The organism is Thiobacillus sp. SCUT-2 (genome assembly GCF_035621355.1).
GTDB classification, from domain to species: domain Bacteria; phylum Pseudomonadota; class Gammaproteobacteria; order Burkholderiales; family Thiobacillaceae; genus Thiobacillus; species Thiobacillus sedimenti.
Map to the genome: position 1 here is coordinate 1,011,602 of NZ_CP141769.1, position 111,993 is coordinate 1,123,594.

Annotated in this window: 112 protein-coding genes and 1 tRNA gene (2 of these 113 only partly in view); 60 read left to right on the plus strand and 53 right to left on the minus strand. The window is 68.0% G+C overall.

What is annotated here, in order from left to right; all coding sequences use genetic code 11:
• The 5 genes from VA613_RS04915 to VA613_RS04935 form a co-directional block, all read left to right on the plus strand.
• Nucleotides 1-941 carry the 3' end of a hydrogenase iron-sulfur subunit gene (locus VA613_RS04915; RefSeq protein WP_324780741.1) on the plus strand. It extends 1,291 nt beyond the left edge of the window, so only the last 941 of its 2,232 coding nucleotides appear in the window; its start codon lies off the left edge, out of view; the stop codon is at nt 939-941.
• Between the two features lie 14 nt (nt 942-955).
• Nucleotides 956-1,588, plus strand: coding sequence for a 4Fe-4S dicluster domain-containing protein (locus VA613_RS04920; RefSeq protein WP_324780742.1), 633 nt, complete (start codon nt 956-958; stop codon nt 1,586-1,588).
• Between the two features lie 10 nt (nt 1,589-1,598).
• Nucleotides 1,599-2,510 carry a CoB--CoM heterodisulfide reductase iron-sulfur subunit B family protein gene (locus tag VA613_RS04925; RefSeq protein WP_324780743.1) on the plus strand — a complete coding sequence of 304 codons (912 nt, stop codon included), beginning with the start codon at nt 1,599-1,601 and terminating at the stop codon, nt 2,508-2,510.
• A gap of 113 nt (nt 2,511-2,623) precedes the next feature.
• A complete protein-coding gene (locus VA613_RS04930; RefSeq protein ID WP_324780744.1) occupies nt 2,624-2,932 on the plus strand; it encodes a hypothetical protein in 309 nt (102 codons plus the stop codon).
• 98 nt (nt 2,933-3,030) lie between these two features.
• Entirely contained in the window at nt 3,031-3,756 is a 726-nt protein-coding gene (locus tag VA613_RS04935; RefSeq protein WP_324780745.1) for a hypothetical protein, read from the plus strand.
• A 47-nt stretch (nt 3,757-3,803) separates the two neighbouring features.
• Here the strand turns inward: VA613_RS04935 and VA613_RS04940 are convergent, their stop codons facing one another.
• The 6 genes from VA613_RS04940 to VA613_RS04965 all read right to left on the minus strand — a co-directional run bounded on the left by VA613_RS04940 (nt 3,804) and on the right by VA613_RS04965 (nt 10,642).
• On the minus strand, nt 3,804-5,003 hold the full coding sequence (locus tag VA613_RS04940) for an ABC transporter permease (RefSeq protein ID WP_324780746.1): 1,200 nt from the start codon (nt 5,001-5,003) through the stop codon (nt 3,804-3,806).
• Nucleotides 5,000-6,202: an ABC transporter permease gene (locus VA613_RS04945; protein WP_324780747.1), complete on the minus strand. Its 1,203-nt coding sequence runs from the start codon at nt 6,200-6,202 to the stop codon at nt 5,000-5,002. The genes VA613_RS04940 and VA613_RS04945 overlap by 4 nt, the downstream gene beginning before the upstream one ends.
• Nucleotides 6,199-6,870: an ABC transporter ATP-binding protein gene (locus VA613_RS04950; protein WP_324780748.1), complete on the minus strand. Its 672-nt coding sequence runs from the start codon at nt 6,868-6,870 to the stop codon at nt 6,199-6,201. The genes VA613_RS04945 and VA613_RS04950 overlap by 4 nt, the downstream gene beginning before the upstream one ends.
• Complete coding sequence (locus VA613_RS04955) at nt 6,867-8,018, minus strand: efflux RND transporter periplasmic adaptor subunit (RefSeq protein ID WP_324780749.1); 1,152 nt, start codon at nt 8,016-8,018, stop codon at nt 6,867-6,869. The genes VA613_RS04950 and VA613_RS04955 overlap by 4 nt, the downstream gene beginning before the upstream one ends.
• 75 nt (nt 8,019-8,093) lie before the next feature.
• Nucleotides 8,094-9,425 carry an FAD-binding oxidoreductase gene (locus tag VA613_RS04960; protein WP_324780750.1) on the minus strand — a complete coding sequence of 444 codons (1,332 nt, stop codon included), beginning with the start codon at nt 9,423-9,425 and terminating at the stop codon, nt 8,094-8,096.
• Nucleotides 9,422-10,642 (minus strand): cyclopropane-fatty-acyl-phospholipid synthase family protein, encoded by a 1,221-nt coding sequence (locus tag VA613_RS04965; protein WP_324780751.1) that lies wholly within the window; start codon nt 10,640-10,642, stop codon nt 9,422-9,424. The genes VA613_RS04960 and VA613_RS04965 overlap by 4 nt, the downstream gene beginning before the upstream one ends.
• A 164-nt stretch (nt 10,643-10,806) precedes the next feature.
• Here VA613_RS04965 and mnmC point away from each other — a divergent pair, with 164 nt between their 5' ends.
• Nucleotides 10,807-12,624: a bifunctional tRNA (5-methylaminomethyl-2-thiouridine)(34)-methyltransferase MnmD/FAD-dependent 5-carboxymethylaminomethyl-2-thiouridine(34) oxidoreductase MnmC gene (gene mnmC / locus VA613_RS04970; RefSeq protein WP_324780752.1), complete on the plus strand. Its 1,818-nt coding sequence runs from the start codon at nt 10,807-10,809 to the stop codon at nt 12,622-12,624.
• On the opposite strand, the gene VA613_RS04975 is transcribed toward mnmC, so the two are convergent.
• The 3 genes from VA613_RS04975 to flgA all read right to left on the minus strand — a co-directional run bounded on the left by VA613_RS04975 (nt 12,611) and on the right by flgA (nt 14,191).
• Complete coding sequence (locus VA613_RS04975) at nt 12,611-13,099, minus strand: flagella synthesis protein FlgN (RefSeq protein ID WP_324780753.1); 489 nt, start codon at nt 13,097-13,099, stop codon at nt 12,611-12,613. The two genes, mnmC and VA613_RS04975, sit on opposite strands and share 14 nt — an antisense overlap.
• Entirely contained in the window at nt 13,086-13,382 is a 297-nt protein-coding gene (flgM, locus tag VA613_RS04980; RefSeq protein ID WP_324780754.1) for a flagellar biosynthesis anti-sigma factor FlgM, read from the minus strand. The genes VA613_RS04975 and flgM overlap by 14 nt, the downstream gene beginning before the upstream one ends.
• Before the next feature lie 92 nt (nt 13,383-13,474).
• Entirely contained in the window at nt 13,475-14,191 is a 717-nt protein-coding gene (flgA, locus tag VA613_RS04985) for a flagellar basal body P-ring formation chaperone FlgA (protein WP_324780755.1), read from the minus strand.
• 172 nt (nt 14,192-14,363) lie between these two features.
• Between flgA and flgB the strand changes: the two genes are divergently transcribed.
• From flgB to cheZ, 25 genes are all read left to right on the plus strand, one after another.
• A complete protein-coding gene (flgB, locus tag VA613_RS04990) occupies nt 14,364-14,771 on the plus strand; it encodes a flagellar basal body rod protein FlgB (RefSeq protein ID WP_324780756.1) in 408 nt (135 codons plus the stop codon).
• Between the two features lie 12 nt (nt 14,772-14,783).
• Entirely contained in the window at nt 14,784-15,188 is a 405-nt protein-coding gene (gene flgC, locus VA613_RS04995) for a flagellar basal body rod protein FlgC (RefSeq protein ID WP_324780757.1), read from the plus strand.
• Nucleotides 15,189-15,213: 25 nt separating this feature from the next.
• A complete protein-coding gene (locus tag VA613_RS05000) occupies nt 15,214-15,876 on the plus strand; it encodes a flagellar hook assembly protein FlgD (RefSeq protein ID WP_324780758.1) in 663 nt (220 codons plus the stop codon).
• A gap of 44 nt (nt 15,877-15,920) precedes the next feature.
• A complete protein-coding gene (flgE, locus tag VA613_RS05005; protein WP_324780759.1) occupies nt 15,921-17,132 on the plus strand; it encodes a flagellar hook protein FlgE in 1,212 nt (403 codons plus the stop codon).
• A 25-nt stretch (nt 17,133-17,157) separates the two neighbouring features.
• Nucleotides 17,158-17,898 (plus strand): flagellar basal-body rod protein FlgF, encoded by a 741-nt coding sequence (gene flgF / locus VA613_RS05010; RefSeq protein WP_324780760.1) that lies wholly within the window; start codon nt 17,158-17,160, stop codon nt 17,896-17,898.
• Nucleotides 17,899-17,924: 26 nt separating this feature from the next.
• Nucleotides 17,925-18,707, plus strand: coding sequence for a flagellar basal-body rod protein FlgG (flgG, locus tag VA613_RS05015; RefSeq protein ID WP_324780761.1), 783 nt, complete (start codon nt 17,925-17,927; stop codon nt 18,705-18,707).
• A gap of 8 nt (nt 18,708-18,715) precedes the next feature.
• Nucleotides 18,716-19,384, plus strand: a complete 669-nt coding sequence (locus VA613_RS05020; protein ID WP_324780762.1) for a flagellar basal body L-ring protein FlgH — start codon at nt 18,716-18,718, stop codon at nt 19,382-19,384.
• Between the two features lie 12 nt (nt 19,385-19,396).
• Complete coding sequence (locus VA613_RS05025) at nt 19,397-20,494, plus strand: flagellar basal body P-ring protein FlgI (protein ID WP_324780763.1); 1,098 nt, start codon at nt 19,397-19,399, stop codon at nt 20,492-20,494.
• Entirely contained in the window at nt 20,494-21,384 is an 891-nt protein-coding gene (gene flgJ, locus VA613_RS05030) for a flagellar assembly peptidoglycan hydrolase FlgJ (RefSeq protein ID WP_324780764.1), read from the plus strand. The genes VA613_RS05025 and flgJ overlap by 1 nt, the downstream gene beginning before the upstream one ends.
• Before the next feature lie 80 nt (nt 21,385-21,464).
• The gene (gene flgK, locus VA613_RS05035; RefSeq protein ID WP_324780765.1) at nt 21,465-23,402 is read left to right on the plus strand and encodes a flagellar hook-associated protein FlgK; all 1,938 of its coding nucleotides are present in this window, start codon (nt 21,465-21,467) and stop codon (nt 23,400-23,402) included.
• A 3-nt stretch (nt 23,403-23,405) separates the two neighbouring features.
• Nucleotides 23,406-24,305: a flagellar hook-associated protein FlgL gene (gene flgL, locus VA613_RS05040; protein ID WP_324780766.1), complete on the plus strand. Its 900-nt coding sequence runs from the start codon at nt 23,406-23,408 to the stop codon at nt 24,303-24,305.
• Between the two features lie 7 nt (nt 24,306-24,312).
• On the plus strand, nt 24,313-24,867 hold the full coding sequence (locus VA613_RS05045; protein ID WP_324780767.1) for a chemotaxis protein: 555 nt from the start codon (nt 24,313-24,315) through the stop codon (nt 24,865-24,867).
• A 48-nt stretch (nt 24,868-24,915) separates the two neighbouring features.
• Nucleotides 24,916-25,281: a response regulator gene (locus VA613_RS05050; RefSeq protein ID WP_324780768.1), complete on the plus strand. Its 366-nt coding sequence runs from the start codon at nt 24,916-24,918 to the stop codon at nt 25,279-25,281.
• Nucleotides 25,282-25,328: 47 nt separating this feature from the next.
• Nucleotides 25,329-27,404, plus strand: coding sequence for a chemotaxis protein CheA (cheA, locus tag VA613_RS05055; protein ID WP_324780769.1), 2,076 nt, complete (start codon nt 25,329-25,331; stop codon nt 27,402-27,404).
• Between the two features lie 55 nt (nt 27,405-27,459).
• Complete coding sequence (locus tag VA613_RS05060; RefSeq protein ID WP_324780770.1) at nt 27,460-27,963, plus strand: chemotaxis protein CheW; 504 nt, start codon at nt 27,460-27,462, stop codon at nt 27,961-27,963.
• A 50-nt stretch (nt 27,964-28,013) separates the two neighbouring features.
• On the plus strand, nt 28,014-29,735 hold the full coding sequence (locus VA613_RS05065) for a methyl-accepting chemotaxis protein (RefSeq protein WP_324780771.1): 1,722 nt from the start codon (nt 28,014-28,016) through the stop codon (nt 29,733-29,735).
• A 138-nt stretch (nt 29,736-29,873) separates the two neighbouring features.
• Entirely contained in the window at nt 29,874-31,601 is a 1,728-nt protein-coding gene (locus tag VA613_RS05070) for a methyl-accepting chemotaxis protein (protein ID WP_324780772.1), read from the plus strand.
• A gap of 283 nt (nt 31,602-31,884) precedes the next feature.
• On the plus strand, nt 31,885-33,540 hold the full coding sequence (locus VA613_RS05075) for a methyl-accepting chemotaxis protein (RefSeq protein ID WP_324780773.1): 1,656 nt from the start codon (nt 31,885-31,887) through the stop codon (nt 33,538-33,540).
• Nucleotides 33,541-33,945: 405 nt separating this feature from the next.
• Nucleotides 33,946-35,625, plus strand: a complete 1,680-nt coding sequence (locus VA613_RS05080) for a methyl-accepting chemotaxis protein (protein WP_324780774.1) — start codon at nt 33,946-33,948, stop codon at nt 35,623-35,625.
• Between the two features lie 119 nt (nt 35,626-35,744).
• Nucleotides 35,745-37,409, plus strand: coding sequence for a methyl-accepting chemotaxis protein (locus VA613_RS05085; protein WP_324780775.1), 1,665 nt, complete (start codon nt 35,745-35,747; stop codon nt 37,407-37,409).
• A gap of 148 nt (nt 37,410-37,557) precedes the next feature.
• Complete coding sequence (locus VA613_RS05090) at nt 37,558-38,433, plus strand: CheR family methyltransferase (RefSeq protein WP_324780776.1); 876 nt, start codon at nt 37,558-37,560, stop codon at nt 38,431-38,433.
• Nucleotides 38,430-39,038, plus strand: a complete 609-nt coding sequence (cheD, locus tag VA613_RS05095) for a chemoreceptor glutamine deamidase CheD (RefSeq protein ID WP_324780777.1) — start codon at nt 38,430-38,432, stop codon at nt 39,036-39,038. Before VA613_RS05090 ends, cheD begins: the two co-directional genes overlap by 4 nt.
• 33 nt (nt 39,039-39,071) lie before the next feature.
• A complete protein-coding gene (locus VA613_RS05100) occupies nt 39,072-40,145 on the plus strand; it encodes a protein-glutamate methylesterase/protein-glutamine glutaminase (RefSeq protein ID WP_324780778.1) in 1,074 nt (357 codons plus the stop codon).
• Nucleotides 40,146-40,248: 103 nt separating this feature from the next.
• On the plus strand, nt 40,249-40,647 hold the full coding sequence (gene cheY / locus VA613_RS05105) for a chemotaxis response regulator CheY (protein WP_324780779.1): 399 nt from the start codon (nt 40,249-40,251) through the stop codon (nt 40,645-40,647).
• Between the two features lie 28 nt (nt 40,648-40,675).
• Nucleotides 40,676-41,323, plus strand: coding sequence for a protein phosphatase CheZ (gene cheZ / locus VA613_RS05110; RefSeq protein WP_324781222.1), 648 nt, complete (start codon nt 40,676-40,678; stop codon nt 41,321-41,323).
• 63 nt (nt 41,324-41,386) lie between these two features.
• Here cheZ and fliR read toward each other — a convergent pair whose 3' ends face one another.
• From fliR to fliF, 13 genes are all read right to left on the minus strand, one after another.
• A complete protein-coding gene (gene fliR, locus VA613_RS05115; protein ID WP_324780780.1) occupies nt 41,387-42,172 on the minus strand; it encodes a flagellar biosynthetic protein FliR in 786 nt (261 codons plus the stop codon).
• A 16-nt stretch (nt 42,173-42,188) separates the two neighbouring features.
• The gene (gene fliQ, locus VA613_RS05120) at nt 42,189-42,458 is read right to left on the minus strand and encodes a flagellar biosynthesis protein FliQ (RefSeq protein ID WP_324780781.1); all 270 of its coding nucleotides are present in this window, start codon (nt 42,456-42,458) and stop codon (nt 42,189-42,191) included.
• 11 nt (nt 42,459-42,469) lie between these two features.
• On the minus strand, nt 42,470-43,228 hold the full coding sequence (fliP, locus tag VA613_RS05125; protein ID WP_324780782.1) for a flagellar type III secretion system pore protein FliP: 759 nt from the start codon (nt 43,226-43,228) through the stop codon (nt 42,470-42,472).
• Nucleotides 43,218-43,655, minus strand: coding sequence for a flagellar biosynthetic protein FliO (gene fliO / locus VA613_RS05130; RefSeq protein ID WP_324780783.1), 438 nt, complete (start codon nt 43,653-43,655; stop codon nt 43,218-43,220). The genes fliP and fliO overlap by 11 nt, the downstream gene beginning before the upstream one ends.
• Nucleotides 43,652-44,047: a flagellar motor switch protein FliN gene (fliN, locus tag VA613_RS05135; RefSeq protein ID WP_324780784.1), complete on the minus strand. Its 396-nt coding sequence runs from the start codon at nt 44,045-44,047 to the stop codon at nt 43,652-43,654. The genes fliO and fliN overlap by 4 nt, the downstream gene beginning before the upstream one ends.
• Nucleotides 44,040-45,044 (minus strand): flagellar motor switch protein FliM, encoded by a 1,005-nt coding sequence (gene fliM, locus VA613_RS05140; protein ID WP_324780785.1) that lies wholly within the window; start codon nt 45,042-45,044, stop codon nt 44,040-44,042. Before fliM ends, fliN begins: the two co-directional genes overlap by 8 nt.
• 7 nt (nt 45,045-45,051) lie before the next feature.
• Nucleotides 45,052-45,546 (minus strand): flagellar basal body-associated protein FliL, encoded by a 495-nt coding sequence (gene fliL, locus VA613_RS05145; RefSeq protein WP_324780786.1) that lies wholly within the window; start codon nt 45,544-45,546, stop codon nt 45,052-45,054.
• 128 nt (nt 45,547-45,674) lie between these two features.
• Complete coding sequence (locus VA613_RS05150; RefSeq protein ID WP_324780787.1) at nt 45,675-46,913, minus strand: flagellar hook-length control protein FliK; 1,239 nt, start codon at nt 46,911-46,913, stop codon at nt 45,675-45,677.
• Nucleotides 46,914-46,927: 14 nt separating this feature from the next.
• Nucleotides 46,928-47,377 (minus strand): flagellar export protein FliJ, encoded by a 450-nt coding sequence (gene fliJ / locus VA613_RS05155; RefSeq protein WP_324780788.1) that lies wholly within the window; start codon nt 47,375-47,377, stop codon nt 46,928-46,930.
• An 18-nt stretch (nt 47,378-47,395) separates the two neighbouring features.
• Entirely contained in the window at nt 47,396-48,811 is a 1,416-nt protein-coding gene (fliI, locus tag VA613_RS05160; protein ID WP_324780789.1) for a flagellar protein export ATPase FliI, read from the minus strand.
• Nucleotides 48,811-49,452, minus strand: a complete 642-nt coding sequence (locus VA613_RS05165) for a flagellar assembly protein FliH (protein WP_324780790.1) — start codon at nt 49,450-49,452, stop codon at nt 48,811-48,813. The genes fliI and VA613_RS05165 overlap by 1 nt, the downstream gene beginning before the upstream one ends.
• Nucleotides 49,445-50,449, minus strand: coding sequence for a flagellar motor switch protein FliG (fliG, locus tag VA613_RS05170; RefSeq protein ID WP_324780791.1), 1,005 nt, complete (start codon nt 50,447-50,449; stop codon nt 49,445-49,447). Before fliG ends, VA613_RS05165 begins: the two co-directional genes overlap by 8 nt.
• Nucleotides 50,442-52,073, minus strand: a complete 1,632-nt coding sequence (gene fliF / locus VA613_RS05175) for a flagellar basal-body MS-ring/collar protein FliF (protein ID WP_324781223.1) — start codon at nt 52,071-52,073, stop codon at nt 50,442-50,444. Before fliF ends, fliG begins: the two co-directional genes overlap by 8 nt.
• Nucleotides 52,074-52,300: 227 nt before the next feature.
• Here fliF and fliE point away from each other — a divergent pair, with 227 nt between their 5' ends.
• On the plus strand, nt 52,301-52,660 hold the full coding sequence (gene fliE / locus VA613_RS05180; protein ID WP_324780792.1) for a flagellar hook-basal body complex protein FliE: 360 nt from the start codon (nt 52,301-52,303) through the stop codon (nt 52,658-52,660).
• Nucleotides 52,661-52,843: 183 nt separating this feature from the next.
• On the opposite strand, the gene VA613_RS05185 is transcribed toward fliE, so the two are convergent.
• From VA613_RS05185 to VA613_RS05240, 12 genes are all read right to left on the minus strand, one after another.
• The gene (locus VA613_RS05185) at nt 52,844-53,818 is read right to left on the minus strand and encodes a chemotaxis protein (protein ID WP_324780793.1); all 975 of its coding nucleotides are present in this window, start codon (nt 53,816-53,818) and stop codon (nt 52,844-52,846) included.
• A gap of 36 nt (nt 53,819-53,854) precedes the next feature.
• Entirely contained in the window at nt 53,855-54,619 is a 765-nt protein-coding gene (locus tag VA613_RS05190) for a flagellar brake protein (RefSeq protein WP_324780794.1), read from the minus strand.
• Between the two features lie 5 nt (nt 54,620-54,624).
• On the minus strand, nt 54,625-54,918 hold the full coding sequence (locus tag VA613_RS05195; protein ID WP_324780795.1) for an EscU/YscU/HrcU family type III secretion system export apparatus switch protein: 294 nt from the start codon (nt 54,916-54,918) through the stop codon (nt 54,625-54,627).
• Nucleotides 54,905-55,996: a flagellar hook-length control protein FliK gene (fliK, locus tag VA613_RS05200; protein ID WP_324780796.1), complete on the minus strand. Its 1,092-nt coding sequence runs from the start codon at nt 55,994-55,996 to the stop codon at nt 54,905-54,907. Before fliK ends, VA613_RS05195 begins: the two co-directional genes overlap by 14 nt.
• Nucleotides 55,997-56,007: 11 nt before the next feature.
• Nucleotides 56,008-56,337 carry a flagellar protein FliT gene (locus tag VA613_RS05205; RefSeq protein ID WP_324780797.1) on the minus strand — a complete coding sequence of 110 codons (330 nt, stop codon included), beginning with the start codon at nt 56,335-56,337 and terminating at the stop codon, nt 56,008-56,010.
• Nucleotides 56,338-56,351: 14 nt separating this feature from the next.
• Complete coding sequence (gene fliS / locus VA613_RS05210) at nt 56,352-56,783, minus strand: flagellar export chaperone FliS (protein WP_324780798.1); 432 nt, start codon at nt 56,781-56,783, stop codon at nt 56,352-56,354.
• A gap of 21 nt (nt 56,784-56,804) precedes the next feature.
• A complete protein-coding gene (gene fliD, locus VA613_RS05215) occupies nt 56,805-58,223 on the minus strand; it encodes a flagellar filament capping protein FliD (RefSeq protein WP_324780799.1) in 1,419 nt (472 codons plus the stop codon).
• Nucleotides 58,224-58,238: 15 nt separating this feature from the next.
• A complete protein-coding gene (locus tag VA613_RS05220) occupies nt 58,239-58,589 on the minus strand; it encodes a flagellar protein FlaG (protein WP_324780800.1) in 351 nt (116 codons plus the stop codon).
• Nucleotides 58,590-58,656: 67 nt separating this feature from the next.
• Entirely contained in the window at nt 58,657-59,373 is a 717-nt protein-coding gene (locus VA613_RS05225; RefSeq protein WP_324780801.1) for a flagellin N-terminal helical domain-containing protein, read from the minus strand.
• A 155-nt stretch (nt 59,374-59,528) separates the two neighbouring features.
• Complete coding sequence (locus VA613_RS05230; RefSeq protein ID WP_324780802.1) at nt 59,529-61,115, minus strand: GGDEF domain-containing protein; 1,587 nt, start codon at nt 61,113-61,115, stop codon at nt 59,529-59,531.
• Nucleotides 61,116-61,251: 136 nt separating this feature from the next.
• Entirely contained in the window at nt 61,252-61,899 is a 648-nt protein-coding gene (locus VA613_RS05235; RefSeq protein ID WP_324780803.1) for a response regulator transcription factor, read from the minus strand.
• A 35-nt stretch (nt 61,900-61,934) separates the two neighbouring features.
• On the minus strand, nt 61,935-63,407 hold the full coding sequence (locus VA613_RS05240) for a PAS domain-containing sensor histidine kinase (protein ID WP_324780804.1): 1,473 nt from the start codon (nt 63,405-63,407) through the stop codon (nt 61,935-61,937).
• 137 nt (nt 63,408-63,544) lie between these two features.
• Here VA613_RS05240 and amrB point away from each other — a divergent pair, with 137 nt between their 5' ends.
• From amrB to VA613_RS05275, 7 genes are read left to right on the plus strand one after another with little or no spacing between them, the layout of a single operon-like run.
• Nucleotides 63,545-64,906 (plus strand): AmmeMemoRadiSam system protein B, encoded by a 1,362-nt coding sequence (gene amrB / locus VA613_RS05245; protein ID WP_324780805.1) that lies wholly within the window; start codon nt 63,545-63,547, stop codon nt 64,904-64,906.
• Entirely contained in the window at nt 64,903-65,997 is a 1,095-nt protein-coding gene (gene amrS / locus VA613_RS05250) for an AmmeMemoRadiSam system radical SAM enzyme (protein ID WP_324780806.1), read from the plus strand. The genes amrB and amrS overlap by 4 nt, the downstream gene beginning before the upstream one ends.
• Entirely contained in the window at nt 65,994-66,644 is a 651-nt protein-coding gene (locus tag VA613_RS05255; RefSeq protein ID WP_324780807.1) for a dienelactone hydrolase family protein, read from the plus strand. Before amrS ends, VA613_RS05255 begins: the two co-directional genes overlap by 4 nt.
• 28 nt (nt 66,645-66,672) lie before the next feature.
• The gene (locus tag VA613_RS05260; protein ID WP_324780808.1) at nt 66,673-67,404 is read left to right on the plus strand and encodes an ABC transporter ATP-binding protein; all 732 of its coding nucleotides are present in this window, start codon (nt 66,673-66,675) and stop codon (nt 67,402-67,404) included.
• A gap of 4 nt (nt 67,405-67,408) precedes the next feature.
• Complete coding sequence (mgtA, locus tag VA613_RS05265) at nt 67,409-69,970, plus strand: magnesium-translocating P-type ATPase (RefSeq protein ID WP_324780809.1); 2,562 nt, start codon at nt 67,409-67,411, stop codon at nt 69,968-69,970.
• A gap of 3 nt (nt 69,971-69,973) precedes the next feature.
• Nucleotides 69,974-72,343: an ABC transporter permease gene (locus VA613_RS05270; protein WP_324780810.1), complete on the plus strand. Its 2,370-nt coding sequence runs from the start codon at nt 69,974-69,976 to the stop codon at nt 72,341-72,343.
• Between the two features lie 15 nt (nt 72,344-72,358).
• Nucleotides 72,359-73,564 carry an efflux RND transporter periplasmic adaptor subunit gene (locus tag VA613_RS05275; protein WP_324780811.1) on the plus strand — a complete coding sequence of 402 codons (1,206 nt, stop codon included), beginning with the start codon at nt 72,359-72,361 and terminating at the stop codon, nt 73,562-73,564.
• Between the two features lies 1 nt (nt 73,565).
• Here VA613_RS05275 and VA613_RS05280 read toward each other — a convergent pair whose 3' ends face one another.
• Both VA613_RS05280 and VA613_RS05285 read right to left on the minus strand, forming a co-directional pair.
• Nucleotides 73,566-74,207, minus strand: a complete 642-nt coding sequence (locus VA613_RS05280; RefSeq protein ID WP_324780812.1) for a phosphoribosyltransferase — start codon at nt 74,205-74,207, stop codon at nt 73,566-73,568.
• A 44-nt stretch (nt 74,208-74,251) separates the two neighbouring features.
• The gene (locus VA613_RS05285) at nt 74,252-74,506 is read right to left on the minus strand and encodes a DUF504 domain-containing protein (RefSeq protein ID WP_324780813.1); all 255 of its coding nucleotides are present in this window, start codon (nt 74,504-74,506) and stop codon (nt 74,252-74,254) included.
• A gap of 160 nt (nt 74,507-74,666) precedes the next feature.
• Between VA613_RS05285 and VA613_RS05290 the strand changes: the two genes are divergently transcribed.
• Together VA613_RS05290 and VA613_RS05295 are read left to right on the plus strand one after the other, a co-directional pair.
• Nucleotides 74,667-75,029 (plus strand): MbcA/ParS/Xre antitoxin family protein, encoded by a 363-nt coding sequence (locus VA613_RS05290; protein ID WP_324780814.1) that lies wholly within the window; start codon nt 74,667-74,669, stop codon nt 75,027-75,029.
• The gene (locus VA613_RS05295) at nt 75,030-75,776 is read left to right on the plus strand and encodes an RES family NAD+ phosphorylase (RefSeq protein WP_324780815.1); all 747 of its coding nucleotides are present in this window, start codon (nt 75,030-75,032) and stop codon (nt 75,774-75,776) included. It abuts the gene before it with no gap.
• A gap of 85 nt (nt 75,777-75,861) precedes the next feature.
• On the opposite strand, the gene VA613_RS05300 is transcribed toward VA613_RS05295, so the two are convergent.
• The 9 genes from VA613_RS05300 to VA613_RS05340 form a co-directional block, all read right to left on the minus strand.
• A complete protein-coding gene (locus tag VA613_RS05300; RefSeq protein WP_324780816.1) occupies nt 75,862-76,593 on the minus strand; it encodes a hypothetical protein in 732 nt (243 codons plus the stop codon).
• An 11-nt stretch (nt 76,594-76,604) separates the two neighbouring features.
• On the minus strand, nt 76,605-77,423 hold the full coding sequence (locus VA613_RS05305) for an FTR1 family iron permease (RefSeq protein ID WP_324780817.1): 819 nt from the start codon (nt 77,421-77,423) through the stop codon (nt 76,605-76,607).
• Nucleotides 77,424-77,427: 4 nt separating this feature from the next.
• Nucleotides 77,428-77,745 carry a cupredoxin domain-containing protein gene (locus VA613_RS05310; protein ID WP_324780818.1) on the minus strand — a complete coding sequence of 106 codons (318 nt, stop codon included), beginning with the start codon at nt 77,743-77,745 and terminating at the stop codon, nt 77,428-77,430.
• A 97-nt stretch (nt 77,746-77,842) separates the two neighbouring features.
• Complete coding sequence (locus tag VA613_RS05315) at nt 77,843-79,462, minus strand: MFS transporter (protein ID WP_324780819.1); 1,620 nt, start codon at nt 79,460-79,462, stop codon at nt 77,843-77,845.
• Nucleotides 79,417-80,094 (minus strand): esterase, encoded by a 678-nt coding sequence (ypfH, locus tag VA613_RS05320; RefSeq protein WP_324780820.1) that lies wholly within the window; start codon nt 80,092-80,094, stop codon nt 79,417-79,419. Before ypfH ends, VA613_RS05315 begins: the two co-directional genes overlap by 46 nt.
• Nucleotides 80,091-81,182, minus strand: coding sequence for an NADH:flavin oxidoreductase/NADH oxidase (locus VA613_RS05325; RefSeq protein ID WP_407702868.1), 1,092 nt, complete (start codon nt 81,180-81,182; stop codon nt 80,091-80,093). The genes ypfH and VA613_RS05325 overlap by 4 nt, the downstream gene beginning before the upstream one ends.
• Before the next feature lie 21 nt (nt 81,183-81,203).
• Entirely contained in the window at nt 81,204-82,004 is an 801-nt protein-coding gene (locus VA613_RS05330) for a dioxygenase family protein (RefSeq protein ID WP_324780822.1), read from the minus strand.
• A 22-nt stretch (nt 82,005-82,026) separates the two neighbouring features.
• Nucleotides 82,027-82,602 carry a YceI family protein gene (locus tag VA613_RS05335; protein WP_324780823.1) on the minus strand — a complete coding sequence of 192 codons (576 nt, stop codon included), beginning with the start codon at nt 82,600-82,602 and terminating at the stop codon, nt 82,027-82,029.
• A 33-nt stretch (nt 82,603-82,635) separates the two neighbouring features.
• Nucleotides 82,636-83,259 (minus strand): YceI family protein, encoded by a 624-nt coding sequence (locus VA613_RS05340; RefSeq protein WP_324780824.1) that lies wholly within the window; start codon nt 83,257-83,259, stop codon nt 82,636-82,638.
• 120 nt (nt 83,260-83,379) lie between these two features.
• Between VA613_RS05340 and VA613_RS05345 the strand changes: the two genes are divergently transcribed.
• From VA613_RS05345 to VA613_RS05380, 8 genes are all read left to right on the plus strand, one after another.
• Nucleotides 83,380-84,294 (plus strand): LysR family transcriptional regulator, encoded by a 915-nt coding sequence (locus VA613_RS05345; RefSeq protein ID WP_324780825.1) that lies wholly within the window; start codon nt 83,380-83,382, stop codon nt 84,292-84,294.
• Nucleotides 84,295-84,400: 106 nt separating this feature from the next.
• A complete protein-coding gene (locus tag VA613_RS05350) occupies nt 84,401-84,793 on the plus strand; it encodes an HIT family protein (protein ID WP_324780826.1) in 393 nt (130 codons plus the stop codon).
• 103 nt (nt 84,794-84,896) lie between these two features.
• Nucleotides 84,897-85,319 (plus strand): rhodanese-like domain-containing protein, encoded by a 423-nt coding sequence (locus VA613_RS05355; RefSeq protein WP_324780827.1) that lies wholly within the window; start codon nt 84,897-84,899, stop codon nt 85,317-85,319.
• A 276-nt stretch (nt 85,320-85,595) separates the two neighbouring features.
• Nucleotides 85,596-89,624, plus strand: coding sequence for a tyrosinase family protein (locus VA613_RS05360; RefSeq protein ID WP_324780828.1), 4,029 nt, complete (start codon nt 85,596-85,598; stop codon nt 89,622-89,624).
• Between the two features lie 402 nt (nt 89,625-90,026).
• Entirely contained in the window at nt 90,027-90,284 is a 258-nt protein-coding gene (locus VA613_RS05365) for a hypothetical protein (protein WP_324780829.1), read from the plus strand.
• Between the two features lie 323 nt (nt 90,285-90,607).
• On the plus strand, nt 90,608-91,882 hold the full coding sequence (dcm, locus tag VA613_RS05370) for a DNA (cytosine-5-)-methyltransferase (RefSeq protein WP_324780830.1): 1,275 nt from the start codon (nt 90,608-90,610) through the stop codon (nt 91,880-91,882).
• Nucleotides 91,883-91,942: 60 nt separating this feature from the next.
• Nucleotides 91,943-92,314 carry a very short patch repair endonuclease gene (locus tag VA613_RS14950; protein WP_407702880.1) on the plus strand — a complete coding sequence of 124 codons (372 nt, stop codon included), beginning with the start codon at nt 91,943-91,945 and terminating at the stop codon, nt 92,312-92,314.
• Nucleotides 92,315-92,458: 144 nt separating this feature from the next.
• Nucleotides 92,459-93,550: an MvaI/BcnI family restriction endonuclease gene (locus VA613_RS05380; RefSeq protein ID WP_324780832.1), complete on the plus strand. Its 1,092-nt coding sequence runs from the start codon at nt 92,459-92,461 to the stop codon at nt 93,548-93,550.
• Between the two features lie 487 nt (nt 93,551-94,037).
• On the opposite strand, the gene VA613_RS05385 is transcribed toward VA613_RS05380, so the two are convergent.
• The 3 genes from VA613_RS05385 to VA613_RS05395 all read right to left on the minus strand — a co-directional run bounded on the left by VA613_RS05385 (nt 94,038) and on the right by VA613_RS05395 (nt 96,718).
• Nucleotides 94,038-94,113 (minus strand) — tRNA-Asn (locus VA613_RS05385).
• Nucleotides 94,114-94,206: 93 nt separating this feature from the next.
• Entirely contained in the window at nt 94,207-95,484 is a 1,278-nt protein-coding gene (locus VA613_RS05390) for a YhjD/YihY/BrkB family envelope integrity protein (protein ID WP_324780833.1), read from the minus strand.
• A gap of 40 nt (nt 95,485-95,524) precedes the next feature.
• Nucleotides 95,525-96,718, minus strand: coding sequence for a pyridoxal phosphate-dependent aminotransferase (locus VA613_RS05395; RefSeq protein ID WP_324780834.1), 1,194 nt, complete (start codon nt 96,716-96,718; stop codon nt 95,525-95,527).
• A 66-nt stretch (nt 96,719-96,784) separates the two neighbouring features.
• Between VA613_RS05395 and uvrB the strand changes: the two genes are divergently transcribed.
• From uvrB to VA613_RS05425, 6 genes are all read left to right on the plus strand, one after another.
• Nucleotides 96,785-98,812, plus strand: a complete 2,028-nt coding sequence (gene uvrB / locus VA613_RS05400) for an excinuclease ABC subunit UvrB (protein ID WP_324780835.1) — start codon at nt 96,785-96,787, stop codon at nt 98,810-98,812.
• A gap of 117 nt (nt 98,813-98,929) precedes the next feature.
• Entirely contained in the window at nt 98,930-99,355 is a 426-nt protein-coding gene (locus tag VA613_RS05405; protein ID WP_324780836.1) for a hypothetical protein, read from the plus strand.
• A 79-nt stretch (nt 99,356-99,434) separates the two neighbouring features.
• On the plus strand, nt 99,435-99,923 hold the full coding sequence (locus VA613_RS05410; RefSeq protein WP_324780837.1) for a low molecular weight protein-tyrosine-phosphatase: 489 nt from the start codon (nt 99,435-99,437) through the stop codon (nt 99,921-99,923).
• Between the two features lie 160 nt (nt 99,924-100,083).
• Nucleotides 100,084-100,800 (plus strand): RNA polymerase sigma factor, encoded by a 717-nt coding sequence (locus VA613_RS05415; protein ID WP_324780838.1) that lies wholly within the window; start codon nt 100,084-100,086, stop codon nt 100,798-100,800.
• An 89-nt stretch (nt 100,801-100,889) separates the two neighbouring features.
• On the plus strand, nt 100,890-101,489 hold the full coding sequence (locus tag VA613_RS05420; protein ID WP_324780839.1) for a ferritin-like domain-containing protein: 600 nt from the start codon (nt 100,890-100,892) through the stop codon (nt 101,487-101,489).
• A gap of 8 nt (nt 101,490-101,497) precedes the next feature.
• A complete protein-coding gene (locus tag VA613_RS05425; RefSeq protein WP_324780840.1) occupies nt 101,498-101,893 on the plus strand; it encodes a c-type cytochrome in 396 nt (131 codons plus the stop codon).
• Between the two features lie 74 nt (nt 101,894-101,967).
• Here the strand turns inward: VA613_RS05425 and VA613_RS05430 are convergent, their stop codons facing one another.
• Nucleotides 101,968-104,547 carry an Rne/Rng family ribonuclease gene (locus tag VA613_RS05430; RefSeq protein ID WP_324780841.1) on the minus strand — a complete coding sequence of 860 codons (2,580 nt, stop codon included), beginning with the start codon at nt 104,545-104,547 and terminating at the stop codon, nt 101,968-101,970.
• Between the two features lie 394 nt (nt 104,548-104,941).
• Here VA613_RS05430 and VA613_RS05435 point away from each other — a divergent pair, with 394 nt between their 5' ends.
• The 5 genes from VA613_RS05435 to VA613_RS05455 are packed head-to-tail and all read left to right on the plus strand — an operon-like array spanning nt 104,942 to nt 108,017.
• Nucleotides 104,942-105,907 (plus strand): RluA family pseudouridine synthase, encoded by a 966-nt coding sequence (locus VA613_RS05435; protein ID WP_324780842.1) that lies wholly within the window; start codon nt 104,942-104,944, stop codon nt 105,905-105,907.
• Nucleotides 105,891-106,547 (plus strand): HAD-IA family hydrolase, encoded by a 657-nt coding sequence (locus VA613_RS05440; protein ID WP_324780843.1) that lies wholly within the window; start codon nt 105,891-105,893, stop codon nt 106,545-106,547. Before VA613_RS05435 ends, VA613_RS05440 begins: the two co-directional genes overlap by 17 nt.
• Nucleotides 106,526-106,876: a Rieske (2Fe-2S) protein gene (locus VA613_RS05445; protein WP_324780844.1), complete on the plus strand. Its 351-nt coding sequence runs from the start codon at nt 106,526-106,528 to the stop codon at nt 106,874-106,876. The genes VA613_RS05440 and VA613_RS05445 overlap by 22 nt, the downstream gene beginning before the upstream one ends.
• Nucleotides 106,873-107,811: a S49 family peptidase gene (locus tag VA613_RS05450; RefSeq protein WP_324780845.1), complete on the plus strand. Its 939-nt coding sequence runs from the start codon at nt 106,873-106,875 to the stop codon at nt 107,809-107,811. The genes VA613_RS05445 and VA613_RS05450 overlap by 4 nt, the downstream gene beginning before the upstream one ends.
• Nucleotides 107,808-108,017 (plus strand): transcriptional antiterminator, Rof, encoded by a 210-nt coding sequence (locus VA613_RS05455; RefSeq protein ID WP_324780846.1) that lies wholly within the window; start codon nt 107,808-107,810, stop codon nt 108,015-108,017. The genes VA613_RS05450 and VA613_RS05455 overlap by 4 nt, the downstream gene beginning before the upstream one ends.
• A 12-nt stretch (nt 108,018-108,029) precedes the next feature.
• Here VA613_RS05455 and VA613_RS05460 read toward each other — a convergent pair whose 3' ends face one another.
• The 4 genes in view from VA613_RS05460 to VA613_RS05475 are tightly spaced (at most 55 nt apart) and all read right to left on the minus strand, a layout consistent with a single transcriptional unit that may run on beyond the window.
• A complete protein-coding gene (locus VA613_RS05460) occupies nt 108,030-108,752 on the minus strand; it encodes an SAM-dependent methyltransferase (protein ID WP_324780847.1) in 723 nt (240 codons plus the stop codon).
• A gap of 55 nt (nt 108,753-108,807) precedes the next feature.
• Nucleotides 108,808-109,398, minus strand: coding sequence for a Maf family nucleotide pyrophosphatase (locus tag VA613_RS05465; protein WP_324780848.1), 591 nt, complete (start codon nt 109,396-109,398; stop codon nt 108,808-108,810).
• Entirely contained in the window at nt 109,395-111,242 is a 1,848-nt protein-coding gene (gene oadA / locus VA613_RS05470) for a sodium-extruding oxaloacetate decarboxylase subunit alpha (protein WP_324780849.1), read from the minus strand. The genes VA613_RS05465 and oadA overlap by 4 nt, the downstream gene beginning before the upstream one ends.
• Before the next feature lie 15 nt (nt 111,243-111,257).
• Nucleotides 111,258-111,993: the 3' portion of an acetyl-CoA carboxylase biotin carboxylase subunit gene (locus VA613_RS05475; protein WP_324780850.1), read on the minus strand. 683 nt of this gene lie beyond the right edge of the window; only the last 736 of its 1,419 coding nucleotides appear in the window; its start codon lies off the right edge, out of view; the stop codon is at nt 111,258-111,260.

The window sequence follows — 111,993 nt, forward strand, 5'->3', positions numbered from 1 at the left end:
CCAAGGAAGCGGTCGAAGGCGAGGTCGAGGTCAAGCCGATCTCCATCCTCAACCTGAACTATCGCCAGGGCCCGGACGTGCCGCAGCTGAAGCAGGGTTTCACCGACTCGCACTTCATCTGCTTCCCCTACGAGACCCGCCGCACCGGCATCTACACGGCCGGCCCGGTGCGCCGTCCGATGGACATCGCGCAGGCGCGCGAGGATGCCACCGGCGCTGCGCTGAAGGCAATCCAGGCGCTGGAGAACGCCGAGCTTGGCCGTGCCGCGCATCCGCGTTCGGGCGACCTGTCGTTCCCGAAGGTGCGCCTGGAGGGCTGCACCCAGTGCAAGCGCTGCACGGTCGAATGCCCGTTCGGCGCGATCGACGAGGATGAAAAGCGCTTCCCGGTGTTCAACGAGTCGCGCTGCCGCCGCTGCGGCACCTGCATGGGCGCGTGCCCGGTGCGCGTGATCTCGTTCGAGAACTACTCGGTCAACACCGTCGGCGCGCAGGTCAAGGCGGTCGACATCCCCGACGAGTTCAGCGAGAAGCCGCGCATCCTGATCCTGGCGTGCGAGAACGACGCCTACCCGGCGCTCGACATGGCCGGCATGAACCACAACGAGTACTCGGCCTTCGTGCGCATCATCCCGATCCGCTGCCTGGGCTCGGTCAACACGATCTGGGTGACCGACGCGCTGAACGCCGGCTACGACGGCGTGATGATGATGGGCTGCAAGCACGGCGACGAGTACCAGTGCCACTTCGTCAAGGGTTCCGAGCTCGGCCGCGTGCGCATGTCGAAGATCGACGACACGCTGAAGACGCTGAACCTCGAGTCGCAGCGCGTGCGTGACCTCGAGGTCGCGATCACCGACATCGAGCGCGTGCCCGAGATGATCAACAAGTACGTTGAAGAGCTGGTCGCCATCGGCCCCAGCCCGTTCAAAGGCTTCTAACAGGAGAGTTCCAAGTGAGCGCAGATACCGCAATGGCGGCGAAGTACCGCAACAACTTCCTGAAGGAGATCGAAGAACAGGTCGAGATGGGCGACTGGGTCAAGATGTGCATGCAATGCGGCGTCTGCTCCGGTTCCTGCCCGACCAACTTCCAGAGCGCCTGGGAGCATCCGCCGCAGGAGCTCTTCATGATGATCCGCGCCGGCAAGCGCGAGGAGGTGCTGACCACGACCTCGATGTGGAACTGCACGTCCTGCTACAACTGCATCGTGCGCTGCCCGCGCAAGCTGCCGATCACCCACATCATGCACGGCATCGCCGAGTACGCGCACCGCCTCGGCAAGGCGCCGAAGATGCAGCCGACCCGGTTCTTCTCCGGCCTGTTCTGGAAGAACGCGACCAAGACCGGGCGCGTCAACGAGCTGAAGCTGTCGATGGGGCTCTACTTCAAGGACGGCTTCGGTGCCGGCATCAAGGAAGGCATGAAGATGAAGGACGTCGCGCTCGGCCTGATGAAGGCCAAGCGGCTCAACCCCTTCGAGCTGCTGGGCGGCCACAAGTGCAAGGACCAGAAGGGCATCCAGGCGATGCTGAAGAAGGCCTACGAAATCGAGCGCGCCCGCAAGGCCGCCAAGATGGCGGGCTGAGGAGAGAAATATGGCCAAACATGAATACGCGTTTTACCCTGGCTGCTCGTCGCAGAAGGGCGCTTCCGCCTCCAACTACCTGACCTCGGTCGAGTCGATGTGCAAGACGCTCGACGTCAAGCTGACCGAGATCCCCGACTGGAACTGCTGCGGCGCCTCGATCGGCTACGCCGAGGCGGGCGAGCTGCCGCGCCACGTGATGAACGCGCGCAACTTCGCGCTGGCCGAGCAGAACCTCCCCGGCCAGGAAATGGTCGCCACCTGCGCCGCCTGCTGGCTGGGCGCGCGCGAGACCCGCGAGCGCCTGACACACTCCGATACGCTGATGGCGGACACCCGCGAGGCGCTGAAGGAGGCCGGCCTCACGATCAACGAGATGCCCGAGATCCGCCACATGGTCGAGGTGCTGATCGAGGACCTCGGCTTCGACGAGATGGCCAAGCACGTCGTGCGTCCGCTCGAAGGCGTGAAGATCGCCGGCTACGTCGGCTGCCAGACCAACCGTCCGTTCGGCGTCGCCGGCGAGTCGTTCGAGAACCCCAAGTACCTCGACAAGATGGTCGAGATGGTCGGCGCCGAGTCGATCCCCGAATACGACATGAAGGTGACCTGCTGCGGCGGCGCGCTGGCGTTCTCCGAGCCGGAGAAGGCGCAGGCGCAGATCAAGGATATCGTCGAGTCGGCCTACGACCACGGCGCCGAGATGATCGTCACGCCGTGCCCGCTGTGCCAGGCCAACGTCGAAATCTACCAGGGGCAGATCAACCAGCGCTACGGCACCAAGTTCAACATCCCGGTGCTGTACTACAGCCAGCTGATGGTCGTGGCCTACGGCGGCAGCGCCAAGGAAGCCGCGCTGAACGGCCAGGTGATCAAGGCGCGCAGGCTGGAGGAAATCGCCGCCAAGCCGGTCAAGCGCTGACCCGTTCCGGCTGCGAAGACGAGACAGGGGCCGAGGCCCCTGTTTTTCTTGGCGAGATTGGGGTAGAAATGGGCAGGCGATGCGCCGCGAATTTTCTTGAGACACGCACGAACATGAAACGAGCCAAAGACTTCGAGCAACTGATCGACCTGGTCCACGAAGCCGTCTACGAGGTCGACGAGCTGCGCGCCTGCCTGGAGCACGACGACGACGAGGCATCGACCTACACGCCGTATCTCGACAGCCTGGACAAGATGCTGCGCGAGCTGCACGAGTCGATGGTGTCGGGCAAGTACGGCGGCGTCGGGCAGGGCGAGGACCTGTCCTACATGCCGCTGTTCAAGAAGCACGAGCGCGACATCCCGTTCCGCGAACTGCTGCGCACCATCAACGCGACGCACCGCGAGGGCTACGAGCCCTGACGGCAGCGGGGCGGTCGATCGCGCCGGGCGTCGTCGCGGCTGGCCGATGAAGCGGGAGGACCCGCGGTATGCCGCGGAAGGTTCGGAGGGAGCCCGGTATGAGAGCCAGCAAGTTGCTCAGCTACGAGTGGGATGCCGTCGCCGGAATTCTGGCGGCGGTGGCGGCCATCGTCCTGCATTTCCTGCACGTCGTGGACGAGCCGGTCATCCTGTCCATCGTGCTCGCCCTGCTGGCCCTCCTGTTCGTGAATTTCCTGCGCCATGCGCGCAGCAACGAACGGACCGCGGAGCAGGTCGAACGGACGGAGCATGCCATCCGCAGGATCCAGGCGACGTTGAAGGCGCCCGACGTGATGCTGGTCGGGCCGCGCCAGATCCGCTCGGTGAGCGAGACCTTCGCCCGTCACATGAAGGGCGACGCCATCTGGTTCAACGTCTGCCTGTCGATGTACAAGCCGCAGCCGCTGTTCGATGCACTGCTGCGTCCTGCGGTGGAGAACCCGATGGTCGCGTCGATCCAGTTCGTCCTGGACGAAAGCCAGAAGGAATTGTGGGAGTCGGAGGTGCAGCCGAAGATCGCCGCGTGCATCGGCGCGTCCAAGGTGAGGGAGCCGCGCTGGTGCGCGCTGGCCGAGAACGTGTCGTTCATCCTCGCGGACAGCCAGCATAGCGGGGGTGCGGAGGCGCTGCTGAGTTTCTGGGGCGAGCCGTTCATGGCGCAATCCACCGATCGGGAGGTGCCCCGCTACATCTTCCACGTCCAGAAGCATTCCGAGCTCCTGTCGCACCTGGTGGAGCTGGAGCGCGGCTGCGGCCATCATTAGGCACAGGCCTGCATGCCGGGGACCGGAGCCGCCCCGCGCTGCGCCGACTATTCCGCCCGCAGTGCGTCGACCGGGTTGAGCCGCGCGGCCCGCATCGCCGGGACGACGCCGGCCGCGAGCCCGATCAGCACGGATACCGCAAGGGCGCCGAATGCGTAGTCCCATGGCGTATTGACCGGCAGGCCGCTCACCGTGGCCTTCAGCAGCCAGGCGATGCCGATGCCGACCGCCAGCCCGCCGACGCCGCCGAGCGTGGAGAGCACGGTCGATTCCATCAGGAACAGCGTGCGGATGCGCGCGCGCGTCGCGCCGAGCGCGGTGAGCAGGCCGATCTCGGCGACGCGCTCGGCCACCGCGATGTGCATCAGCGTGACCATGCCGACCGCACCGACCAGCAGCGAAATGCCGCCGAGCGCGGCGACCGCGAAGGTCAGCACGTCGAGCACCGTGGAGAGCGTGTCGAGCATCTGCTGCTGCGGCGTGACCGTGAAATCCTCGCGGCCGTGGCGCGCAACGAGGATGCGCTTGATGTCGGCGACCACCGCCGGCACCGGTGATCCCGGCTTGTAGGCGACGTGGATCTCCATCACGCCTTCGCGGTTGAATACCTCCAGCGCGCGTGCGGTGGGGATGTAGACGGTGTCGTCGAGGTCGAAGCCGAGCACCTGGCCCTTGGGCGCCATGACGCCGACGATGCGGAAGCGGGTCGCGCCGACCTGCAGGACGGCGCCAAGCGGGTTGGCGTGGCCGAACAGTTCGCTGCGGACCTTCGATCCCAGCACGGCGTAGGCGCGCGGGTTGCGCGGATCGTCGGGCGGCAGGAACTGGCCGACCGCGACGTGCATGCTGAAGGCACGCGAGAAATCCGGCCCTTCGCCGTAGACGGTCACGCGCCGGCTGCGGCCGTGGGCGCGGATTTCCGCGTTGCCCATGACGCCGGCGTTGGTGTATTGCGCGAAGCGCGACGCCTTGAGGGCGAGCTCGTCGTCGATCGTCAGCAGCCGCACGCTGCCGATGGCGCCGACCGAGGCGCCGTGGGTCATCGTCTTGCCCGGGCTGATGTTGACGATGTTGGTGCCGAACTGGGTGAATTCGGCGAGCACGAAGCGGTGGATGCCGTGGCCGATCGAGGTCAGCAGGATCACCGCGGCTATGCCGACGGCGATCCCCGATGCGGACAGGAAGGTGCGCAGCCGGTGGGCGGTGAGCGCGTGCAGGGCGAAGCGCAGGGTGTCGGCGGCGCTCATTTTCCGGAGAGGGCGAGCACGGGGTCGAGCCGCGCGGCGCGCGCGGCGGGCAGCAGGCTGGCGACGACGCCGGTCAGCAGCGCCGTGGCGACGGCAGCGATGCTTGCCCAGGCCGGCGGATAGGCCGGCAGCTGCGGATAGGCCACGCGGATGAAATAGCTGCCGGCGTGACCGAGCGCGAAGCCGATCGCGCTGCCGGCCAGCGACAGCCACAGCGCCTCGGCGAAGAACAGGCGGCGGATGTCGGCCGCCGGCGCGCCGATCGCCTTCAGCAGGCCGATCTCCGCCGTGCGCTGGGCGACCGCGACCAGCATCACGTTCATCACCAGGATGCCGGCCACGGCCAGGCTGATCGCGGCGATGCCCGCCACCCCCAGCGTCAGTGCACGCAGGATGCGGTCGAAGGTGGCGAGCACGGCGTCCTGGGTGATGACGGTGACGTCCTCCTCGCCTTCGTGGCGCAGCGTGAGGAGATGGGTGACCGCGGCCTTGGCCGGCTCGATCGCGGCGCGGCTCTTCGCCTCGACCAGGATGCGGAACAGCGTCGAGGTGTTGAACAGCTCCTGCGCGTAGTCGACCGGGATGATGACGATCTCGTCGGAGTTGAATCCCATCGACTCGCCCTGCGGCGCGAGCACGCCGGTCACCAGGAAGCGGCTGGCGCCGAGCCGCACGCGCTGGCCGACCGCGTGTCCGTCGGGAAAGAATTCGCGCGCCAGCACGCTGCCCAGCACGATCTGCGCGCGCTCGGTGCCGCCGCCCGCGAGGAAGCGGCCCTGCGCCAGTTTCATGTGGCGGATCGGCAGCAGGTCGGCGGTGCTGCCGAGCACGGTCACCTCGCGCAGCCGCCCGCCGGCGGCGAGTTCGGCGACGCCGACGTTGAGCGGCGCCATCCGGCGCACCTGCGGCAGGTGGGTGAGCGAGACGGCGTCATCGAGGGTGAGATCGCGCGGCGTCTGGCCGAGCGCGGCGCCGGGGAAGCCGCCCGCGGTTTCGGCGCGGCCCGGCAGCACGATGACGAGGTTGGTGCCGAGCGAGGAGAACTGTCCGACGACATAGCGCCGTGCGCCGTCGCCAAGCGCGGTCAGGACCACCACCGCCGCCACGCCGAGCGACATCGCCAGCACGATCAGCAGCGAGCGGGTGCGATAGCTCGCGACCGTCGCGAACGAGAGCTTCAGGGTGTCGAGCGCGGTCATCGCGCGTCGGCGACGATCTCGCCGTCGCGCATGGCAATGTGGCGGTGGGCGCGGGCGCCGAGCTCGCGGTCGTGGGTGACGACGATGAGCGTGGTGCCGGCGTGGTGCAGGTTCTCGAGCAGCTCCATCACCTCGGCCCCGATGCGGTGGTCGAGGTTGCCGGTGGGCTCGTCGGCCAGGATCGCGGTCGGGCGCAGGATCGTGGCGCGGGCGATCGCCACCCGCTGGCGCTGGCCGCCGGAGAGCTCGGCCGGGCGATGGCGTGCGCGGTCCTCGAGGTCGAAGGCCGCGAGGGCGGCATCGACCCGGGCCTTGCGCTCGGCCGGCGCGATGCCCTCGAGCATCAGCGGCAGCTCGATGTTCTCCGCCGCGGTCAGGCGCGGCACCAGATGGAACGACTGGAACACGAAGCCGATCTTCTCGCGCCGGACGCGTGCGCGCTCGGTCTCGGACAGGTCCGTGACGTCGCGGCCGTCGAGCTCGTAGCGTCCGCCGTCGGGGCGATCGAGCAGGCCGATGACGTTCAGCAGCGTCGACTTGCCCGAACCCGAGGGGCCCATGATCGAGACGTATTCGCCGGAAGCGATGTCGAGGCTGACGCCGTTCAGCGCGCGTACCTCCTGGTCGCCCATGCGGAAGACGCGGGTGACGGAGGCGAGGCGGATCACGGCGCGGCCTTCGGGGTGACTTTCACCCCGGCCTTCACGCCTTCCTGGTCGAACGACAGCAGGACGCGGTCGCCGGCCGCGAGGCCGTCCGTCACCTCCGTGTACGCCCAGTTGGCGAGCCCGGTCTTGATGCGGCGCGTCTCGAGCCGGTCGTCCTTGCCGAGGACCAGCACCGTCCCGTCCTGCTGGATCGCCTGGGTCGGCACGCGCAGCGCGTCGTCGTGGCGCGCGACGATGGCTTCGACGTCGGCGCTGTAGCCGACCAGCAGGGCTTGCCGCGGCGGCGCGTCGAAGTCGACCTCGACGTCGACCGTGCGCGCCTGCTTCTCGACCTCGGTCACATAGGGCGCGAGGCGCCGCACGTGCCCCGGGAAGGTCTTGCCCGGCAGCGCGTCGAGCGTGATACGGGCAGCCTGGCCGGGCTGCAGGCGCGGCGCGTCGACCTCGTCCATCGGTGCGCTGACGTAGAGGCAGCTGTCGTCGATCAGGTCGACCGCGGGTGGCGTCGGGATGCCGGGCGGCGAAGGCGTGGTGAACTCGCCAACTTCGCCGGTGACCTTGGCGACGATGCCGGCGAACGGCGCGGTCAGCGTGGTGCGCTCCAGCCCGGCGAGCGCGACGCGGACCTGGGCCTGGGCACGCTTGACGTCGGCGGCGAGCGCATCGCAGCTGGCGCGGCGCGAGCGCGCATCGGCGCGCGCATCCTCGGCGCGCTGCGGGCTGACGAAGCCCTGCGCGGCGAGCTGCTGCGTGCGGTCGGCATCGCGCTGCGCATTGTCGGCGAGAATGCAGGCCTCGCGGCGCCGTTCCTCGCTGGTGGCGAGCTGGCGGTTGGCCAGTTCGCGCTGCGCCGCCAGGTCGCGGTTCCACAGTTCCAACAGGGGCTGGCCGGCCTTGACGCGCTCGCCTTCCTTGACTTCCATCTTCACGATCTGGCCACCCGCGACCGGCGCGAGCTTGGCGCGCCGGCAGGCCTTGACCGTGCCGGCACGCGTGTTGACCACGGTCGATTCGACGGGGCCGCGCGCAATCGTCGCCACCTCGACCTCGGGTGGCTTGGGGCGCGTGAGGCGCCAGCCGGCAAAGACGAGGGCGGCGGCGACAAGGGTGAAGACGACGAGTCGAAGCCCGGTTTTCGGTTTGATCATGAGCGGGAGAAGACGGCAGGCGATCGGCTCAATTTAACATTTCCGCAGGCGGGCGCGTGCCGTGCACCGCGCTGTTCACTGCTTGAGCACGCACTTCTGGTAGAGATCCTTCGCCCGGCCCTCGGGGTCGTATTTCGCCTTCAGCGCCCGGTAGGCCGGCCCGCCGTAGAGCGTCCAGAAGCGCGCCTCGTCGAAGTACGCGTCCGAATACAGCGACTTGATGCCGCCGAGTTCGGTGACCTTGCCTTCGACGAGGCGGTTGTGGTGGCCGGGCGCGAAGGGGTGGCGCCGTCGCACCACGTCCCAGAAGCCGAAGTTCACGTGGAGCGCGTCCCGCATCGGAAACAGGGTGAAGCGGACGTCGCTGCGGTAAGGCCGCACCGGGCAGCTCCAGATCGGCAGGATGCCGATCTCGCGGTGGAAGAAATCGAGGAAGGCGACCGCGTGAGCCAGCGGAATGTCCACGTCCTGGATCACCGACTCGCGCTGCACGCCGAGCAGCCGGTCGAGCCGGCCGGTGACACCCCACTTGCTGTTCCAGCGCATGACCTGGGTGTAGAAGACCGAGTTCAGCCGCTCGCGGCCCAGCAGGCGGCGGACGAGCGGATTCTGCGCGCCGAGGTTCTTCGAACACCAGAACCAGTCCGTGTCCCAGCGCCAGAGGTAGTCGCGGACGGTGAGATAGTCGGTCGCGCGCTCGCGCAGGCTGCGGTAATAGATCCGCTTGTACGTGTAGTCGCTGGTCCAGGGCGCCGTGTCGACGAAGTGCCCCTGGCTCAGGATCAATTCGTCGGGCGCGAACACCACGCCGTCGACGAAGTCGGCATCGCCCTCGCAGGCCGCTTCGAGCGCGGCGAAGAAGGCGGCGGGCTCGGCGAAGCGCGCGTGGGTCACCTGGACGAACGGCTTGACCGGAACGGCCAGCGCCTTCAGCTTCAGCGCATAGCCCAGCGTCCCGTAGGAATTGGGAAAGCCGTAGAACAGATCGCGGTGTTCGTTGTCCGGCGTCGCGAGCACGACGCGGCCGTCGGGCAGCAGGATTTCCAGCTCCTGCAGCGTCTCGTGCACCAGGCCGTAGCGGAACGACGTCGCCTCGATGCCGACGCCCGCCGCCGCGCCGCCGATCGTGATCGATTTCAGCTGCGGCACCACCGCCGGCATCAGGCCGTGCGGCAGCAGCGCGTCGACCAGCCTGGCGTAGGGCGTCATGCCCTCGACGGTGAACTCGCGCGCATCGCGGTCGATGTCGAGCACCTCGTTGAAGGCGCGCACGTCGAGCCGCTGCTTCGCCTGCCGCGCGCGGTCGCGGAACAGGTTGGACGTGTCCTTGGCAAGCCCAAGCGGCGCGCTGCCGCCGGTCGCGCGCAGCTGCGCGGCGAGCTTCCGGAGCTTGTCTTCGTGGCTCATCGGTAGAGGAAGGCGCGGCTCATCGGATAGCGCTCGCGGTCGACGTTGCCCTTGCTGAACACGATCTGGAACAGGTGCGTCATGCCGCACGGCGAACGGAACATTTCGGCGCAGGACCACAGGTAGGTGCGCCAGGTGCGGCGGAAGCGCTCGTCGAAGCGCTGCGGGTCGAGCGCGTGGATCGCGTCCCAGCGCGCGTCGAAGCGGGTCGCCCAGGCGTCGAGCGTGAGCGCGTAGTGGCGGCGCAGGTTCTCGATGTCGACGATCTCCAGACCGCATGCATCCATGGCCTCGATCGTCTGCGCCAGGCTGGGGATCCAGCCGCCCGGAAAGATGTGCTTGCGGATGTAGAACTCGGTGTCGAACACGCCGGCGTGGCCGATGAAATGCAGCATGCCGAGGCCGCCGGGCTTCAGCGCGTCGGCGTGGGCGCGCACCACCGCATGCAGCTGGTCGCGGCCGGCATGCTCCAGCACGCCGATCGACACGAGCTTGTCGTACTGGCCGGGAATCTCGCGGAAGTCGGCCTCGATTACCGCGATCTGCTCGCCCAGCCCGCGCCGCGCGATCTCGCCCTGCAGCCACTGCACCTGTTCGGTCGTCGTGTTGATGCCGGTTCCGTACGCGCCGTAGTGCTCCCGGGCATGGAACAGGAAGCCGCCGAAGCCGCAGCCGATATCGACGAAGCGCTCGCCCGCCTCGAGGCGGATCTTCTGCGCGACGTGATCCATCTTGTTGCGCTGCGCCTCCTCGACGGTTTGCGTGCCTTCCTTCCAGTAGCCGCAGGTGTACATCATCGACGGCAGGTCGAGCCACTGGCGATAGAAATCGGTGCCGAGTCCGTAGTGGAAGCGTGCATTGGCCTTGGCCTGGGCAAGGCTGGCATTGCCGAAGCGCACTTCGTGCCACGCGTTGCGCAGCCGCAGCAGGCCTGCCGGCGGGCCGTCGAGTCCCATGTCCATGCCGGTTCGGAAGGCCAGCTGCAGGTTGCCTTCGATGTCGACGTCGCCGGCGAAATACGATTCCAGCAGGCCGACGTGCCGGAACACGGCGGTGCGCCACTCGGCGCGGCGATTGCGGAAGACGAGGGTGAACGAGGGTTCGCCCTCGCGGCTCCGGCAGGTGCGGCCGTCGGCGAACACGATGCGGAAGGTCGCGCCGGCCCGGCCGGCGTCCCGGGTCAGCAGCGTGCGTATCGTGCGGAGCATCGCGGACATCATGCCGTCCGCCGTTACGGGGCCGCAGGGATGCGCCGGTGCCGGGCGACGCGCGCTGCGCCGCCCGTCGTGCGATCCTGATGGTCCGCGCCCGGAAAAGAAGCCATGCTCCCAGCATAGACAACCGGCCGCCGGCGCGCGGGCGGCCAAGGTAACATTCGCCCATGCTGAAGACCATCGTGCCGGCGCGCCTCGAATACCGCGAGGGCGTGCCGTATTCCGCCGCCTACGGCGACATCTACCATTCCGCCGACGGCGGCCTCGGCCAGGCGCGCCACGTGTTCCTGCAGGGCTGCGGCCTGCCGCAGGCGTGGGCGGGCCGTGCGTGCTTCGTGGTGCTCGAAACCGGCTTCGGCACCGGGCTCAATTTCCTGGCCACCTGGGCGGCCTGGCGCGCCGATCCGGCGCGTCCCGCGCGCCTGCATTTCCTGTCGGTGGAGAAGCATCCCTTCGTCGCCGAGGACCTGGCGGTGCTGCACGCGCAATGGCCCGAGTTCGCCGCGCTGTCGCAGGAACTGCGCGCCGGCTGGCCGATGCTGACGCCGGGCTTCCACCGCATCGCGCTCGACGGCGGGCGGGTGCAGCTGACGCTGATGCTGGGCGATGCGCTCGACTGCCTGCCGCAGGTCGAGGCCGAGGTGGACGCGTTCTACCTCGACGGCTTCGCCCCCGATTGCAATGCCGACCTGTGGCAGCCGCCGCTCTTCGACGTGCTGGCGCGGCTGGCGCGTCCCGGTGCGACGGCGGCGACCTATACGGTGGCGGCGCCGGTTCGCGAGGGGCTGGCGCGCGCTGGCTTCGCCTGCGAGAAGCGCAGCGGCTTCGGCCGCAAGCGGCATTGCCTTGCGGCACGATTCGCTGGGGAAGGCCGCCGCACGAGGCCGCGCGTGCCGCAGCACGTCGCGGTCGTCGGCGCCGGCGTGGCCGGCTGCGCGACGGCCCACGCGCTGGCGTGGCACGGGATCGCCGTCACGGTGCTGGAGCGGGCCGCAGGGATCGGGCAGGGCGCGTCCGGCAATCCGGTCGCGGTGTTCCGCCCGCTGGTCTCGCGCGACGACAACCCCGCCAGCCGCCTGACGCGTGCGGCCTTCCTGCACGACCTGCGGGCCTGGCCCGCGCTCGGCGAGCGCCTGGACTGGTCGGCGTGCGGCGTGCTGCACCTGGCGCGCGACGCCGACGCTGCGCTCAAGCAGCGGCAGGCGCTCGCCGCAACCGCGCCGCCGGCCGGATATGCACGCTGGGTCGAGCGCGACGAAGCGCGGCAGCTGGCGAACTGGCCGGTCGACGCCGCAGGCGTGTTCTATCCGGCCGCGGGATGGGTGGTGCCGGCAAGCCTGGCGCGCGCCTGGCTCGACCATCCGGCGATCAAGTTGCGCGCCGGCTGCGGCGTCGCACGGCTCGCACCGGGTGGATCGGGCTGGCAGCTGCATGCGGCCGACGGGGACGTGCTGGCCGAGGCCGATGCGGTGGTGCTGGCGAACGCGCGCGACGCGGCGGCGCTCGCTCCGGGGCAGGACTGGCCGCTGCACACGGTGCGGGGGCAGATCACCGAGCTGCCGCCGGGCTGCCTGCCGGAGCTCACCCGGGTGGTCTCGCGCGAGGGCTACGTGGCGCCCGGCACGCGGCCGCTGGTCGGCGCGACCTACGAGCATGACGACGACGACACGGCGCCGCGCGCGGCGAGCGACCAGGCCAACCTGGCGCGCCTGGAGGCGATCCTGCCGGGAGGCCGAAGCCGCGTGGCGATCGAGGCCGTGCGCGGCCGCGCATCCTTGCGCGCGACGCTGCCGGACCGGCTGCCGCTGGTCGGCGCGGTGGCGGAATGCTCGGGGGTCTATGTCGCGGCAGGCTATGCCTCGCGCGGCGTGGTGTGGGCCGGCTTGCTGGGCGAGGCCCTGGCGGACCGCATGAGCGGGCAGCCGTTGCCGCTGGAGAACGATCTGATGGGGGTGCTTGCGCCCGAGCGCTTCAGGCGGCGGTGAGCGGCTTGCCGCGAGGCGTGGCGACCGACTGTCCGGCCTGGTCGTAGAGACCGGTGCGGTTGGTGGCGGCGTGGACCAGGACATTCAGCGCCTGGCGCGTCGCCGTGAGGCGCATCTCGATCAAGGTGCCGATACGCTGGTTCATGGCCTGCGCCTCCTGTTCCAGGCCGCACAATTCCTGCCAGTGCGCGCGGTGCTCCGCGTTGCCGTGCTGCGCCAGCCAGGCCGCCATGCCGGTGTGGTCGGCGGCGTGGCCGGCGGCCCGCAGCGCATCCTGGCGCGCACGCACGAGATTGCCGAGCGTCTGCACCTGGGCCAGCTTGGATGCGTTGAGCTGCGGCAGGCGGTCGGCGTCGCCCGCCACCAGCGCGCGTTCTTCGTCGGCGAGAACGTTCAGCAAGGCCTTCCAGGCGGCCAGTTCCATCCCGAGCCGGGCGCCGAGGGCCGGCTCGCGCGATGCGTCACTTGGCGACATGGAGCATTTCCTTGACCGAGTTCAGCAGGCTCTCGGCGATGTTGTCGGTATGGATCGTGTACTGCCCGCTGGCGATCGCGGCCTTGATGCTGTCGACGCGGGCACGGTCGACGACCGGGATGGCGGCCAGCTGGGACTCCAGTTGCTTCAACTGGGTCGCGCGCGGGCTCAGCGTGACGTCGGCCGGGGTGGCATCGGCCGCTGCCTTCGCGCCGGCCTTGCCCGAGCGCGTCTCGGCAGGGGGGGGCGAAGGGATGGGCTTGAGGCTGGGATCGATTTTCATGGCAGCTTCCTGATCGGATGGGCGTGGACGAACGCGCCTTGCAGTCTCGATAACGTCATATTGGCACGATTTCTGTAGCGTGTCCGCGCCGGCTAGAAGGCGACCACCACCTGCTGGCCGTCCTGCGCGACGCCGCTGACCACTTCGCCCGAAGCGGTTCTGACCCGGACGCGCTCGCCGCGGCCGGCGTTGGCGAGCGCCTGGCCCTCGCTCTGGACGGAAAAGCCGGGGCCCTTGATGAGGAGGCGGGTCGTCTGCCCCTGCTGGACGGCGAGCGGGGCGTGCAGCACGGCGCTGCGCAGCGGGGCGCCGGCCGCCACGCCCGAGACGGTCCGATAGCCGACCAGGGCGGCGGCATCGGTCGCGACGTCGGCCGGAAGGGCGCCGAGGTCGCCCTCGCGCAGGGCGAGGTCGGCGGCAGCGAGAACGTGGTTGGCGGGCAGCGCCTCGCGGCTGACGACGTAGGATCCCACGACATGCACCTGGGCCGGCAGGTAGACCGTCCACCGCACCGGGGCAAGGCAGCGCACGCCGACCGTGGTGCGTCCGATGCTGCGGCTGCCGGCGGGCTGGAATGCCTCGAGCGCCGAACACGCGGGCATCGCGGCGCGCGGTGCGCCGACCTGCAGCGTCACCTTGCCGGGCAGGCCACCGGCCTGCGTTTTCAGGAAGCGTTCGGCCTGCGCCTGCACGGCGGCCGGGTCCTGGCGGTCCACCGCTTGGGCGGCGCCGGCCCCGGTGAGGCAGGCGAGGACCGCAAGGCCGCGCGCGAAGCGGCTGCCGGCGGCGCGGATGCGTTGGGCGATCATGTCGACTCCTTGGCTCGACTTAGCACAGTGCCGCATTGTAGGGACGGGCGGCCGATCCTAAACGCCGAAATGAGCCGCCTTTCTCCCCTTTATCGTTCGATTGACTGGACAGGCGCGTGCCTAGGATGCAGTCATCGCAAAAGGCCTTTGCGGCACGAGAAAGGACAGGACCATGCTGAACCGGCTGGACGACATGCTGAATTTCCACGCCCAGGCGCTGCGCATCCGCGAGCAGCGCCAGCAGGTACTGGCATCCAACATCGCCAACGCGGACACGCCCAACTACAAGGCGCGCGACCTCGATTTCCGGGCGGCGCTCCAGGGTGCGCTGCAGGGCGCGTCGGCGTCCGCCGCGGGCGCGCTGGCGACGACCTCGCCGCGGCATCTCGAAGGCCCGTCCGGCCCGGCGTCCGAGCCCGGCCTGCTGTACCGCACGCCGGCGCAGGGCAGCGTCGATGGCAACACGGTGAACATGGACGCCGAGCGCGCCGCGTTCGCCGACAACGCCGTCCATTATGAATTCGACCTGACCCGGATCACCCAGCAGATCAAGACCATGCTGGCGGCGATCCAGGGCTGAGGAGGCTAGGCCATGTCCCTTTCCAACATCTTCAACGTGGCCGGATCGGCCATGAACGCGCAGGCGCAGCGGCTCAACACCGTCGCCAGCAACCTCGCCAACGCCGACAGCGCGACCAGCGCCAACGGCACCCCCTACAAGGCGAAGCAGGTCGTGTTCGCCGCCACGCCGATGGGCGAGGGCGGCGCGACCGGCGTCAACGTCGCGGCCGTCGTCGACGATCCGTCGCCGATGAAGCAGGTCTACGACCCGAAGAACCCGCTCGCCGACGAAAAGGGCTACGTGACCATGCCGAACGTCAACGTGGTCGAGGAGATGGTCAACATGATCTCCGCCTCGCGGGCCTACCAGTCGAACGTCGACATGATGAACACCACCAAGACCCTGCTGCTCAAGACCCTGAGCCTGGGCCAGTGACGGCGACCGCCAACGAGGACAGACCATGAGCACCGTACAAGACGCAAGCAGCGCCAGCAGCCTGTTGGGCGCCACCGCCGCCGCATCGAAGGGCAGCACCGCCGACACGCAGAACCGCTTCCTGAGCCTGCTGGTGGCGCAGATGAAGAACCAGGATCCGCTCAATCCGCTCGACAACGCGCAGGTGACGAGCCAGATGGCGCAACTGTCGACCGTGCAGGGCATCGAGGAGATGAACAGCAAGCTCGCCGCGCTGGCCTCCAGCCTCGGCACCAACCAGATGTCGCAGGCCGCGGCGCTGATCGGACGCGACGTGCTGGTCCCCGGCAACCGGGTCGGCCCCTCCCAGCCCGACAACCTGATGGGCATGGAGCTGTCGCGCCCCGCCGACAAGGTCACCCTGACCATCCACGACGCGTCCGGCCAGGCCGTGCGCACGCTCAATCTCGGCCCGCGCGACGTCGGCGTGGGCATGGTGGCGTGGGACGGCATGACCGATGCGGGCACCCCGGCGCCCGCCGGCGCCTACAGCTTCCAGATCGACGCCGTCCAGGGCGGACAGGCAGTCGGCAACACGGCCCTCAACCTGGGCGTGGTGAACAGCGTTTCGCAAAACGCCCAGGGAGTGCAGCTCAACCTGGCGGGCAGCACCAGCGTCGGATATGCCGATATCCGGCAGATCTTCTGAATGGCCGGAACGGGCAAGGCAGCAATCATTACAAGGAGCACGACATGAGTTTTCAGCAAGGCTTGAGCGGACTCAACGCCGCCGCAAAGAACCTGGACGTCATCGGCAACAACGTGTCGAACGCGAACACGGTCGGTTTCAAGCAGTCCCAGGCGCAGTTCGCCGACGTCTACGCGAATTCGCTGACGGGATCCGGCGGATCCAACGTCGGCATCGGCACCAAGGTGGCCGCCGTCGTCCAGCAGTTCACCCAGGGCAACATCACGTCGACCAACAATCCGCTCGACATCGCGATCAACGGCAACGGTTTCTTCCGGGTCGACAACAACGGCGAGATCAACTACCAGCGCAACGGCCAGTTCCAGCTCGACAAGAACGGCTTCATCGTCACCTCGGGCGGCGCCAAGCTGACCGGCTACACGGCCAGCGCCAGCGGCGTGCTGTCGACCGGCTCTCCGCAGCCCATCAGCATCAACACCGCCGACCTGTCGCCGAGCGCGACGTCCAAGGTCAACGCGGTCATGAACCTGGATTCCAGCGCCGGCGTGAAAACGGCCGCGTTCGACATGAACGATCCCACCACCTTCAACAACTCGATGTCGGTGTCGGTGTACGACAGCCTGGGCAACCAGCACACGCTGCAGACCTACTACGTGAAGACGGCCCCCGGTTCGTGGGACGTGTATGCCTCCAACGACGGCACGCTCATCCAGGCCACTCCGGTCGGCACGCTGGCGTTCAACAACACCGGCAGCCTGACCTCGGGTTCGCCGATCACGATCGCCGGCCTCGCGGTGACGACCGGCGCCTCGGCGCTCAACTTCTCGATCGACTACACCGGCAGCACCCAGTTCGGCTCGCCGTTCAGCGTGAACACGCTGAACCAGGACGGCTACACCTCGGGCCGCCTGGCCGGCTTCAACGTCGGTGCGGACGGCATCGTCCTCGGCCGCTACACCAACGGCCAGGCCGCGGTGCTGGGGCAGGTGGTGCTCGCCAGCTTTTCCAACCCGAACGGCCTGCAGCCGATGGGCAACAACATGTGGTCCGAATCGTCGACCTCCGGTGCACCGCTGGTGGGCGCGCCCGATTCCGGCGGCCTCGGCGTGCTGCAGTCGTCTGCGACGGAGGACTCCAACGTCGACCTCACCGCCGAGCTGGTCAACATGATCACCGCCCAGCGCGTATACCAGGCCAACGCCCAGACCATCAAGACCCAGGACGCGGTGATGCAGACCCTGGTCAACCTGCGTTGATGCCGTAGGGCACTAAGGAGGCCGCATGGACCGTCTCATCTACACCGCCATGACCGGCGCGAAGCACGCGCTGGAGCAGCAGGCGACGACGACGCACAACCTCGCGAACGCGACGACCACCGGCTTCCGTGCGCAGATCGACCAGTTTCGCGCGGTGCCGGTGCAGGGCGCGATCCTGCCCACCCGCGCGTTCGTCGTCGATTCCACCACCGGCAGCGATTTTCGCGCCGGTTCGATCCAGCAGACCGGGCGCGCGCTCGACGTCGCGGTGCAGGGCGAGGGCTGGATCGTGGTGCAGGCGGCCGACGGCAGCGAGGCCTACACCCGCAACGGCAGCCTCAAGCTCGATGAGAACGGCGTGCTGCAGACCCACGACGGCCTCAACGTCCTGGGCGACGGCGGCCCGCTGTCGATCCCGCCCGGCCGCAACGTCGCGATCGGCAAGGACGGCACGATTTCGCTGGTGCCCGACGGCTCGACCGCGACCGGCCTGACTTCGGTCGGCCGCCTGAAGCTGGTCAACCCGCCGGCCGCCGACCTCGTGCGCGGCGACGACGGCCTGTTCCGCCTCAAGGACGGGCAGGCGGCCGAAGCCGACCCCAAGGTCTCGGTGGTGGGCGGGGCGCTGGAATCGTCCAACGTCAACGTCGTCGAGGCCATGGTCAACATGATCTCGCTGGCACGCCAGTTCGACATGAACATGAAGCTGCTGCAGCAGGCCGAGAACAACGACAGCAAGGCCGGCCAGCTGCTGGCCATGAACTGACCCCCGTATTCGATTAAGGAGCCGACATGATTCGCTCACTGTGGATTGCCAAGACCGGCCTGGATGCGCAGCAGACGCAGATGGACGTGATTTCCAACAACCTCGCCAACGTCAGCACCAGCGGCTTCAAGCGCGCGCGTGCCGTGTTCGAGGATCTGCTGTACCAGACCCTCCGCCAGCCCGGCGCGCAATCGTCCGAGCAGACGCAGCTGCCTTCCGGCCTGCAGATCGGCACCGGCGTGCGCACCGTCGCGACCGAGCGCATCTTCACCCAGGGCAACCTGCAGCAGACCGGCAACGCCAAGGACGTGGCCATCCAGGGCAACGGCTTCTTCCAGGTGCTGATGCCGGACGGCACCACCGCCTACACGCGCGACGGCTCGTTCCAGAGCGACGCCAACGGGCAGCTGGTGACCTCCAGCGGCTACCCGGTGCAGCCGGCCATCACGATTCCGCCCGATGCCCAGAGCATCACCATCGCCCGCGACGGCACGGTGTCGGTGCAGCAGGCCGGCGCCACCGCCCCGGTGACGGTCGGCACGCTGCAGCTGGCGATGTTCGTCAACCCGGCCGGCCTGCAGAGCCTGGGCGAGAACCTCTACGCGGAAACCGCCGCATCCGGCACGGCGAGCTCGAACGCCCCCGGCAGCAACGGCGCGGGCCTGCTCAACCAGGGCTATGTCGAGACCTCGAACGTCAACGTCGTCGAGGAGATGGTCAACATGATCCAGACCCAGCGCGCGTACGAAATCAACAGCAAGGCGATCACGACATCCGACCAGATGCTGCAGCGCCTGACGCAGCTCTGAGACCGGCCATGAACATCGCGCGCGCCATCGGGATCGCAGGCCTGCTGATCGGACTGGCCGGCTGCGGCACCACGCCGTCGTCCATCGTCGACCAGCCGACCACCGCGCGTCCGAAGCCGTTGCCCGCGCAGACGGCGGGCAACGGCGCGATCTACCAGACGAACGCCTACCGCCCGCTGTTCGAGGACCGGCGCGCCCGCCAGGTCGGCGACATCCTCACCATCGTGATCAACGAGAACACCCAGGCCGGCAAGAAGGCGGCGTCCAACGGCTCGAAGACCGGCGCGGTCGATTCGTCGATCAGCGCCGTCGCAGGCCTGCCGCTCAAGACCTTCCAGGGCATCGGCGTGAAGGCCGATTCGTCGACCCAGTACGACGACAAGTCGGCGCTCAATTCGAGCAACACCTTCAGCGGCACGATCACCGTGACCGTCACCGAGGTGCTGCCGAACGGCAACCTGGTCGTGGCCGGCGAGAAGCAGGTCGCGTTCGACAAGGGCACCGAATACATCCGCCTGTCCGGCGTGGTGCAGCCCGACACGATCCTGTCCGGCAACACGGTGTCGTCGGCGAAGGTGGCCGACGCGCGCATCGAATACCGCAGCAGCAGCAAGCTCGACTCGGCCGAGGTCATGAACTGGCTGGCGCGCTTCTTCCTCAGCTTCGTTCCCCTCTGAACGGTGGGCATCATGAAACTCCCGCACCTGTTCCTGCTCGCCGCGCTCGCCCTGAGCGGCGGCGCCCAGGCCGAACGCATCAAGGACATCGCGTCCATCCAGGGCGTGCGCAACAACCAGCTGGCCGGCTACGGCCTCGTCGTCGGCCTCGACGGTACCGGCGACCAGACGACGCAGACGCCGTTCACCACCCAGAGCATCGCCAACATGCTGATGCAGATGGGCGTCACCCTGCCGCCCGGCATCAACATGCAGCTGAAGAACGTGGCGGCGGTCATGGTCACCGCCGACCTGCCGCCGTTCGCGCAGGCGGGGCAGGCCATCGACATCACCGTGTCGTCGATCGGCAACGCCAAGAGCCTGCGCGGCGGCACCCTCGTGATGACGCCGCTGAAGGGCGCCGACGGCCAGGTCTACGCGATGGCCCAGGGCAACCTCGTGGTCAGCGGCGCCGGCGCCTCGGCCAGCGGCAGCAAGGTCCAGGTCAATCACCTGTCGGTGGGACGCATCCCGAGCGGCGCGACCGTCGAGCGCAGCGTCGCGACCGCGCTGGGCGTGTCCGGCAGCATCAACCTCGAGCTGCAGGACGCCGACTTCACCACCGCCAGCCGCGTCGTCGACGCCGTCAACGCGCGCTTCGGCAAGGACACCGCGCGCGCGCTGAACGGGCGGGTGATCCAGGTGCGGACGCCGGTGGGCGACGACGCCCGGGTGGCCTTCCTCGGCGCGATCGAGAGCCTCGACGTCAGCCCGGCGCAGGGCATGGCCAAGGTGATTCTCAACGCCCGTACCGGCTCCGTCGTGATGAACCAGGTCGTCATGCTCGACGCCTGTGCCGTGTCACACGGCAATCTTTCGGTGATCATCAACACCCAGCCCGTCATCAGCCAGCCCGCGCCCTTCTCCAAGGGCGAGACGGTGGTGACGTCGCAGTCGCAGATCGAGATCCGCCAGCAGCCGGGCGAGGTCATGCACCTCAAGGGCGGCGCCTCGCTCGCCGACGTCGTCAAGGCGCTGAATTCGATCGGCGCGACGCCGCAGGACCTGCTGGCGATCCTGCAGGCGCTGAAGGCCTCGGGCGCGCTGCACGCGGAGCTGGAGGTGATCTGATGGCGATCGGCAGTGCAGATCTCGCGTCGCGCTTCGCGCTCGACGTCCAGAGCGTCGGCCAGCTGAAGCTGGAGGCGAAGCAGTCCTCGCCCGAGGCCCTGCGCGCGGCGGCGCAGCAGTTCGAAGCCGTGTTCCTGAACATGATGATGAAGAGCATGCGCGAGGCGACGCCGCAGGACGGCATGCTCGACAGCGAGCAGACCCGCATGTACACGTCCATGCTCGACCAGCAGCTGACCCAGAAGCTGGCGACCCGCGGCATCGGCCTTGCCGACGTCATGGTGCGCCAGCTCTCGCGCACGCTGAACCTGGCGGCGCCGGGCGCCGCGGCGCAGCTCGGGGAAGGGCCGGCAGCGGCGCTTCCGCCGGGAACCGTCGCGCCATCGGCAGTGCCGCAGGCAGCCGATGCCCCGCGGAGCGGCGACGTGCCGGCCCACGTCGGCGCGTTCGTGCGCAAGCTGCTGCCGCACGCCGAGGCGGCAAGCGCCGCGAGCGGCATCCCGGCACGCTTCATGGTCGGTCAGGCGGCGCTGGAAACCGGCTGGGGCCGCAGCGAAATCCGCGGTCCGGACGGCCGGAACAGCCACAACCTGTTCGGCATCAAGGCCGGCCCGAGCTGGAAGGGCCGCACGGTCGACGTCGTCACCACCGAATACGTCAACGGCAGGCCGCAGAAGCAGGTGGCGAGCTTCCGCGCCTACGATTCCTACGCCGATGCGTTCCGCGACTACGCCAACCTGCTGCGCGGGCAGGCGCGCTACCAGAACGCGATCGCCGGCGGACAGGACGCCGCCGGCTTCGCCCAGGGCCTGCAGCAGGCCGGCTACGCCACCGACCCGGCCTATGCGAACAAGCTGATGGGGGCGATCCGCCTGGTCGAGACCGCCTGACTCAAGAAAATCCCCGGCCGGCCGATTCAGCCATCAAGCGTATTTGTATGCACCCCCACGGAACCCTTGCGAGCGGATAGATGGCAACCAACATTCTCAGTATCGGACAGAGCGCCCTTGCTGCCGCGCAGGTGGGGATCAGCGTAACGGGCCACAACATCGCCAATGCCGCGACGCCCGGCTACAGCCGGCAGGTCGTGATCCAGGGCGCGGCGCTGGCGCAGAATTTCGGCTTCGGCTTCATCGGGCAGGGTGCCGAGATCTCGTCGATCCAGCGCGTCTACAACGAATACCTCGCCACCCAGGTGCAGACCTCCCAGGCGTCGAAGAGCAGCCTCGATGCCCATTACACCCAGATCCAGCAGATCGACAACATGCTCGCCGACCCGCAGGCCGGGCTGTCTCCGGCGTTGCAGGACTTCTTCAGCGGCGTCCAGGCCATGGCGTCGAACCCGGCCTCGATTCCGGCGCGCCAGGCCACCCTGTCGTCCGCCGACGCGCTCGTCGCGCGCTTCCAGAGCCTCGCGGGCCGTCTCGACGAGATCAACCAGGGCGTCAACAGCCAGGTCCAGTCGAGCGTCACGGCGATCAACAGCTACGCGCAGCAGATCGCGACCCTGAACGACGCCATCAGCAAGGCGCAGCGCGCCACCGGCCAGCCGCCGAACGACCTGCTCGACCAGCGCGATCAGCTGGTCCTCGACCTGAACAAGGAGATCAAGGCCACCGTCGTCAAGCAGGGCGACGGCGGCTACAACATCTTCATCGGCAACGGCCAGCCGCTGGTCGTCGGCAACAGCACGACCCGGCTGGTCAACGTGACCTCGCCGACCGACCCGCAGAAGATCGAGGTGGCCTACCAGGCCAGCAACGGCAGTACCGTGATCGTCGGCGATTCCGGCTTCGCGGGCGGCAGGCTCGGCGGCCTGATCGAGTTCCGCAGCAACACGCTCGAGCCGGCGCAGAACGCGCTCGGGCGGGTCGCCATCGGGCTCGCCAGCACGGTCAACGCGCAGCATCGCCTGGGTCAGGACCTCAACGGCGCCCTCGGCGGCGATCTCTTCACGTTGCCGACGCCGGTGGTGAATGCGAGCGCAAACAATGCCAGCACCGCCACGGTGACCGCCAGCATCAGCAACGCCAACGCGCTCACCACCAGCGACTACCAGCTCAAATACGACGGCAGCCAGTACACGCTGACCCGGCTGTCCGACAACACGACGAGCACGTTCGCCGGCCTGCCGCAAACGGTCGACGGCGTGACCCTGAACATCTCGACGACGCCCGCAGCGGGCGACACTTTCCTGATCCGGCCGACCGCCAACGGCGCCTCGGGCCTGGCACTCGCCATCACCGACCCGACCAAGCTCGCCGCCGCCGCACCGATTCGCACCGCTGCCGGTGCCAACTCCGGATCGGGAACGATCAGCGCGGGCGCCGTGGACTCGACCTACCCGGCGTCGCCCCTGGCCGCGCCGGTCACGCTGACCTACAGCACCGGTACGCCCGACGTGTTGAACGTGTCGCCCGCCACGGCGGTGACGGTGACGAGCGGCGGCACGTCGACGACCTACCCGGCCGGTACGCCGGTGCCGTATACCGCCGGTGCGACCTACAGCTTCGGCGGCGTCAGCTTCACGCTGAGCGGTGCGCCGAACAATCTGGACACTTTCACCGTGGGGCCCAACACCGGCGGCGTGGGGGACAACCGCAATGCCTTGCTGCTGGCGGACCTGCAGACCGCGCACACGCTGGGGAACGGCACCGCCACGTACCAGGACGCCTATGCGCAACTGGTCAGCGACATCGGCAACAAGACCCGCGAACTCGACGTCACCAGCAGTGCGGCCGGCAAGATGCTGGCCTCGGCGACGCAGTCGGTGCAGAACGAATCGGGCGTCAACCTCGACGAGGAGGCGGCGAACCTGCTGCGCTACCAGCAGGCCTACCAGGCGGCGGGCAAGGTCATGCAGATCGCCAGCCAGCTGTTCAATGTGCTGCTCACGATAGGACAGTAAACCATGCGCATCAGCACCCAGACCTTCTTCGACAACGGCGCGCAGCGCATCACCGACGCGCAGGCGAGCCTCTCCAGGACGCAGCAGCAGATTGCCAGCGGGCGCCGCATCCTGTCGCCTTCCGACGATCCGGTCGCCGCGGCGCGCGCGCTCGTCGTCACGCAGTCGCAGGCGCTCAACACGCAATACGGCACCAACCGGGGCTACGCAAAGGATGCGCTGACGTCGATCGACGGTACGCTGTCGAGCGTCACCAGCCTGATCCAGGACGTCAGGACGACGGCCATTTCCGCGGGCAACGGGCTGCTGAACGATGCCGAGCGCGCATCGATGGCGACCGAACTGCAGGGCCGCCTCGACCAGTTGATCGGACTGGCGAACGCCACGGACGGGCAGGGTAACTACCTGTTCTCCGGCTTCCAGACGGCGACCCCGCCATTCGTCCAGACCGCCGGCGGCGTGCAGTACCAGGGTGATCAGGGCCAGCGCCAGATCCAGGTCGATGCCGCACGCAAGATGACCGTCGGCGTCCCGGGGCAGGCGATCTTCCAGGGCGGCGGCCAGGACCTGTTCAAGACCCTGAACGACCTCATCACCCAACTGAATACGCCCGGCACGGCCGGGCTGAGCGCCGCGCTCAACACGGCCACCGGCAATCTCGACCTCGCGCTGAACAACGTGTCTTCGGTGCGCGCCGCCGTCGGCACGCGCATGCAGGAGCTCGACAGCCTCGACAGCGCCGGCGCCGACAAGGGGCTCCAGTACAGCCAGACCCTGTCGACCCTGCAGGATGTCGACTACACGCAGGCGGTGACCGAGCTCTCCAAGCAGCAGCTGACACTGGAGGCCGCGCAGAAATCGTTCGCGCAGACCTCGAGCCTGTCGCTCTTCCAGTATCTGTAAGGCGACGATGTTGCCCCGCGAAGCGCCTCCCGACGAGTCGATGAACGCGCAGGTGCTGCGCCTGCTGTCGGGCGTGTCGGCGCATGGCGACCAGCACCTGGCCGAGGTGGAGCGCGACCTGGTGCAGATGGATGTCCTGCTGCAGGAGGCGATCAAGAAGCTGTGCGCCAGCTTCCTTGCGATCCATCAATCCCTCGATCAGCAGCAGGCTGCGATCCGCGAGGTGCTCGCCGGGGCACCCGAGCAGGCGGCGCGCCTGGAGGCCTTGCGCGACGCCGTCAACGAGCACATCGGCGCCGCGGTGACCGGCCTGCAGTTCCAGGACATGACCAGCCAGCTGATCGGGCGGATGGCGCGCCACCTGGCCGGGCTGCGCGACGTCTTCGGCGCGCTGGCGGGGGATGGCGAGGACGCCATGCCGCAGAGCGGCAGCACCGAAATGGTCACGACGCTCGACCGGCTCAGCGAGCGGGTCGGCGCGCGCTGCAGCGAAATGGCGGTGTCGGTCCGCAGCACGGTGAACCAGCGTCACATGGAAAGTGGCGACGTCGAACTATTTTGAGCATGCAACGCGGGCGAGCCGCGATTGATGAAGGCAGCAGGAGCAGAAATGACGAAAACAATATTGGCGGTGGATGACTCGGGTTCGCTCCGGCAGATGGTCGCGTTCAGCCTGAAGGCCGCGGGCTACGGCGTGATCGAGGCGATCGACGGCGAGGACGGGCTGAAGAAAGCGAAGCAGCAGACCGTTGACCTGGTGCTGACCGACCAGAACATGCCCGGCATGGATGGCCTGAGCCTGATCAAGGCGCTGCGTGCGCTGAAAACCTACCAGAGCGTCCCGATCCTGATGCTGACGACCGAATCGGGCGACGACATCAAGGCGATGGGCCGGGCCGCGGGCGCCAACGGCTGGCTGGTCAAGCCCTTCGATCCGGCGCGCCTGACCGAAGTGGTGAAGAAGCTGATCGGCTGAGCCATGTGGCCATCGGACCTGCTGCAAGACTTTGACGGAGTTGAACAATGACGATTGACATGAGCCAGTTCTACCAGGTGTTCTTCGACGAAGCCGATGAACTGCTCGCCGAAATGGAGAAGCTGCTGCTGGCGGTCGACGTGAGTGCGCCTGACAGCGAGGATCTCAACGCGATCTTCCGTGCCGCGCATTCGATCAAGGGGGGGGCCGCGACCTTCGCGTTCACCGACATCACCGAGGTGACCCACATCCTGGAGTCGCTGCTCGACCGCATCCGCAAGGGCGAGATGGCGCTGACCCCCGAGCACGTGGACGCGTTCCTGGCCGCCAAGGATGTCCTCGCGATGCTGATGGATGGCCATCACCACGGCACCAGCGTCGACCAGGGCGCCGTCGACGGCATCTGCCAGCGCCTCAAGCTGCTGTCGCAGGGCGCGGTGGCGGAACCGCACGCCGCCACGGCGGCGCCCGAGCCCGCGCCTGCCCCCGCACCCGTCGCGGCGCCCGTCGCGGATGCGGACGGCAACTTCCGCTACCGGATCGAACTGCCCGTCGTGCCGCAGAAGGACGTCGACGCGCTGGCCACCGAGCTGGGCCTCCTCGGCACGATCACGCGGGACACGCTGCCCGACCAGCGCGCCGTGTTTACCTTGAGCACCGGCGAGAGCCAGGACAACATCGTCGCGATCTGCTCCTTCGTGCTCGATCCCGACGATCTCAAGATCACGTACGCCGAGGCGGGCACGCCGGCGGCTTCGCCGGCCGCCGCCGATCCGGGCTACGGGCTGTTCGAGCCCGAGACGCCGGCACCCGCCGAGAAGCCGGTCGCGGCAGCCGACGCGTCGGCCCCGAATGCTGCGCAGGCCCCGGCCACGCCCGCCGGCGAGGTCAAGAACTGGGGGCGGCGTGCAACCGACAAGGAGGGCGCCAGCCAGGAATCGTCGTCGATCCGCGTCGGCGTCGAGAAGGTCGACCAGCTCATCAACCTCGTCGGCGAGCTGGTGATCACGCAGGCCATGATCGAACAGCGCATCGCCGCGCTCGACCCCATCGTCCACGAGCGCCTGCTCAACAGCGCCAGCCAGCTGGCGCGCAACACGCGCGATCTGCAGGAAGCCGTCATGTCGATCCGCATGATGCCGATGGATTACGTGTTCTCGCGCTTCCCGCGCATGGTCCGCGATCTCGCCGGCAAGCTGGGCAAGAAGGTCGAATTCGCCACCCGCGGCGCCGCGACCGAGCTCGACAAGGGGCTGATCGAGCGCATCGTCGACCCGCTCACCCACCTGGTGAGAAACAGCGTCGATCACGGCATCGAGATGCCCGAGAAGCGCCGCGCCGCCGGCAAGAGCGAAACCGGCAAGCTCACGCTGTCGGCCGCGCACCAGGGCGGCAACATCGTGATCGAGGTGACCGACGACGGCGGCGGCCTGAACCGCGAGAAGATTCTTGCCAAGGCGCGGCAGCAGGGCATGACCGTGTCGGACAGCCTGCCGGATGCCGATGTCTGGCAGCTCATCTTCGCGCCGGGCTTCTCGACCGCCGAGGTCGTGACCGACGTCTCCGGCCGCGGCGTCGGCATGGACGTGGTCAAGCGCAACATCACCGCGATGGGCGGCAACGTCGACATCCGCTCGACCCCGGGTACCGGCACGACGATTGCGATCTCGCTGCCGCTGACGCTGGCGATCCTCGACGGCATGTCGGTCAAGGTCGGCGAGGAGATCTACATCCTGCCGCTGGGGTATGTCGTCGAGTCGTTGCAGCCGGCGGCGATCGACGTCAAGGAAGTCGCGGGCCAGGGCAAGGTCGTCAAGGTCCGCGAGGAGTACCTGCCGCTGATCCCGCTGTATCAGATCTTCGCAATCGAGCCGCGCGTCGAAGACCCCTCGCAGGGCATCATCGTGATCCTCGAGACCGAAGGCAAGAAGGCGGCCCTGCTGGTCGACAGCCTCGTCGGGCAGCAGCAGGTCGTGGTCAAGAACCTGGAGTCCAACTTCCGCAAGGTGGCGGGAATTTCCGGCGCCACCATCCTGGGCGACGGCGGCGTGTCGCTGATCCTCGACGTATCCGCCCTGCTGCGCTCCAGCCGCCAGCTGAACGCCAGCACCGTATTTTTCTGAGACGACCCCGGCCCGCGGCGGTTCACCCGCGGGCCCATCTGAAAGGACGCGCACCATGTCATACACCACCCAGACGCAGACCCTCAGTGCGGCGGCGGGAGACGCCGCCGGAACCGAGTACCTCGCGTTCACCCTCGGGCGCGAGGAATACGGCATCGACATCCTGCGGGTACAGGAAATCCGCGGCTACGAGCCGGTGACCCGGATCGCGAACGCGCCCGACTTCATCAAGGGCGTGGTCAACCTGCGCGGCACCATCGTTCCCGTCGTCGACATGCGCATCAAGTTCAACCTGGGCACGCCGACCTACGACCAGTTCACCGTCGTGATCATCCTCAGCATCGGCGGCCGCGTCGTCGGCATGGTGGTCGACAGCGTGTCGGACGTCACGACGCTCACGGCGGAGCAGATCAAGCCGGCGCCGGAGATCGGCACCGCGTTCGACACCGACTATCTGATCGGTCTCGGCACCCTCGACACCCGGATGCTGATCCTCGTGGACATCGAGAAGCTGATGTCGAGCGAGGAAATGGGCCTGATCGAGAAGATGGCGGCGTGAGCGGCCGCCAAACGAATTACGCACAACACAAATCAATCGGGGAGTAGGAATTGTTTAGAGATCTGACAATCAAGTCGCGCCTGATCTTCATGCTTGTCTTCATGGCGATCATGCTGATCGTCGGCAGCTTCATGGGCCTCGGTGGCATGGCCGCGAACGAAGAAGGGCTCAGGACCGTCTACGAGGACCGCACGATCCCGCTCGGCGAGATCAGCGCGATCGAGTCGATGCTGATGCAGAACCGCCTGGCGATTACCGCCGCCGTGGCAGACGCCACCCCCGAGATGATCGCTGCGGCGAGCGCCACGGTCGAGCGGAACATTGCGACGATCACCCAAACGTGGGAAGCGTACATGGCCGCGTCGCACACGCCGGAGGAGAAGGCGCTGGCCGACAAGTTCACAGCTGACCGCAAGCGTTTCGTCGTCGAGGGACTTCAGCCTGCCGTCGCGGCCTTGAAGGCCAACGATGTGGAGGGCGCCAAGCAGGTCATCGTGACCAAGATCCGGCCGCTGTTCGATCCCGTCGCAGAGGGGATCCGCAGCCTCAACGCCCTGCAACTGAAGGTGGCGAAGCAGGAGTATCAGACGGCGCACGAACGCAGCGTGAACACGCGCAATCTGGCGCTCGTCGGCACGATCGGTGGCCTTGCGCTGCTGGCATGGATCGGCTTCATGCTGATCCGCTCGATCACCCGTCCGCTGAACGCGGCGGTGAAGCTGGCGCGCAGCGTCGCCGAGGGTGACCTGACGCAGCGCATCGAGGCTCATTCGACCAATGAAGTCGGCCAGCTGATGCAGGCGCTGAAGGACATGAACGACAACCTCGTCAAGGTCGTCGGCCAGGTGCGCGTGGGGACCGATACGGTCGCAACCGCCTCGACCCAGATCGCGGCCGGCAACCTCGATCTTTCGTCGCGGACCGAGGAACAGGCCTCCAGCCTCGAGGAGACCGCCTCCTCGATGGAAGAGCTGACCAGCACCGTCAAGCAGAACGCCGAGAACGCGCGGCAGGCGAACCAGCTGGTGGTTTCCACCGCCGACGTCGCGGCCAAGGGCGGCGCCGTCGTCGGGCAGGTCGTCGACACCATGGCCTCCATCAAGGACAGCTCGCGCAAGATCGCCGACATCATCGGCGTCATCGACGGCATCGCCTTCCAGACCAACATCCTCGCGCTCAACGCCGCGGTCGAGGCCGCACGCGCCGGCGAACAGGGACGCGGCTTCGCCGTCGTCGCCAGCGAGGTGCGCAGCCTCGCGCAGCGCAGCGCGAGCGCCGCCAAGGAGATCAAGACCCTGATCGAGGACTCCGTCGGCAAGGTCGACGCCGGCAGCGAACTCGTCGACGAAGCCGGCAAGACCATGGACGAGATCGTCACCTCGGTGAAGCGGGTGACCGACATCATGAGCGAGATTGCGGCGGCGAGCCAGGAGCAGAGCGCCGGGATCGAGCAGGTCAACCAGGCCATCGCGCAGATGGACGAAGTGACGCAGCAGAACGCTGCGCTGGTCGAAGAGGCGGCCGCGGCCTCGGAGAGCCTGCAGGACCAGGCGGCCAAGCTGGCCGAGGCGGTGGCCGTGTTCAAGGTCGCGGCGGGCGCCACCAGCGCTCCGGCCAGCGTCGCCGCCCGGGCCGAGGCCGTCGTGGCCTTGCCCGCCGCGCGCAAGTCTGGCAGGGCGGCATCGCGCGCCGCGACGGTCGTGCCGATGGAACGGCCGAAGAAGGTGGCTGCTGCGGCCGGTGGCGGCAACGAGGAGTGGGAAGAGTTCTGAGGGGTCGCGCAAGCGCCGGCGGTGCGCGCCGCATGCACGTGCCGAGTGCCGTGGCGGCCGTACCTTCAGGTCAGCGATCGCAATGCCGCTAACGTGGTAAGCCTCGGAGTTTCAGGCATCAGCAAGAAAGGGCATGAAATGTTAGCGAACCTGAGCATCAAGTCGCGGCTGGTCTTCGTGATCGGCTTTCTTTCCGTGCTTCTCGTAGGCGTCGGGATCATGGGCCTCGCCAGCCTGTCGTCGACCAATGCGGCGCTGCGGAGCGTCTATCACGACAGGACGGTCGCTCTGGGGCAGCTCGACCGGATTTCGATGCTGGTCAACCAGAACCAGATCACCCTTGCCGAAGTGACGGCCGGGCAGCTGTCGGCCTTTCCCGACGATGTGTCGGCGGTCGACGGCAAGGTCACCGCCGTCACCGACACGATCCAGACGATCGAAAGCCTCTGGAAATCCTATCTCGCCACCTCGCTGACGCCGGAGGAGAAGAAGCTGGCCGACCAGTTCGATGCGAACCGGCGCCACTACGGCCGCTCCGGCATGATCCCCGCAGTGGCGGCGCTGCGCGCCCACGATTTCCAGCAAGCCAGCGAGCTGCTGCAGGGGCCGCTCACCGAAACCTATCCGGCGGTCCGCAAGAGCATGGAGGCGCTGACGGCGCTGCAGATGGAGGTCGCCCGCAAGGAATTCGCGGCCGCGGAAGCACGCTACGCGCTGGTGCGAAACGTCTCGATCGCCGTCATCGCCTTCGGCGTGCTGCTTGCGGGCATCATCGGCGCCTGGCTGGTCCGGGCGATTGCGCGGCCGCTCAAGGAGGCGGTGCGGATTGCCGAGGCCGTGGCCGCGGGGGACCTGACGCAGACCGTCGAGGTGCGCAGCCATGACGAGACCGGCCAGCTGCTGCAGGCGCTGAAGAACATGAACGCCGCCCTCGTCGGCATCGTCGGCCAGGTGCGGACCGGCACCGACACCATTGCGGTTGCCTCGCGCGAGATCGCCTCCGGCAACGCCGACCTGTCGAGCCGCACCGAATCGCAGGCCTCCAGCCTCGAGGAGACCGCCTCCTCGATGGAGGAACTGACCAGCACCGTCAAGCAGAACGCCGAGAACGCGCGGCAGGCGAACCAGCTGGTCGTCTCCACCGCCGACGTCGCGGCCAAGGGCGGCGCCGTCGTCGGCCAGGTCGTCGACACCATGGCCTCCATCAAGGACAGCTCGCGCAAGATCGCCGACATCATCGGCGTCATCGACGGCATCGCCTTCCAGACCAACATCCTCGCGCTCAACGCCGCGGTCGAGGCCGCGCGCGCCGGCGAACAGGGACGCGGCTTCGCCGTCGTCGCCAGCGAGGTGCGCAGCCTCGCGCAGCGCAGCGCGAGCGCCGCCAAGGAGATCAAGACCCTGATCGAGGACTCCGTCGGCAAGGTCGACGCCGGCAGCGAACTCGTCGACGAAGCCGGCAAGACCATGGACGAGATCGTCACCTCGGTGAAGCGGGTGACCGACATCATGAGCGAGATTGCGGCGGCGAGCCAGGAGCAGAGCGCCGGGATCGAGCAGGTCAACCAGGCGGTGGGGCAGATGGACGAGATGACGCAGCAGAACGCTGCGCTGGTGGAGGAGGCGGCGGCTGCGGCCGAGAGCCTGCAGGACCAGGCGGCCAAGCTCGCCGAGGCGGTCAGCGTGTTCCGCCTGGGGGACGTCGCCGGCGCTGCGCCGGCCGCGCTTCCGGTGCTGACCGAGCGCGTCGTGGCCATGCCGGCCGCGCGCAAGCCGGCCGCCAGGCCGCCGGCCGTACCGGCGGCGCGGCCCGCGAGGCAGGCCGTCGCGGCGGGCGGTGGCGGGGAAGAGTGGGAGGAATTCTGAGCGGATATCCAGCCAGCCGCGAAAACGCCCGGGGCGCGCGACGGATGACGTGAATGGTCCATTCGTGCACGTTAAGAGTCCGGGAATCGAGCCGTAGTCTCCACTACGGCTCTGTTTTTTTGGGGGGCCGTGGAGGCCGCAGCACTGAGGTTGCGCGGAAGACGCGACAGACCCGGCGCCGGCAGTGCCTGAAGGCACGCGATCGGATCGCCCTGTGTCGCGTTTACTGAATGAATTCGAGAAGGTTGGCAACATGAAGCTTAAGTCAAAAATCCTATTGAGCATGGGATCGGTTTTTGTGCTCTTCGGCATCGCCATTGCCGTTGCGCTGACCGGCATGCAGAGCAACCGCGCGCGGTTCGAGCATTTCCTCGCGCAGGACCTGGCGATTTCGCAGGAGGCGACCAATCTCTATGCCCACGGGCTGCAGATGGGCCAGGCGCTGCGCAACATCGTGATGGATCCGAGCAACCAGGCGGCCCACAAGAACCTCGAGGCGTCGGCGGGCGAATTCAAGAAGGCGAGCGATCACGCGCTGGCGCTGGCGGCCGACCCGGCCGACCGCAAGGTGCTCGACGAAGTGGTCGCGCTGCGCGAAACGCAGATTCCGCTGCAGTCGAAGGTCGTATCGCTGGCGTCCACGGACCAGGCTGCGGCGATCGCCGTGATCAGCAAGGAAGAAACGCCGGTCTGGCGAGGCATCCGCACGCGGCTGATGGATTTCATCAAGCTCAAGCGCGAGGCCGTCGAGAAGACCAAGTCCGACATGGCCGCCTTCAGCCAGCGCATGCTGACGATCACCCTGGTCCTGGTCGGGCTGGCGGTGGTCGTGGCAGGTGGAATCGTCTTCTGGCTCGTCCGGCACATCATGAAGCAACTGGGCGGCGAGCCGGCCTACGCGGTCGAGGTGGCGCGCGCGATCTCGGCCGGCGACTTTTCCCGCGCCGTCGTGCTGGAGAAAGGCGACACGTCCAGCCTGCTGCATGCGATCAACGCGATGCGCCAGAACCTGACGGGAACGGTGGGCGAGATTCGCCACTCGGCGGAAACCATTGCCGTGGCCTCGCGCGAGATCGCCTCCGGCAACGCCGACCTGTCGAGCCGCACCGAATCGCAGGCCTCCAGCCTCGAGGAGACCGCCTCCTCGATGGAAGAGCTGACCAGCACCGTCAAGCAGAACGCCGAGAACGCGCGGCAGGCGAACCAGCTGGTCGTCTCCACCGCCGACGTCGCGGCCAAGGGCGGCGCCGTCGTCGGCCAGGTCGTCGACACCATGGCCTCCATCAAGGACAGCTCGCGCAAGATCGCCGACATCATCGGCGTCATCGACGGCATCGCCTTCCAGACCAACATCCTCGCGCTCAACGCCGCGGTCGAGGCCGCGCGCGCCGGCGAACAGGGACGCGGCTTCGCCGTCGTCGCCAGCGAGGTGCGCAGCCTCGCGCAGCGCAGCGCGAGCGCCGCCAAGGAGATCAAGACCCTGATCGAGGACTCCGTCGGCAAGGTCGACGCCGGCAGCGAACTCGTCGACGAAGCCGGCAAGACCATGGACGAGATCGTCACCTCGGTGAAGCGGGTGACCGACATCATGAGCGAGATTGCGGCGGCGAGCCAGGAGCAGAGCGCCGGGATCGAGCAGGTCAACCAGGCAGTGGGTCAGATGGACGAGATGACGCAGCAGAACGCTGCGCTGGTGGAGGAGGCGGCGGCTGCGGCCGAGAGCCTGCAGGACCAGGCGGCCAAGCTCGCCGAGGCGGTGGCCGCGTTCAAGCTCGAGGCCGGGGGCGGCGGCGGGTACCTGGTGGCATCCGCTCCGAGGCCGAAAGCCGAGGTGCGCCCGATCTCCAGGGCGCGGCCCAGCGCGGGGGCGCCGGCCGAGCGGCCGGCCAGGAAGCGGGCGGCCGCCGGCGGCCACAACGAGGAGTGGGAGGAGTTCTGACCCCGGACGCGCCGCAGGGCGCTTCGGCGCAAGCGCGGATGCTCCCGCCATGTGCGCACCACCGGAACCCGCGGCCGCGAGGCTCGCGGGTTTTCTTTTGCCTGCGCTCCCCGGCGCAGGCGTTCTTCCCATAAGGGCAATTTTCGTTCCAGGCCTCAAGACATAAGCAAAACGCGCCGATATCGACTCTGACGGAAGCGTTCGGGCGGGCCGGGGAGATCCGGGTCAGGCGAACGCCGGTGGAACGTTGCAGCCGGGGGCGGCTGCGAGGGGCACGAACCAGAAGAATGTCGAGGGACAAGCATCCCCCGCACAGTGCTCGTATGGAGGCCTGATCGCCGCGGATGGGCGGAATGCGGACTGCAGGCCGGTATCACCGAATGGCGGAATACTGAAGGAATCAGCATGCGATCCAATCTACCCGTGACGAATGTCGAGTACGTCCTCGAGGACACCGACGTCATCGTCTCCAGGACCGACCTCCACGGCAACATCACCTACGTCAACCGCGATTTCGTCAAGATCAGCGGATTCGGCGAGGACGAACTGATGGGTTCGCCGCAGAACATCGTGCGGCACCCCGACATGCCGGTCGAGGCGTTCGCCGACTTCTGGCGCACGCTCCGCGCCGGCAAGGCCTGGACCGGCCTCGTGAAGAACCGCTGCAAGAACGGCGACCATTACTGGGTCGAGGCGAACGCGGCGCCGGTCTACGAGAACGGCCAGATCAGCGGCTACGCCTCGATCCGGCTGAAGCCGAGCCGCGAGCAGGTGCAGGCGGCGGAGGCCGCCTACCGGGCGATCAAGGGCGGCGACGCCTCGCTCGACATCGTCGAGGGGCAGGCGGTCCGGCGTTCCTTCGGCCAGCGCAGCGGGAAGCTCGGGAATCTGTCGCTGAAGACGCTGCTGGCGATCGCCGCCGGCTCGGTCGGCGCGCTCTTCGTCGCGATGGGCCTGCTCGCCTGGCTGGCCAGGTCCACCGGCGGCCAGGGCTATGTCTACGCCCTGATGGCGATCGCGGTGCTGGGTGTCCCGATGGCGGTGGTGTTCGGCGTGCTGGCCTACCGCAGCGTGGTGAAGCCGCTGGAGTGCGCGCGCAAGGAAGTCGAGCAGATGAGCTCGGGCGATCTGACCGCGCGCATCCAGGCCAGGGGCCTCGCGGAGTTTGCCCACCTGATGCAGGCGCTGCGGGTGCTGCAGATCAACCTCAAGCTGCTGGTCGGCCAGATCAAGGAAAGCACCGAAGTGGTGAACGCCGGCGCGAGCGAGATCGCGTCGGGCAACGCCGACCTGTCGGCGCGCACCGAGTCGCAGGCCTCGAGCCTCGAGGAGACGGCGAGCTCGATGGAGGAACTCACCAGCACCGTCAAGCAGAATGCGGATAGCGCGCACCAGGCGAGCAAGCTGGTGTCGTCGACCGCGGAAATCGCGGCGAACGGCGGTGAACTCGTCAGCCAGGTCGTGGCGACGATGGGCTCGATCAAGGCGAGCTCCGGCAAGATCTCCGACATCATCGGCGTCATCGACGGCATTGCCTTCCAGACCAACATCCTCGCGCTCAACGCCGCGGTCGAAGCCGCGCGTGCGGGCGAGCAGGGGCGGGGTTTTGCGGTGGTGGCGGCGGAAGTGCGCAGCCTGGCCCAGCGCAGCGCCAGCGCGGCGAAGGAAATCAAGGCCCTGATCGAGGATTCGGTCGGCAAGGTCGAAGCGGGCGGCAAGCTCGTCGACGAGGCCGGCGAGGCGATGGAGGACATCGTGACCTCGGTCCAGCTGGTTGCCGACATCCTCGCCGGAACGGCGTCGGCGAGCCAGGAACAGAGCCTCGGCATCGAACAGGTCAACCAGGCCGTGGCCCAGATGGACGAGATGACGCAGCAGAACGCCGCGCTGGTCGAACAGGCGGCGGCGGCGGCCGAGAGCCTGCAGGAGCACGCGGTGAAGCTCGCGGACCTGGTCGGCAGCTTCAAGCTGATCGGCGGGCGCGCGGCACCGTCGCTCGGCGTCACCGCCGGCACGACGCCGGCCGCCCGGGCGGAACCGGTGCGGAGCGAGGCGCTGCGGGCCGCAGCCGCGGGCAGCCATTGAGCTGCCGGAGGCCTTTGCCGGCGGCAAAAATGGTCCTTCCGGATGCTTCAGGAATGCGGGCTGCGCGCCGATACAGCACTTAGCTGTCCGTCTAAACCTTGAACGAAACGATAACCAAAATGCGGTCGAACTTGCCTGTCACGAATGTCGAATACGTCCTGAAGGATCACGAGGCGCCCACGTCGAAGACCGACGTCCACGGCAACATCACCTACGTCAACCGGGACTTCGTCAACGTCAGCGGATACAGCGAAGCCGAGCTGATCGGTTCGCCGCAGAACATCGTGCGGCACCCCGACATGCCGGCCGAGGCCTTCGCCGACCTGTGGCACACGATCCAGAGCGGCCGGCCCTGGACCGGACTGGTGAAGAACCGCAGCAAGAACGGCGACCATTACTGGGTCGAGGCGAGCGTGGCCCCGATCACCGAGAACGGCCGCATCGTCGGCTACACGTCCGTGCGCAACAAGCCGTCGCGCGAGCAGGTGCAGGCGGCGGAGGCCGCCTACCGCGCGATCCGCGCCGGCGACAAGCGCATTGCGGTGGTAGAGGGGCAGGCCGTCAAGTGCTCCGTCCTGCAGCGCTGCCGGCAGGTCAGGAATCTCTCCCTGAAGACGCTGCTGGCGATCGCCGCCGGCTCGGTCGGCAGCCTGTTCGCGGGGATGGCTGCGCTGGCGTGGCTGGCGACGACGGGCGACAGCGCCGCCTACCTCGACTGGCTGATGGGCATTGCCATCGTCGGCGTGCCGATGGCCGTGGTGTTCGGCGTGCTGTCCTACCGCAGCGTGGTGATGCCGCTCGAGCGCGTCGGCCAGGCGATCGACCAGATGAGCGCCGGCGACCTCACCGGCCGCATCGAGACCAAGGGCGTCGCGGAACTCGCCCGCCTGATGCGATCCCTGCTGGTGCTGCAGATCAATATTCGCTGGCTGGTCGGCCAGATCAAGGAGAGCACCGACCTGGTCAACTCCGGCGCGGGCGAGATCGCGTCGGGCAACGCCGACCTCTCGGCGCGGACCGAGTCGCAGGCCTCCAGCCTCGAGGAGACCGCCTCCTCGATGGAAGAGCTGACCGGTACCGTCAAGCAGAACGCCGAGAGCGCGCACCATGCGAGCAAACTGGTGTCGTCGACCGCGGAGATCGCGGCCAACGGCGGCGACGTCGTCGGCCAGGTGATCACCACCATGGGCGCGATCAAGGCGAGTTCGCGCAAGATCGCCGACATCATCGGCGTCATCGACGGCATTGCCTTCCAGACCAACATCCTCGCGCTCAACGCCGCGGTCGAGGCCGCGCGCGCCGGCGAGCAGGGACGCGGCTTCGCCGTCGTCGCTTCCGAAGTCCGCAGCCTGGCGCAGCGTTCCGCAAGCGCGGCCAAGGAGATCAAGGCCCTGATCGGTGATTCGGTCGAGAAGGTCGAGGCGGGCCGCAAGCTCGTGGACGAGGCGGGCGACGCGATGGAGGACATCGTGACCTCGGTGCAGCTGGTTGCCGACATCATCGGTGGAACGGCGACCGCGAGCCAGGAGCAGAGTGCCGGAATCGAGCAGGTCAACCAGGCGGTGGGGCAGATGGACGAGATGACGCAGCAGAACGCCGCGCTGGTCGAGCAGGCCGCGGCGGCGGCCGAGAGCCTGCAGGAGCAGGCCGCCAAGCTGGCCGCGCTGGTGAAGACGTTCAGGCTGGTGCGCAACCCGGCCGCGCCGGCCTTCGGTCAGGCGCGGATCGGCTCGGCGAAAGCGAAGCCCGCGCCGGGAGCGACACGGGAGCGCATGGCGGCGTAGACGCCCGAGGCGGGCGAGGGGCGGCCGTGCCGGTGCACGGCGCCCGGCCGGCGAAAGGGTATGGAATGATGCAGCACCGTTTGAACGGGCTTGACTGGATGGCCGTGTGCCTTGACGGATGCGGCTGTGGATGGATACCGATTTCGACATGAAGCCCGCAGCAAGAATGCCCGTTCCGGGCGACAGCACCAAGATATTCGAATTCACGCCGCGCGATTTCGCGCGCGTCCGCGCGCTGATCTACAAGCAGGCCGGCATCTCGCTGTCCGAGAGCAAGCAGGAAATGGTCTACAGCCGGCTCGCCCGCCGGCTGCGTGCCAAGGGGCTGAATTCCTTCGAGGCCTATCTCGACGCCCTCGAATCGGGGCGCGACAGCGACGAGTGGGAAGCCTTCACCAACGCGCTGACGACCAATCTCACCTCGTTCTTCCGCGAAGCGCACCATTTCCCGATTCTTCAAGAGCACCTGCGCGTGGGAAAGACGCCCCTGTCGATCTGGTGCTCCGCCAGTTCGACCGGCGAGGAGCCCTATTCGATCGCGATGACGGCCTGCGAGGCCTTCGGCACGCTCACGCCGCCGGTCAGCATCGTGGCAACCGACATCGACACGAACGTCCTCCAGACTGCCGCCAACGGCGTCTACCCGCTCGACCGGATCGAGAAGATGCCGCAGGAGCGGCTGAAGCGCTTCTTCCTGCGCGGCAAGGGCGAGCGCGCCGGCTTCGTGCGCGTCCGGCCGGAGCTGCGCCAGCTGATCACGTTCAAGCCGCTCAATCTGCTGGCGGCCAGCTGGCCCGTGAGCGGGCCGTTCGATGCGATCTTCTGCCGCAACGTCATGATCTACTTCGACAAGCCGACGCAGGGCCGGATCCTGGAGCGCTTCGTCCCCTTGATGAAGCCGGAAGGCCTGCTGTTCGCCGGCCATTCGGAGAACTTCATGTATGCTTCCGATGCCTTCAGATTGCGCGGCAAGACGGTGTACGAGCTCGATCCCCGTCACGCGCGCGCCAGGACGACTGCATGAACCCGGAGATCGAAGAGCATCTGGCGACCAACCTGTACTACGACCGCACCTTCGATTGCGAGGCTGCGAAGATCCTGCCGGGCGAGTACTACTTCACCAACCGTCCCATGCTCATCGTCACCGTGCTCGGCTCCTGCGTCGCCGCGTGCCTGAGGGACCGCGTTTCCGGCATCGGCGGCATGAACCACTTCATGCTGCCGGATGGCGGCGGCGACGCCGGCAGCCCCGCCTCGGCATCGATGCGGTACGGCGCCTACGCGATGGAGGTGCTGATCAACCAGCTGCTCAAGGCCGGGGCGCGCCGGGATAACCTCGAGGCCAAGGTGTTCGGCGGCGGCAACGTGCTGCGGGGATTCACTGCGATGAACGTTGGCGAGCGCAACGCGAAGTTCGTGCGCGACTTCCTGCGCGCGGAAAATATCCGGGTCGTCGCGGAGGATCTCAACGACGTGCATCCGCGCAAGGTGTATTTCTTCCCCGAGACCGGCAAGGTGCTGGTGAAGAAGCTCAAGCAGCTCAACAACTACACGCTGGTGAAGCGCGAGCAGGACTACGCGAGCCGGCTCAAGAGCAGTGCCGTAGCGGGCGATATCGACCTGTTCTGATTCCCGGCACGCGCACGAAGCTGAAAGACTAGCATGACGAAAATCAAGGTTCTGATCGTAGACGACTCGGCGCTGATCCGCAGCCTGATGAAGGAGATCGTCGCCGGCCAGCCGGACATGGAAGTGGTCGGGGTCGCCCCGGACCCGCTGGTGGCACGCGACCTGATCAAGCAGACCAATCCCGACGTCCTGACGCTGGACGTGGAGATGCCGAAGATGGACGGGCTCGACTTCCTCGAGCGGCTGATGCGGCTGCGCCCGATGCCGGTCGTCATGGTGTCGTCGCTGACCGAACGGGGCTCCGAAATCACGATGCGGGCGCTGGAGCTCGGCGCCGTCGATTTCGTCACCAAGCCCAAACTCTCGATCCAGAGCGGGTTGCTCGAATCCACCGATGTGATCGCCGAGAAGATCCGCATTGCGTCGCGCGCCCGGATCAAGCAGCGCTCGGCCGCTACCCCGGCTGTTCCCCCGGGCGGCGCGCTGGCCCCCTTGCGCAATCCGCTCACCAGCAGCGAAAAGCTCATCATCATCGGGGCCTCCACCGGCGGCACCGAGGCGATCAAGGATTTCCTGATCCAGCTTCCCTCCGATTGCCCGGGCATCCTGATCACGCAGCACATGCCGGAAGGCTTCACGCGCTCCTTCGCCAACCGCCTCGACAAGCTCTGCAAGATCTCGGTGAAGGAGGCCGAGGGCGGCGAACGCGTGCTGCCGGGGCACGCGTATCTCGCGCCCGGCCACTCGCACCTGCAGCTGGTGCGCAGCGGCGCCAACTACATGACCCGGCTCGACCAGGGGCCGCCGGTCAACCGGCACCGCCCGTCGGTCGACGTCCTGTTCCACTCCGCCGCGGTCGCGGCGGGCAAGAACGCGGTAGGGGTGATCCTCACCGGCATGGGGCGCGACGGCGCGGCGGGCATGCTGGAAATGCGCCAGGCGGGCGCCTACAACCTGGCGCAGGACGAGGCGACGTGCGTGGTCTTCGGGATGCCGAAGGAAGCGATCGCCTGCGGCGCCACCCACGAGGTCGCGCCGCTTCACGAATTGCCCGGGCGCGTGATGGCATTCTTCGCCGCCCACGGCAACCGCGCGATGCGCGTGTGACGCGGCAGCCCGGGCGGCCGGCCGCGCAGGCCGGCCGTGCTTAAGTTTGGCGCCGCGATGCCGATTAATTGAATGACGATGAATTGCACCACTGGAGTACTGCATGGCCGATCCGAATACCAAATTCCTGGTTGTTGACGATTTCTCCACGATGCGCCGCATCGTGCGGAACCTGCTCAAGGAACTGGGCTATTCCAACGTCGAGGAAGCGGAGGACGGCGCCGACGGCCTCGCCAAGCTGCGCGCGGGCAATTTCGACTTCGTCGTCTCCGACTGGAACATGCCCAACATGGACGGCCTGACGATGCTGCAGAACATCCGCGCCGACGCGGCGCTGTCGAAGCTGCCGGTGCTGATGGTGACGGCCGAGGCGAAGAAGGAGAACATCATCGCCGCGGCCCAGGCGGGCGCCAGCGGCTACGTCGTCAAGCCCTTCACCGCGGCCACGCTGGACGAGAAGCTTACGAAGATATTCGAGAAAATGGACAAAGCGGGAGGCTGACGTGGATAGCCAATTCGCCACCTCGGCCGTGGCCGTCGGCGCGTCCCAGGTTCCCGCCGCCCCGGCGTGCGAACAGGAGGAAATGCTCGCCCGCGTCGGCCAGATCACCCGCACCCTGCACGACAGCCTGCGCGAGCTCGGCCTCGACAAGGCGCTGGAAAAGGCCACCGCCGAGATCCCGGACGTGCGCGAGCGGCTCAACTACGTCGCGCGCATGACCGAGCAGGCCGCCCAGCGCGTGCTGAACGCCACCGACGCCGCGATTCCGCTGCAGGAGCGGATCGACGCCGGCGCCGACGAGATTCTCCAGGGCTGGCACGCTGCGCTGAAGGCGCCGTTTTCCGAGGCGAACTACCGTGACATGGCGACCCTGACCATGCAGTGCCTGGTCGACATGCGCAACGATACCAGCGCCACCAAGCAGCAGCTGCTCGACATCATGATGGCGCAGGACTTCCAGGATCTCACCGGCCAGGTGATCCGCAAGGTCACCGAACTGGCCCATGGACTGGAGCAGCAGCTGGTGCAGCTCCTGCTCGACTACTCGCCGGCCGAGGTGCGCCGCGAGGTCGGCAGCGGCCTGCTGAACGGCCCGCAGATCAACCCCGCCAACAAGAGCGACGTCGTCGCCGACCAGAGCCAGGTCGACGACCTGCTCGACAGCCTCGGCTTCTGACCCACGCGCCATTCCATAGAGAGCCCCCGGATGCAAGGCTTGCATCCGGGGGCTTTTCCGTTGCTAGGGGTGCAGGGCCCGCACTACCGTTGCCGTCGTCTCGAAGCCGTTCTGCAGCACGCGCGCGAACTGCGGCGCGAGATAGGGCAGCGTGACGTCGAGCGCGATCAGGCCGACGCCGAGCGTGATCGGAAAGCCGATCGCGAAGATGTTGAGCTGCGGCGCGGAGCGGGTCAGGATCCCCAGCGCCAGGTTGGTCATGAGCAGGATCGCGACCAGCGGCAGCGCGAGCTGCAGGCCGACCGCGAATACCGTTGCGCCGTAGCTGGCGATGCTGAAGAAGCCGGCGGCGGCCAGTGGCTCGGCGCTGATCGGCAGGCTGCGGAAGCTGTCGGCGAGGATGCCGAGCAGCAGCAGGTGGGCGTTCACGGCGAGCACCAGCAGCGTGGCCAGCAGGTTGAAGAACTGTGCGATGACCAGCGTCTGTCCGGCACTCTGGGGATCGAAGAACGACGCGAATCCGAGGCCCATCTGCAGGCCGATGATCTCGCCGGCCGCCTCGACGGCGGCGAAGATGACGCGCATGACGAAGCCGATGGCCATGCCGATCAGGAACTGCTGGATCAGGATGAGCAGGCCCTGCCACGAGCCCAGCCCGACCTCGGGCATGGGGGGGAGGGTGGGCGCGACGATCAGCGCGATGAACACGCCCAGGCCGATCTTGACGCGCTGGGGAACCGACACATGGCCGAACACCGGCGCCAGCATCAGCAGGCCCAGGATGCGGGTGAGCGGCCAGAGGAAGCTGATCAGCCAGCCGTTGAGCTGCGCGTCGGTGAGGCTGATCATGGCCGCCCGGACGGAGTCAGCCGATGACGCCCGGCAGGTCGGTCAGCACGCGCCGCATGTAGTCGGTCATCATCGTCAGCATCCACGGGCCCGCAAGCGCGAACGTCGCCAGCACCGCGATGATCTTGGGGATGAACGAGAGGCTGGCGTCGTTGATCTGCGTGGCTGCCTGGAACACGCTGACCAGCAGGCCGACGACCAGGGTGACCAGGAGGACCGGCGAGGCGACGAGGATGGTCATCTCCATTGCCGTGCGGCCGATGGTCATTACGCTTTCGGGCGTCATGGGGTCCTCTCTCAGTAGAAGCTCTGGGCGAGCGAGCCCAGCAGCAGGTTCCAGCCGTCCACCAGGACGAACAGGATGATCTTGAACGGCAGCGACACGATTGCCGGCGACACCATCATCATGCCCATCGCCATCAGGATGCTGGCGACGACCATGTCGATGATCAGGAAGGGGATGAAGACGGTGAAGCCGATCTGGAACGCCGTCTTGAGCTCGCTCGTGATGTAGGCGGGAATCAGGACCCGCATCGGCACGTCGGCGGCGGTCTTCAAGGGGGCCGACCGGGACAGCTTGACGAACAGGGCAAGGTCGGTCTCGCGCGTCTGCTTGAGCATGAAGGCGCGCAGCGGCACGGCGCCCTTGTCGAGCGCCTCGCCCATCTGGATGCGGTTTTCGGCGAGCGGCTGGTAGGCCTCGACGTAGATCTTGTCGAGCGTGGGGCCCATCACGAACAGGGTGAGGAATAGCGCGAGGCCGATCAGCACCTGGTTGGGGGGCGACGACTGCGTGCCCAGTGCATGGCGCAGCAGCGACAGCACGATGATGATGCGGGTGAAGCTCGTCATCATCAGCAGCGCGGCAGGGAGGAAGGACAGCGAGGTCAGCAGCAGCAGCGTCTGCAGGCTCAGCGTGTAGGTCTGGCCGCCGCCGCTGGGCGTGCTGGTGAACGCCGGCAGGCCGGCAGCCTGGGCGAACGCCAGCGACGGCAGCGCGAGCGCGGCGAGCGCCAGCAGGACGGCAGGCGCGCGCGAACGGACGTTACGTGCCACGGCGCTTGTCCCCGAACGGCGGCTTCTCGAGCAGGGTGTGCAGACTGGCGGCGAAGCTGCCGCTGGGCGCGGCCGGCGGCGGCACCTGTCCGCGCGGCAGCGTCGCCAGGGCATTCACGCTGCCGGGCGCCACGCCGACGACCAGCCACGATTCGCCGATCTCGACCACGACCACGCGCTCGCGCGCACCGACCGACGCGCTGCCGACGACCTGCAGCAGGTGGGAGCCGCCGCCCCGCATGACGCCGAAGCGCTTGGCCACCCAGGCCGTCGCGGCGATCAGCAGCAGCACCGCGACGAGGCCGACGAACACCTGCAGCAGGCTGCCGGCGGGCGAAATCGCCGGTGCCGGCGCGGCAGCGGGCGCGGCCGCGGCGTGGGCCAGCAGCGGGAGCGCCAGCATCATGCCGGCAAGGGTGCGTCTCATTTGTTCAGCTTCCGGATCCGCTCGGCCGGCGTGATGATGTCGGTGAGGCGCACGCCGAACTTGTCGTTCACCACGACGACCTCGCCCTGTGCGATCAGGCAGCCGTTGACGAGCACGTCCATCGGTTCGCCGGCCAGGCCGTCGAGCTCGACCACCGAGCCCTGCGCCAGCTGCAGCAGGTTCTTGATCGCGATCTTGGTGCGGCCGAGTTCGACCGTCATCATCACGGGGATGTCCAGGATGATGTCGATGTCCTTGGCCAGGCCGGCTGTCGCGCTGTTGTCGGACAGCTCCTGGAACACGGCCGGGGTCGGCGTGGCGGATGAGGTCTGCTCGGCGAGCGCGGCGGCCCAGTCGTCTTCGGCGATGGTTTGGGTGAGGTCTTCAGACATGCTGATCTCCTGTTTGCGGCTCGCTCGGGCTGATCGAGAGCAGTTTCTCGACGCGCAGCGTGTATTGGCCGTTGAATTTTCCGTAGGCGCATTCCATGACCGGCACGCCGTCGACCTTGGCCTCGATCGTTTCCGGGATGTCGAGCGGGATGATGTCGCCCACCTTCATGTCGACGATGTCGCGCAGGCTGACGCTGGCGGTGCCGAGGTCGGCGACGATCTCGACCTCCGCCAGCTGGATCTGCTGGCGCATCAGGCGCAGCCAGCGCTTGTCGACCTCGAGGTTCTCCGCCTGCAGGGCGCTGGTCAGCAGGTCCTTGATCGGCTCGATCATCGAATAAGGCATGCACATGTGCATCTCTCCGCTGATCTGGCCGAGCTCGATCGCGAAGGTCACCGCGACGACGACCTCGTTGGGCGTGGCGATGTTGGCAAACTGGGTGTTCATCTCCGAGCGGATGAACTCGAACTCGATCGGGTAGACGGGCTGCCACGATTTCGAATACGCCTCGAAGACGATGTTGAGGACGCGCTGGATGATGCGGTGCTCGGTCTGGGTGAAGTCGCGCCCTTCGACCCGGGTATGGAAGCGTCCGTCGCCGCCGAACAGGTTGTCGACCATGAGGAAGACCAGGTCGGGATTGAAGATCATCAGGGCCGTGCCGCGCAGCGGCTTGAGCTGAACCAGGTTGAGGTTGGTCGGCACGACCAGGTTGCGGATGAACTCGCTGTATTTCGATACGCGCACCGGGCCGACCGAGATCTCCACGCTGCGGCGCAGGAAATTGTAGAGGCCGATGCGCAGCTGGCGTGCGAAGCGCTCGTTGATGATCTCGAGCGTCGGCATCCTGCCGCGCACGATGCGTTCCTGGGTGGCGAGGTTGTAGGGGCGCACGCCCCCGTTGTCATGGGCCTCGGCCGGCGACTCGTCGATTTCGCCGGTCACGCCCTTCAGCAGCGCGTCGACTTCGTCCTGCGAGAGAAAGTTGTCGGCCATGGCAGGTCTACTGGATCACGAAGGAGGTGAAGAGAACGTCGTCGACCTGCTGGGGCTTGCCCTTGGGATCGAACGGCTGCCTGACCTGGGCCAGGATTTCCTGGGCCAGCTTCTTCTTGTCCGCGGCGGTGACGAGCTCGCCCGCCTGCTTCCCGGAGAGCAGGGTCAGCAGGCGGCTGCGGACGCGCGGCATGTGCGCCTTGATGGCGTCGACCTGGGCGGGGTCGGAGACCTGCAGGGTGATGTCGGTCTGCAGGAATTGCTGCTCGGCGCCCTGGAGATTGACGGTGAAGGTTTCGAGCGGCAGATAGACCGGCGCCTTGGGCGGCTCCTCCTTCGGCGCGTCGGGGCCGCCGGCCGTCAGGAACCACGCACCGGCACCGCCGCCGCCGGCCAGCAGCACGAGCAGTCCGACGATGACGAGCAGCTTCTTCTTCGATTTCCGGACGGGCGCGACCTCGGCGGCTTCGGCAGTTTCGACGGGTACGGCAGGTGCAGCCATGGATGCGTTTCCTCTACACGGGCAGGGTGGAGCAGATGAGCTTCATTATCGGAACGCGTGCACGCCTTCGATCGCGCAAAAAGAGGGGAAAAAGGCGCGCATATCGAGCGATGCGGGAGGTTTCCGGCTCAGGCGAAGGTGTCGACCAGGCCGCGCCCCGCGGATCGGGCCGGCATCTGGACCACGGGCCCTGCGACGTCGGCACCGGCGCCCGCCGCGGGGAAGGGGGCGGCAACGGCGGGCGCCTGGCGGTCGGGCGTGTCGTTCTGCCGCGGCGTGTCCGCGCTGACCGTCGCCTGGCCGAGGGTGATGCCGGCATCGCTCATCATCTCGCGCAGGCGCGGGAAGGCCGCCTCCAGCGCGTGGCGGACTTCGGGCTGGGCCGAAAAGAAGCTCGCCGTGGCCTGGTCGTTGCTGACGCTCAGCACGACCTGCAGCGGTCCCAGGTTCGGCGGGTTGAGTGTCAGCGACGCGGTCTGCTGCTGCCCCCCCACCATCCAGACCAGCTTGTCGCCGAGCGCCTGGCTCCACGCCTGGGTGCCGACCGGCGGGGCCAGCCGGGGCGACGCCGCGTCGGCCGGGGCGGCGTGGGACGCAAGCGCCCCATGCACGGCGGCGCGCAGCGCGGGGTTGGCCGCCAGATCGGCCGGCACGCCGTCCGGACGGGCCCGTTCCGCCTGCAGCGCTGCAGCCAGGCGTTCGGTGAACGCCGTGGCCGCTGCGGCCTCGCTGCCCGCACCGGATGGACGCGCGGCGGGGGTGTCGGTCGTGGCCGCGGACAGTGGCTCGGGCTTGCCCGCCGCGCGGGCGTCGGCGGTGCGCGCCGCCGGCTGGGCGGCATGCTGGGTACGGGGCATCGGTGTCGCCTGCGCGGCGGCTTGGCCGGCGACCAGGACTTGGCTGGCGCGGCCGTCCGGCGCGGACGCCGCGACTGCGACGGCGCCGGGGACGCCTGTCGCGCCGGCTGCGGGCGCCGCCGCTTGCGGATCGCCGGTGGCGGCGGTGGCGGCCACAGCGGCCGGCTTGAACGCCTCCGGATTCATCGCCAGGGCGAGCAGGGCGGCCGCGTCCTCGGGAACAACGCCGTCACGTGGGTCGCGGCTGTCGTCGCCGGTGGCGCGGGCCGGCTTCGCCGCGGCGGCGGGCGCATCGGCCGGGGAATCGGACGAAGCCGCGGCGGCGGCTGCCGCCTGGGCGTCAGGGGCGTCGTTCGCGGGCGGTTTCGCGGGATCGCTCTTGCGGGCTTGCGCCATTTCGCCCGACAGCACCTGGCTGAACGGAACCTCGGCGTCGTCCGCCTGCTTGCCCGATGGCGACGGCGTCGGGGCCGACTGGAGGGGATTGAGATTCAAGGGGGTCGCGTTCATGGCGTCGGTCCGGGTCAGGTGGTGGGGCGCTTGTGCAGCGAACGACGTGCCGCGTGTTCGTCGGTTTGCTTCTGGTCGCGCCGCAGCTCGCTGCGCGACTGTTCCTTGCTCGCCCGCTCGGCCAGCGTGACGAAGGACATCTTCTTCTGTTCGCAGGCCTGCCAGGCCGAGCGCGCCTGGGTGATGCGCTGCTGGGTTTCGGTGACGATCTTGTGCTGGCCCGTGATGGCGTAGTCGAGCTTCTGCATGAAGACCTGGAAGTTGTGCAGCTGGGTCGTGCTGATGCCGGACGCCATGTCGGCCGTGCCGCGCGCGGCGTAGTCGTTGCGGTACTGCGTCAGCAGGTCGAGCTTCTGGACGGCTTCCTCGCCGGCGCGCAGGCACGCGGCGAGCCGCTTGGCGGCTTCGTCGCTTTCCTTGTTCGCGAGGTCGATCAGCGTGTGCAGGGCGGAGGGGGTGGCCATTCGGGTGCTCGATCGGGATTACGGGAGGGGCGCCGGCTGGAACAGCGTCGCCAGCGCGTCCAGGCTGTCGTCGACGCCGGCGCGTTCGTGGATGCCCTGCTGCAGGAAGGCCTCCATGCCGGCCTGCAGCCGGATGGCCTCGTCGAGCAGGGGATCGGTGCCGGGCGCGTAGGCGCCGACGTTGATCAGGTCGCGGCTGCGCTCGTAGCGCGAATAGAGCTTCTTCAGCCGGCGCGCCAGCTGCTGCTGCTCGGGCGTCGTGATGTTGTGCATCGCGCGGCTGATCGACTGCTCGATGTCGATCGCCGGGTAGTGGCCGCTTTCCGCGAGGCTGCGCGACAGCACGACGTGGCCGTCGAGGATGGCGCGCGCGGCATCGGCGATCGGGTCCTGCTGGTCGTCGCCCTCGGTCAGCACGGTGTAGAAGGCCGTGATCGAGCCGCCCCCCGGCTTGCCGTTGCCGGCGCGCTCGACCAGCGCAGGCAGCTTGGCGAACACCGACGGCGGATAACCCTTGGTCGCCGGCGGCTCGCCGATCGCCAGCGCGATCTCGCGCTGCGCCATCGCGTAGCGGGTCAGCGAATCCATGATCAGCAACACGTTCTGGCCCTGGTCGCGGAAATGCTCGGCGATCGCGGTCGCGTAGGCCGCGCCCTGCAGGCGCATCAGGGGCGGCGTGTCGGCCGGCGCCGCGACGACGACCGAGCGCGCGAGGCCCTCCTCGCCGAGGATCTGCTCGATGAATTCCTTCACCTCGCGGCCGCGCTCGCCGATCAGGCCGACGACGATCACGTCGGCGCTGGTGTAGCGGGCCATCATGCCGAGCAGCACGCTCTTGCCGACGCCGGAGCCGGCGAAGAGGCCCATGCGCTGGCCCCGGCCGACGGTCAGCATGCTGTTGATCGCGCGCACGCCGACGTCGAGGATGTCGGTGATCGGCGCACGGGAGAGCGGGTTGGCGACGCGGCCGCTGAGGGGCGCGCTGGACGTCGTGTGAAGCGGGCCGAGGCTGTCGAGCGGACGGCCGTTGGCGTCGACCACGCGGCCGAGCAGGCTGTCGCCGACCGGCAGGTGGCGGGTGCGGTCGCTCGGGCGACGGCGCGGGTGATCGACCTGGCCCGGACGGGGCAGGGTGGCGACGACTTCGGCCGGAAAGACCTGGGCGCCGGGGACGAGCCCTTCGACGTCGCTCTGCGGCATCAGGAAGAGGTGGTCGCCGGAAAAGCCCACCACCTCCGCTTCGAGATGGGCACCGTTGGGCAGCGGCACCGTGCACGCGCTGCCGACCGGCAGCTTCAGCCCGACGGCCTCCATCACGAGCCCGGCGACGCGGGTGACGCGGCCGGATACCTGCATCGGGTCGGCGATCGCGAGCAGTTCGCCGCAATCCTGCAGGTAGGCCTTCCAGCGGGTGCTGTGCGGAGCCGCGTTCATCAGGCGCCCAGCCAGCCGGTGTCCTTGCCCAGCGCGGCGGCGAGGCGCTGCCAGCGGGTCGGCAGCGTCGCGTCGATCTGGTTGTTGGCGGTCTCGACGCGGCAGCCGCCGGGCTCGAGCTGGGTGTCGTCAGCCAGCTGCCAGCCGAGTTTGTCGAGTTCGTCGCCCATCCGGCTGCGCACCAGGCCGGCGTCGTCCGGATGCAGGTAGAGCAGGGCCGGCTGGTGCAGCGCCGGCAGGTAGCGCACCGCTTCCCTGACGATCGGCAGGACCAGCTCGGGTCGGACCGGCAGCGCGGTCTTCAGCAGGGCGCGGGCGAAATCGATCGCGAGGTCGAGCACCTGCTGCGAGATCGTCTCGTCGGCCTGCGCCACCTCGGTCGCGAAGGTGTCCGCGATGGCGCGCAGCCGGGCGATCTCGGCGGCCGCTTCCTGCTGGCCCTGGGCGTAGCCTTCGGCATGGCCGGCCTGGTAGCCCTCCTGCCGCGCCTGTTCCTCGATTTCGCTGATCTGCTCGACGGTGGGGAGGTTGACGCCGGCGTAGTCGGCGGGCTTGACCGGATGCGGGTCGACGTCGAAGCTGGTCAGCTCCCACGGCTTGCACGCCGCCGAATCCGCGCTCGAGATGAGGCAGCTAGACATACTTCTCCTCTCCCTTGGCGCCGAGCGAGATCTGGCCCTCGTCGGCGAGGCGGCGGACGATCATGAGGATTTCCTTCTGCTGCGCCTCGACCTCGGACAGCCGCACCGGCCCCTTGGATTCGAGATCCTCGCGCATCATCTCGGCGGCACGCTGCGACATGTTCTTGAAGATCTTCTCGCGCATTTCCGCAGAGGCGCCCTTGAGGGCGATGATGAGCGAGTCGGACTGCACCTCGCGCAGCAGCAGCTGGACGCCGCGATCCTCGATGTCCATGATGTTCTCGAACACGAACATCTCGTCCATGATCTTCTGCGCCATGTCGGGGTCGTAGCTCTTCAGGTACTCCATCGCGGACTGCTCGTTGTCGCCGCTCATGAAGTTGAGGATGTCGGCCGCCGCGCGGGTGCCGCCCATCGGCTGCTTCTTCAGCACGTCGCTGCCCGACAGCAGCTTGGTCAGCACGTCGTTCAGTTCGCGCAGCGCGGCCGGCTGCACGCCGGAGAGGGTGGCGATGCGCAGCAGCACGTCGTTGCGCAGGCGCTCGGTGAAGCAGGTCAGCACTTCGCAGGCCTGGTCGCGCTCGAGGTGCACGAGGATGGTCGCGATCGTCTGCGGGTGCTCGTTGTGGATGAGGTCGGCGACCGATTCGGCGTCCATCCACTTCAGGCTCTCGATGCCGCTGGCGTCGCCGCCGCCGCCGAGGATGCGGTTGAGCAGGGAATTGGCCTTGTCGTCGCCGAGCGCCTTGCGCAGCACGCTGCGGATGTAGTCGTCGGAGTCGACGCCGAGCGAGTAATGCGCGTCGGCGGTTTCGGTGAAGTCCTGCAGGACCGTCTGGACATGCTCCTGCGGAATGGCCTTCATGCCGGTCATCGCCTCGCCGAGCTTCTGGACCTCGCGCGGCCCCAGGTATTTCATGACTTCCGCCGCGCCTTCCTCGCCCAGGGCGAGCATCAGGATGGCGCCGCGGGTGACGCCGTTGGCAAGATCACTCATTGCTGCCCACCCACGTCTTCACGATGTTGGCGACCGCGCGCGGATCCTCGCTGGCCAGCTTCTGCGCCCGCGACAGGTTTTCCTGGTAGTTGCGCTGGCCGGGCAGCGCCATGACGTCCGCCTGCTGCAGCTGGAGGTCGACGCTGTGCGCGGGCCGCGCCGGCGCCTCGGCGATCTTCTTCAGCAGCGGCTTGAGCAGGCGCAGGTAAAGCAGCGCCAGCGCCACGGCCATCAGGAGGTACTTGCCGCCCTGGAGCGTCAGGTCGAGCGTCTCCGGCCGCTTCCACAGCGGGGTCTCGGGGATTGCTTCCGGCGTTGCGGTCGCGAACGGGCTGTTGACGACGTTGAGGGTGTCGCCGCGCTCCTGGTTGTAGCCCATGGCCTCCTTGACCAGGTTGGTGACCTGGGCGAGCTCGGCGGCGGTCAGCGGCTTCATCGTGACCTTGCCCGACTTGTCGACGCTCTTGCGATAGTTGACGACGACGGCGACCGACAGGCGCTTCAGGCCGCCGCCTGCTTTCTGGACGTACTGGATGGTCTTGTCGACTTCGTAGTTGACCGTCGAATCCTTCTGCGTCGTCGTGACCGCCGCGGGCGCGGCCGCGGCGGCGGCGGCGGGTGCCTTCTGGGCAGGGGCGGTGATCGGCGCGGTGGCCGGAGCCGGCGGCTGGTTGGTGAGCGCACCCGGCACGCCGGCGGGTCCGCCGGCGCCGTTGGTCGATTCGCTGGTCTGCTGGCTGCGGATCGCCATCGCGTCGGGGGTCTGGTTCGGCTTGTAGGACTCGACCGCCTGCTCGCTGTGCGAGAAATCCATGTCGGCCGTCGCTTCGGCACGCACGTTGTCGGCGCCGACGATGGGCGCGATGATCGATTCGATGCGCTTCGCGACGTTGTCCTGATAGTCCTGGACGTACTTGATCTGGCTCGGGTCCATGCCGTTGGCGGCGGCGGTCTTGCTGGTGTCGGACAGCAGATTGCCGTTCTCGTCGACCACGGTCACGTTCTTGGGCGACAGTTCCGGCACGCTGCTGGCCACCAGGTGGACGATGGCGCTGACCTGCTGCGCGTCCAGCACGCGGCCGGGGTGCAGGTTGAGCAGCACCGAGGCGGTGGGCTGCTTCTGCTCGCTGACGAACACCGAGTCCTTCGGCATGGCGAGGTGCACGCGCGCGGCCTGGACCGCGGAGAGGGATTCGATCGAGCGCGCCAGCTCGCCCTCCATCGCGCGCTGGAAATTGACCTGCTCGATGAACTGGGAGGCGCCGAGCTTCTGGTTCTCCATCAGTTCGAAGCCGACGTTGCCGCCCTTGGGGAGCCCCTGCGCCGCCAGCTTGAGGCGGGCGTCGTGGACGCGATCGGCCGGCACCAGCAGGGCGCCGCCGCCGTCCGCGTACTTGTACGGGATGTTCATCTTGTCCAGCTCGGCGACGATGGCACCGCCGTCGCGGTCGCTGAAATTCGCGAACAGGACGCGGTAGTCGGGTTGCCGGCCCCACATCCAGACGGCGGCCATGATCGCCACGACCGCGGCCGCGCCCAGTATCAGCATCAGCTTGCGGCCGCCGGCAGTCCGCGTGAAGTCCATCACATTGCCCGGAATCGCCATTTCTCCTGCACCCGCCATCATCGTGCCCCCATCGTGCCGGCGTCATGGGCCGCCCGGACTCGGATTGTGCTGTTCATTCGCATTGCCCCATGAGGATTTCTCTCTGTGATCGCATTATCGGCAGCGCGGGCGCTTTCAATCGCGGGAATAGCAGGCGGATTCGGGCGCTTATCGACCTTATGGCTTGCGGCGGCCCTGATAAGGTGGGCACGTGGAAAACCGCCTGACGAGGCAAGGAGGGCACGATGAGCGTAGGCATGATCGATACGAGCAAGATCGAGGCCATGGTGGCGCAGCTCCGGGCTGCAGCCGCAAAGGCCAGCCCGGCGGGAGCCAGCCCGGTCGGCGAGGGCGCGCTCCAGGCGCGGCCGGCGGCCGGGGCGGTCGACTTCTCCTCGGCCCTGAAATCCTCGCTCGACCAGGTCAACCAGTCGCAGCTGCAGGCGCAGCAGCTGGCCGAGCGTTACGAGCTGGGCGACAGCAAGGTCAGCCTCTCCGACGCCATGATCGCCCTGCAGAAATCCAGCATCGCCTTCCAGCAGACCGTCCAGGTCCGCAACAAGCTCGTTTCCGCCTATCAGGAAATCATGAACATGCCGGTGTGAGGGGGGCGGTAAGTGGTAAGTGGTAAGTGGCAAGCGGCAAGCGGTGAGCGGTGAGCTGTGAGCGGTTAGGGCAGGGCCGAGGGAGATCGCCTAATCCGATCCTGCTCACTGCTCACTGCTCACTGCTCCCCGCTCACTGCTCACTGCTCCCCGCTCCCCGCTCCCCGCTCCCCGCTCCCCGCCTCAGTGAACCGCCGCCTGGGCGACCGATTGCAGCGCGCTGCGCAGCGCGTTCGCCAGTTCTTCCGCGGCGAATTTCGCCACATAGGCGTCGGCGCCGACCTTCCTGACATGCGCCTCGTTGGTCGATCCGGTCAGCGAGGAGTGGATCACCACCGGAAGATTGCCGAAGCGCGCGTCCTGCTTGATGTTGCGCGTCAGCGTGAAACCGTCCATCTCGGGCATTTCGAGGTCGGTCAGCACGAGGGCGACGCGGTCGTACACGGTCTGGCCCTCTTGCTCCGACTTGGCCGCGATCGCCTGCAGCTGGTCCCAGGCGTCCTTGCCGTTCTTGCACATGAGAAAGGGCAGGCCCATGGATTCGAGGCCCTGCTCGATCATGGTGCGCGCGATCAGCGAATCGTCGGCCGCCAGGATGATCGTCCCGGGCTTGATCTCGACGTGCGGGGGCATGCCATCACTGCCGGATTCCTCCTCGGTCGGCGGCATCACCTGGCGCAGGATCGTCTCGACGTCGAGCACCTGGGCCAGGCGGTCGTTGTTATCGGCGTCCAGGCGGGCGATGCTGGTCACCATGCCGCTGGCGCCCTTGCCCTCGGCCGACAGCACCTGGCGCCAGTCGAGGCGCACGATGTCCTCGACCGATTCGACCGCGAAGGCCTGCGTGCTGCGCGCGTATTCGGTGATCAGCAGGATGTTCAGCCCCGTCTTGGGCGTGCAGCCCGCGACACCGGGCAGGTCGATGACCGGCAGGATCTGGCCGCGCAGGTCGACCATCCCCATCATGTACTGGGGCGATCCGGCGACCGCGGTGATGGCCGGCATCGGGATGATCTCGCGGATCTTGAACACGTTGATGCCGAACAGCTCGCTGTGCCCGAGCCCGGGGTCCTCACCCAGCCTGAACAGCAGCAACTCCAGCTTGTTCGAGCTGGTGAGGTTGGTGCGTTCGTCGATTTCCTGCTGGATGGTTTGCATGGCGGAGTCTCCTTGTGTCCTGTGCCGGGGCGCCGGTCAGAGGGTGTTGCGGCGCGCGCGCTCGATGTTCATCACGAAGCGTTGCAATTTAGCGGCCATATCGTTGGGTAACTTGATGAACTTGCAGCCCAGCCGCGTCTGGAAGGCACCGTTGTGCAGGCGGATCTGGGCGGAATTGCGCACTTCCAGCGAGGTCACGATCGCATCCGTCTCCGGCAGGAGCAGCTTGCAGTCGGCCAGGATGCGGCCGGTCTCGGGTCCCAGGCGGCCGCCGGTTTCGGCGATGGCGACGCCGCCGCAGCCGATGTCGACGATGTGCGTGACGATGGGATCGGGGTCGTCCGGCGAGAGCGGCGGAACGATGCACTTGACCGGATTCACGATCGGCATCGGCACGCGGAAATGCTCGCGCCGCTGCAGGCGGATCAGCGCCTTCGGCAGGGCGATCCGCAGGGCGGGCAGCTTCTCGTATTCGCACAGGGCCACCGGGCCGGTGTCGAACGAGATCGAGACGCCGTCCATCTGGGTGACGAATTCGGCACCCTTGCCCGACAGCAGCTCGTGGTTGAGGGCGTCGCCGCGCGCGCTGTCGAGAATCACCGTATTGGCCTGCTCGTTGACTGCGAGCACCGACGTGACGATGATCTGGCGGCTGCCCGGCAGGTCCAGGTTGACGAGCAGCTTGCGCTTCTGGATCGCGCGCAGCTGGAACAGGATTTCGGCCCGCGAGCGCAGGGTATAGCGCTCGAGCGGGTCGTCACGGGTGTCGGCGGCGGGATGGGGCGGCGGGGAGATTGCCATGCGGATCAGGGAGTGGGCGGCGGCAGGGCCGGTTGATCGGATTCTTCCAGGCGGTAGAGCCAGGCGAGCAGCTCGGCGACCGCGACGTAGAGCTGGGGCGGAATATGGCTGTCGAGGTCGATCTGCATCAGCAGCGCCAGCAGCTCGCGCGACTCGTGGACGTACACGCCCGACGCGCGCGCGCGCTCGATGATGCTGTCGGCCAGGATGCCGCGCCCCTTGGCGACCACGCGCGGCGCGGCATCGCCGGCGCGGTAGGCGAGTGCGGCTGCGGCGCGCTGCTTGTCAGGCGCCGGCATCGCGTTGCACCGTGAGGCTCTGCACGCTGCAGCCCGCGCCGGCGAGCTGGCTGGCGAGGCGCGCCTGGTTCTGCTGCAGCAGCGGTGCGACCTCGGGCTGCTCCGGCACCATCCGGATGCTGAAGGCCTGGTTCGCATCGAGCCGGATGTGGACGGTCAGTGCGCCCAGCCTGGGCAGCGTCAGGCGGAGCTGGGATTCCCAGCCCGTGCCGCCGGCGTCGGCTGGCGCTGCCGGGTTGCGCGCGTGCCCGTCTTCGGGTTCCTGGCGGATCTGCCACTCCAGCGGCTGGCCCGGCCACACTTCACCGCGCCAGACGAACTGCGGCGACTCCAGCACCTGCAATTGCTGCGCCAGCAGCGCATGCAGCGGGGTGAGCGCTTTCGCCGCGGCGCCTTCGCCGGCCGCGCCCGTCGCGCCGGCCAGGGAGGCCGCGGCGGCCTCGGCCGTCCTGGCAGCGACGGGGGCGGCCTCGTGCGGCGCGGCGGAGGGCAGGGCGGCGCCGGCCTGGCGGGCGGCATCGGCCACGGCCAGGCGGTTCTGCGGTTCCTGCATCAGGCCCTCCAGGCTGTCCTGGCCGACCGCCCAGTCCGCCAGATGCGACTCGTAGAAGAGGCCGCTGCGGACCAGTGCGGTACGCAGCGCAAGGGCAAGCTCGGCGGGATGCACGACGGGCTGCCCGAGCAGCGGGCCGGGCGGGGTGACGGTCGGCGGCGTCGGGCGGGCCGGCAGGCGCTGCACCAGGTCGCTCAGCAGGCGGGCGGCCTGGCTCAGCTGCGGCGCTTCGCCGGTGCTGCCCTCCGGGTTTTCGAGCAGGAAGACCGGCTGCGGCGCATGGCCGGCGAAGCGCAGGCGCAGGGTATCGCCGGCCGCCGGTGGCTGCGGCAGCCGCATCGCGACGGTCTGACCCTCGATGTCGACCAGCGTGATGCCCTTGGAGACGCCCTTCACCAGTCCGGTGAGCGCCTGTCCGACAGGCAGGTTGTCGAAGGCCGGATGCGGCGCGGCCTGGTCGCGCTCGATCGCGTCCAGCACGGGCTGGATGGCGACGATGCGCGACAGGGCCAGGGCCGGATACATGGCCGGCGGCGTCAGACCCGTTGCGCGCCGTAGGCCTCGGCGCTGCGGCGGGCGGTGCGCATCATGCCGAGGCGCTCCTCCAGTTCGTGCAGGCGCGGCTCGGTCAGCGCGCGGATCTGGGCGTCGTTCTGCAGGATGGTGCGGATGATCGCGACCTTGGCACGCTGCTCGGGTTCGCTCAGGCGCACCGGCGTGGCCTGCATCAGGCTGCCCACGAATCCCTTGCAGCGCTGCTCGAGCGCGGCCAGATGGTCCCATTCGCCCTGGCGCGCGGCCATCAGCATGCTGCCGCTCAGTTCGGAGAGCGTTTCATAGGTGGCGAGCATTTCGTTGCTGGTCATGAGGATCTCCGGTGTCAGGCGGCGATGGAATGGAAGGACGACTCGGGTGCGCCGCGGGGCGCGCCGATCTGTTGCCAGGCGTCGCGCAGCTCGCGCAGCAGGCCGAGGACTTCCTCGAGCGGCGCGGTCTGGTTGTTGAGGTGGGCGAGCGCCAGCCGCTTCAGCATGTAGTCGTAGAGCGCATCGAGCTGCTCGGCGATTTCGCCCCCCTGCTTGCGGTCCAGCGCAGCGCGCAGGCCTTCGAGGATGATCGCGCTGGCCTTGCTGATGGCGGCCGACTTCTTCGCGAGGTCGCCCTGCTCGATGTGCTGGATTGCCAGGCGCACGGAAAGCTCGGCGCCTTCGTAGAGCATGACGATGAGCCGGTGCGGGCTGGCGGAGGCCACGCCGGTTTCCAGGCCGACGTTGGCGTAGGCATGCGCGGCGGATTTCGATGGTGTGTACACGTCTGTCCCCTGGTGTCGAATTTATTTTCCGGAACCGAGTTGCGCGGTCAGATAGGCGCTGGTGCTGTTCATGCTGCTCAGCATCAGGTTGAGGTTGGTGTATTCGGCGGTGTATTTCTTCTGCAGCGCGTCGAGGCGGCTCTGCAGCCGGTCGATCGCCGTGTTCTGGTCGTCGATGTGCTTCTTGAGGCTCTGGGTGCGCGCGTCGATCAGGCCGCCGGGATCGAGCGCAGCCTGGGCCCAGGTCTTGAAGCGCGTCGCGAAGCCGGTCGACGACGACAGCAGGTTGGTCACGTCGCTGAAGTTGGCGGAAAGGGCGCTGTTGAGCATGCCGCTGTCGACCTTCAGAGAGCCGTCCGACTGCAGCGCGATGCCGACCTGCGCCAGCGCCGTCAGGGTGCCGCCCGTCGCCGGGGTGTTGAAGATGCCGCGCAGCTGGTCCTGCATCAGGCGCAGGGTGCCGTCGCCCGCGAGGGTGCCGCCCTTCTGGCCGTTGCTGGCGTAGGCGGAGCGCGACTTGATCTGGCTCGCCAGCGCGTTGTAGGCGTCGGCGAAGCTCGAGGCCGCGCTGTTGATGCCCGCGGTATCGCGGTCGATCGCGAGGCTGATCGGGCTGGCCGTGGTGTTCTTGAGCGTCATCGTCACGCCCTGGATGGCGCCGCTGACGGTGTTGGTGGCGCTCGTCACCGCGATGCCGTTGACCGTGAGGCTGGCGTTCTGCGCCGCCTGGGTCTGCGTCAGGTTCTGCGTGCCGGCCGGATCGTAGGCCAGCAGGCCGTCGATCGCGGCGTCGCCGCCGCTGGTGGTGATTTTCAGGCTGTTGGCGACGCCGGAATTCTTCGACGTCAGCACCAGGTGGTAGGGCGTGCCGCTGCCGTCGTTGACGATGGTCGCGGTGACGCCCAGGCCGGCATTGTTGATCGCGTCGCGAATGCCGGCCAGCGTATTGTTGGTGCCGTCGATCGTGATGCTCTGGGTGCCGCTGCCGTTCGACGTGAACGCGGCGCCGCTGTACACGCCGTTGGTCAGCGTGCCGCCACTGATCGTGCCGAAATCGAAGGTGATCGTCGTCGCGGTGCCGGTGCCGATCGCCACGGTCGTGCTGGCCTGTCCGGCCGTGAGCAGGTTCTGCGACTGCGCCAGCTTGGTGACATTCACCGAGTAGGTGCCGGGCACGGCGGTGCTGTCTGCGGTCGCGGACAGCACGCCCGTATCCGACGGCGTGGCGGCCAGCTTCTGCAGGCTGGCGCTGAGGTTGCTCGATGCCGTCTGGAAACCCGATACCAGGCTGCTGAGCGTGCCGAAGGACGAAATCTTCGATTGCGTGTCGGTGACGTCGGTATTGAGCTTGTCGAGGGGTTGGCGCTCGACCGCCATCAGCTGCGAGACGAGGGTGGGCACGTCGATTGCGGTGGTCGTCGAAGCCGATACGCTTGCCATGGTCGATCTCCGGTCTCAGGCCTTGTGCTTCAGCAGGAGGCCTTGCTGGAACTGCTCGATGCCGCGCGAAATCGCCAGGGTTTCCTCGGACGGAAACTGGCGGAGGACTTCGCCGGTGCTGGTGTCGACCATCTTCACCACCGTTCGGTGGGTGTCGTCGTCGACGGTGAACTCCAGGCTGCGGTTGGATGCCTGCAGCGCCCTGTTGATCGTGGCCACGGCGGCCTTCACTTCTTCCGCGGAAGGCGGCCGCGGCGCGCTGGCAGCAGGCGTGTCGGCAACAGGCCTGACCGGCTGGGGCGCACCAACGCGCGCGTCCGGCTGCATGGCCGGACCGATTGCGGGGTGGGTCGTCTGGATGATCATGGTGATCTCCTTCGCGCTGAATCCCCGGCCGGGGCGGCCGGCCGGGGCGTTCTCACTCGACTAGCGATCAGCGCAGCAGCGTCAGCACGCTCTGCGGGTTCTGGTTGGCCTGCGCCAGCACCGCCATGCCGGCCTGCTGCAGGATGTTGTTCTTGGCCTGGGCGGCGGTCTCGGCCGCGTAGTCGGTGTCCATGACGCGGCTGAAGGAGGCCGAGTAGTTCACCGAGGCGGTCTGCAGCGTCGCCACGGCCGACGACAGGCCGGCCATGTCGGCACCGAACTTGGCGCGGGCGTTGTTGATCGCGGTCAGTTCGGTATCGAATGCGCTCAGGTTGGCGAAGGTCGCGGCGGCCGTGAACGTCGTCCCTGCACCGCCGGCCGTCTTGCCGTTCTCGTCGACGGTGACGGCGGTATCAGCCGTCACCAGGCCGGAGATACGGGTGTTTTCAGCGATCAGCGCCTTCGCCTCGTCGTTGGTGACCGCTTTGGTCTGGATGAAGATCTCGCGCAGTCGCTGGGTGTTTTCGGTGATCTGGGCCAGGTAGCCGTCGTTGGTCTGGGCGGCGGAGATGCCGTCGTTGGCGTTGCGGATGTACATGTTCGCGCCGCGGACCTTGGCGTCGAAGTTCGTGGCGATGCCGAGGCCGGTGGCGTCGTCCTTCGCGCTGTTGATGCGCAGGCCGGAGGACAGGCGCTGCTGGGCGGTCTGCAGGGCCGCGTTGGAGCGGTTCAGGGCCGAACCGGCGAACAGGGCGGCGACGTTGGTGTTGATTACTTGTGCCATGGTATTTCTCCTTTAATGTGGGTCGATGGTTCCGGCGTTCATGCCCCACCGGGGTACTCTGCCGTCAACGTTGGTCTGTGCGAACCGCCGTTGTGTGAGGAATCGTCGGGGGTCGGAGAAAGTTAAGGCTCTATTTCGAAAAATCTGCATCGTCGTCAATCCGCTGCGTCGGCAGGCGCATCCGGGGCGAGGCAGACCCGGTTCTTGCCGCTGCGCTTGGCTTCGTACATGGCGCCGTCGGCCCGCGTGATCAGCGCCTCCTGCGCCTCGCCGGGCGCGCGCTCGGCGACGCCGGCGCTGAAGGTGATCAGCACGCGCTCGTTGTTGTCGAGGAAATACTTCTTGGTCAGGCTGCGCTGCAGGCGGGTGATGATGCGGGCCGCCTCGTCGCGCCCGGTGTTCGGCAGGATGACGAGGAATTCCTCGCCGCCGAGCCGGGCGATGTGGTCGGTGATGCGCAGCTCCTCCTGGGCCACCTTGACGAGGTGGACCAGGGCGTCGTCGCCGGCCTGGTGGCCGCGCTTGTCGTTGAGCGCCTTGAAATTGTCGACGTCGAGCACGGCGATGGAAAACGGCGTGTCGTAGCGGTCGGCACGCGCGGCCTCGCGGACGAATTCGTCGTCGAGCCCGCGCCGGTTGAGGCTGCCGGTCAGCGGGTCCTCGCGGATGAGGGCGCTCATCCTGGCCAGCTGGTCTTCCAGGTCCTTGATGCGCGCCTCGGCCTGCAGCGCGGTGTCGCGTTCCTGCACCAGGTTCTCGTGGGCGCGGCGGCTGTCGGCCTGCGCGGCGCGGGTTTCCTCCAGCAGCGCTTCGAGGATGCGGTTGAGCTCGATGACGTCCTCGGTCCTGCTGATGCGGTCGATATGGGTGGCGATCCGGCCCTGGTATTCGTCGTTGGCGGCGACGGCGTCGCGCATGCGGCTGACGAAGGTCGTCATGGTCGCCTTCAGGGTTGCGGTCGCCTCGCGCAGCCCGTGCTTGACCAGGCTCTGCTTGTAGATCACTTCCTTGAGGCGCTTTTCCGCTTCCTGCAGCGAGCGGATCTTGAGCGGGCCGGCCATGACCTCCTGCACCATGTCGAGCTGGCCGCGCAGCCAGGCGTCGTCGTCGAGCATTTCGCCGATGTTTTCCACCAGCAGCAGCAGGATGCGCTTGAGCGTGTCCTGCTGGTCGCGCGCTTCGGAGCTCTGCAGTTCGATGTCGACCCACAGCGACTTGAGGCCCGAGGCGGCATCCCGCAGGGTCGTGCTGCTGTTGGCGTCGCGCACGGCGACGGCGAGCTGCTGCCCGCGTTCGGCCAGGCGCGGGATGTGCGACAGCTGCGCCACCACGCCGAATTCCAGGGTCTTGACGAGGAGTTCGCGCAGCAGCGTCAGGTTGTCGGCCTGCGGCCGCAGCTCGCCGCCGTCGCCCTGCTTGAGCTGGAGCACGACCTGGCCGAGCTGCTTGCGGCACTGCGCCCAGTCGCTCTTGCGGACGGCCTGGTTGAGGAGCTCGACCGGGCCGGCCAGATCCGGATGGTGCAGGCTGAGGTCGCGCGTCAGGCCGGCCAGCACGCCGGCTGCGCCGGACGACGGGTTGGCTTCGGGCGTGCCGGCGACGGGGCCGCCGACGATTTCCTCGTACAGCGTCTGGTAGTTGTCCGGGGTCGGGGCGATCCGGCGCAGGGCGAGGCGGCGCAGGGTTTCGCGCGCGACTTCGGTCGGGTTGCCTGGGTTGATCTTGTCGCTGGGTTCGGCCATCTCGGCACTCGGGCCCGGGGAAAGCGTTGACGATGCCGTGGATGGTAGGGCGGGCCGCGTCGGGTCGATGGCCGGATTAGGGCGGGAAAAGCCCGGCATTTCTCAGGGGGCTGCCGGGCGGCCGCTTGCGGCCGGGTCAGTCGAGCAATTCGTGCTTGATGGCGTAGTGCGTCAGCTCCGCGTTGTTCTTCATCTGCATCTTCTGCAGCAGCCGGGTACGGTACATGCTGATCGTCTTGACCGACAGGGCGAGCTTGTCGGCGATGCCGCTGACGGTCATGCCGGATGCGATCATGCAGAGGGTCTGGTATTCCCGGTTCGACAGCGCCTCGTGGGGCAGGGTGGCGCGCTCGCCGCTGACCTGGCTGGCGAGTTCCTGGGCGACCTCCGCGCTGATGTATTTCTTGCCCGACGCGACCTGGCGGATGGCCTCGACCAGCTGGGCGGGCGCACTCTGCTTGTTCAGGTAGCCGGCGGCGCCGGTCTTCAGCGCGCGGACGGCATACTGCGTCTCGCGGTGCATCGACAGCATCAGCACCTTGATGCCGGGATGCTCCTTCCTGAGCAGTTCCAGCGTCTCCAGGCCGCTGCGGTCCGGCATGGTGATGTCCATCAGGACCAGGTCCCAGGGTTCGCGGCGGGCCATCTGCAGCGCACGGCTGGAACTGTCGGCCTCGCCGGCGACCTCGATGTCGTCGACCTCGGCCAGGATCTGCTTCAGGCCCTCGCGGACGATGGCGTGGTCGTCGACGATCAGGATGCGGTACGGTCTTGCTGCTGCCACGGAAGTTCTCTGCGTATTTTGTCGGAATTATGCCGTCATTTTGCAGCGTCGGGCACCGGCGGCGGGAGCGGGATGCGCAGCCTGACCTCGGTGCCCTGGCGCCGGCCCGGCCGCACCTCGAGCTCGCCGCCGAGGGCGGTGGCGCGCTCGCGCATGCCGAGCAGCCCGAAGCTCGGCCGGGTGGCGTCGCCGGCCGCCGCCCGGATGCCGCGGCCGTCGTCGGCCAGGGTGACGGCCAGATGGCCGGCCTCGCGCTCGAGCCTGAGCTTCACCTGGGTGGCGGCGGCGTGCTTGGCGACATTGGTGAGCGCCTCCTGCACGATGCGGAAGACCGCGATGGCCGCGTCCGGGTCGAGCGAAACGGGCTCGTCCGGCGCCTTGAAGCGGTAGCTGATGTCGGTATTGCGGGAAAACCGCTCCAGCTGCCACTTGAGGGCGGGCACGATCCCAAGGTCCAGCGCGGCCGGCCGCAGGTTCGACGCGATGCGGTGGGCGGCGTCGAAGGTCTGGTCGACGATCTGGTTCAGGTATTCGGTGCGCTGGATCAGGCGGGGCGCGTCCGGCGGCAGGTTCTGCTTGAGCCAGGCAAGCACGATCTTGATCGCGGTCAGGTTGCCGCCGAGGTCGTCGTGAACCTCGCGGGCGAGCTTGAGGCGTTCCTGCTCCTTGACCTTTTCGACGTGGGAGGCGAGTGCGCCGAGCTGCTCCCGGGACTGCCGGATCTCGGCTTCCGCCTGCTTGCTGTGGGTGATGTTGAGCATGATGCCGTCCCAGATCAGGGTGCCGCCCTGCCTGCGCTGGCTCACCCGCACCGACACCCATTTCACGTCGGCCCAGGCCTTCATCCGGATGCGCCCCTCCCAGTTGAAGCTCAGGTGGCCGCCGCCGGCCTCCGCGAGCCGGGCGAGGTAGCCGGCACGATCCTCCTCCACGATCAGCTTGAAGAAGCGCTCGGGCTTGGCGCACAGCGTGCCCGGCGGGAGGTCGAGCAGCTGCTCGGACTGTTCGCTGACGTAGCGCAGCACCGGCGCCGCGTCGTGTTCGCGCCGGATCTGGAAGGCCATGCCGGGGATGTGGGCGACGATGGCGCGCAGGTCGGACTCCGAATGGGCCAGCGCCTGCCGCGTCGCCTCGCGCTGGCTGACGTCGTTGGCGATGCAGATGAACACCGGGCGGCCGCCGTCGCTCGCGTAGAGCAGGCGCGCCTCGACGGGGTAGGGGCGGCCCTCGCGGCGCAGGAAATGCACGTTGAGGGCGGTGCGGCGCCGCTTGCCGTTCTTAAGCAGGGCGAGCAGGGTCTTGAAGGCGCGCCCGTCCTGCGGCGTCATCAGGTCGAGCGGGGTCAGCTTCTGCAGGGCCTTCAGGCGATGCTGCAGGTTGTGGGTGGCGGCGGGGTTCGCCTGGACGATGCGCAGGCTCTCGGCGTCGAATACCAGCACCTCGGTCGTGGTTTCCTGCAGGATCGTATACAGCAGCGCGCCTTCGCCGGCGGCGTTCAGTGATGCCATGTTCCTCCTGGTCTCGGCCGCGGAACGGCCGGTGCGCCGTTCTTCTTCGATGCGCCATTATCGGGGCAAATGCGCGGCGTCTTGAAACCCGGCCGATTCCCCCACATCTACTAAGGTGAAAGAAGAGGAATTGCCTGATGAATGCCGTTCGCCCCGCCGCCGTTGCCGGACTGTTCTATCCGGACGATCCTGTCGCGCTGAAATCGACCGTCGACGACCTGCTCGCGCAGGCCCGTGCGGTCGCGCCGGTGCGCCGGCCCAAGGCCCTGATCGTGCCGCATGCCGGCTACCTCTATTCCGGGCCGGTCGCCGCCAGCGCCTACGGGCTGCTGGCGGGGCTGCGCGGCCGGATCCGGCGCGTGGTGCTGCTCGGGCCCACCCATCGCGTGTTCGTGCGTGGACTGGCCTTGCCCGAGGCGGAGCGCTTCGCGACGCCCCTCGGCGAAGTGGCGCTCGACGATGAAGGCATGCGGCGGCTCGCCGACCTGCCGCATGTCGTGCGCAGCGCGGCGGCGCACGCGCAGGAGCATTCGCTCGAGGTCCAGCTGCCGTTCCTGCAGGCGGTATTGGGCGAATTCCGGCTGCTGCCGCTGGCGGTGGGCGAGGCCACCGCCGCCGAGGTGGCGGCGGTGCTCGAAGCCGTCTGGGGCGGCGAGGAGACGCTGATCGTGATCAGCTCGGATCTGTCGCACTTCCTGCCCGACGCGGTCGCGCGCCAGGTCGACGGCGGCACGGTCGACGCGATCCTGGCGCTCGATTCGCATCTGAACCATGAGCAGGCCTGCGGCGCGACGCCGATCAACGGCCTGATGCTGGCGGCGAAGCGCCATGGGCTGCATCCGGTGGCGCTCGACGTGCGCAATTCCAGCGACACCGCGGGCGACCCGGGACGGGTGGTCGGCTATGCCGCCTTTGCGTTCACCCCTGTGGCGGGCGACGACCAGCCCGCTGAGGAAGAAAAGGGTACCGCGCTGCTGCGGCTGGCGCGCGGCGAGATCGCCTCGCAGCTGGGCGAGGCGGCCGACCCGCCCGCGCGGGCCGGCTGGATGACGCCGCCGGGCGCGAGTTTCGTGACACTGACCCGCCAGGGCGAGCTGCGCGGCTGCATCGGCACCCTGGAGGCGCACCGACCGCTGTGGCTCGACGTGCGGGAGAACGCGCTGGCGGCGGCGTTCCGCGACCCGCGCTTTCCGCCGCTGACGCGCGGCGAACTGCACGACACGCGCGTCGAGGTGTCGCTGCTGTCGCCGACGCAGCCGATCGAGGTCAGGAGCGAGGCCGAGGCACTGGCGGCGCTGCACCCGCACGTCGACGGCGTGGTGTTCGAGTACGGCCACCATCGCAGCACCTTCCTGCCCCAGGTGTGGGAGCAGCTGCCGGAACCGCGCGAATTCCTCGCCTACCTGAAGCGCAAGGCCGGGCTGCCGCAGGATTTCTGGGCCGAAGAGGTGCGCCTGTCGCGCTACACGGTCGACAAATGGAAGGAGGCAGCCGCATGAGCATCCCCGAGTCGCATCACCCCGCACGCTGGTGGCGCGTGCTGCCGGACGGACGCATCGAGTGCGACCTCTGTCCCCGCTACTGCAAGCTGCACGAAGGCCAGCGCGGGCTGTGCTTCGTGCGCAAGATGGAAGGCGGCAGGATGGTGCTGACCACCTACGGCCGCTCGTCCGGCTTCTGCGTCGACCCGATCGAGAAGAAGCCGCTCAACCATTTCTACCCGGGCAGCTCGGTGTTTTCCTTCGGCACCGCCGGCTGCAACCTGGCCTGCAAGTTCTGCCAGAACTGGGACATCTCGAAGTCGCGCGAGACCGACACCATGGTCGACCGCGCCATGCCTGACGAGATCGCCGAAGCGGCCGAGCGGGCCGGCTGCAAGAGCGTCGCCTTCACCTACAACGACCCGGTGATCTTTGCCGAGTACGCGATGGACGTCGCCGACGCCTGCCATGCGCGCGGCCTCAAGACCGTCGCCGTCACCGCCGGCTACATGACGGAGGAGCCGCGGCGCGCGTTCTACGCCAAGATGGACGCCGCCAACGTCGACCTGAAGGGCTTCACCGACGATTTCTACGTCAAGCTGACCGGCGGCCATCTGCAGCCGGTGCTCGACACGCTGACCTACCTGAAGCGCGAGACCGACGTCTGGTTCGAGATCACGACGCTGCTGATCCCGGGGCACAACGACTCCGACGCCGAGCTCGCGGCGATGAGCGCATGGATCTTCAGGGAACTCGGCCCCGACGTGCCGCTGCATTTCTCCGCCTTCCACCCCGACTGGAAGATGCTCGACGTGCCGCCGACGCCGGCGTCGACGCTGACGCGGGCGCGCGAGATCGCGCTGAAGGCGGGGCTGCACTACGTCTACACGGGCAACGTGCACGACCCGGCGGGCGGCACGACGTCGTGCCCGAGCTGCCACGAGGCGCTGATCGTGCGCGACTGGTACCGCATCGACCATTACAGCGTGACGCCCGACGGCCATTGCCCGCACTGCGGCACCGCCATCGCCGGCCGCTTCGGCGCGTTCAGCCATCCCTTCGGCAACCGCCGCATCCCGATTTCGATGCACCGCGAGGACCGGCCATGAGCACATCCATGCTGGTCCACATCGCGGCCGGCCGGGCCACCGTCGAAGGCATGCTCGACATTCCCGACGGCGCGGTCGGGCTGGTGCTGTTCGCCCACGGCAGCGGCTCCTCGCGCCATTCGCCGCGCAACAACTACGTCGCCGGCGTGCTGCGGGCGGCAGGCGTCGGCACGCTGCTGATGGACCTGCTGACGCCGGAAGAGGACCGCGACTATTCGCGCCGCTTCGATATCGGCCTGCTGACGCAGCGCCTGCTCGATGCGGCGCGCTGGGTCGAGGCGCAGGAGGCGACGCGCGCGCTGCCGCTCGGCTTCTTCGGCGCCAGCACGGGCGCGGCCGCCGCGCTCGAGGCCGCGGCCGCGCTCGGCGACACGGCGCGCGCGGTGGTGTCGCGCGGCGGCCGCCCCGATCTCGCCAGCGAACTGGCGCTGCAGAAGGTGGGCGCGCCCACCCTGCTGCTGGTGGGCGGCTACGACGATGGCGTGATCGATCTCAACCAGCTGGCGTACGACCAGCTGCGCTGCCGCAAGGAGATGGTGATCGTGCCCGGCGCGACCCACCTGTTCGAGGAGCCGGGCACGCTCGAAGCCGTCGCGACGCGGGCGGCGGGCTGGTTCGCGGAGTACCTGCCGCGGCGGCCGGGCTAGGCGCTGGCCCGCCAGCGGCGGCCATGGCATGATCGCCCGCATGCCGGACGCCTCCCCCAACGCCGTCTTCGTCGCCCGTGGGCTCACCAAGGTCTACCGCATGGGCGAGGTCGAGGTCCCGGCCCTGCGCGGCATCGACCTCACGCTCGAGCGTGGCGAACTGGTCGTGCTGCTGGGCCCCTCCGGCAGCGGCAAGTCGACGCTGCTGAACATCCTGGGCGGGCTCGACGCGCCGAGCGGCGGCGAGGTCTACTACCTCGACCACAAGCTGACCGGCGCCTCCGAAACCGAGCTGACGCGCTTCCGCCGCGAGCACGTCGGCTTCGTGTTCCAGTTCTACAACCTGATCCCCAGCCTGACGGCGCGCGAGAACGTCGCCGCGGTGACCGAGATCGCCGAGGCGCCGATGCGCCCGGAGGAGGCGCTGCGGCGGGTGGGCCTGGGCGAGCGCCTCGATCATTTTCCGGCCCAGCTGTCGGGCGGCGAGCAGCAGCGCGTCGCGATCGCACGCGCCATCGCGAAGAACCCGGCCGTGCTGCTGTGCGACGAGCCGACCGGCGCGCTCGACTCGGCCACGGGCGTGGTGGTGCTCGAGGCGCTCGAGAAGGTGAACCGCGAGCTCGGCACGCTGACCGTGCTGATCACCCACAACGTCGGCATCGCCGACATGGCCGACCGCGTGATCCGGCTGTCGGACGGCCGCATCGCCGAGATCCACCGCAATGCCGCGAAGAAACCGGCGCGCGAGTTGAGCTGGTAGCGCCATGGCCGCGCCGGGATGGCAGGACGCCGCGTCGAGCCTCTGGCAGCAGCCGCTGGCGGACTGCCTCGCGGTGCTCGAAAGCGGCGAGGGCGGGCTTGCCGAGGACGAGGCGGCGGCACGCCTTCAGCGCGTCGGCCCCAACCAGTTGCATCCGCGCGCGGAGCGCGCGCTGCTGCTGGAGTTCCTCGCCCATTTCCGCAATCCGCTGGTGCTGGTGCTGCTGGCGGCCAGCGCGATCGCCGGTGCGCTGGGAGACGTGCGCAGCTTCGTCGTCATCAGCGCCATCGTGCTGATGAGCGTGACGCTCGACTTCATCCAGGAATTCCGCGCCGGCCGCGCCGCCGAGCGGCTCAAGCGCCAGGTCGCGCTGCGTTCCAGCGTCGTGCGCGGCGGCAAGGCGCGCGACGTCGCGGCGGCCGGGCTGGTGCCGGGCGACGTGGTGCTGCTGGCCGCCGGCGACCTGGTGCCGGCCGACGGCCGCGTGCTGGAGGCGCGCGACCTCTTCGTCAACCAGGCGCTGCTGACCGGCGAGTCCTTCCCGGTCGAAAAGCGTCCCGCCGACCGCGCGCCGGCCGGGGCGGAAGGCGATCTCGCGGCGGCGACCCACGCCGTGTTCATGGGCAGTTCGATCATCAGCGGATCGGCGCGGGTCGTGCTGGTGCGGACCGGCGCGACGACCGCGTTCGGGCAGATCGCCGACAGCCTGGCGCGGCGGCCGCCGCGCACCGCCTTCGAGCGCGGCACGCAGGCTTTCGGCAACCTGATCCTGCGCCTGACGCTGCTGCTGGTGCTGTTCGTGCTGCTGGTGAACGCGCTGTTCCACCGGCCGCTGCTCGAATCCTTCCTGTTCGCGGTCGCGCTCGCGGTCGGCCTGACGCCGGAACTGCTGCCGATGGTGGTCTCGGTCACGCTGTCGCGCGGCGCCATGCGGCTCGCCAGACGGCGCGTCATCGTCAAGCGCCTGTCCGCGGTGCAGGACCTGGGCGGCATCGACGTGCTCTGCACCGACAAGACGGGCACGCTGACCGAGGGCCGCATCCGGCTCGAGCGGCACGTCGACGCCGCCGGTGCGGACAGCGCGCCGGTGCTGGAGTGGGCCTACCTCAACAGCCGTTTCGAGAGCGGCATCCGCAGCCCGCTGGACGACGCCATCCTCGTGCATACCCACATCGACGTCGGCGGCTGGCGCAAGATCGACGAGGTGCCGTTCGACTTCGAGCGGCGGCGCGTGTCGGTGCTGCTCGAGCGGGACGGAGCGCGCACGCTGGTCGCCAAGGGCTCGCCCGAGGACATCCTGCGGCTGTGTACGCGCTACGAGGCGGACGGGCGTCCGTTGCCACTGGATGCCGCGGCCCGGGCCCGGATCGAGGACCTGTTCGCCTCGCTCAGCCGCGAGGGCTTCCGCGTCCTCGGCATCGCCTGGCGCGAGGTGGCACCCGAACACGCCCACGCGGTGCTGACCGACGAGGCCGAGCTGGTGTTCAGCGGCTTCGCCGCCTTCCTCGACCCGCCCAAGGCGAGTGCCGCGCCGGCGCTCGCCGCGCTGGCGGCGAGCGGCATCGACGTCAAGATCGTCAGCGGCGACAACGAGCTCGTCGCGCGCTACATCTGCGCGCAGCTCGGCGTGCCGGTGACGGGCGTGCTGACCGGCGGCGAGATCGCCCAGCTGGTCGACCCGGCGCTGCAGGCGCGGGTGCAGGAAGCCAACCTGTTCTGCCGCGTCACCCCGGCGCAGAAGACCCGCATCCTGGCGGCGCTCCGGGCACGCGGCCACGTGGTCGGCTTCCTCGGCGACGGCATCAACGACGCCCCGGCATTGCACGCGGCGGACGTCGGCATCTCGGTCGACAGCGCGGTCGACGTCGCCAAGGAAGCCGCCGACCTGATCCTGCTCGAGCATGACCTGGGCGTGCTGCACGACGGCGTGCGCGAGGGGCGGCGCACCTTCGGCAACGTCATCAAGTACATCATGATGGGAACCAGCTCCAACTTCGGCAACATGTTCAGCATGGCCGGCGCCACGCTGCTGTTGCCCTTCCTGCCGATGCTGCCGCTGCAGATCCTGCTCAACAATTTCCTCTATGATTTTTCCGAGATCGCCATTCCGCTCGACCGTGTCGACGAGGAGACGCTGGCGAAGCCGCGTGTGTGGGACATGGACTTCATCCGCCAATTCATGCTCACCCTCGGCCCGCTGAGCTCGGCGTTCGACTTCCTCACCTTCTGGCTGTTGCTCGGCGTGCTCGGCGCGGGCGAAACGCTGTTCCACACCGGCTGGTTCGTCGAGTCGGTGGTGACGCAGGTGCTGGTGATCTTCGTCATCCGCACGCGCGGCAACCCCTTCGCCAGCCCGCCGCATCCCGCGCTGACCGCACTCTCGCTGGCGGTCGTCGCGATGGCGGTCGCGCTGCCGTCGACCCCGCTCGGGGCGGAGCTCGGCTTCGTCGCGCCGCCGCCGGCGTTCTACGCGATGCTCGCGGGCATCGCGGTCGCCTACCTGGTGGCCGTGCAGGCACTCAAGCGCGCCTTCTACCGGAGATGGGACGCCCGCGCGTCCCGCTGACCGATGCGCGCGCTCGACCGCAAGCTCTTCCGCGACCTCTGGCACCTGCGCGGCCAGGCGCTGGCAATCGCCGCCGTGATCATGGGCGGCGTCGCGACCCTGGTGATGTCGCTGTCGACCTACGATTCGCTGGTCGGCACGCGCGACCGCTTCTACAGCGAATACCGCTTCGCCGACGTTTTCGCGCCGCTGAAGCGCGCCCCCGAGCCGGTGGCCGAGCGGCTCGCCGCGATCCCCGGCGTCGAGCGCGTGGAGACGCGCGTGCGCGCCGGGGTGAAGCTCGAGGTGCCGGGCTTCACCGATCCGATCACCGGCATGCTGCTGTCGGTGCCGGACGTCGGCGAGCCGCGCCTCAACGCGCTCTATCTGCGTCGCGGGCGCATGGTCCAGCCGTGGAGCAGCGACGAGGTCGTGGTCTCGGATACCTTTGCCGACGCCCATCGGCTGCAGCCGGGCGACCGTCTCGCGGCGATCATCAACGGCAAGCGCAAGGCGCTCACCGTCGTCGGCGTCGCGGTGTCGCCGGAATACGTCTACCAGATCGCCCCCGGCGCGATGTTCCCCGACTTCAAGCGCTACGGCGTGCTGTGGATGGGGCGCCACGCGCTCGCCGCGGCGTACGACATGGAGGGCGGCTTCAACCACGTGTCGCTGGCGCTGGCCCGCGGCGCGCACGAGCAGGACGTGATCGACCGCGTCGACGCGATCCTCGCACCCTACGGCGGCACCGGCGCCTACGGCCGCCGCGACCAGTTCTCCAACCGCTTTCTCAGCGAGGAACTGAAGCAGCTGCGCACCATGGCGACGGTCTTCCCGGCCATCTTCCTCGGCGTCGCCGCCTTCCTGCTCAACGTGGTGATCAGCCGGCTGATCGCGCTGCAGCGCGAGCAGATCGCGATCCTCAAGGCCTTCGGCTACAGCTACCTCGCGATCGGCGCCCACTACGTCAAGCTGGTGATGCTGATCGTGCTGCTCGGCGTGGCCGCGGGCGTCGGGCTCGGCGCCTGGTTCGGCCAGGGGCTGTCGCACGTCTACATGGAGACGACCTTCCGCTTTCCCTATCTCGACTACCGGCTGAGCGCCGACACGGTGTTCGTCGCGCTGGCGATCAGCGCGCTGGCGGCGATCAGCGGCACGCTTTATTCCGTGGCGCGCGCGGTGCGCCTGTCGCCGGCCGAGGGCATGCGGCCGGAGACGCCGGCGGTCTACCGCGTGACGCTGTTCGAGCGCATCGGCCTGCAGCGCTGGTTCGCCACGCCCACGCGCATGATCCTGCGCCACATCGAGCGGCGCCCGCTGAAGGCGCTGCTGACCGTGCTCGGCATCGCCTGCGCCTGCGGGCTGATGATGGTGGGCAACTACCAGAAGGGCGCGATCGACTTCATGGTCGACGTGCAGTTCCGCCAGGCGTCGCGCGAGGACCTGGCGCTCACCTTCATCGACCCCACCTCGGGGCGCGTGCTGAACGAACTGGCTGCGCTGCCGGGTGTCGAGCACGTCGAGGGCTATCGCGACGTGCCCGCGATCCTGCGCTTCGGCCACTACCGCCACCGCGCCGCGCTGTTCGGCATCGAGGCGGCCGGCCAGCTGCACCGCTCGCTCGACAGCAGGCTCAAGCCGGTCGCGCTGCAGCCGGGCGGCGTCGTGCTGACCGATCATCTCGCCAACGAGATCCTGCACGTGAAGCCGGGCGACATGCTGACGGTGGAGATTCTCGAGGGCAGCCGCCCGGTGCGGCAGGTGCCCGTGCTCGGCATCACCAAGCAATACCTCGGCGTGTCGGCCTATCTGCCGCGCGAGACGGTCAACGCGCTGCTGCGCGAGGGCAATGCCGTGTCGGGCGCCTACCTCGCCGTCGAGCCGGGCAGCGAGGCGTCGCTCTATGCCGAGCTGCACGAGCGGCCGCGCGTGCTGGGCATGGTCGCCAACAAGGCGGCGGTGCAGAGCTTCTATTCGACCATCGGAGAATTCATCCTCTTCTACAACATGGTGGCGACGCTGCTGGCCGGCGCGATCGGCTTCGGCGTCGTCTACAACAGCGCACGCATCGCGCTGTCGGAGCGCGGCCGCGAGCTGGCGAGCCTGCGGGTGCTGGGCTTCACCCGTGGCGAGATCGCCTATATCCTGCTGGGCGAACTGGCGTTGCTGACGCTGGCGGCGATTCCGGTGGGATTCGTGGTCGGCATCGGCCTGGTCGGCATCCTGGTCGTGGCATTCAAGAGCGAACTCTACCGGCTGCCGCTCCTGCTGACGCCGGAAAACTACGCCATGGGCGCAGCCGTCGTCATCGTCTCGGCGCTGCTTTCCGGCTGGCTGCTGTGGCGCCGCCTCGGCCGGCTCGACCTGGTGGCGGTGCTCAAGACACGCGAATAGGAAGACGGGACCAGCATGCAGCTGCGCGGAAAACTCGGTGGAAGACTCGGCATGGTGCTGACCCTGGCCGTGGTCGTGGCAGGGCTCGTCTGGGGTTTCCTGCCGCGCGCGCTGCCGGTCGACGTCGCCGAGGTCAGGCGCGGACCGCTCGAAGTCACGGTCGAGGAGGAGGGCAAGACGCGGGTGAGGGAGCGCTACGTGGTGTCGGCGCCGGTCGCCGGCTATGCGCGGCGCATCGAGTTCGACGCCGGCGACGCGGTTCGCGCCGGGCAGGCGCTCGCGGTGATCGAGCCGTCGCGTGCGGTGGCGCTCGACCCGCGCACCCGCGCGCAGGCGCAGGCGCAGGTGAGCGCGGCGCAGGCGGCGCTGGCCGCGGCCCGGCAGAACGCACGCGCGTCCGATGCCGCCGCGCGGCTGGCGCAGCAGGAGCGCGCGCGCGCCGAGTCGCTGCGGCAATCCAATTTCGTGTCGGCGCAGGCGCTCGACAATGCGCGCACCGCCGAAACGCGGGCCGTCGCGGCGCAGGAGGCGGCGCAGCACGCCGTCCGGGTCGCCGCGTTCGAGCTCGAGATGGCGCGCGCGGCGGTGGCGAGTACCGCACGCCTGCAAAGCGGCGCGGCCGATCGGGTGGAGGTGCGCGCGCCGGTCGCCGCGCGCGTGCTCAAGGTGCTGCACGAGAACGAGGGCGCGGTGGCGGCGGGCCAGCCGCTGCTCGAGATCGGCGACCCCGACAGCCTCGAAGTCGAGGTCGAGGTGCTGTCGACGCAGGCCGTGAAGATCGCGCCCGGCGCGCCGGTCGTGCTCGACCGCTGGGGCGGCGAAGGCGTGCTGCAGGGCCGGGTGCGCGTGGTCGAGCCGAGCGGCTACACGAAGATTTCCGCGCTCGGCGTCGAGGAGCAGCGGGTGCGCGTCATCGTCGATTTCACCTCCCCGCGCGAGGCCTGGGCGCGGCTCGGCGACGGCTATCGCGTGGAGGCGCGCTTCGTGCTGTGGTCGGGTCGCGACGTGCTGCAACTGCCGACCAGCGCGCTGTTCCGACAGAACAACGGCTGGGCCGTGTTCGCGCTGAAGAACGGCCGCGCGAAGCTGACGCCGGTGGAGACCGGCCAGCGCGCCGGGCTCGCGACGCAGGTGCTGTCGGGGCTGGCGGCGGGGGAGCGCGTCATCACGCATCCCGACGACCGGCTCAAGGACGGCGTGCGGGTGACGCCGCGCGCCTGATTCAGGATTTGGGCTGCCCGGCCTGGCGCAGGATGTCGATGACCTCCGCGTCGTCGACCTGCGGAAAGTCGGCGTAGAACTGTCCCACGGCCTGGAAGTACATCGGCGTGTCGAGGCACACCACCTCGTCGGCGTAGGGCCGGATCTTCTGGACCGTCTCGGGCGGCGCCACCGGCACCGCGCAGATCAGCTTCGCCGGCTGCTTTGCGCGCAGCGCGTGCAGTGCCGAGATCATCGTGGCACCCGTCGCGAGGCCGTCGTCGACGACGATGACGATGCGGCCGGCCGGGTCGATGGGCGGCCGCAGCGGCGTGTACTGCGCGCGCCGTTTCTTGATGGTGTCGAGCTGGGCCGCCTTTTCCTGCGCGAGATAGGTCGGGGTGCCGCCGGCCGATTCGGCATAGTCGGCGATGTAGCTCCAGCCCGATTCGTCGATCGAGCCGAGCGCGAATTCCGGGTTGTACGGGGCGCGCAGCTTGCGCACCAGCACCACGTCGAGCTCGCCGCCCAGTGCCTCGGCCAGCCGCTGCCCCATCGGCACTGCCCCGCGCGGGATCGCGAGGATCAGCGGGTGCTTCCCCTTGTAGGCCTGCAGCGCGACCGCGAGCCGGTCGGCGGCCTGGTTGCGGTTGGCGAACATCATGGCGGTTCCTCCTTGTTTCATCTTAGGCCGGCGCGGCCGCAGGCTCAGTGCTCGCGGTGCCAGATCAGCTCGCCGTCCTTGCGGACGGACTTGACCCGATGGAACGGGACTTCGTGGGTGTAGCCGTCGGCATCGGTGACCTGGAAGGCGAAGTGGTCGCCCGGCGTCAGCTGCACGCGGCTGAGCGGGACTTCGATCAGCCGGTCGTCGACGCGGTCGTAGTAGCCCAGCACGAAGCGACCTTGCGCGAACGCCGCGTCCCAGCGTATCCGGTTGAGCAGTTCATGGATGGGCATCATGGCGGGGTAGTCGGCGAGGAAACGTCATCGGATGCTAGGCGATCGGCGTCCGGCGGCCAATCGGCGGCACCCGGCACCGCCGGTTTGCGGATGTGCAAAAAACACAAATCATGTCTAATATGTGCATTATGAACACGCTCACCCGCTACGAGGAGGCCGCATGAGCCTCGCCGTCGCCCGCCCCGACGCCGACCGCGCCAGCGTCCTGGCCGAAGCCCTGGCCAACGCCGGCCGCCAGCTCGGCATGAGCCAGGCCGAGCTCGGCGCCGTCATCGGCAAGGACCGCACCGCGATCAGCCGCGGCCGCATCGATCCGGACAGCAAGGCGGGCGAGTTGGCGCTGCTGCTCATCCGCTGCTACCGCGCGCTCTTCGTGCTGACGGGGGGCCACCCGGAACCGATGCGCCACTGGATGCAGACCGAGAACCTGCACACCGGCGGCATCCCGGCCGAGCAGGTGAAGACCGTGCAGGGACTCACCACGGTGCTGGAGTATCTCGACGCGATGCGGGGCAAGCTGTAGGTGACCGACTGGCGTGCCCGCGTGGCGGAGGTGGCGCCGGTCGAGCTGGCCGGCACGCTGCTGCGTCTGGTGGAAAGCCAGGAACAGGTGGCGACCAACCAGCTGGTCGGCTCGCTCGAGCGCCAGGCCCTGCTCGAATCCATGCTGGAGGCGACCAAGCCACCGTTGCGGCGCGGCAGCGAGTCGCTGCACTATCTGCTCGCCACGCCGTTCCGCTATCCGCCGTTGAAGCACGGCTCGCGCTTCGGCACGCGCAGCGAGCCGAGCCTGCTGTATGGCTCGCTCGAGGTCAGGACAGTGCTTGCCGAAGCCGCCTACTATCGCTTCGTGTTCTGGCACGGCATGGCGCGGCCGCCGGCCGGCAAGCTCGACACGCAGCACACCCTGTTCGGCGCGGCCTACCGCACGGCGCGGGGCCTGCGGCTGCAGGCCCCGCCGTTTGATCGCCACCGCGCGGAGCTCGCCAGTCCGTCCGACTACCATGCCAGCCAGGCAGCCGGCAGCGCGATGCGCGCGGCCGGGATCGAGGCGTTCGAGTTCGTCTCCGCGCGCGACCCGGAGGCGGGGATCAATGTCGCGCTGTTCACGCCGCGCGCGCTGGCGAGGCCGGACCCCGTCTCGCAGGATGCCTGGCTGTGCGAACTCTCCGGCGAGCGCGTCCGCTTTCGCGCCGCGCGCGGCCGCGAGGTCCATGATTTTCCGCTGGGTCTGTTCGCGGTCGCCGGTCGGCTGCCGTGGCCGGCATAGACCGACGGCCATGAAAAAGGCCCGCAGCGCGGCGGGCCCAGGTAAGGGTGGTGCGCGCGCAGTCTCCCGCCCGCGTGATGCCGGCTCAGAACTCGTACTCGACCTGCATGCGGAAGGTATTGTCGGCCGCGGCATTGGTCATGCCGAACAGCCACGCGGCGTTGTACTTGATGAAGTGGTGGTCGCCCGCGGCGAACTTGCCGAACACCGCCGGGCCCGCCTGATGGGACTGGCTGCCGGTGTCGTCGAGGTCGTTCCACGGGCCGGTGCCGCCGAAGCCCTGCAGGCCGTATTCGAACGCGGTCTGCCAGCGGTACTTGACCTGCCACTGGTAGCCCGTCTCGGTGGTGCTCGATTCGGTGGAGTCGAAGTGGTGCTCGAACAGGACGTTCGCGTTCAGCTGCAGCTTGCCGAATTCGGTCTGGAACAGCGGGCCGACCCGCACCTCGATGCCTTCCTCGTTGCGGTCGCGCGGAATCTCGATCTCGGTGATCAGGCCGACGTCGACCGGATACTTGCCGGTCTCGGTGAGCTGGAACTTGTTCTCCCATTCGACGGCGTCGTACTTGGCGTCGCCGCTGCCGGTCTTCGCGTATTTCACGTAGAGCTCGGTGAACCACCAGTCGTTGGCGCCGTAGCCGAAGCCGAGGCTGGCGGCGGAATTGCGCGGCGAGTTGTCGGCGGTGCCGAACTTGAAGTCGATCTCCTTCTCGCCCTTCTCGACGGTGGGCGTGTACACATAGTCGGCGGGGCCGGCGTAGGCAGGCGACAGGCAAAGCGTGCCCATCGCAGCCAGCAGGGCTGCTTGCAGTTTCATCGGGTTTCCTTTCAGGCGGTTCGGGGGGTAAGGGTTCGGCTCCAGCGCATCCCGGCGAGGATGATCAGGAAGGTCAGGACGTAGAAGAGCACCTGCATGCCGCTCGGGCGGGCGTCGTAGCCTGCGACCAGATGCAGCACGTTGCCGATCACGGAATCCATCGGCAGCAGCGACGAGCTGTCCCACAGCGGGGTCGCGAGCGGCCGGACGATGTCGCCCTGGACCAGGAAACGCGCCATCTGGCCGGCGAGCCCGGCCGCGAGCAGCAGGATGAGGCCGCTGGTGACGGTGAAGAAATGGCGCAGCGGGATGCGCGCGAGCCCCGAGTAGAGGGCCCAGCCCGCCACGACGCCGGCCACCAGCCCGGTGAGGCCGCCGCCCAGCATCGATGCGTGGCTGGAGCCGCCGCCGGCGGCGAGGCCGTAGAGGAAGAGGGCGGTTTCCGAGCCTTCGCGCAGCACGGCGATGGCGATCAGGATCGCCAGCGCCGACATCTCGCGCTGGCCGCTCTTTACCGCGTGCCCGACCGACTTGGCCTGTGCCGCCATCTCGCGGCCGTGCCGCGCCATCCAGATGTTGTGCCAGCCCAGCATCACGACGGCGATGCCGAGGACCGCGGCATTGAACAGCTCCTGCCCGCTGCCCTCGGCCAGCTCGGCGATGCGCTCGGTCAGCCCCGCGACGACCAGCGAGCCGGCGAGGCCGGCCGCGATGCCCACGGCGATCCAGAAATTGCGCCGGGACAGGCCGCGCGTGGCCGCGGCGACAATGCTGATCAGCAGTGCCGCCTCGAGGCTTTCCCGGAAGACGATGAGGGCCGCGCCGAACATGGCCTTACTCCGCGATGACCACGCCGCGCGCGGTCTTTTCGTTGAATTCGCCGAAGAAGGGGTATTTCCCGGGCTGCAGCGGGCCGATGTAGATCGTCGCCTTGCCGTTGCCGGCGATGACCTTTTCGCGGTTGAGCTCGTGGCTCTCGAATTCCTCGGGCGTCGGGTCCTGGTTCTGCACGATCAGCTTGATCTTCTTGCCGGCCGGCACCTTCAGCTCGGCCGGGGAGAACTGGTGGTTCCTGATGGTCAGGCTGGCTTCGAGATCGGCGGCGATCGCGGCAACGGGAAGCATCAGGCAGGCGAATACGAGGGCTTTCATGGACTCTCCGGAGCAACTTTCTAACAGGGAGTTATAACGATAATCGTTCTTATTTAGATGTGCAAGCATTTTTTTTGCGTGGCGCAGCCGCCCCCGGCTACGCGTGCCCGGCGACGAGATGGGTCACGCGCGGGCGCTCGCCGTCGAGGTGGAACGCGAGCGGCCGTTCGAGCACTTCGCGGTCGGCGACCGTCACGCGTTCGTGTTGCCGCAGATGCTCGACCCAGGACTCGACCATGAAGCATTCGACCATGCGGCCGGGCTGCTCGACGTCCGCGAACAGCTCCCACATGAAGGCGCCGTCGCGGCGCCGGATCGTGCGCACCTGCTGCAGCGCGCGGGCGAATTCCGCGCTGCGCGCCGGATCGATGCGGTATTCGATCGTGACCATGACCGGCCCGCGCTCGCGTCCGACCTGGTCGGCCCCGAGCGGCGTCGGCCAGACGAGCGACGGTGACAGGTCGACGGAATCGTGACGCCCGATCGGCCAGCGCCGCGTGACGAAGATCCCGGCGACGATGCCCGCGGCGGCCACGCTGAGGGCGCCGGGAATGCCGGTCCACGAGGCGAGCTGCCCCCACAGCGCGCTGCCGCCCGCCATGCCGCCCATGTAGACGACCCAGAACAGCGCCAGGCCGCGTGCGCGCACCCAGCGCGGCAGCGCGGTCTGCGCCGCGGTCATCAGCGAGGAGACGACGCTGATCCAGGCCAGGCCGGCGAGCAGCATGGCGCCGCCCGCGGCGAGCACGCTTCCGCTGTGGGCGAGCGCGAGCATCGCCGCGGCATAGAGCAGGGTCGCACCGGCGACGATGCGGTCGCGCGACATCCCGGCATGCAGTCGCGGCAGCAGCAGGGCGCCGGCGGTCGCGCCGGCGCCCAGGCACGCCAGGAACACGCCGTAGGTGCCCGGCCCGCGCTGCAGCTCCTGGCGGACGATCAGCGGCAGCAGCGCCCAGGAGGCGCTGGCGAAGATGAAGAAGGCGACGCCGCGCACGGCGACCGCGATCAGTTCGGGCGAATGGCGCGCATAGCGCAGGCCGGCGCGCAGGGCGCCGACCAGCCGTTCGGCCGGCAGGCCGGCTGGCTGCGTCTCGCGTTGCCAGCGCTGCAGGGCGACGATGACCGCGAGGAAAGACAACGCGTTGAGCACGAACACCGCGCCGGGGCCGGCCGCGGCGACGATGACGCCGGCCAGCGCAGGGCCGACCGCGCGCGCGACGTTCATGCCCATCGAGCCGAGCCCGACCGCGGCCGGCAGTTCGTGGCGCGCCACGAGTTCCGGCGTGATCGCGCTCCAGGCCGGCGTCATCATGGCGTTGCCGACGCCCAGTGCGAACGTGAACAGCAGCAGCAGCGGCGCCGTGGTCAGGCCGGCCAGCGTGAGCGCGCCGAGCGTGCCCGCCATGGCCAGCATCCACAGCTGCGATGCGATCAGGTAGCGCCGCCGGTCGACGATGTCGGCCAGCGCGCCGGCGGGCAGCGCCAGCAGGAACACCGGGGCGGAGGTGGCCGCCTGCACGAGCGCGACCATCAGCGGGCTGGGCGCGAGCGAGGTCATCAGCCAGCCCGCGCCGACCTCGTGCATCCAGGTACCGATGTTCGACGCGACCGACGCGAGCCACAGCATGCGGAACATGCGGTTGCGCAGCGGGGCCCAGGGCGAGGCGACGCTCATGCGCTGTCGAGCGCCCGCTTCCAGGTCCGCAGCGGGATGCACGTCTGCAGGCGAACCAGCGCGCGCTCGACGAGGGCCGGATGGAGTGCGTGGCCGACCGTCGAGGCGACGTCCAGCGTGGCGTCGCCGCGCAGCTGCGAAAGACGGTCGTACGCCGCATGGGCGTGCGCGACCGGGATGACGGCGTCGTCCTCGCCGTGCAGCAGATGGAAGGTCGTGAACTCGGGCGCGCGCTCGGGCAGCGTCGCGAAGCGCCCGCCGAACGCGAGCACGCGGCCGACGCCGCCGTCGTGCGCGATCGCGTATTCGAGCGCCAGCGTGGCGCCCTGCGAGAAGCCGACCAGCGCGATGTCGGGCTGCATCACCTTGAGGCGCGCCTGTGCGTCCTGCAGCAGCGCGTGAAGCGCGGGCAGCACCGCCGCCACCCGTGCGGCACGGTTGTCGTCGCTGAGGCCTTCGAGCGGGAACCACTGGCGGCCGTGCGCGCCGGCGTCGTGCGACACGCTGCCTTCGGGCAGCAGGAAGGCGGCCTGCGGATAGCGGCGCCGCAAGGCGTCGACGAGCGGCAGCAGGTCGGCCGGCTGCCCGCCCGCGCCGTGCAGCAGGACGAACAGCTGCGCGACCGGGCCGTGCGCCGGCAGGCGTTCGATGCCGTGGAAGCGCCCCGCCGTCATCCCTGCCTGAACAGCTTGGCGAACGGCCGCGGCTGCGAGCGCCAGTACTGCTTCGGCGCCTCGACCTGCGCACCCAGCTCGGCCGCCGCATGCCAGGGCCAGCGCGGGTCGTACAGCATGCCGCGCGCGAGCGCGACGAGGTCGGCCTGGCCGCCGGCGACGATGGCCTCGGCCTGTGCCGCTTCGGTGATGAGGCCCACGGTGATCGTGGGCATGCCGGCTTCGTGGCGGATGCGTTCCGCGAACGGCACCTGGTAGCCCGGTCCGACCGCGATCTGCTGCAGCGGCGACAGGCCGCCGCTGGATACGTCGATGAAGGCGCAGCCGCGGCGCTGCAGCTCGCGCGCGAAGGCGACGCTCTGCTCGAGGTCCCAGCCGCCGTCGACCCAGTCGGTCGCGGAAATCCGCACGCCCAGCGGGAAGCCGGCCGGCAGCACGGCGCGCACCGCGTCGAAGACTTCGAGCGGGAAGCGCATGCGGTTCTCCAGCGTGCCGCCGTAGCGGTCGTCGCGCCGGTTCGACAGCGGCGACAGGAACTGGTGCAGCAGGTAGCCGTGCGCGGCGTGCAGCTCGATCGCGTCGAGGCCGAGCCGGTGGGCGCGGCGCGCCGCGTCCACGAAGGCATCGCGGATGCGCGCGAGCCCGGCCTCGTCGAGCGCGAGCGGCGGCAACTCGGTGGCGTCGAAGGGCAGCGCGGAGGGCGCCAGCGTCTGCCAGCCGCCCTGGTCCGGCGCGAGCTGCTGCCCGCCTGCCCACGGTGCGGCGGTGGAAGCCTTGCGGCCGGCGTGCGCGAGCTGGATCGCGATCGGCGTCGACGCGTGGCGGCGCACCGATTCGAGGACTTGTGCCAGCGCCGCTTCGGTGTCGTCCGACCACAGGCCGAGATCGTCGGGCGAGATGCGCCCTTCGGGGGCGACGGCCGTGGCCTCGATGAACATCAGCCCGGCACCGGACAGCGCCAGGTGGCCGAGGTGGATCAGATGCCAGTCGGTGGCGCGTCCGGCATCGGCCGAGTATTGGCACATCGGCGAGATCACGATGCGGTTGCGCAGGGTCAGCGTGCCGAGAGAAACGGGGGAAAACAGCATGCTCACGGGGGAGGCCTCCGGTCAGGGTTCGAGCGTTGAAGACGGCCACACGTAGGCATCCATCGCCAGGCCGCCATACGTGAACGGCGGCCGGAGGCGCGCCGGCCGCTCGCCCGCCGCCGCGCCGAGGGCGACGAAGAACGGCAGGAAGTGCTCCTCGCTGGGGTGCGCCGCCGCGCCTTGCGGCGTGTTGCGATAGTCGAGCATCGCCGCGACGTCGCCGGCGGCTGCGCGTCCGGCCAGCCAGTCGGCGAAGGCCTGCGCTTCCGGCAGTGGGGGAGGATCGCCCGTCTCCTGCCCGTGCAGCCAGTCGAAATTGTGGGTGATCGAACCGCTGGCGAGGAGCAGCACGCCCTCGTCGCGCAGCGGGGCCAGCGCCCGGCCCAGCGCGAGGTGAGCCGCCGGTCCCGCATGGCGCGCCAGCGAGAGCTGCGTGACGGGCACGTTGGCCTCCGGCACCATCGCCGACAGCGGCACCCAGGCGCCGTGGTCGAGCCCGCGGCTGGGGTGCAGTTCCGCCGCGATGCCGGCGGCGGTCAGCAGCGCGATCGCACGCTCGGCGAGCCCCGGCGCGCCGGGCGCGGGGTAGCGCATCGCGTGCAGCGCCGGCGCGAAGCCCGAGAAGTCGTGGATCGTCTCCGGCGCGCCGGCGAGGCTTGCGGTCGGCAGGCGCGCTTCCCAGTGCGCCGAGACCGCCAGGATCGCCTTCGGCGCCGGGACTTCCGTGCCGATGCGGCGCCAGCAGGCGACGGTCTCGGGCGCCTTCAGCAGGGCGTCGGGAGCGCCGTGCGACACGAACACGACGGGCATGCGAGCGGACATGGCGGCGGCCTTTCCTGGCGGCTTATTCCTTGCCGACCGCGACCGCCTCGACCGGGATTTCGAGCGTCACGTCGTCGGACACGTAGGGCGCATACTTGCCCATGTTGAATTCGGTGCGCTTGATGTGCGTCACCGCGTTGGCGCCGATCGCGTCCTTCTTCATGATCGGATGCGGCATCGCCTGGAACGAGGTCACGGTGAGCGTCACCGGCTTGGTGACGCCCTTGATCGTCAGGTTGCCGTCGACGGCGACCACCTTGTCGCCCTGGAATTTCACCGCGGTCGACTTGAACGTGATCGTCGGGTACTTCGCGGTGTCGAAGAAGTCCTCGTCCTGGATGTGCTGGTTCAGCAGCGCGTAGCCGGTGTTCACCGACGTGGCGTCGATGGTGACGTCGACCGAGCCGGTCTTGGCCTGCGCGTCGTAGACGATCGTGCCGCTGGTCTTGTCGAAGCTGTGCACCTGGTTGGAATAGCCGAAGTGGTTGTACTCGAAGCGCGGCTGCGTGTGCGTCGGGTCGATGACGTAGGTGACCGGCGCGGCGAAGGCCGTGGCGGCAAAGGAAGCGAAGGCGAGGGCGAGGGCGAGTTTCTTCATGGGGGTCTCCTGGGTGAATGGGAACGGCTGCAACTACTGCTTGCCGGCTGCCGCCGCGGCAACCAGCCTGAAACGGATCTGCACCTCGTTGGCGACGGTGCCGAAATCGGCCCACATGCCTTCGCCGATGCCGTAGTCGGCGCGCTTCAGCACGAAGCTGCCTTCGAACACGCCCAGGCTGCCCTCCTGGCGGAAGGTGGCCGGCGCCGTCGCGTCGTGCGTGCGGCCCTTGATCGTCATCTTGCCGGTCACCTGAAAGCGGTTGTTGCCGAGCGGCTTGACCGAGGTCGAGACGAAGCGCGCCTGCGGGAACTGCCGGATGTCGAACCACAACTTGCCACCCACCTCGTCGTTGCCCTCGGGGAATCCGGTGTCGATGCTGGCGAGTTCGATGGCGATCTGCGCCTGCGCGGCCGCCGGACTGGCGGGGTCGAAGCGGATGGTGCCGCCGAAGCGGCTGAAGCGGCCCTCCATCGGCACGTTCATCTGCCTGTAGCCAAATCCGATCGCGCTCTTGTCGGGCAGCAGGCGGTTGAACTCGGCCGCCTGGACGGCGCCTGCCAGCAGCAGGGCCGCGAGGCCGGCGAGCGCCACCGTGCGGCGGGCGCGCGGATGCGGAGCGTGGGGAACGGTGGCGGGATTGGCGTCGGGGTGCATGGATGAACTCCAGAGTGCGGGGAGCCGCGATGAGTTCACTGTATGCGCCCGGCACGCGAATAAATAGGCTACATTTTGCAAATTATTGTTGCTACTTCAGCAACAATTGGGGAGGAAGGCATGGATCGACTCGACAGCATGCGCCTGTTCGTCCGCGTCGCCGAGCTGGGCAGCTTTTCCGCCGTGGCGCAGCAGATGAACGTGGCGCGCTCGGTGGTGACGCGGCAGGTGGCGGCGCTCGAGGCCCATCTCGGCACCAAGCTCCTGGCGCGCAGCACGCGGCGGCTCAGCCTGACGTCCGCCGGCGCGACCTATCTCGAGCAATGCCGCGAAATCCTCGGCCTGGTCGACGCCGCCGAGGCCGGCCTGACCGAGGACAGCCAGGCGCCGCGCGGCCATCTCCGCATCACGCTGCCGTTTTCCTTCGGCATCCGCCAGCTGATGCCGATGTTCGGCGATTTCATGCGGGCCAACCCGGAGATCTCGTTCGCGCTGGAGTTCAGCGACCGCCGCGCCAACCTGATCGAAGGCGGCTTCGACCTCGCCATCCGCATCGCCGACCGCCTCGAGCCGGGCGACGTCGCGCGCAAGATCGGCAGCAGCCGCGGCGTCGTGCTCGCCGCGCCGGATTACGTGAAGCGCCACGGCCGGCCGCGCCACCCGCGCGAGCTGATCCGCCACGAATGCTTCGGCTACGTGCTCGACGAGCGCTCGAGCTGGCCCTTCGTCATCGACGGCAAGACGCAGTGGTTTCCGGTCGCCGGGCGGCTGCAGGCCAACAGCGGCGATGCCCTGCTGGCCGCGGCGGTCGCCGGGCTCGGCATCGTCACCCTGCCGACCTTCGTCGCCGAAACCGCGGTGCGCGAGCGCCAGCTGGAGATCCTGCTGCCGCCATTCCGGATGCCGGAGCTCGGCATCTACGCGGTCTTCCCGAGCAACCGCTACGTTCCGCACCGCGTGCGGACCCTGGTCGATTACCTGGCGCAGCGCATCGGCGCCAGCCCGCCGTGGGACGCGATCCTGCCGCGCGAGTAGGCAGGCGGACTGGCCAAGCGGCGGCCGGGATGCGACACTCTGGCCGCGCCGCAAGGCGGCATGCCGCCGCCCGACGCCCTTCGCAACGACACCCACGACCCTCCGCATGAACCAAGCCGCCGCCAAACCCTGCCCCTTCTGCGTGCTCGAGCCGCACCGCATCGTCGCCGAGGACGAACGGGCCGTCGCCTACCGCGACGGTTTCCCGGTCTCGCTGGGACACACCGTCATCATCCCGCGCCGCCACTTCGCGACCCTGTTCGAGGCGACCGAAGCCGAGCAGCTCGCGCTGTTCGGGATGCTGGCGCAGGCCAAGGAGGTGCTGGACCGGCTGCACCAGCCCGACGGCTACAACATCGGCATCAACCACGGCCAGGCTGGCGGCCAGAGCGTGCCGCACCTGCACATCCACCTCATTCCGCGCTATCGCGGCGACAAGGAAGACCCGCGCGGCGGCGTGCGCTGGATCCTGCCGGACAAGGCCAAGTACTGGGCCTGAGCCGGCTTCCTGCCGGGCGAGCGGGGACGGTGTACGGGCGCACCCGATCTGCTATTTTTCGAATTTGCACGTTTTTCCGACCACCTGACCTGGAGCCCTTCGCATGTACAACACCTTCAAACCCGAACAGCCCATGGGCCTGATGGACTTCGTCCGCGCCGCCAAGGCCTGCACCAGGGAAATCTCCCCCCAGGTCCTGCAGGACAAGCTCACTGCCAAGGAAGACCTGCTGCTCCTCGACGTGCGCGAGCCCGGCGAATTCCAGGGCGGCCACATCAAGGGCGCGCACCTGGTGCCGCGCGGCCTCATCGAGGCCGCCGCCGATCCCGCCTATCCCAAGCACCTGCCCGAGCTGGCCGCCGCGCGCGACCGCCAGGTCGTCGTCTACTGCGCCACCAGCGGCCGTTCCGCCATGGCAGCCGCCGTGCTGCAGATGATGGGCTTCAAGAACGTGCTGAACATGGAAGGCGGCTACACGCGCTGGGTCGCCGACGGCCTGCCGCAGGAGCAGGAAGCCAACTACTGATCGCCGGCGGGCTCCCTCCCGAGCCCGGGCCGCACGAGGCCGTTGGGCTCGCCTCAAAGACATCAATTGAAACAGCCTGTCATGTGACTCATCGGCCGCGCCCTTCGTGAACGGTGCGGACCGGGCGCGGGCAGGCGGCTCGGGGGAGCGCGGGCGCGCCGCCCCGCGCGCCGCCCATGGGCCGCCGCCTACAACTAAAGTTGTATGGCAATCCACAACCCGCCTCCTAAGCTGTTTCCACGGCTGCGGTTCGCAGCGACCGGAGGAGGGACAGCAATGCAAGCGTTCGCGGATTTCGTGCGTCATGACAAGGCCGATCTCACGTTGCCGGAGCTGCTGAAGGAGGGCACCGGCGTGCTGCTGGGGGTGACCGCCGCTGCCGCCAGCGCACTCGCCGACATTGGAATCGCCACGGTTTTCGATCTCGGCGCATCGTGGGTCTTCGCCAATGCGCGGGCAGCCGCGGGGGCGGCCCGCGGCGACCAGCTCACCGCGCGGCTCGGCGTCGTTCCGACCGACTGGCTGCAGCCCGGGACCGTCGTCGGCCCGCTCGACCAGGTCGGCGACCTCGGGATCGAGGCGCTCCGCGGGCTGACCGCCGCGCAGGCGGCGGCGCTCAAGGCCGCGCTCGACGTCGATACGATCCGGGACTTTGCGCTCTGGCCGCCGCAGGCGTTCGCCCGTTCGCTGATCGTCGAGTCGGCCGGCGGCGAGCAGACGGTCGACGAGATCCAGACCGAACTGCTGCGCCCCCGCTTCGGGGACAGCCCGACCGAGCGGGTGTACTACAGCACGCTCGTCATGCTGCAGATGAACGAGAACGCCCAGGACGGCATGGTCCCGCTGGACGGCGCGGTCTCGCTCAAGCCGGCGGTCGACGTGAAGAGCGGATTCACGAAAATTGCCATTGGCGCCATGCTCAACTACTCGCAGTCCTGGTACGCGCAGGGAACGACGCTCGGGCACCTGCTGCATTCGCTCGCGCTGGCTCCCGGCGAGGCGACGCGCATTGCGGTGATCGACTGGAATCGCCGCACCTCCGCGACCGCATCGGAAGCCGTCGCCGAGAGCGAGCAGCTCGACTCGGCCACCTCGCATGCGCGGGCGATCAGCGAGGTGCAGAACGCCGTGGCCAGCGAGATGCAGGAAGGCGGCTCGACCTCGCACGCGACCTCGACCACGACGAGCGATGCCGAACAGGCCGCGATCGGCACCGGGCTGCTCACCAGCCTGTGGGCCAGCGGCGACGCGTCCGTGTCGCGCCAGTCCGCGACGACGACCTCGTCGGCCGAGTCCTCGTCGTGGTCGATGGGCAACCGCTCGGTCACGGCAAACATGGCCCAGAACATCAACGACCGCACCGAGCAGCATTCGACGAACGTCCGCAACCGCCGGGCATCCGCGGTGCGCGAGGTCTCGCAATCCGAGCACGAGTCGGTCAGCACGCGCATCGTCGCGAACTACAACCACATGCACGCGCTCACCGTGCAGTACTACGAGATCGTGCAGATCTACCGGGTGGAGACTGCGCTCCACCAGGCCGACCGCGTGATGTTCATTCCCTTCGAGCTGATGGACTTCACGGCGCCGGATGCCTATGACTGGGTCGAGCGTTTCCGCGGCGCGCTGCTGCGCGCGGCGCTCAATGTCCGGGCCCGGCAGCTGCTGATCGACGACACGACCGCCGTCGAGATCAAGCCGGAAGGCACGCCCGTGTATGTCCCGTCGCTGCGGCCCGAGATCGCGAAGGCATTCGGAACGATGCGCATCGCGCGCGTCGCCGAGACAGCCGCCCCCTTGCTGGCGGCGGCGGGCGCCGCCGGACCGGCGGCCGCGGAACCCGCCGTCGCCGCGGCGCTTCCGGTGCGCACGTGGGATGCGACGCGCATCGCGCTGGCGTCGCGCTTCGTGGCACGCCCCATCGTGCGGCCGGATTCGGACTCGCTGTTCTTTCCGGACGACACCGAGGTCCTGTCCCTGACCTTCGACCGCGTGACGATCAGCAGCGCACGGCTCGATCGCGCCGATGCGGCCGGCGGCCCCCAGGACCTCACCGTCGTCAACGGCCGCGTCGATCTCCCGGCCGGAACCCGGCTGGGCGAACTGGAAGCGCTGTCCTGCGCCCGCCCCGACGGCAGCGACGCCAGCGGAACGGTGACGCTGCAGTGCGCCTATCTTGGCCGGCGCTTCTCGGCGCCGGCGATTCCCATCAACGTGGGAACGGCGATCGCCAAGGTGGTCAGCTTCCACTCCGACCAGGAAGACCGCAGGAAGGAACTGCTCGCCCACCTGAGCGCCAATCGCGCGCACTACACCAGCGCGGTCCTGAGTTCGCTGGACTCCGCGGCGCTCGTGCTGCTGCTGTCGCGGTACACGCTCAACGGCCGCCCGGTGATCGACCAGGTGGAGCCCAAGCCGCTTCGCGTCGCGGGCAACTTCATGGTGTTGCGCGCGCCGGTCGACTACGACGAAGGCAGCGGCGTGTTCGACGGCGGCAACGAGCTGAAGTGGCAGCAACTGCTGACCCAGCGCGGCGTCCTCGCCGCCGAGGGGGAGCGCGTGATCATGCCGCGCGATACGCGCGTGATCCCCATCCCGACCAATGGCGTATTCGCCGAGGCCGTCCTCGGGCGCTCGAACAGCGCCGAAAAACTCGACATCACGCGCTTCTGGAACTGGCAGGATTCGCCGATCCCGATGCAGCCGACGGAGATCGCGCCGGTCGATACCGGAAGCCGCGCGCAGGCCGAGAATCTCACGCCCGGGCAGTTGAGCCCGCCGGTGCTGAACATCGTCAACCCGACGTCGCTGCCGAATCCCGCCGGGGTCGGCGCCGTTCTCGGCGCCGTCGCGTCGGGCAACATGTTCCGCGACATGAGCGGGCTGGCGGGGACGCAGGGGCTCGTGCGCACCGGCATCCAGGAGACCGCGCAGGCGGCCACCGACGCCGGGCAGATCGCGAGCGCCAACATGCGCACCGAGGCGCAGAAGGCCGTTTCGATGGGGCAGATCGCCGCCGACCTGGCGAAGAGCGCGATGTCGGCCGCGACCGGCGTGCCGGCGGGGGGCGGGGGCGGCTCGGTCTCCGGCATCTCCGGCGAGGGCGCGCGCATCAACCACGGCAAGAGCATGGACGACCGGGGCGTCGGCGGGGCATCCGGCGCAGGCGGCGGCTCGCCTGCGATCAACGCGGCCGGCGGTCAATCCGGCGGAGGCGGCGGTGCGGGTGGCGGCGGCTCCGGCGGAAGCGTCGGCGGCGGCGGGTCCGGCGCAGGCGGCGGGGGCGGCGCCGGCGGCGCGGCAGCGCCATCCAGCAGCAACGAGCAGGCCGCATTCGACCGCTCCCTGTGGGGCGGGGTCGGCAGTTCGGCGTCCGATCTCGCGGATCGAGGGCTCGCGTTCGCCAGCAACGTCTCCGGCTCGTCTGCGCTCGCCGTGATCGATTCGTCGGATTTCGACGGGCTGTTTTCGTTCGCGCAGCGCCACCGCCAGGCCGGTTCCGGTGGCGTGCCGCTGCGAAAGAATGCGGCCAACCTGCTGCCCGCCGAATGGAACCGGTTCAAGGCGGCGGTGAGCCAGCTGATCGCCAACGGGAAATACGCCCCGTTCGTCGCGACGCATGCCGACGCCTTCAACCGCGGCGCCGCCGCGGCGACCGCCAACACGCCGAACGACTGGGAGGCGCACTCGACCTTCGATGCCATGAACATGCCGCTCAGCCGCGGCACGAACTTCCTGAGCTGGCACCGCGGCTTCCTGTGCGCATTCGAAGACGCGCTTCAGGCCGTCGATCCGAACGTCACGATTCCGTATTGGGATTGGTACCACTTCCGGTCGCTGCCGGTGGAGCTGACGACGAACCTCCCCGCCAATTTCCCCAACAACGGGCGGAACTTCGACGCGAACGGCATTCCGAGCCAGGGCGACATCCAGGCGTGGTGGCGCAGCGCCATCGCGAGCCGCAACTACACCCAGTTCCAGCGCACCCTCGAACTCAACCTTCACAACCTGGTGCATGGCGCCGTCGGCGGCGACATGGCCGACCCGACCCGGGCGGTATCGGACCCCGTGTTCTGGATGCACCACTGCTTCATCGACAAGCTCTGGGCCGACTACCAGGCCATCACGAACGGGAGCGTGCAGCCGTCGAACCTGACGGACGATCTCCAGCCGACGGCCCTGATGAACAAGAAGGTCTCGGACATCCTGCGCATCGAAGCGATTCCCGGCTGCCCGCATACGTACGAGGAGCTTTTCACGATCCCCGTCGTCGACTCGCCATCTTCAGGGGTTCTTTTCGCCTAGCGATCCAGCGAGAGCGCCCAATCACGAATCGTCACGCCGGGCACGAAGCAAAAGCGCCTCGCCTCGCCGCGAGGCGCTTCGTATCGGGCTCGCAGAGGGCGCTTCCGGTCATTCCGGGAGAAAGCGAAGGACTCCGGCGGAGCAGGCCCGCAGGGTGGGAAGGCGCGGGACGTTCGTCGCCGCCATGCCTTCGCCGCTGTGATGCCAGAGCGACGCGTATCGAGCGCAGGCGTCGAATGCTCCGCTTTGCTTAACATGTATTCAGGATGTATATTTACTCCTGGTTGCCTGCATTGAGTTGGGCGACACCGCCTGGATATCACCCGGCGATGTGACGCCCGTACTGCCAGGTCCATGCAGACCTTGTCGAATACCTCCGATTTTTTCCAGGAAAGAGCAAACATGAAAACCGAGACCTTCCATATCATCGGCCCCGTCAACGCCCAGGCGACGGAGCGTGCCAGCGCCAGCCTGAAGGCGATTCCGGGCGTGCACGAGGTATCGTTTCTCGACGCCCCGGCGCGGCTGTTCGCGCACGTCGACGATAAAGCGACGACCCGTCCGCAATTGGTGTCGGCGCTTGCCGAAGCCGGTGTGCTCGTCGAAGAAAAACCGTCGCCGCACGCGAACGGGAGTTGTTGCGGCGGTTGCGGCAGCTAGCGTGGTGCTTGCGAAATAGCGGGTCAAGGCGACGGCCCTGCCGGGCCTATACGGGCCCTGAAATGCAAAAAGGCCACTCTGTAGAGTGGCCTTTCTATATCTGGCTCCCCGACCTGGGCTCGAACCAAGGACCTGCGGATTAACAGTTGTTGTAACTAATTGTTTTTGTTGATCATGTGCCCGCCGGCGCTCGCTAATAATCGCTGGCTGTTGTCATTCTTGTCACAGTCCGCTCGACCTAGGGGCCGAGGAGACTACCCTTGTGCGCTGGGGATTGGTGCGGGCATAATGTCCGGTAATATTCCCAGATAGTAGGAGAGCACATGGCCACAGTCCTGCAGACCGGCCCCGACCGTGGCATGGCAGCGCGCTACCTCAGTGCGGCGCTACAGATTCACAAGCAAGCAGAGATCGCCCGTCACTTGGGCGTGGATGCGCGTACGGTTCGGCGCTGGGTGGTTGAGCAGTCGGTACCTGCACACTATGCCTTTGGTCTGCAGCGTTTGCTGCCCATGGAGTTCCCGTTCCCTGACAACGCTTCTTTTACGTTTATCGATCTCTTTGCGGGTATTGGCGGTATCCGCATGGCGTTTGAGGACCTAGGAGGCCATTGTGTATTTACTAGTGAGTGGGACGGCTACGCGCAAAAGACCTACGCGGAAAATTACCCGGGTGGGCATCAGATTAACGGCGATATAACGCAGGTCGCGGCGTCCGATATTCCCGATCATGATGTCTTGCTTGCTGGTTTCCCCTGTCAGCCGTTTTCAATAGCTGGCGTCAGCAAAAAAAATGCTCTCGGGCGTGCGCACGGATTCGCGTGCGAAACACAGGGTACCTTGTTCTTCGATGTAGCTCGGATTATCGAGGAAAAGCGACCACGTGCCTTTCTACTTGAGAACGTCAAGAATCTCGTGTCGCATGATAAAGGTCGAACGTTCGACGTAATACGGCGGACGCTGTCGGATGAACTTGGTTATCACGTCCAATATCGGGTGATTGATGGGGCACATTTCGTACCTCAGCATCGTGAGCGCATCATAATCGTCGGCTTTCGCGAGCCGACGAGCTTTGATTTTGATGCCCTGCCGATGCCCGCTAAGGGGGGGCACACAATGCAGGAGATATTGCACAAGGTGGATGGCACCGAACCTAATTTGCCATGGGACGGGGACCGTTTCTTCAACCATTCGTCATGCTCGGTTAACGAAAAATACACATTGACCGACAAGTTATGGGCTTATTTGCAGGGGTACGCGGAGAAACACCGGGCCAAGGGCAACGGTTTCGGCTTTGGGCTGGTTACTCAGGATTCCGTGGCGCGTACCTTGTCTGCCCGCTATTACAAGGATGGATCGGAAATCCTTGTCTATCAAGGAGAAAGCAAAAATCCACGCAGGTTGACGCCACGTGAGTGTGCTCGATTAATGGGCTTTCCCGACACATTTCGGATTCCTGTTTCCGATACCCGTGCATACAAACAATTCGGCAATTCGGTTGTTGTAGGTGTGATGGCGCATGTTGCAAAGCTTATGCAGCCGATGTTGACAGCCAACAACCGGGAACCTGAACTCCCACTTCGATATCGATCTTTGTAAACACGATCTCGCGTTCCGTTCATGGTTGATGTGGTCGATTCGGCTACCCGTAGCCGCATGATGGCGGGAATACGTGGGAAGAACACGAAGCCTGAAAGGTTGGTTAGAAGCTATTTGCATCGGGCCGGTCTGAGATTTCGCCTGCACGCAGGGGGCCTTCCGGGAAAGCCAGATCTCGTCTTAAAGAAATATCGGACCGTTGTTTTCGTACATGGGTGTTTTTGGCATAGCCACCCTCGATGTAAGTATGCGGTCGTACCATCCAGCAATGTTGAATTCTGGAAGAAGAAGTTGGACGCGAATCGAAGCCGGGATCAACGGAACAGGCGTGAGCTGAGGGCGCTCGGCTGGAGAGTGCTCACGATCTGGGAGTGCCAACTGGATGAGAGACATCTTGTCGGCCTCGTCGAGAAAATAAAAACCAATGATTGATGAAAATAAATGCTGAATCGACCGCTGGATAGCCTGTTTTCGTACGGAAAGTGGTTGTGCCAATTGGCTGGCAAGGAGATGCTCGGGGGCGAGGTCTTTGTAAAGGTTCTTACAAAGAATGATGATTCTGGGCGTCATGGAGTCTTGGTTCCTATCGAGGCATACGATTTCTTTCCTGCCATTGAAATAGGTGACCCGAATCAGAACGCGACGACGCGCTTCCAGGCTTTTGATGCCATCGGTGGGCGAGAGCAGACACTTTCATTCAAGTACTACCAGCGCTATCCGGAGCGCCGTGTTACCTGCCTGAATGGAAATTTCAATGACCAGGACCAAGGCTTCCGGCTCGCAGTTTTTGTTAAAGCCAAGCATGCCGATGGCACTGTCGGTTACTACGCGGATGTCTTGAGGGAACGAGCGGAGCCAGAGTTTGCCCGCATGTGTTCCTTGCTGTTTGGTGATGCTGTTCGTCTGAGCGAAGGGCTGTTCGCGCTGCTGGCCGTCGATGCGTCCACATTCGTTCCGGATGAGGCAATTAACGACCTTCTAGCGCGCTTTGATGACATATCTGGACGTGGCTGGGTGGACTCGCTGCGGGGGGGAGATACGGGTATTGGATATACCTTCGAGACGCTGTTGGGGATTGAGGAGAACAATGACCGGCGAGCGGATTTCAGGGGTATTGAGATAAAGTGCAAGCAGGCCAGTGAGACGGGTGGGCGAGGAGGAAAAATCAACCTTTTTCAACAGGGGCCAACGTGGGATGGCCGCTTGACGGCGATCCAACGATTACGCCAGCTTGGCCAGGCAGATGAACAGGGGCGCTACGCTTGCTATTCGCAAGTGACCACGACAGCCAACAACCTCGGGCTGTGGCTTGACCAGACGGCGACCCCGGGGCAGATCGATTTGCTGAAGGAGACGACGCGGTTCGGATATTGGCCATTCGATGTGCTTGAAGAGCGGCTTCGTGAGAAGCATTCACGTGCGGTCTTCGTGAAGGCAAAGGTTCGCACGTCTGCTGCGGGGCAACGTTTTCACTATGACGAATTAATCTACTGCGAGCGACCATCAATCGAGCACTTCAATAATCTCGTTCAATCAAGGCGCATCGTGTTTGAATTTCTGATGTCTGAAAAGGAGGGGGGCCGCGTTCGTAATCACGGCTATCCGTGGAGACTGGCAGGCGAAGAGTTTCTAAGTGAGCTATTTACCCTGCAGCTGAAGCTCCGGTAGTTGTCGTTTTGCCCATTTGCACGTTTATTAATGGCATCCGAACAAAAATACGGAAGACTCACGCCGGAAGATTTCAAGGCTCTTTTCTTGCTGCTCCCCCAGTTGGATCAAGAGAGACAAGAGCTCCAAGCGAAGATTGCTGAAAAGCCCGAAGCATTCGCTGAGAAATTCCTGACTACCGGCTTCACTTGGGCGCACCTCTACGAAGTGTCATTCCCCAAGCTGCTTTTGGGCTTCCTTGCCGTTGCGGGCGTCGATGAAGCAATCGCTCACGTTGCCAGGCAAACCCCATCACCCTCTGCCCCTGGACGGGGCGCCGGCTCCGGCTTCGCCTGCGGTTTGCATCGTGCCGATGCCAACGCGATGGGGTTTCCCGCGCCTAGGCACCAGCGTTTCAACCTTGGAGCAGAGTGCAGCAAAATTGCAGCAATAACCCCTGCGCAAATGAAAACGGCTCACGTTTTTACACGTAAGCCGTTGTTTTATCTGGCTCCCCGACCTGGGCTCGAACCAGGGACCTGCGGATTAACAGTCCGTCGCTCTACCGACTGAGCTATCGGGGAAAGGAAGCGCGCATTCTAGAGAGGGCGGGCGTTCCGGTCAACCCTTGCGGGCGATTTTGTCGATGTCCGACGCGCTGGTTTCGGCCAACCGGATCACCCGGGGCTGGCCAGGTTCATGCGCTCCAGGCGCTGGCACAGGATGTCGATGATGCGGCGCGACAGCGGGGCGGAATGGCGCATGAGTTCTTCGAGGATCTGCGGCGGCAGGGCGAGCACGGTGATCTCGCCGTCGGCGACGACGGAGGCGGTGCGCTTCTCGTTGAGCAGGTAGGCCATCTCGCCGAACAGCTGGCCCTCGTTGAGCTCGCCGAGGCGGCGGCGGCCGCCGTCGACGTTCTTGTAGACGGCGGCGCGTCCGGCGTAGAGGAAATAGGCGGTCTTCGAGTCGTCGCCTTCCTCGATCAGGGCATGGCCCGGCGGATGGACCTGGCCGTACTTGGCGAGCAGGCGCTGGGTGTCGCCGAAGACGTAGCCTTCGAGCTTGCCGGCGCCGGCGCCGCTGCCGGCGAGGAAGAGCTTTTCCAGCGCCGTGATGTCGGCCTTGCCGTAGGCATAGAGCGCCTGCGCCCACAGGTAGAGCAGCAGGAAGGCGAAGTAGCCGCCGATCAGCACGAACACGACGCCGCCCAGCGCGCCGTACAGGCTGCGGTAGCTCTCCAGCTTGAAGAACACGCCGGACAGCAGCAGCAGCGCGGCGAGGCTGGCGGCGGCGCCCAGCGCGAAGGCGGCGGCGTCGCGCGCACGCGGATGCTGGCGCGGCAGCCGCCAGTAGGCGGCGAACAGCAGGGCCCACACCATGGCGAAGCCGAATGCCGAGTTGAGCGCCTGCAGCACGTGCGCGTTGCCGGCGCCGATGAAGTCGTTGCGGGCGAGGAAGCTGAGCGTGGTCTGCGCCAGCGCGGCCAGTCCCATGAGCAGGAACAGCACGGGCAGGATGACGAGCGGCAGCACCCACGACACCACCACGTTGCGGCGGTTCTGCTCGGGAAAGATCACCTTGAACGCCCCGTTGACGGCGTTGACGAGCCCGCGCGACGACAGCAGCAGGGTGACGAGGCCGACCCCGCCGGCGGCGAGCTGGGTCTGGCGCGGGATGAAGCCGAGTGCGGTGAGATGCTCCAGCTGCAGCTGCTCGTAGAGCGCCGCCATCAGGATCGTCGCGGGGACGGAGTTCTCGGCGATGTGGCCGAGCAGCTGCAGGGCGTAGCTGAGCAGCAGCAGGAGCGGCGTGGCGGAGAGCAGGAAATAGAACGCCGTGGCCGCCGCGTGGTTGGTCAGGCCGTTCCGGCTGAACAGGCGCCAGGTCGTGTAGCCGAGCTGCAGCAGCCAGGCGAGCGTGCCGCGCGCGGGGGCGAGGGCGGGAGTGCGCATGGGGCGCTAGCCTACCCGCGCCCGCGCCCTTGTGCCAGTGTCAGGCGACGGCCTGCGCGATGCGCTTGAGCGCCTTCTCGAGGTTGGCCTGCGAGGTCGCGAACGAAAGGCGGATGTAGCCTTCGGTGCCGAAGGCCGAGCCGGGCACGACGGCGACGTCGGCCGATTCCAGCAGGTATTCGGAGAAGGCGATGTCGCTGCCCTGCTCGATGACGTCGCGCGAGAGCAGGGTCTGGATTGCCGGGCGCACGTCGGCGAAGGCGTAGAACGCGCCGCCGCTGTCGACGCACTTGAAGCCGGGGATGGCGTTGAGCGCGTCGACGACGTAGCGGTGGCGCGCCTTGAAGGCGGCGAGCATCGGCGCGATGCAGCCCTGGTCGCCGTTGAGCGCCGCCTCGGCGGCGACCTGCGAGATCGAGGTCGGGTTGGAGGTCGACTGCGACTGCACGTTGGTCATCGCGCGCAGGATCGCTTCCGGGCCGGCGGCGTAGCCGATGCGCCAGCCGGTCATCGCGTACGCCTTGGACACGCCGTTCAGCACCAGGGTGCGCTCGTAGAGGTCGGGGCAGGCATTGAGGATGTTGACGAAGGGCGCGTCGTTGAGCCGGATGTGCTCGTACATGTCGTCGGACGCGATCAGCACCTGCGGGTGCTTGCGCAGCACCTCGCCGAGCGCCGCGAGTTCGGCCTTCGAGTACACCGCGCCGGTCGGGTTCGACGGGCTGTTGATGACGAAGAGGCGCGTCTTCGGCGTGATCGCCGCTTCGAGTTGCGCCGGGGTGATCTTGAAGCCCTGCTCGATGCCGGCCTCGACGATCACCGGCTTGCCGTCGGCGAGGATGACGATGTCGGGGTAGGAGACCCAGAACGGCGCCGGGATGATGACCTCGTCGCCGGGGTTGATCACCGCCTGCACGAGGTTGAAGAAGCTCTGCTTGCCGCCGCAGGAAACCAGGATCTGCTTGGGGCCGTAATCGAGGCCGTTGTCGCGCTTGAACTTGGCGATGATCGCCTGCTTCAGGCTCGGCGTGCCGTCGACCGCGGTGTACTTGGTGAAGCCGGTGTTGATCGCGGCGATCGCCGCGTCCTTGATGTGCTGCGGGGTGTCGAAATCGGGTTCGCCGGCGCCGAGACCGACGATGTCGCGGCCGGACGCCTTCAGCGCGGCGGCGCGGGCGGTGACGGCCAGGGTGGGCGAGGGCTTGATGGCCTGAACGCGGCGGGAGAGTTCCACAGTGGTTCCTTCATGCACCCCGTCGGGATGCTACTATCGACAAGTTTTAACCGGCCGATTTTACCCGTGTTCGTCACCTTCCCCAATAGCCCCTTCCGGCTGTTCCAGCCCTTCCCGCCGGCCGGCGACCAGCCGGCCGCGATCGAGCGCCTGGTCGAGGGGATCGAGGACGGCCTGTCGTTCCAGACCCTGCTCGGGGTGACCGGCTCGGGCAAGACCTACACGATGGCCAACGTCATCGCCCGTACCGGGCGGCCGGCGCTGATCATGGCACCGAACAAGACGCTGGCGGCGCAGCTTTACGCCGAAATGCGCGAGTTCTTCCCCGAGAACGCGGTCGAGTATTTCGTCTCCTACTACGACTACTACCAGCCCGAGGCCTACGTGCCGGCGCGCGACCTGTTCATCGAGAAGGACTCGAGCATCAACGAGCACATCGAACAGATGCGGCTCTCGGCGACCAAGTCGCTGCTCGAGCGGCGCGACACGGTCATCGTCTGCACCGTGTCGGCGATCTACGGCATCGGCGACCCGTCCGACTACCACAGCATGATCCTGCTGCTGCGGCAGAACGAGAAGCTCTCGCAGCGCGAGGTCATCGCGCGGCTGACGCAGATGCAGTACGAGCGCAACGATGTCGAGTTCACGCGCGGGCATTTCCGCGTGCGCGGCGACGTCATCGACATCTTCCCGGCGGAACACGCCGAGACCGCGATCCGCGTCGAACTGTTCGACGACGTGGTGGAGACGCTGCACCTGTTCGACCCGCTGACCGGGCAGATCCTGCAGAAGGTCGCGCGTTTCACCGTGTTCCCGTCGAGCCATTACGTCACCCCGCGCGAGACCACGCTGCGCGCGATCGAGGCGGTCAAGGTCGAGCTGCGCGAACGGCTCGAGTGGTACTACGCCAACAACAAGCTGGTCGAGGCGCAGCGGCTCGAGCAGCGCACCCGCTTCGACATCGAGATGATGGTCGAGCTCGGCTTCTGCAAGGGCATCGAGAACTACTCGCGGCATCTGTCCGGACGCAAGCCGGGCGAGCCGCCGCCGACGCTGATCGACTACCTGCCGAAGGACGCGCTGATGATCATCGACGAGTCGCACGTCACCGTCACGCAGGTCGGCGGCATGTACAAGGGCGACCGCTCGCGCAAGGAAAACCTCGTCGACTACGGCTTCCGCCTGCCGTCCGCGCTCGACAACCGGCCGCTGAAGTTCGAGGAATTCGAGGCGCTGATGCCGCAGACCGTCTTCGTCTCGGCGACGCCCGCGAAGTACGAGGCCGAGCACGCCGGCCAGATCGTCGAGCAGGTGGTGCGGCCGACGGGCCTGGTCGACCCGGTGGTCGAGGTGCGGCCGGTCACGACCCAGGTCGACGACCTGATGAGCGAGGCGAGGAAGCGCATCGCCGCCGGCGAGCGCGTGCTCGTCACCACGCTGACCAAGCGCATGGCCGAGGACCTGACCGACTATCTCGCCGAGCACGGCATCAAGGTGCGCTACCTGCACTCGGACATCGACACCGTCGAGCGCGTCGAGATCATCCGCGACCTGCGGCTCGGCGAATTCGACGTGCTGGTCGGCATCAACCTGCTGCGCGAGGGCCTCGACATTCCCGAGGTGTCGCTGGTCGCCATCCTCGACGCCGACAAGGAAGGCTTCCTGCGCTCCGAGCGCTCGCTGATCCAGACCATCGGCCGCGCCGCCCGCCACCTCAACGGCACCGCCATCCTCTACGCCGACAAGATCACCGACTCGATGCGAAAGGCCATCGGCGAGACCGAGCGCCGCCGCGCCAAGCAGCTCGCCTTCAACGCCGAGCACGGCATCGTCCCGCGCGGCGTGGTCAAGCGCATCAAGGACATCATCGACGGCGTCTACGACGCCGACGCCACGCGCCAGGAACTCAAGGCCGCGCAGACCGCCGCGGAATACAAGGTCATGGACGAAAAGTCCCTGACCAAGAAGGTCAAGAAGATCGAGAAGGAAATGCAGGACGCGGCGAAGAACCTGGAGTTCGAGAAGGCCGCCGTGCTGCGCGACCAGTTGAAGGAGCTGAAGGCGCTGCTGTTCGGGGTGGAGGAGCGGGAGTAGGGCGTCCTCACGCGCGGTGCGGTGGCGGCGCGAGCGGCCCGGTCTCGCCGCGCGTTGAGGTTGGCTCTGCCCGCGAAATTTCTGCACAATGCCCCTTTTGAATCAAAGGAGTCCCATATGGCTTCGGGACAAATCCACATCGCCATCCTGAACCCCGGCGTCGAGATCACGCCGCTGCGCCTGCGCGGCTGGCTGCATAAGGAGGCGGCGGCGATCGACAAGCGCGCCAACCCGGGCGACGGGGCGATCCTGCGGCTGTTTCTCACCAAGAAGCTGCGCTACGGCCTGCCCGCCAGGAAGCTCGACGCGATCCTGCAGGCGCTGATCGACAAGTATCCGGCGATCCAGCGCGTCGAAACGCAGCTGGTCGAAGCGCCGCTGATGCCGGAGGAGATGGAGGAACAGACCCGCCTCGCGAATGTCCATCTGGAGAAGTTCAAGCAGCGTGCGGAGGAGTACGCCAAGCGCAAGCAGGCCGAGGCGCTGGAGAACGCGCGCCCCGCGCCGATCCAGTGGCACACGCTCAAGAGCGCGCTGGACTGAGTTCATCCGTGCCTGCCCGAATGCGCCGGCGTGTCGTCGGATCGGGGTGCGGTTTCGGGTTCGTTGATCGAGGATACACATGGCTGTCAGGGTTCTTTTTGTCTGCATGGGCAATATCTGTCGCTCGCCGATGGCGGAAGGCATGTTCCGCAAGGCGGTGCGCGAGGCGGGGCTGGAAAGCCGGGTCGAGACCGATTCGGCGGGCACCCACGCCTACCACGTGGGCTCGCCGCCCGATCCGCGCGCACAGCAGGCGATCCGCCAGCGCGGCGAGGACATCAGCGACCTGCGCGGGCGCAAGGTGGCGGACGCCGATTTCGAGCGCTTCGACTACATCCTGGTGATGGACGGCGACAACTACGAGCGCCTGATCGAGCGTGCGCCGTCCAGGCACCACGGCAAGATCCGCCGCCTGCTGTCGTTCAGCCGCAAATGGCCCAATCTCGACGTGATGGATCCGTATTACGGCGGGCCGCAGGGCTTCGAGGAGAACCTCGACATGATCGAGGATGCGGTCCGGGGCCTGCTGCGCGAAATTGCCTCCGACTCGGGCGCAAACGCCCGATAGCCCGTTCGACGCATCGTCGATTTGCCGCGCCGGGCTGATGGCCCGGCTTGCCCCGTTTCCATTGCTGCCGTTATTCCGTGCCGGGTGTCACCGGCGGGAACGCATTTCGTCTTGCCGTCATCAAATGACGTAACCGCATAGCAAGAACTGGGAGCAACTCATGCAACAGGCCATGCCGCAGGTCGCCATCGGGGAATTGACGGACGCCGAACTGGCGGGGCGCATTGCCTTGGGAGACCGGGTCGCGTTGCAGTACCTGATGCGACGACACAACCAGACGCTCTACCGAACCGCGCGCAGCATCCTGAAAGACGACGCCGAGGCCGAGGATGCCGTGCAGGAGGCCTATTTGCTGGCTTATCGTGCGATGGACCACTTTCGCGGCGAGGCGAAGCTTTCCACCTGGCTGATCCGCATCGCGGTCAATGTGTCGATCCGGCGGGCACGAAAACTCAACCGCAGCGCCGAGGTGATCGACCTGGTGGCCGACCCGGATGACATGCAGGAGACCGGCAGGGACCTGGGGGAGGCGGAGATGGATGAACGTGCGCCCGAACAGCCTGAACGCGCCACCTTGCGGGCGGAGACCCGGCGCCTGATCGAAGACAAGATCAACCGGCTGCCGGATGCCTTTCGCACGGTATTCGTCATGCGTGCCGTCGAGGAATTGTCGGTGGCCGAGACGGCCGTCTGCCTGGATATTCCCGAGGCCACCGTGCGCACGCGCTATTTCCGGGCGAAAAGCCTGCTGCGCGAGGCGCTGGCGCGCGAGATCGACTTCTGCCTGGGCGAGACCTTCTCGTTTGCCGGAGACCGGTGCGACCGCATCGTCGCCGGCGTGTTGCGCCAGCTCGGCCCGCCGCCCGGCACGCCCTGATTTCCCCGACTTCTTCTGCACACTGCCCGGTCACATCACGGTTGGGCAGGCAGATTCGTTCGCAGTACTTTTTTGAAAAGGAAAACATCATGTCTTCACGCATTCAAGTACCCAGCACTTCATCTGCCCCGGTCGATGACGCACCGGACCTGGAAACACGTCGTTCCTTCCTCGGGAAATTCGGGCTCGTGCTCTCCGGCGCGGCGATCGCCCTGCTGGCCGGACGCGACGTCCTGGCAAAAGGGGCGAAGTCCGCCGGCTCCGATGTGACCATTCTGAACAGCGCACTGGGCGCGGAGCTCGAGGCAATCGCCGCATACCAGGTGGGGGCGGAAAGCGGCCTGCTGCAAAAACCCGTGCTCGATCTCGCCGTGACATTCCAGGGACACCACAAGGCGCATGCCGATCTGCTCGCAAAAACCATCGCCAAACTGGGCGGCAAGCCCGTGTCGGCAAAGGAGAAATACACCTTCCCGGTGGATACGCTGAAGACCCAGAACGACGTGTTGCGCTTCGCGGCCATGCTCGAGAAGGGCGCCGTCAGTGCCTATCTGGGCGCGGTGCCGATCTTCGACAACCGCGATCTGGCCAAAGCAGCCGGCAGCATCCTCGGCGACGAGGCGATGCACTGGGCGATCCTGCGCAACGCGCTGGGCGAGTCGCCCGTGCCTGTTGCATTCATGTCGTGAGCAGCGCAGTGCGTGCACAAGCCCTGCTCGGCATCGCGCTTGCCGTCGCCGCCGGCGGCGCGGTCGCGAAAGGTGAACCGATCGGCGATCCGAAAGCCGGCGAAGCGGTTTATGCACGCTGCGCCGCGTGTCATGCGCTCACCTACAACCGGACCGGCCCGAAGCACTGCGGTTTGCTGGGCCGGCGCGCCGGCAGCGTGGCGGGATTCGAATACTCGGCGGCGATGAAGCGCGCAAACTGGATCTGGGACAGAAAAACGCTCGACCGCTTTCTGGCCAATCCGATGAAGGTCGTCCCGGGAACCACGATGGGGTATGCCGGCGTGAAGGACAGGCAGGAGCGCGCCGATCTGATCGCGTATCTCGAGCTGGCAGGCAAGTCCGGCGTGTGCCGCAAACCTTGAGCCGTCGCCCCGATCGGGACGCATCAACGACAAGGGCCGCTTCGAGCGGCCCTTGTCGTTGGGTGGCGAGATCGTCAATTCGACGGCGGATTCGACCGGGTTTCGACCTGCACCAGCGGTTCCTGCACCTCGGCGAGCTGCGGGCGCGGCCGCCGGCGGGTGGGGTGGGGCGCGGCGGCGGGGGTCTCGGCGGCGGGCGCGGCCGCCGGTGCCGTCGTTTCCACCTGCATCAGGCCGACCGGTTCGGCCTCGGCTTTGGCCGCAGGACGGCGGCGCCGGCGCGGGCGGGAGGACCGCTCGCCGCCCTCCGCTGCGACGGCCGGGGCCGCCTGCGTTTCGACCTGCTGCAGGTCGGCGGCGCCGGCGGCGAGGTCGGCCAGCACCTCGGCAGGCGACGCGGTCACCGCGGCGGGAACGGATGCCGCCGGCGGAGCGGCTTCCAGCGCAAGCGCCTGCTGCGCCGGCGCGGCCGCTTCCGCCGCCGCGGGCTCGACCGCGACCGGCTTGGCCTTCGGGGGATGCGCGACTTCGACGATCGCGCGATAGCCGGCGATTTCGATGATCGTGTGCGGGGCGGCCGCTTCCGGGCGGCCCTCGCCGCGACCGCGGCGTCCGCGTCCGCGACGATTGCGACCTTCGCGCTTCTCCTCGGCGGCCGGCTCGCGCGGCGTTTCGGGTGCTTCGGCGACGCGGGGTGCGGCCTCGGCCTCGGGACGCGGCGGCTTGGGCTGCCTCGGCGGGCGCGGTGCCTTGGGCTGCTCGGCGCGCGCCTCGCGCGCTTCGGCCGGACGGCCTTCCTGCGGACGCGCTTCGCCGCCGCGGCCTTCACGGCCCTCGCCGCGGCCGCGGCGCTGGCCGGGCTTGCGCTCGCGCCGTTCGGCCGGACGTTCGGTGCGGGTGATGATCGCGACCGGTTCGGGAGCCGGCGCCGCCTCGGCGGCGGGCGCTTCCTCGCCGCGCTTCCGGAACCAGCCGAAGATGCGCTCGAACAGCCCGCCCTGAGGCTGGACCTGCGGCAGGACCTGGGGTTCGGCGGGTACGGCGGGGCGCGGCGCCGGAATCGGCTGCGGCGGCGCAATCGACTTGACGGCGGCTTCCTGGCGGGCCGGCGCGGCGGCTGCGGCGGTCTGGTAGACGGCCTCGGTCTCCGGAACCGCGACCATCTTGTAGCTCGGCTCGGCCGCTTCGCGCACGTTCAACTCGTCGTGGCGCAAACGGGTGATCGTGTAGTGCGGTGTCTCCATGTGGATGTTGGGGATCAGCACCACGTTGACCTTGAGCCGCGATTCGACGGCGTGGATGTCGACGCGCTTCTCGTTCAGCAGGAAGGTCGCGACGTCGACCGGCAGCTGCACGTGCACCGCGCCGGTGTTCTCCTTCATCGCCTCTTCCTGCAGGATGCGCAGGATGTGCAGCGCGGAGGATTCGGTGCCGCGGATGTGGCCGGTGCCGTGGCAGCGCGGGCAGGGGTTGTAGCTGGTCTCGCCGAGCGAGGGCTGCAGGCGCTGGCGCGACATTTCCAGCAGGCCGAAGCGCGAGATCTTGCCGGTCTGCACGCGGGCGCGGTCGTGATGCAGGGCATCGCGCAGGCGGTTCTCGACCTCGCGCTGATGCTTGGGGTTCTCCATGTCGATGAAGTCGATCACGATGAGGCCGCCGAGGTCGCGCAGGCGCATCTGGCGGGCAATCTCGTCGGCCGCCTCGAGGTTGGTGTTGAATGCGGTCTGCTCGACGTCGCTGCCCTTGGTGGCGCGCGCCGAGTTGACGTCGACCGAGACCAGCGCCTCGGTGTGGTCGATGACGATCGCGCCGCCCGAGGGCAGGTTGACCTGGCGCGAGAACGCCGACTCGATCTGGTGCTCGATCTGGAAGCGCGAGAACAGCGGCACGTCGTCGCGGTAGAGCTTGACCTTGTTGACGTTGGTCGGCATCACGTGCGCCATGAACTGCTGCGCCTGCTCGTAGATGTCCTCGGTGTCGATCAGGATCTCGCCGATGTCGGCCGAGAAGTAGTCGCGGATCGCGCGGATCACCAGGCTGCCTTCCTGGTAGATGAGGAAGGAGCCGGACATCGACTGCGCGGCGCCGTCGATCGCCTTCCACAGGCTCAGCAGGTAGTTGAGGTCCCACTGGAACTCCTCGGCCGAGCGGCCGATGCCGGCGGTGCGGGCGATCAGGCTCATGCCTTCGGGGATGTCGAGCTGCGCCAGGGTGTCGCGCAGTTCGTTGCGCTCCTCGCCCTCGATGCGGCGCGATACGCCGCCGCCGCGCGGGTTGGTCGGCATCAGCACGACGTAGCGGCCGGCGAGCGAGACGTAGGTGGTGAGCGCCGCGCCCTTGTTGCCGCGCTCGTCCTTTTCCACCTGGACCAGGAGTTCCTGGCCTTCCTTGAGGTTTTCCGGGACGCGGCCGCCGTTGGGCAGGCAGGCGCGCGAGATTTCCTTGAACGGCAGGAAGCCGTGGCGCTCGCAGCCGTAGTCGACGAACGCGGCCTCGAGGCTGGGCTCGACGCGGGTGACGACACCCTTGTAGATGTTGCCCTTGCGTTGTTCCTTGCTGGCGGACTCGATGTCAAGGTCGACGAGCTTCTGCCCGTCGACGATGGCAACCCGGAGTTCTTCCGCCTGGGTTGCGTTGAAAAGCATGCGCTTCATTATTTCTCCCGCGCGCGTGCATACGGGACAGGCCAGACTGCCGCCTTGTGTCAGCGGCTCATGCGATCACGGGTTGAGTCGGGTGAATGGGCATGGATCAAGTGTCCTGTTCCTGGAGAGCTTCGCCGGCCAGGCCGGGGCGCTCTTTCCGGTTCCCGCCGCGGGCCGGGCCCGGGCGTGAACGTGCATCTTCGTATGCTGTTTGTCGCGTCGTTGATAACATCGCTGCTTTGCCGACTGGCGGGGCGGGTGGTTCGACTGTCCGCTCCGGCCCGATGAGGGGCAGAGCGGCAGGAATCCAGACGGGCCGGGCAGGCGGCGGCCGGTGAGCGTTTTAACCGGCATGGTATCCAATCGATCAGGCGCTTTGCCACCTGATCCGGCAGTAGTGTATATGAAAATGAAGGACTTAGAGAAAGATTCGGTCAGGCGGCTGAAGATCGACGACGGCGCGGACAGCCAACGGCTCGACAACTTTCTGATGGCGCGCCTGAAGGGGGTGCCGAAGAGCCGGATCTACAAGCTGGTGCGTGGCGGCGAGGTGCGGGTCAACGGCGGCCGGGTCGAGGTCAGCTACCGGCTGAAGCTCGGCGACGAGGTGCGCATCCCGCCGGTGCGCATGGCCGCGCCCGCCCAGCCGGCGGCGCCGAAGCTGCCGCCCTCGGTCAACCGCCTGCTGCCGCACGTCCTCTACCGCGACGAGGCGCTGATCGCGCTCGACAAGCCGTCCGGGATGGCCGTCCACGGCGGCAGCGGCGTCTCGCGCGGGGTGATCGAGCAGCTGCGGCTGGAACTGCCCGAATGCCGCTACCTGGAGCTGGTGCACCGGCTCGACCGCGAGACCTCGGGGGTGCTGCTGGTCGCGCTCAAGCGGCGCGCGCTCACCGGCCTGCACGCGGCGATGCGCGAGGGCAGGATCGAGAAGCGCTACCTGACCCTGGTGGCGGGGCGCTGGCCGAACCCGGTCCAGCACGTCAAGCTGCCGCTGCACAAGCGCGTCACGGACGAGGGCGAGAAGCGCGTCACGGTGCGCGACGAGGGGCAGGCCGCCCACACGATCTTCCGCCGCCTGCAGCAGTTCGCCGACTTCAGCCTGCTGGAAGCGGAACTGAAGACCGGCCGCACCCATCAGATACGCGTGCATACCTCGCATCTGGGCTTCCCCATCGCCGGGGACGACAAGTACGGCGATTTCGAACTCAACCGGCGGCTGATGAAGCAGGGCCTGAAGCGCATGTTCCTGCATGCCGCGAAACTCGTCTTCGACCACCCGATCACCGGCGAACGCCTGACGATCGAGGCGCCGCTTCCGGCCGACCTGGCCGCTTTTCTGGAAACATTGAATGCCCAAGCAATATGACCTGCTGATCTTCGACTGGGACGGCACCCTGATGGACTCCGCCGGCATCATCGTCGACTCGATCCAGCGCGCCTGCGAGGATATCGGCCTGCCCGCGCCGGGCGAGCGCGCGTCGCGCCAGATCATCGGCCTCGGCCTCGTGCAGGCGCTGCAGACCCTGCTGCCGGACCTGCCCACCGACGCCTACCCGCGGCTCGTCGAACGCTACCGCCACCATTACCTCGGGCGCGACGCCGACATTCCGCTGTTCGCCGGCGTCGCGAGCGGCGTTCGCGACCTTCATGCAAGCGGCTTCACCCTTGCGGTGGCGACGGGCAAGAGCCGCGTCGGCCTCGAGCGTGCGCTCGAAGCGAGCGGCCTCGGCGACTGGTTCGCCGCCACCCGCTGCGCCGACCAGACGCATTCCAAGCCGCATCCGGCGATGGTGCTGGAGCTGATCGACGAGCTCGACGCCGATCCGGCGCGTACGCTGGTGATCGGCGACACCAGCCACGATCTCCTGATGGCGTCCAACGCGGGCGTCGCGAGCCTGGGCGTCACCTACGGCGCGCACGAGGTCGACGACCTGCAGCCGCACGCGCCGCTGGCGCTGCTGGACAGCTTCGCGGGGGTGCATGCATGGCTTGCCGCGAACGCCTGATCTGCGCCGCCGGCGAGCTCGTCGAGCAGGGGCGCGGCGTGCGCTTCGAAGTGGAACGCTTCGGCAAGGCGATCCCTGCCTTCGTCGTGCGCTTCGAGGGACAGCCGCGCGCCTTCCTCAACCAGTGCGGCCACGTCCCGGTCGAGCTCGACTGGCAGGAAGGCGCGTTCTTCGATGACTCGCGGCTATACTTGATCTGCGCAACCCATGGCGCGCTGTACCATCCGGCGAGCGGGCAATGCGTCGGCGGACGCTGCGCGGGGCGCGGCCTGATCCCCGTTCCGGTCGTCGAGCGCGATGGCCATGTCTATCTGATGGAAGACCAATGAGTGAACCCACCCCGAATTGGGAACGTGAAGTCCTGGAGAAACTGGCGCTGGCCGCAATCCAGGAGCAGCGCCGCAGCCGCCACTGGAGCATCCTGTTCAAGACGCTGGGCTTCCTCTACCTGTTCATCCTGCTGTTCCTCGCCGCCGGCTGGTTCCGCTCCGACGGCGTGTCGATCAAGGCGCACACCGCGCTCGTCGACCTGCAGGGCGAGATCGCGTCCGACAAGGCCAGCGCCGACTCGATCATCGCCAGCCTGCAGAGCGCCTTCGACGACAAGAAGACCAAGGGAGTCATCCTGCGGATCAACAGCCCCGGCGGCAGTCCGGTGCAGGCCGGCCAGATCCACGACGAGATCAAGCGCCTGCGCAAGCTGCACCCGGGCATCCCGCTGTATGTCGTGGTGGACGACATCTGCGCCTCCGGCGGCTATTACGTCGCGTCCGCGGCGGACAGGATCTTCGTCGACAAGGCCAGCATCGTCGGGTCGATCGGCGTGCTGATGGACGGCTTCGGCTTCACCCAGACCATGCAGAAGCTCGGCGTCGAGCGCCGCCTGCTGACCGCGGGCAAGAACAAGGGCTTCCTCGATCCTTTCTCGCCCCTCGATCCGCAGCAGGAGGCCTATGCAAAAGAGATGCTCGAGGAGATCCACCAGCAGTTCATCGGCGTGGTGAAGGAGGGCCGCGGCGCGCGCCTGAAGGAGGTGCCCGACATGTTCAGCGGCCTGGTGTGGAGCGGCGAAAAGAGCATCCAGCTCGGGCTCGCCGACGGATTCGGCACCGTCGAGTCGGTGGCGCGCGATGTCATCAAGGCCGAGGACGTCGTCGACTTCACCCAGCACGAAGGCCTCGCCGAGCGGCTCGCGGGCCGCCTGGGTGCGTCGATGGCGGCCGCGCTGTCGCCGCTGGAGAAGGCCGGCTTCAGCCTGCGGTGAGCGACTACCGGCCGATTCCCTGCGTCCAGCACGAGCGCCTCGAATTCGCCGCGCTGACGAAGCAGTGGCTGGATCTCGAGGTCGACGGCGTGGCGCAGCGGCTGTTGCCGCTCGATGTGTATACCCGCGACGGGGCCGAATGGCTGCAGGCGCAAACCGAATCGGGTGAAACCGTCACGCTCCGCCTCGACCGCCTCCGCTTCTGAATCTCCCGGCCGCTAAGCGGCGATCCCGAACACCACCAATCGGTCCTTGACCGTCGCGCCCTGGCCGCGCCAGGCGCTCGCGCTGCGGGTGCGGATCAGCTGGCTGGGCAGGCTGAGGTCGGCGCCGACGCTGACGAGCGTGTCCGGCGCCAGCGTGGCGGCGAGGGCGTCGAGCAGGGCCGCGCTGCGATAGGGCGTTTCGATGAAGAGCTGGGTGGCGCGATCGCGGCGCGCGGCCTTCTCCAGCTCGCGGATCCTCTGGCTGCGTTCGGGTTCCTTCGCCGGCAGGTAGCCGTGGAACGCGAAGCGCTGGCCGCCGAGCCCCGAGGCCATCAGCGCCAGCAGGATGGCCGACGGGCCGACGAGCGGCACCACCGGAATGTCCGCGCGGTGTGCCGCCAGCACGAGCGCCGCGCCGGGGTCGGCCACCGCGGGGCAGCCGGCCTCCGACAGCAGCCCGACGTCGTGGCCCGCCTTGAGCGGGGCCAGCAGCGCGGCGACGTCGTCGGCGGGTGTGTGCTCGTTGAGTTCCTCCAGATGCAGCGACTGCAGCGGGAGCGGGTGGCCCATCGCCTTGAGATGGGCGCGCGCGGTCTTGGCGCGCTCGACGACGAAATGCTGCAGCCGGCGCGCGACGGCGAGGGTGTCGGGCGGCAGGCAGGCGTCGGGGCTGACCGGCCCGAGCGGCACCGGGATCAGGTAGAGCGTCGCCACGTCAATCGGTTTGGGCCTCACGTTTGCTCCCTCTCCCGCAAGCGGGAGAGGGTTGGGGAGAGGGGAGGCGAAGCCTTCACGCCGCCTGCCAGGTGAGGACGTCGACGCCCTCGTGCATCAGCATGTCGGTCAGCGCCATCAGCGGCAGGCCGATCAGCGCCGTGGGGTCGGTGCTTTCCATGCGCGCCATGAGCGCGATGCCGAGCGATTCGCTCTTGGCCGAGCCGGCGCAGTCGTAGGGCTGTTCCTTCCTGAGGTAGGCCTCGATCTGCGCGTCGGTCAGCGGTCGGATGTGCACCGCCGTCGGCACGTCGCGCGTCTGAGCCTGGCCGGTGCGGCTGTTCAGCAGGGTCAGCGCGGTATGGAACACCATCTCGCGGCCCTGCATCTTCTTCAGCTGGGCGAAGGCATTGTCGAAATTGCCGGGCTTGCCGAGCTGCGCGTCGCCGAGCATCAGGACCTGGTCGGAGCCGATGATGAGCGCGTCGGGGCAGGTGGCGGCGGCCGCCTGCGCCTTCAGGACCGACAGGCGCAGCGCGGTGGCGGAAGGCGATTCGCCGGGCAGCGGGGTTTCGTCGACGGCGGGGGCGAGCACCTCGAACGGCAGGTGCAGGCGCGCCAGCAGCTCGCGCCGGTAGCGCGAGGTGGAAGCCAGAACCAGTTTCATTCCGGCTGGATCTCGACCAGCGCCATGTCCGGCGTCACGGCGTCGCCCTTCTTGGCGAAGATGTTGATGACGACGCCGGCGATCGGCGCCTGCACCTCGCTCTCCATCTTCATCGCCTCGATGACCAGCACGCCGTCGCCCGCCTTGACGCGCTGGCCGACGCTGACCAGCACGTCGACGACGGTGCCGGGCATCGCCGCGGTCACGTGGCCGGGATGCGTGGGGCGCGGCTTCTGGCCGGCTGCCGCGGGCGCTGCCGCGGCTTTGCGCGGCGCGCTGTCGCCGCCCGCCGTGATCGCGACTTCGTTGAGCGGCTCGACCAGCACTTCTTCCGAGACGCCGTCGACCGACACGAAATAGGGACGCTGGGCGGCGTCGGAGCGGCCGCTGCCGGAAAGCTTGATGTGATACGTCTCGCCGTGCAACGTGATCCTGAATTCGTCGGCGGCGTAGCGCGGGGCGGCCTCCTGCTGCGCCGCGCCCTGCGGCAGCAGCGGCTCGGGCTTGAGGCTGCCGGCGGCCCGTTCCTGCAGCCAGGTCTTGGCGACGTCGGGGAACATGGCATAGGTCAGGACATCCTCGTCGGAGCGCGCCAGGCTCTCGATTTCGCCGCGCAGCTTGTCGAGCTCGTCGGACAGGAGGTCGGCGGGGCGGCAGGTGGTCACCTCGAGGTCGCCGACCGCGAGCTTGCGCACTTCCTCGTTGACGTGGCCCGGCGCCCGGCCGTAGCGGCCCTGCAGGTACAGCTTCACCTCGTTGGTGACCGACTTGTAGCGCGCGCCGGTGAGCACGTTGAGCACGGCCTGGGTGCCGACGATCTGCGAGGTCGGCGTGACCAGCGGCGGGTAGCCGAGGTCCTCGCGCACGCGGGGAATTTCGTCGAGGACGGCGTCCATCCTGTCGAGCGCGCCCTGCTCCTTGAGCTGGTTCGCGAGGTTGGAGATCATGCCGCCCGGCACCTGGTTGATCAGCACGCGGGTGTCGGTGCCGGTGAAGGCGGACTCGAACTGCCAGTATTTCTTGCGCACCTCCTTGAAGTAGGCGGAGATCTCCTCGATCAGCGGCAGCGACAGGCCGGTGTCGTAGGCGGTGCCGGCCAGCGCCGCAACGAGGCTCTGCGTCGTCGGATGGCTCGCGCCTTCGGAAAACGCGCCGACGCAGGTGTCGATGATGGTCGCGCCGGCTTCCACCGCCTTCAGGTGGGTCATGTGCGCGAGCCCCGAGGTGGCGTGGCTGTGCGTGTGGATCGGCAGGTGGGTCGCCTCGCGGATCGCGCATACCAGGTCGTAGGCCGTGTAGGGGGTCAACAGCCCCGCCATGTCCTTGATCGCGATGGTGTCGCAGCCCATCTCGGTCATGCCCTTCGCGAGCGCGACGAAATGGGGAATGTCGTGCACCGGGCTCGTCGTGTAGCAGATCGCGCCCTCGGCGTGCTTGCCGGCGGCCTTGACCGCCTCGATCGAGACGCGCAGATTGCGCACGTCGTTCATCGCGTCGAAGATGCGGAACACGTCGACGCCGTTGTCGGCCGATTTCCGCACGAAGGCACGCACGACGTCGTCCGAGTAGTTGCGATAGCCGAGCAGGTTCTGGCCGCGCAGCAGCATCTGGATGCGGGTGTTGGGCAGCGCGCGGCGCAGCTTGCGCAGACGCTCCCACGGGTCCTCGCGCAGGAAGCGCACGCAGGCATCGAAGGTGGCGCCGCCCCAGGCCTCGAGCGACCAGAAGCCGACCTGGTCGAGCTTGCCGCAGATCGGCAGCATGTCTTCGGTGCGCATGCGGGTGGCGATGAGCGACTGGTGGCCGTCGCGCAGGACGAGGTCGGTGACGAATACTTGGGTCATGTTGGCTGGCCTTGTTTACAGCCCCTGGTGGGCGGCGAGGGCGGCGGCGATGGCGGCGGCCACCACTTCCTTGGGTTTCTTTTCGGTGTACCGGGTGAGTTCCGGATGCGCGTCGACAAAGCCCGTGTTGAAGCGTCCGCTGCGGAATTCGGGATTCTTCAGGATTTCCTGGTAGTACGGGATCGTCGTCTTGACGCCATACACCAGCATGTCGGCCAGCGCGCGGCGGCCGCGCTCGACGGCCGATTCCCAGCCGAGGTTCCAGACCGTGAGCTTCGCGCACATCGAGTCGAAGTAGGGCGGAATCACGTAGTCCGTATAGATCGCGGCGTCGACCCGCACGCCGGGGCCGCCGGGCGAGTAGTAGCGCGTGATGCGGCCGAGGCTGGGCAGGAACTCGTTCTTCGGGTCCTCGGCGTTGATGCGGAACTCGATCGCGTAGCCGCGGTGCTTGATGTCTTCCTGCTTGTATTGCAGCGGCATGCCGGAGGCCACGCGGATCTGTTCCTGCACGATGTCGACGCCGGTGATGGTCTCGGTGATCGGATGCTCGACCTGCAGGCGCGTGTTCATCTCCATGAAATAGAACTGGTTGTCCTGGTCGAGCAGGAACTCCACCGTGCCGGCGTTGACGTAGCCGACCGCCTTCGCCGCGCGCACCGCCAGCTTGCCGATGTACTGGCGCTGCGCCTCGGTCAGCTGCGGGCTGGGCGCGATCTCGATCAGCTTCTGGTTGCGCCGCTGGATCGAG

Excerpts from the sequence above, each read along its gene's own strand:
- VA613_RS04925 (WP_324780743.1), top strand. The coding sequence starts at position 1,599 with ATGGCCAAACATGAATACGCGTTTTACCCTGGCTGCTCGTCGCAGAAG.
- VA613_RS04930 (WP_324780744.1), top strand. The coding sequence starts at position 2,624 with ATGAAACGAGCCAAAGACTTCGAGCAACTGATCGACCTGGTCCACGAA.
- VA613_RS04935 (WP_324780745.1), top strand. The coding sequence starts at position 3,031 with ATGAGAGCCAGCAAGTTGCTCAGCTACGAGTGGGATGCCGTCGCCGGA.
- VA613_RS04940 (WP_324780746.1), bottom strand. The coding sequence starts at position 5,003 with ATGAGCGCCGCCGACACCCTGCGCTTCGCCCTGCACGCGCTCACCGCC.
- VA613_RS04945 (WP_324780747.1), bottom strand. The coding sequence starts at position 6,202 with ATGACCGCGCTCGACACCCTGAAGCTCTCGTTCGCGACGGTCGCGAGC.
- VA613_RS04955 (WP_324780749.1), bottom strand. The coding sequence starts at position 8,018 with ATGATCAAACCGAAAACCGGGCTTCGACTCGTCGTCTTCACCCTTGTC.
- VA613_RS04960 (WP_324780750.1), bottom strand. The coding sequence starts at position 9,425 with ATGAGCCACGAAGACAAGCTCCGGAAGCTCGCCGCGCAGCTGCGCGCG.
- VA613_RS04965 (WP_324780751.1), bottom strand. The coding sequence starts at position 10,642 with ATGTCCGCGATGCTCCGCACGATACGCACGCTGCTGACCCGGGACGCC.
- mnmC (WP_324780752.1), top strand. The coding sequence starts at position 10,807 with ATGCTGAAGACCATCGTGCCGGCGCGCCTCGAATACCGCGAGGGCGTG.
- VA613_RS04975 (WP_324780753.1), bottom strand. The coding sequence starts at position 13,099 with ATGTCGCCAAGTGACGCATCGCGCGAGCCGGCCCTCGGCGCCCGGCTC.
- flgM (WP_324780754.1), bottom strand. The coding sequence starts at position 13,382 with ATGAAAATCGATCCCAGCCTCAAGCCCATCCCTTCGCCCCCCCCTGCC.
- flgA (WP_324780755.1), bottom strand. The coding sequence starts at position 14,191 with ATGATCGCCCAACGCATCCGCGCCGCCGGCAGCCGCTTCGCGCGCGGC.
- flgB (WP_324780756.1), top strand. The coding sequence starts at position 14,364 with ATGCTGAACCGGCTGGACGACATGCTGAATTTCCACGCCCAGGCGCTG.
- flgC (WP_324780757.1), top strand. The coding sequence starts at position 14,784 with ATGTCCCTTTCCAACATCTTCAACGTGGCCGGATCGGCCATGAACGCG.
- VA613_RS05000 (WP_324780758.1), top strand. The coding sequence starts at position 15,214 with ATGAGCACCGTACAAGACGCAAGCAGCGCCAGCAGCCTGTTGGGCGCC.
- flgE (WP_324780759.1), top strand. The coding sequence starts at position 15,921 with ATGAGTTTTCAGCAAGGCTTGAGCGGACTCAACGCCGCCGCAAAGAAC.
- flgF (WP_324780760.1), top strand. The coding sequence starts at position 17,158 with ATGGACCGTCTCATCTACACCGCCATGACCGGCGCGAAGCACGCGCTG.
- flgG (WP_324780761.1), top strand. The coding sequence starts at position 17,925 with ATGATTCGCTCACTGTGGATTGCCAAGACCGGCCTGGATGCGCAGCAG.
- VA613_RS05020 (WP_324780762.1), top strand. The coding sequence starts at position 18,716 with ATGAACATCGCGCGCGCCATCGGGATCGCAGGCCTGCTGATCGGACTG.
- VA613_RS05025 (WP_324780763.1), top strand. The coding sequence starts at position 19,397 with ATGAAACTCCCGCACCTGTTCCTGCTCGCCGCGCTCGCCCTGAGCGGC.
- flgJ (WP_324780764.1), top strand. The coding sequence starts at position 20,494 with ATGGCGATCGGCAGTGCAGATCTCGCGTCGCGCTTCGCGCTCGACGTC.
- flgK (WP_324780765.1), top strand. The coding sequence starts at position 21,465 with ATGGCAACCAACATTCTCAGTATCGGACAGAGCGCCCTTGCTGCCGCG.
- flgL (WP_324780766.1), top strand. The coding sequence starts at position 23,406 with ATGCGCATCAGCACCCAGACCTTCTTCGACAACGGCGCGCAGCGCATC.
- VA613_RS05045 (WP_324780767.1), top strand. The coding sequence starts at position 24,313 with ATGTTGCCCCGCGAAGCGCCTCCCGACGAGTCGATGAACGCGCAGGTG.
- VA613_RS05050 (WP_324780768.1), top strand. The coding sequence starts at position 24,916 with ATGACGAAAACAATATTGGCGGTGGATGACTCGGGTTCGCTCCGGCAG.
- cheA (WP_324780769.1), top strand. The coding sequence starts at position 25,329 with ATGACGATTGACATGAGCCAGTTCTACCAGGTGTTCTTCGACGAAGCC.
- VA613_RS05060 (WP_324780770.1), top strand. The coding sequence starts at position 27,460 with ATGTCATACACCACCCAGACGCAGACCCTCAGTGCGGCGGCGGGAGAC.
- VA613_RS05070 (WP_324780772.1), top strand. The coding sequence starts at position 29,874 with ATGTTAGCGAACCTGAGCATCAAGTCGCGGCTGGTCTTCGTGATCGGC.
- VA613_RS05075 (WP_324780773.1), top strand. The coding sequence starts at position 31,885 with ATGGGATCGGTTTTTGTGCTCTTCGGCATCGCCATTGCCGTTGCGCTG.
- VA613_RS05080 (WP_324780774.1), top strand. The coding sequence starts at position 33,946 with ATGCGATCCAATCTACCCGTGACGAATGTCGAGTACGTCCTCGAGGAC.
- VA613_RS05085 (WP_324780775.1), top strand. The coding sequence starts at position 35,745 with ATGCGGTCGAACTTGCCTGTCACGAATGTCGAATACGTCCTGAAGGAT.
- VA613_RS05090 (WP_324780776.1), top strand. The coding sequence starts at position 37,558 with ATGAAGCCCGCAGCAAGAATGCCCGTTCCGGGCGACAGCACCAAGATA.
- cheD (WP_324780777.1), top strand. The coding sequence starts at position 38,430 with ATGAACCCGGAGATCGAAGAGCATCTGGCGACCAACCTGTACTACGAC.
- VA613_RS05100 (WP_324780778.1), top strand. The coding sequence starts at position 39,072 with ATGACGAAAATCAAGGTTCTGATCGTAGACGACTCGGCGCTGATCCGC.
- cheY (WP_324780779.1), top strand. The coding sequence starts at position 40,249 with ATGGCCGATCCGAATACCAAATTCCTGGTTGTTGACGATTTCTCCACG.
- fliR (WP_324780780.1), bottom strand. The coding sequence starts at position 42,172 with ATGATCAGCCTCACCGACGCGCAGCTCAACGGCTGGCTGATCAGCTTC.
- fliQ (WP_324780781.1), bottom strand. The coding sequence starts at position 42,458 with ATGACGCCCGAAAGCGTAATGACCATCGGCCGCACGGCAATGGAGATG.
- fliO (WP_324780783.1), bottom strand. The coding sequence starts at position 43,655 with ATGAGACGCACCCTTGCCGGCATGATGCTGGCGCTCCCGCTGCTGGCC.
- fliN (WP_324780784.1), bottom strand. The coding sequence starts at position 44,047 with ATGTCTGAAGACCTCACCCAAACCATCGCCGAAGACGACTGGGCCGCC.
- fliM (WP_324780785.1), bottom strand. The coding sequence starts at position 45,044 with ATGGCCGACAACTTTCTCTCGCAGGACGAAGTCGACGCGCTGCTGAAG.
- fliL (WP_324780786.1), bottom strand. The coding sequence starts at position 45,546 with ATGGCTGCACCTGCCGTACCCGTCGAAACTGCCGAAGCCGCCGAGGTC.
- VA613_RS05150 (WP_324780787.1), bottom strand. The coding sequence starts at position 46,913 with ATGAACGCGACCCCCTTGAATCTCAATCCCCTCCAGTCGGCCCCGACG.
- fliJ (WP_324780788.1), bottom strand. The coding sequence starts at position 47,377 with ATGGCCACCCCCTCCGCCCTGCACACGCTGATCGACCTCGCGAACAAG.
- fliI (WP_324780789.1), bottom strand. The coding sequence starts at position 48,811 with ATGAACGCGGCTCCGCACAGCACCCGCTGGAAGGCCTACCTGCAGGAT.
- VA613_RS05165 (WP_324780790.1), bottom strand. The coding sequence starts at position 49,452 with ATGTCTAGCTGCCTCATCTCGAGCGCGGATTCGGCGGCGTGCAAGCCG.
- fliG (WP_324780791.1), bottom strand. The coding sequence starts at position 50,449 with ATGAGTGATCTTGCCAACGGCGTCACCCGCGGCGCCATCCTGATGCTC.
- fliF (WP_324781223.1), bottom strand. The coding sequence starts at position 52,073 with ATGGCGGGTGCAGGAGAAATGGCGATTCCGGGCAATGTGATGGACTTC.
- fliE (WP_324780792.1), top strand. The coding sequence starts at position 52,301 with ATGAGCGTAGGCATGATCGATACGAGCAAGATCGAGGCCATGGTGGCG.
- VA613_RS05185 (WP_324780793.1), bottom strand. The coding sequence starts at position 53,818 with ATGCAAACCATCCAGCAGGAAATCGACGAACGCACCAACCTCACCAGC.
- VA613_RS05190 (WP_324780794.1), bottom strand. The coding sequence starts at position 54,619 with ATGGCAATCTCCCCGCCGCCCCATCCCGCCGCCGACACCCGTGACGAC.
- VA613_RS05195 (WP_324780795.1), bottom strand. The coding sequence starts at position 54,918 with ATGCCGGCGCCTGACAAGCAGCGCGCCGCAGCCGCACTCGCCTACCGC.
- fliK (WP_324780796.1), bottom strand. The coding sequence starts at position 55,996 with ATGTATCCGGCCCTGGCCCTGTCGCGCATCGTCGCCATCCAGCCCGTG.
- VA613_RS05205 (WP_324780797.1), bottom strand. The coding sequence starts at position 56,337 with ATGACCAGCAACGAAATGCTCGCCACCTATGAAACGCTCTCCGAACTG.
- fliD (WP_324780799.1), bottom strand. The coding sequence starts at position 58,223 with ATGGCAAGCGTATCGGCTTCGACGACCACCGCAATCGACGTGCCCACC.
- VA613_RS05220 (WP_324780800.1), bottom strand. The coding sequence starts at position 58,589 with ATGATCATCCAGACGACCCACCCCGCAATCGGTCCGGCCATGCAGCCG.
- VA613_RS05225 (WP_324780801.1), bottom strand. The coding sequence starts at position 59,373 with ATGGCACAAGTAATCAACACCAACGTCGCCGCCCTGTTCGCCGGTTCG.
- VA613_RS05230 (WP_324780802.1), bottom strand. The coding sequence starts at position 61,115 with ATGGCCGAACCCAGCGACAAGATCAACCCAGGCAACCCGACCGAAGTC.
- VA613_RS05240 (WP_324780804.1), bottom strand. The coding sequence starts at position 63,407 with ATGGCATCACTGAACGCCGCCGGCGAAGGCGCGCTGCTGTATACGATC.
- amrB (WP_324780805.1), top strand. The coding sequence starts at position 63,545 with ATGAATGCCGTTCGCCCCGCCGCCGTTGCCGGACTGTTCTATCCGGAC.
- amrS (WP_324780806.1), top strand. The coding sequence starts at position 64,903 with ATGAGCATCCCCGAGTCGCATCACCCCGCACGCTGGTGGCGCGTGCTG.
- VA613_RS05255 (WP_324780807.1), top strand. The coding sequence starts at position 65,994 with ATGAGCACATCCATGCTGGTCCACATCGCGGCCGGCCGGGCCACCGTC.
- VA613_RS05260 (WP_324780808.1), top strand. The coding sequence starts at position 66,673 with ATGATCGCCCGCATGCCGGACGCCTCCCCCAACGCCGTCTTCGTCGCC.
- mgtA (WP_324780809.1), top strand. The coding sequence starts at position 67,409 with ATGGCCGCGCCGGGATGGCAGGACGCCGCGTCGAGCCTCTGGCAGCAG.
- VA613_RS05270 (WP_324780810.1), top strand. The coding sequence starts at position 69,974 with ATGCGCGCGCTCGACCGCAAGCTCTTCCGCGACCTCTGGCACCTGCGC.
- VA613_RS05275 (WP_324780811.1), top strand. The coding sequence starts at position 72,359 with ATGCAGCTGCGCGGAAAACTCGGTGGAAGACTCGGCATGGTGCTGACC.
- VA613_RS05280 (WP_324780812.1), bottom strand. The coding sequence starts at position 74,207 with ATGATGTTCGCCAACCGCAACCAGGCCGCCGACCGGCTCGCGGTCGCG.
- VA613_RS05285 (WP_324780813.1), bottom strand. The coding sequence starts at position 74,506 with ATGATGCCCATCCATGAACTGCTCAACCGGATACGCTGGGACGCGGCG.
- VA613_RS05290 (WP_324780814.1), top strand. The coding sequence starts at position 74,667 with ATGAGCCTCGCCGTCGCCCGCCCCGACGCCGACCGCGCCAGCGTCCTG.
- VA613_RS05300 (WP_324780816.1), bottom strand. The coding sequence starts at position 76,593 with ATGAAACTGCAAGCAGCCCTGCTGGCTGCGATGGGCACGCTTTGCCTG.
- VA613_RS05305 (WP_324780817.1), bottom strand. The coding sequence starts at position 77,423 with ATGTTCGGCGCGGCCCTCATCGTCTTCCGGGAAAGCCTCGAGGCGGCA.
- VA613_RS05310 (WP_324780818.1), bottom strand. The coding sequence starts at position 77,745 with ATGAAAGCCCTCGTATTCGCCTGCCTGATGCTTCCCGTTGCCGCGATC.
- ypfH (WP_324780820.1), bottom strand. The coding sequence starts at position 80,094 with ATGACGGCGGGGCGCTTCCACGGCATCGAACGCCTGCCGGCGCACGGC.
- VA613_RS05325 (WP_407702868.1), bottom strand. The coding sequence starts at position 81,182 with ATGCTGTTTTCCCCCGTTTCTCTCGGCACGCTGACCCTGCGCAACCGC.
- VA613_RS05330 (WP_324780822.1), bottom strand. The coding sequence starts at position 82,004 with ATGTCCGCTCGCATGCCCGTCGTGTTCGTGTCGCACGGCGCTCCCGAC.
- VA613_RS05335 (WP_324780823.1), bottom strand. The coding sequence starts at position 82,602 with ATGAAGAAACTCGCCCTCGCCCTCGCCTTCGCTTCCTTTGCCGCCACG.
- VA613_RS05340 (WP_324780824.1), bottom strand. The coding sequence starts at position 83,259 with ATGCACCCCGACGCCAATCCCGCCACCGTTCCCCACGCTCCGCATCCG.
- VA613_RS05345 (WP_324780825.1), top strand. The coding sequence starts at position 83,380 with ATGGATCGACTCGACAGCATGCGCCTGTTCGTCCGCGTCGCCGAGCTG.
- VA613_RS05350 (WP_324780826.1), top strand. The coding sequence starts at position 84,401 with ATGAACCAAGCCGCCGCCAAACCCTGCCCCTTCTGCGTGCTCGAGCCG.
- VA613_RS05355 (WP_324780827.1), top strand. The coding sequence starts at position 84,897 with ATGTACAACACCTTCAAACCCGAACAGCCCATGGGCCTGATGGACTTC.
- VA613_RS05360 (WP_324780828.1), top strand. The coding sequence starts at position 85,596 with ATGCAAGCGTTCGCGGATTTCGTGCGTCATGACAAGGCCGATCTCACG.
- VA613_RS05365 (WP_324780829.1), top strand. The coding sequence starts at position 90,027 with ATGAAAACCGAGACCTTCCATATCATCGGCCCCGTCAACGCCCAGGCG.
- dcm (WP_324780830.1), top strand. The coding sequence starts at position 90,608 with ATGGCCACAGTCCTGCAGACCGGCCCCGACCGTGGCATGGCAGCGCGC.
- VA613_RS14950 (WP_407702880.1), top strand. The coding sequence starts at position 91,943 with ATGGCGGGAATACGTGGGAAGAACACGAAGCCTGAAAGGTTGGTTAGA.
- VA613_RS05390 (WP_324780833.1), bottom strand. The coding sequence starts at position 95,484 with ATGCGCACTCCCGCCCTCGCCCCCGCGCGCGGCACGCTCGCCTGGCTG.
- VA613_RS05405 (WP_324780836.1), top strand. The coding sequence starts at position 98,930 with ATGGCTTCGGGACAAATCCACATCGCCATCCTGAACCCCGGCGTCGAG.
- VA613_RS05410 (WP_324780837.1), top strand. The coding sequence starts at position 99,435 with ATGGCTGTCAGGGTTCTTTTTGTCTGCATGGGCAATATCTGTCGCTCG.
- VA613_RS05415 (WP_324780838.1), top strand. The coding sequence starts at position 100,084 with ATGCAACAGGCCATGCCGCAGGTCGCCATCGGGGAATTGACGGACGCC.
- VA613_RS05420 (WP_324780839.1), top strand. The coding sequence starts at position 100,890 with ATGTCTTCACGCATTCAAGTACCCAGCACTTCATCTGCCCCGGTCGAT.
- VA613_RS05430 (WP_324780841.1), bottom strand. The coding sequence starts at position 104,547 with ATGAAGCGCATGCTTTTCAACGCAACCCAGGCGGAAGAACTCCGGGTT.
- VA613_RS05435 (WP_324780842.1), top strand. The coding sequence starts at position 104,942 with ATGAAAATGAAGGACTTAGAGAAAGATTCGGTCAGGCGGCTGAAGATC.
- VA613_RS05440 (WP_324780843.1), top strand. The coding sequence starts at position 105,891 with ATGCCCAAGCAATATGACCTGCTGATCTTCGACTGGGACGGCACCCTG.
- VA613_RS05445 (WP_324780844.1), top strand. The coding sequence starts at position 106,526 with ATGGCTTGCCGCGAACGCCTGATCTGCGCCGCCGGCGAGCTCGTCGAG.
- VA613_RS05450 (WP_324780845.1), top strand. The coding sequence starts at position 106,873 with ATGAGTGAACCCACCCCGAATTGGGAACGTGAAGTCCTGGAGAAACTG.
- VA613_RS05465 (WP_324780848.1), bottom strand. The coding sequence starts at position 109,398 with ATGAAACTGGTTCTGGCTTCCACCTCGCGCTACCGGCGCGAGCTGCTG.
- oadA (WP_324780849.1), bottom strand. The coding sequence starts at position 111,242 with ATGACCCAAGTATTCGTCACCGACCTCGTCCTGCGCGACGGCCACCAG.